This is a genomic window from Haloarcula sp. 1CSR25-25, from assembly GCF_032027985.1.
Lineage (GTDB): Archaea > Halobacteriota > Halobacteria > Halobacteriales > Haloarculaceae > Haloarcula.
The window spans coordinates 226,380-333,502 of sequence record NZ_JAHYBW010000005.1; the positions used below are offsets into that span (position 1 = coordinate 226,380).

The window sequence follows — 107,123 nt, forward strand, 5'->3', positions numbered from 1 at the left end:
GACAGCAGAACGTGATATGAGGTAGCATGGCACAGCGACAGCCGGCCGCGACATGCTGCGGACCGCTCGACCCGGCCGCAGTCGCCACGCTGGCCAAACGTGTCGGTCTGGCGCTGACAGCCGTGGCACTGCCGGTCGCCATCGGCGCGTTCACCGGCATGGCCCTCGCCGCCGGATCGCTCCCGGCCGCGACCGACGCCGCGGCCGCGGCGATGAACGGCCCGCTGACAGCGGAGCAGGGGCTGTCCTGGCTGTTCTACGTCAGCACGCTCGGGACCGCACTGGGATGCTGGGTTCTCGGGCTGGGGCTCCTCCTCGACGGCCTCGACCTGTAGGTCAGCCGTCGCCGTCCGGACGCATCTCCACGCCGCGTTCCGCCGCCTCCTCGTCCGCCGCGTCCACGCGGTTCGAGATGGTCCGCTGGGGGAACGGAATCGAGATGTCCTCGTCGTCGAAGGCGGCTTTTACGCCTCGGACAACAGCCGAGATGGCGCGCCACTTCCGCGGTGGCGTCGGGTGGTCGATCCAGAACCGCAGTTCCATCACCACGGCGGAGTCACCGAAGTCCTTCGGAACGACGTCCGGCGTCGGCGAATCGACGACGTGTTGGATGTCGGCCATCGCCTCGCGAGCGAGGTCCATCGCCTGCTCCACGTCGGTGTCGTAGTCCACGCCGATGTCGACCGTGAGGCGCAACAGCCCCTTTCTGCTGCGGTTCGTCACCGCACGGTCGCTCACGCGGTCGTTCGGAATGATGACGAACTCGCCGTCGAAGTTCTCCAGGCGCGTGTTGAAGATGGTGATGTCCGTCACGATGCCCTCCTCTTCGCCGACGAGCACCCAGTCCCCGATGGTGAACGGTCGGGAGAACATCAGGACGAAGCCGGCGATAAGCGACCCGAGCGTCTGTCTGGCGGCCAGACCGACGACGATACCGAGGAATCCGGCCCCGACCAGCAGGCCACTGAGGTCGATGCCCCAGACGGCGAAGATCGTCGCGCCGATAGTGACGAAGACGGTGACCTGACCCAGCCGGAGCAGTATCTCCTCCTGGTGTTCCGTGAAGCCGGTGACCGCCTGGCTGAACCGGCCGATCCACCGCTGCATCTGGTCTGAGAAGACGAACGCCAGCATGACGAGCACGACCGTCTGTACTGTCGCCAGTACTGACTGATCACTCCCGTTGAGGTACGGCCCCACCGTTTGAACGACGTCGAGGACCCCCCAGACGATGAGAAACGAGACGACGACCAGCACGACCATCGTGAACTGGGCGATTCTGAGGAACACGCCCCGGATGGTCGTCGGCGTGTAGTCGGCCATGACCTGCAGCCAGTCGCCGGTCCGGTCCGCGGTGGCGGCCCGGAGCCGGGAGAGCGCGGCCGGAACCACGACGACGCTGAGGAGGAGTACGACTACCAGGACGAGCGTTGCGACGAGGCGTCCCTGCGACGCGGCCAGTTGTTCCAGCGAGCGCTGTAACGCGGTAAAGAGTTCGAGAAGCCCCTCACCGGTTTCGTTAGCGGGTGGCGTGGGCGTGGCCGTCCCCTGCACAGCCACCTATCGCCGCCGTAGGAACTTGTGTCTTCGTCTTCGACCGTCCGTTGTCGGAGCCGTCCGACAGCGAGGCGGAAAATAGATCGACCGGTCCCAGCTAGACGCCGCGGCCCTGCAGCTGCTCTTCCTCGTCTAAGTCCGCGTTCGCCTGGCCCTTCATCCCCTTGCCGGGGTTTTTCGCGATTTCCTTGAGCTGTTCGGGGTCGTCGTAGTTGTTGACCGCCGCGACGACGGACTCGCCCATCGCCCGCGGGTTCTCCGCCCCGAAGATGCCCGAGCCGACGAAGATGCCGTCACAGCCGTGTTGCATCATGAGCGCGGCGTCGGCGGGCGTCGCGATGCCGCCGGCCGCGAAGTTGACGACCGGGAGCCGGCCGCGGTCCGCCGTCTCGTGGACGAGCCGCCGGGGCGCGCCGTGTTCGCGGGCCCACTCGTCGCGTTCCTCGTAGGCCATCCCTTCGAGCATACCGATGGAGCGTTGGATGTTCCGCTGGTGCGTGACGGCCTGGTTCACGTCGCCGGTGCCTGCCTCGCCCTTCGTGCGAATCATCGCCGCGCCCTCGTCGATGCGGCGCAGCGCCTCGGCGAGGTTCCGCGCCCCGCAGACGAACGGTGCGGTGAACTCGCGCTTGTCGATGTGGTAGCGGTCGTCGGCCTGGGTCAGCACTTCGGACTCGTCGACCATGTCCGCGCCCGCGGCCTCAAGAATCTGGGCCTCGGCGGTGTGGCCGATGCGGGCCTTGCCCATCACCGGAATCGACACTTCCTCGATGACCTCTTCGAGCTTGCTCGGGTCGGCCATGCGGGCGACGCCGCCCCGCTTGCGGATGTCGGCCGGCACCGACTCCAGGTGCATCACGGCGACTGCGCCGGCGTCCTCGGCGATCCGGGCCTGCTCGCGGTTGACGACGTCCATGATGACGCCGCCTTTCTGCATCTTCGCGAAGCCGCGTTTGACCAGGTCAGTTCCGCGCCGCAGGTCCTCCAGGTCGGTCTCTTCAGTCATTATCTAGCCTTGGTGCTGGATTTACTTAACGCGTGTCCTTCCGAGGGACAGAAGCACCGTCTGGCCCGCTCGCGGGGGGTCGATATCGGGCCAGTGACTCCGGGCGACGGGTCCGAGACCACTACCGTTTTCATCGCGTCTCCCCACTGCATCGACATGGCTACGGACGAGGGTGTCGGCGGGCGCATCGACGCGGCTGTCGCGCGGGTGTTCAGCCGGCGGCTCCCCGACGCCGAGGGGCTGCCGCGGTACGTCGCGCCGCTGCCGCCGTGGCTTGAGAACGTCGGACTCCGACTCGCCTGGCCCATCGCGCTCGTCAATCTGGTCGGCACGCTGTTTGGCTTCTGGTACTACGCTGGCCGCCCACTGAACGCCGCGCCGCCGCTCGTTGAGGGCCAGCTGGGCGCGGCCCCACTGGCCGCCTACCCCCTGATTCCGGACTCGCCCGTCGCGACGATGTTCATCGGGCTCTCGCTGGTGGCCTGGCGGCTCGACTGGAATGCTCAGTGGCTCCACATGCTCGGCTTCTTCGGCTGTATCAAACTGGGCCTGTGGACGCCGTACGTCCAGCTGGTCCTCAACGGGCCCGGCGGGATTCCGCTCTGGCTCTACTGGTTCCTGGTCCTGAGCCACCTGGCGATGGCCGCCGAGGCATTCCTCATCCACCGGTATGCGAGCTTCTCGGTGCCGGCTGTGGCCGTCGCCGTCGGCTGGTACGGCTTCAACGACATCGTGGACTACTTCCTCCCGGTTCTCGACGGGCCACACCACACATGGCTGCGGGCCGAACCGCTGGTCGCCGCCGGTCAGTTCGACCATACGGTGCTGGCTCACGACCTCGCGGCGGGCTGGGCGGTCGTGCTGACGCTCATGGCGACGTTTCTCGCACTGACGACGCGCGTAGAGAAAGTGAAACGGCAGGCGTGACCGGCGCTTCTGTGCCCGAACCCGCCTTTCCAATAGCTGCGCTCAGGTCGTGAATCCGTCTTCGGCCTCGCGTTCGTCGAGGACCCACTCCAGTTCCTCGATGGCGCGAAGGATGGCGACCTCGGCCTCGTCTTCCAGTTCGGTCGACGGCGGGTCGTGTCTGTCGTACTCGTCCTGCAACGCCTCGATCCGGTCCCGAATCGTCTCCTCTGTTCGCATGGTTCGAATGACCGGACCCGCAGGTCTTGATGCTACTGGTCGCGGCGATGGGTGCGGTCCGATGACCCTCGCGGACTCCGGAACAACGGCGTCGTGGTTACCGAACTACGACGACGGCGCTCTCGGTCTCGGTCATCTCGCCCTCGCCGGAGTAGGTCCGGGACTCCTCGACGGCGAACATCTCGTCGCCGAGCGTGACGCCGGCGACGTGGAGTTCGTCGCCGTCTATCTCGTAGTCCCCGTCCTCGATAGCGGCGTCGATAGCGCCGACTTCGCTGCCGAACTCGGGGCCGACCAGCGAGTAATCGAGGTCGATGCCGCTGACCTCGGTCGTGATGTCCGGGGCCTCGTCGTAGGTGTCCAGCTGGGCGACGTGCATCGCCTCGGCGACGGCGTCCTCGAAGCCGGCGATGTGGCCGAACACCTCGACGTGGTCGAGGTCGGCGTTCAGCGGCAGGCCGTTCTCGGTCTTGTACCGCCGGAGCGCGGAGACGACCTCCATCGCCGTCTCGCCCGCTTCGAGGTCGGCGTCGTAGCCGCCCGCGGTCGGCCAGTCCGTCGTGTGAATCGAGTCGTCCTCGTCGTAGACGCGCGCCCACAGCTCCTCGGTGATGTGTGGGAGGAAGGGCGCGAACAGTTGCAGGAAGGTCCGGTGCGCCTGCAGGAGCGTGAACTCGGTCGACACAGCTTCCCCGTCTGAAAGTCGCTGCTTGGCGATTTCGAGGTAGTCGTCACAGAACGTGTTCCAGAAGAAGGACCGGAGTTCGTTCCGGGCCTTCGAGAACTCGTAGTCCTCGAACTTCGCCGTGACCGACTCGACAGTCGCGTCCAGTTCGGCCAGCAGCCACTCGTCGACCGCGGCCAGCTCCTCGGGCTCGTCGGGCCGGGCGGCCGGCGTGAGCTGGTCGACCAGCCGCGAGGCGTTCCAGAGCTTCTGGAGGAGCCGCTCGCCGGCCTCCAGGTCGCCCTCCTTGTACGGGAAGTCGTCGCCGATGGAGGTGCCGGCGGCCCAGTAGCGGGTGGCATCGACCGGGAACTTCTCTAGGACCTCGCTTGGCGGGATGACGTTGCCCTTGGACTTGGACATCGCCTCGCGGTTCTCGTCTAACACCATCCCGTTTATCATCACGTTCTCGAAGGGCACCTCGCCGGTGTGCTCGTAGCACTTGACGACGGTGTGGAACAGCCAGAACGAGATGATGTCGTGGCCCTGCGGGCGCAGGTCGAAGGGGTACAGCTCGGGGTTGTCCCACGTAAACTCCTCGCTTTCACTGTCCCAGTCCCAGCCGGCGTTCACGAGCGGTGTCAGCGACGAGGTCGCCCACGTGTCGAAGACGTCCTCCTCGGGCGTCAGCGAGTCGTGGCCGCAGTGGGGACAGGCCTCGACCGGCGGGTCGTCCGACAGCGGGTCGACCGGCAACTGCTCGCGCTCGGCCATCACGGGCTCGCCGCAGTCGTCGCAGTACCACACCGGAATCGGGATGCCCGAATCGCGCTGGCGGGAGATACACCAGTCCCATTCGAGCCCTTCGATCCAGTGCTCGTAGCGGGTGGCCATCTTCTCGGGGTACCACTCCATCTGGCGGCCGGCCTCGATGTACTCCTCCTTCTTGTCCAGCAGTTCGATGTACCACTGTTCGGTGACGAGGTACTCGACCTCCTCCTCACAGCGCTCGTGGACCTGCACGGTGTGGTCGTGGTCGCGGCTCTCGAGCAGCGACCCCTCCTCGCGCAGGTCCTCGATGATGGCCTCGCGGGCCTCGGTGGTGTGCATCCCCTCGTAGTCGCCAGCGAGGTCGGTCATCGTCGCGGACTCGTCGATGGCGAGCCGCAGCGGCAGGTCGTGGGCCTGGTACCACTCGATGTCGTTCTGGTCGCCGAACGTACAGCACATCACGATACCACTGCCGGTCTCCATGTCGACGCGCTCGTCGGCGATGACGGGGACCTCCTGCTCGAAGATGGGCACCCGCGCGGAGCCACCGACGAGGTGCTGGTTCTCGTCGTCGTCGGGGTGGACGAAGACGGCGACACACGCCGGGAGCAGCTCGGGGCGGGTCGTCGAGATGGTGAACGTCGCGCCGTCGTCGGCAGGTCCCTCGCCCGTCTCGACGATGTCGAAGGCGATGTCGTTGAACAGCGTCGACTTGTCCTTGTCCTCCTGCTCGACCTGCGAGATTGCAGTCTCACAGTCCGGACACCAGATGGTCGGCGCGCGCTGGCGGTACTCCCGACCCTGCTCGTAGAGGTCGAGGAAGGACAGCTGGGAGACCCGCTGGACGTCCGGGGCGATGGTCTTGTAGGTGTTGTCCCAGTCGACGGAGATGGCCAGGGATTGCACGTCCTCGGTGAACTCGTCCTCGTAGTCGGTACACACCGTGCGGCACTTCTCCTGGAACTCCCGCCGGGAGAAGTCCTGGTGTCGGATGCCGAGTTCGCGCTCGGTCAGGCGCTCCGAGGCGATGCCGTTGTCGTCGTAGCCGAAGGGGAAATAGACCGTGTCGTCGGCCATCCGGTGGTAGCGGGCGACGAAGTCCTGCAGTGTGAACTGATAGAGGTGGCCCATGTGGAGGTTCCCCGACACCGTCGGCGGCGGCGTGTCGATGGTGAAGCGGGTGTCGGCGTCCTCGTCGTAGGCGTAGGTCTCGTCGGCGACCCAGCGGTCTTGCCACTCCGGCTCTACCTCGCGGGGGTCGTACTCCCCGTCGAGGGCGTCCTCTGGTTCGTCTGTAGTCGATTCGTCCTGCGGTGGGTCCTGTGTGTCACTCATATTCAAACTGTGGGTGTAACACCCGGGTAGCATCGGACTGCGGCGCGGTTATCAGCGGTGCGTGCGTCGATTTGGAGGGGTGGTGTGGGGCGTGGGGGCCCCTACACCGACGGGCGCGAGAACCAGCGTTCGTGAGAGTCGACGCACCATCTGTTCATTACTCGGCCAACGGCGGGATTAATGACTTCGGTTTTCGGCGGCTGTTCACTGGCGGCCGCTATGCGGTCGCTTCGTCCGAGCCGATGTCCGGCGTCACGAGCGGGAGGTCGATATCGATCGCCTCGTACCAGACTGACGGCCGTTTCGACTGCCCGTCGTCGACGAGTTCTACGAGGTGCAGTTCTTCGAGTTCCTTCAGGTTCCGGTGTACCTGGCTGACGTCCCGGTCTACGAGTCGCGCCGTCTCACGGATGCTTCCGGGGTCGTGCTGGACGATTGCTCGCAGGAGTTCGAGCGATTTCGGCCGCGTCACTCGGTGAACGTCGGCCGGGTCGTGATACACGACCTCGAAGTACGGGTCCGGCTCCTCGTCCCGGTCGAGCGCGGCGAGGGCGTCTTCGATGCGGTCGTCACGTCCCTCGCGGAACCGGATGTGCAGTGTCCTGTCTGTCGTATCGGAGTTATCAGTCGTGGCCATAGTCTATCACCTCGGATTTGAATCGCTGGAAGAGGGGGCCGAAGCCCGTCGAAGTCGATGTCCGTCACCGTCCCGTCAGCATGGTGCTTGTGGTGGTGTGTCGCGTCGGGATGGTCTGGGAAATTGTCGTAGCGAACGATGGTCTCGCCTGCGGCGTTCCCGTACTGCATCGAGTACTTGATGCCCTCCGGATAGCGGTCTGACTCGGGGACGCGGTAGGCGCTGATTTCGGCGTAACGGTCGCCGAAGTCTTTCGTGACTTCGAGGACACGCTGCGCCTCGTCGTCCCCGGGCATGGGTGTTGGTACTCCCTCCAACACAAAAAGTGTTGGTACAGACCACAACAGCCACTCACGGCAGGTCGGGCTCGCGGCGCTCGCGGTCCTCGGCAGAGTGGGCCCGGACCCACAGTTGCCCGATACGGGAGAGCGTCGTCCGGTAGGACTTCCCGTGTTCCTCTTGCTCGATGTACCCCTTCCCGCCGGGGCCGAGCCGGTCGACGTTGTAGATGACCTTCGAGCGGAAGGAGTCGGTGTACTCCTCGCCCATGTCCCGGGCCAGTTGCTGGGCCAGTTCGGAGACGGACTCGAACTCGCCGTGTTCGCCCAGCGTAAAGAGGATGACCTCCTCGAAGGGCTTGACGTTCGAGAAGGAGGCGACCGGGAGTTCGACCACGTGGGAGCCGTCGATCTCCTTCGCGCCGATGGTCGTCCCGCGCTCGTCGAACTCAGAGAGCAGGTCCCGCGCGGTTTCGAGCCGCTCGTCGACGCGTTCGTCGACATCCTCGCCCGTTCGCAGGTCCTCGAGCATATCTATCTGCTTGCGCAGCTCCTCGGCGAGTTCCGTCTCCAGGTACTTCTCGGGGACCGTGTAGTAGGTGTGGATGCGGTCCCGGTCGCCCTCGCGCTCGACCATGATCGAGTGGGCCGCGGTGGCGAAGGCAAACGAGACGGTCCGTGGCATCGCGGAGACGTTGACCCACACCTCGCTGCCCGCGTCGAGTTCAGCGTTGATGAGCTCGAACGCCTGCTCGAAGGCCTCGTCGTAGTCGTACACGTCGGCGACGACGAACCGCTCGGTCTCGGCCCCGAGCAGGTTCTGGTAGTCCTTTTCGAGCTTCTCGGCGAGGTTACGCGAGTACTCGACGTTGGCCTCGCTGCCGACCGCGCCTTCGAGCAGGATGACGCGGTCGACGTCGAGTTGCTCGCGCACCAGCGGCGCGATGAGCCGGTCGTAGTCGAAGCCGACCGGCACGATGTGGGTCTGCATACCTGAGGGCTGGGGCGGCGATTATAAAAAGAACCAGACTCGCGCCCCGCGGCGACGTTACTCGCAGCTCTCGTGAACGATAGCGCCCTGGTCGTTCGGCCCGCGGCGCTCCCCGGGCACGATGGGGTCCTCACAGACGGCGCAGGTCAGCTTGCCGTTGGTGTGGACCGTCGAGGCTTCGGTGTCCTCGGACGAGGTGAAATCAACGCTCACGTCCGTCGACTCGTCGGCCGCCGGCTCGTCGTCCGTGTCGCTCGGCGCGAACACGTCGTCGTCATCGGCTGTCGTGTCGACGTCGAACGTGTCGTTGAAGCCACAGTAGCCCGTCGAGGCGTTGAATCCCAGGCCCAGCGCGCCGATACCGGCGAGGAGCCCGCGCTTGCGCTTCCCGCTTCGGAGCCATCGGACTGAGACGATTGTCAGGACGACTGCCAGCACCGCTCGGATCAGGCGGTCGCGACCGCCGACGTTTTGATCGGAGTCCATATCGGTACATTGGCCCGGACGCTTTTGTAGGTTTACATGTCCGGCGGCGGCCACCGTCCGGTGGTTGCCGCGTCGAGGTCAGTGCGAAGACCGAACGCCGTTCAGTCGCTGTCGATGCCGGAGACTGAGTAGGCGGTGCGGTTCTCGGTCGCAGCGGGGGCGGTCACCAGCGAGACGGCGACCGTCAGCACGAGGCCGACCAGGATGCCCACGACGCCGGGCGTCCAGCCCATGTACGTCGCCGGGAGAGCGACGTCGAGGCCGAGCAGTCCCCCAATCGTCGCAACGACCGGGAAGACGTGCAGGCCGTAGAACACCTGGCTCCCCACCACGCCGGCGTACATCCCCGAGCGAGTCGTTCGCTGCCAATAGAGCGCGAGCGCGACGGGGACGGTCAACTGGGCGAAGCCGCTGAAGGCGGTGTCGCCGATCTGGACCAGCGTCCCCGGCGTGTAGAGGCTCGAGACGAACGAGAGCGTCGCGAAGACGACGACGCCGACCCGGGCCAGCAGCGCCTCCCGGCGGTCGGTCGCCTCGTCACTGGCGTCGTCGCGCCCGGTCAGGGGCCGGTAGAGGTCGCGAGTCAGATATGACGACCCCGAAAGCAGCATGGAGTCGCTGGAGGACATCATCGCCGCCATCGCCCCGGCGATGACCAGCGCGGCGAACCACGTCGGCGTGTACGCACCGAGCACCGCCGGGATGACGTTCCCGCCCTCGGGCACGGTCACGCCGAGGCCGGCCGCCCACGCACCCAGCATGAACGCCGGGACGAACAGGAGCACGACCAGCACTGGCCACAGCGCGAACGTGCGCTTGAGCACTTTCTTCGACCCGGCGGCGAAGAAGCGCTGGTTTATTTGCGGGAACATCGTCACCCCGAAGGCGATGCTCACCGCCGTCGAGATGATGTACTGCGGCGTGTAGAGCCCGCCGCCCAGACCGAGGAACGCGGGCTGGTCCACCGCCAGCGCTGCGGTGGCCTCGCCGGCGCCGCCGACGGCCGAGAGGACCCACGCGACCGCGACCCAGATTATCGAGAGCATGAACAGCCCCTGAATCGTGTCGGTCCAGGCGACGCCGCGCATGCCCGAGAGCGCGACGTAGAGGACCATGAACAGCGTGATACCGCCCGCGCCGACCCAGAACGGGACCGCGCCGTCGGTGAGTCCGACGATGGCCTGGCCCGCGCCCTTCTGCTGGAGCATCACGTACGGGAACAGCCAGAAGAGGCTGACGGCGGCGACCACGACCCTGAGAGCGGTCGAGCCAAAGCGGTCGCCGAGCATCTCGCCCAGCGTCACGTAGCCGTGGCGCTTGCCGACCAGCCACTGCTTGTACCCCAGCACGTACCAGAGGACGGCGAAGATGATGCCGTCCATCAGCCCCATCACGAGAATCCACTCTGGGCCGGCGCTGAACGCGAGGTTCGGGCCGCCGAAGAAGGTAAAGGCCGACAGCAGCGTCGCGAAGGTAGTAAACAGCAGGACGACCGTCCCGAGCGTCCGGCTCGCGAGGTAGTAGTCCTCGGCGGTCCGGTCGGTCAGCCGGTACGCGACCACCCCGACCGCGAGCGCGACGACCATGTACGCGCCGACGATGCCCAGCTGGAGCGCGGTGTCGGCCACGCTACCGCACCTCCTCGACGCCGAGGCCCCAGTCGGTGCGCGCGAAGACCGCGAAGACGACGCTCGCCAGCGCCATCCACCCAACGTGCCACCACAGCCACACGGGCAGTCCGGCCGCGATTGTACTGGTGTCCCAGAGGAACCACGGCACTGCCAGCGCCATCAACACGAGCGCGACGACTGCCCACCCGGCAGCTCTGACGGTACTCATATTACAACAGGCTAGCCGCCGGCGGTACTAATGGGTAACGAATCTTCACCAGCTCGCCTTGAAGAACTATCTTCTTCAATACACCCGGGTCCCGGGCTCGACATCCCGCTCAGGTGTCAGGTGGACGACGCCGTCCTCGCTGTCGACGCCGGTAATCAGACACTCGCTCTCGAAGCCGGCGATGGAGACTGTCCTGAGGTTGACGACGGCGACGACCTGCGAGCCCAGCAGGTCTGCCGGCTCGTACACGTCGGTCAGTCCCGCGGCGGACTGGCGCCGCTCGTCGCCGAACTCCACGTCGAGCTTGTATACGTCCTTGCGTGCTTCGGGGAACGGTTCGACGTCGACGATTTCGCCGATACGCATCTCCACGTCCTCGAGGAACCGCGCGGGGTCGATCTCGGTCTCGGTGAATCCCATGCCCCCCGGTAGTCCGTCCAGTTATTTTACGACAGCGTTCCCAGCAACGGTATGCACACAGCGATACAGCTCTGGACGCTCCGGGAGCTCAGGGAACCGCTGTCGGACGTTCTCGACCGCATCACGGCCGCCGGCTACGACGGCGTGGAGTTCGCCGGTATCGGTGACCCGGGTGCGTCCCGGCGCGCGCTCGACGAGGCGGGGCTCGGTATCGCCGGCGTCCACGTCCAGATAGAAGAGCTGCAGTCCGACCCTCGCACCGTCGGCAACCAGGTCCGGACGCTCGGCGCGCCGTATATCGTTCTCCCGTATCTCGACGACGACCACTTCGCAAGCGAGAGCGCTGTCGAGTCGACTGCGACGCTACTCGCGATGCTCGAGGAGGACTTCGACAGACCGGTGTTGTACCACAACCACGACCACGAGTTCGTCCCGCTCGGCGACGGCACCGCCTTCGACGCGCTCGTGGACCGGACGACGATCGGCTTCGAGTTCGACGCCGGGTGGGCCCACGCGGCGGGGCAGGACCCCGTCGCACTGATCCGCCGACTCGACGGGCGCGTCCCCGTCGTCCACCTCAAAGACGTGACGGCCGACGGGGAGCCGACGGCCCTCGGCGAGGGCGTCGTCCCGCTCCGGGCCGTGGTCGACGCGGCCCGTGAAGCCGGGACCGACTGGCTCGTCTTCGAACACGACAACCCCGAGGACCCGGTCGACGCCATCCAGGCCGGTATCGACGGCATGCGCCCGCTGCTTTAGTGCGTAGCCGGATTGGTCCGGCAGTGGGACTCCACGGCGGCAGTGTCGGCTCGCCGCTCAACTGAAGACGGGTCGGCTCACAGTCCAACTGAGACAGTGTCGGCTCGCAGGTCAATCGAGCTATAGTTTGTTCAGCATCGAATCGCGTGCGCAAGGTTATTCCGCTGTACTACCCAACATCAGTATAGTGACAGCAGTCCGTCGGAACACCGATTGACGGGCTGGAAAACAGGACAATCATGCAAGATACGGCGAAATATCTGATACATGCCGACATCACGGCGGCGGGGGTCGTCGAGCGTAGCGACGTCGTCGGCGCGGTGTTCGGCCAGACGGAAGGGCTGCTCGGCGACGAACTGGACCTGCGGGACCTGCAGGACTCGAAGAAGGTCGGCCGCATCGACGTGGAGATACGCTCCGAAAGCGGCCAGTCCTTCGGCGAAATCACCGTCGCGAGCGGCCTCGACAGGGTCGAGACAGCGATTCTCGCCGCGGCACTGGAGACCATCGAACAGGTGGGGCCGTGTCGCGCCGAGATCGAGGTCTCCGAAATCGAGGACGTACGAAGCGCCAAACGCCGCGAAGTCGTCGAGCGCGCGACGGAACTGTTGAACGACTTCGAGGAGAAGTCCATCCAGACCGCGGACATCGTCGAGACGGTCAGACAGCAGGTCCGGGTCGCCGACGTGACCGACTACGAGGGACTCCCGGCCGGCCCGCGGGTGGCCGACTCCGACGCGATCGTCGTCGTCGAGGGCCGTTCGGACGTGATGCAACTGCTGAAATACGGCATCAAGAACGCCGTGGCAGTCGAGGGGACGGACGTCCCCGACGCCATCGCGGACCTGACGGCCGGCCGGACAGTGACCTCGTTCCTCGACGGCGACCGCGGCGGGGACCTCATTCTGAAGGAACTCGCGCAGGTCGGCGACGTGGACTACGTCGCCGTCACGCCCAGCGGCAAGTCCGTCGAGGACCTCTCGCGCAGCGAGGTGATGTCGGCGCTGCGGGACAAGGTCCCCTACGAGACGGTTGCAAGCGCCAAGAGCCTCGACAGCATCCGCGAGGAGATGGGTCGTCCCGGCGAATCGACGACCGCCGACGGCGGTGCCGTGGCGGCCGCGGTGTCGGAGGACACCACCGACAGCCAGCCCGCATCCAGTACGCAGACCGAGACAACCGATGGGGCGGCGAACGTGACGGATGACTCGAACGCGGCCGCTGTGGTGGACGCCGCGACGGACGAGGACGCGACCGGGGGCGGCGACGAACCGGCCATTCCCTCGCTCTCGGACCACATCGAAGCCGTTATTCAGAACCACAGCGGGACGGCACGGCTGGTCGACGAGGACGCGACGCTGCTCGCGGAGGGCGACGCCGCCGACGTCGTCTCGCTGCTGGAATCGGCCGCGGACGTCCCCCGGACCGTCGTCATCGACGGCGACTGCACGCAGAAGCTCCTCGACGTCGCCGCCCAGCGCGGCGTCGGGGTCGTCGTCGCCGCCGGCCACGGCGAGTACGTCAAACAGCCGACGGCCGTCCAGGTCCGCATCGAGGGCTAGAGGTCCCGAACGAGCAACACGCCGTCGCCGTCGTCGTAGTGGTCGGGCAGTTCGTCGGCGACCGAGAACCCGAACCCGTCGTAGAAGGAGCGGACCCGCTGGTCGTTCGCGCGGGCGGTGAGTCTGACAGTTTCGAACCCGCCAGTCCGGAGTCTGTCGAGTACCCCGTCCATCAGTGCCGTCCCGAGACCCTGTCCCTGCCTCTCGGGCGCGATAGCGAACTCCGCCAGGTACGCGACCGGGTGGTCCGGCACCACCAGCGCGTAGCCGACCGGCTCGCCGATGTCGAGGACCAGCACGAGCGGCGGGCCGTCGATTCCGACGCCGAGCAGTTCCGGCCACGGCTCGTCGAGCGCGTTCGTCTGGATGGCCCGGAGCCGGGCCTCGTCTTCGGGACGGGCTTCGCGAATCATAGAAGGCCGACGGCGAGGACGAGGCCGGCACCGGCCAGCGCGGCCGCCAGGGTCGCGAGCATGTTGACGCCCTGGTTGCCGACGACCGAGCCCTCGACGGTCGCGCCAAGCAGGCTGTCGACGGTCATGCCGACCAGCCCACACAGGAGGATGACGCCGCTGCCGACCGTGCTGATATCCTGTGTGAGCGCGGCGATGCCGGCGATGATGCCTGCGCCGACGGCCCCGGCGGCCACGCCCTGCCAGGTGACACCCCCGTCGGTACCCGGCTCGACGGGTCTGAGTGTCGTGATGAGCCGCGGGTTGTCGTAGAGCCCGCCGAACTCACTGGAGAACGTGTCGGTGATCGCGGCGGCGACGGCCCCGGCGAAGGCATAGAAGAACAACAGCGGGTCGACGGCGATGTGGCTCGGGCTCGCCGCCGCGGCGACGACGGCAAATAGCGCGACGATGGAGTTTGCGAGCACGTTCCCGCTCCCGCGTGCGCCCTCGTTCTCCTCGGCGATGCCGCGCTCCAGTTTCTCCTCGTAGCGGTACTTGGTCGAGAGGCCCCCGAGCGCAAAAAAGGAGATCAGCATGGCGAACCAGCCGAAGCCGCCGAGCACGATGGTCAAAAAAGAGAGGAGGACGCCGGTGAGCATCCCCGGAAGCGACGCGGTGTCGAGCGCGTAGGAGAGATAGCCAAGCAGTACTGTCACGGCGAGTGCGATGACGACGCGCTGTCCTGCCACCGACGGGTCGAGTTCGAAGAACAGCCACAGCAGGAGGCCCACGGTGAGCATCACCAGTGGGTCGTCCCGCTCGAACAGTACCGAGCGAAGCAGGGCGGCGACGAACGCGCCGCTGGCGGCGAGAAACAGCACGAGCGGGAGGTCGACAGCGGCCGCTCCCTCGCCGACGGCGGCCTGAATTCGCGTCCCGAGCACCTGCCCCGCGACGCCGGCGACGAAGCCGACGAACACGAAGCCCGCGGTTGCGACCACCTCGTCGGAGCGAACGGTGTAGGCGAGCCGCTGGCCGAGGTTCCCGTAGGCGACGATGACGACGACGCCGACGAACACCGGAACCGGTAAGCTGAACCGGACGGCCAGCAGTGCGAGTCCGGCGGCGGCAAGCGAGAAGGCTGCCAGCCCGTAGAGTTTCCCGTCCTCGTAGTCACCGGGGCGCGCGAACAGGTCGAACAGTCGCGAGTTCTGGTCGATGACCGTCACGCCGAGCGCGGCGACGAGCACGAAGGGCGCGATAGCGGCGACGGTCGCGAGTTCGAGCGAGCGAAAGCCCGTTGCGGCCGGGACGACGACTGCGAGAGTCCCCACCGCGGCGAACGCGCCTGCCCGACGGACGGTGCCAGTCACGTCCCACCGGTATCCCCGAGAGGCACTTACCCTTTCCGAACTGCGGAGGCTGGTACCGTGGGATTTACTGTGGCTGTCAGCATACCGGCGGGCGTGGGACTATACGACCGATATCTCGCAACGCGCGTTCGGCGTAGCGACGCCGACCTGCCCGAGACGGTCGCGCTGGTAATCACGGAGCGGGACCTGCTGGGAGACGGTGCCTACAGGACGCTCGAGCGATTTTTCGACTGGGCTGTCCAGTACGGCACCGACACCGTCGTCGTCTACGTGAGCGTCCTCGACGAGGAGGCGATTCCGACGCTCCAGCGCGAACTCGAAGGCGTCACCGCGCCGCGGGAGATAGCGGTCAGAGTGCCGGACGACGAGACGACGGCCGACGCCCCGATCCAGATTTCGATCGGTCTGGGCGGCCAGTCTGAGTTCGCGACGGCCGTCCAGAAACTCGCAGAAGACGTCGACGCGGGGACACTCGACCCGAACGACATCGACGAGACCGCGGTCGAAGAGCATCTCGTCTTCCCGACCGACCCGGACCTCGTCATAAAAACCGGGGCCGAGCGGCTCTCCGATTTCATGATCTGGCAGTCCGTGTACTCGGAACTGTACTTCACCGACGTGAACTGGCAGAACTTCCGGCTTCGGGACTACCTGCGGGCGTTGCGGGATTACCAGGAGCGTCAGCGTCGGTTCGGCCGATAATCAGTCCGCGAGGTCGTACTCCTCGTCGAGTTGCTCGCGCTCGGCGCTCGGAAGCGTGTCCCGGAACCGTCCGAGCATCCGCTTTGCCGTCGGCAGTTCCGACTGCTCGATGGCACGAACCAGTGCAAGCGAGCGCTCGGCACGGGTCGTCCGCCAGGACTGCTCGCGGTTCTGGTACGTCCGGATCGCACGCAAGAAGTCGACTTTCCGGAACTCGGGCCAGTAGGGGGTACAGAAGAACGTCGCGGCCTCGTTGCCGTTGGCGTGCCACGGGAGGAAATTCGAAGTGCGCTCGTCGCCGCCGGTCCGGACGATGAGGTCGACGTCGCGGGTCGGCCCCTCGTAGAGCCGCTCCTCGATGGTGTCCGCGGAGACGTCCGTCGGGTCGAGGGCCCCCTTTTCGACGGCAGTGGCGACGTCGCGAGCCGCGCCGAGCAGTTCGGCCCGGCCGCCGTAGGCCAGCGCGACGTTGAGGTTGAGCTGGTCGTACTGTGCGGTTCGGCCCTCGGCGTAGTCGATGGCGTCCTGGACCCGTTCGGGGAGCATCCCCGTCTCGCCGATGGCGCGGATACACACGCCGGCCTCGTGGACCCGGTCGGCGTCGGCAAACGTCCGGAGCTTCTGTTCGACGAGGTCGAAGATGTGCTCGCGCTCCTCGGGGTCGCGGTCGAAGTTCTCCGTCGAGAACGCGTACAGGGTCACCTCCCGAACGTCGAGTTCGTCACACCAGTTCAGGAGCGCCTCCGTCGTCTCGGCCCCTTCCGTGTGGCCCGCCTGTTTCTCCGTCCCCTGCTTCTCGGCGTAGCGCCGGTTCCCGTCCTGAATGACGGCGACGTGGTCGGGCGTTCCCGACAGTTCCCACTGGAGCAATCGCTCGTAGGCCGCGTAACCCAATCGCTTCCCCCTCGATAGCATCGTTGTATACATTTCAATCACTCAATAAGGGCTTTGTGGAAGGAGCTCGGTACAGTTATTTCCCGCCTAATCTTGCGAAATATATGCGCATACTTTTAATACACCCCGACGTAACGTCTAAGTTGCAATGGCGACCGGTACGGTAGACTTCTTCAACGACACAGGCGGTTACGGTTTCATCGATACCGAAGACTCCGACGAGGACGTCTTCTTCCACATGGAGGACATCGACGGTCCTGACCTCGAAGAGGGGCAAGAAGTGGAATTCGAGATCGAGCAGGCCGACAAAGGCCCGCGCGCGAAGAACCTCACGCGGCTGTAACCATGGCGACAGGCACTGTAGACTTCTTCAACGATACGGGCGGCTACGGTTTCATCGAAACCGACGATGCCGACGAAGACGTGTTCTTCCACATGGAAGACGTCGGCGGCCCGGACCTAGAAGAAGGGCAAGAAGTCGAATTCGACATCGAACAGGCAGACAAAGGCCCGCGAGCGAAGAACCTCAAGCGACTGTAAGCGAGAGCCGCTCGCTTTTCGACGGGTTCGGTGCTCGACCGAGCGGCGCTACTCGACAGCGCGGTAGCTCTGTCGGTGTGCCGCCGCTCGAACCGAATATCTTCGGGTAGACCGATCAGCGCTCTGAATCCGAAGTGTCTTTGGGACAGCGACACCGACCGCATGGTATGAGCGAGGCCGACGCACTCGACGAGGACCTTTACCGCCGGACAAAACAGTTGCTCGAGCCCGGCGAGATTCAGCTCAACGGCGCTGTCGTCCACACGGAGTACGACGGCAGCGACGAGATCGAGATGATGCAGGCCACCATCGAGGTCGGGGAGCTCATCGCCGGGGGCGCGGGGCTTGACCCGACGGACACGTTCGTCTACTCCGGCAGCGACGACCCCGAGTTCGCGTCGAACCAGCACCAGGGCCTCACGCTGGACGACGAGGAGTTCGTCTGGGAGTGCCAGCAACTCCTGCGCAACGGCTCGTTCGACCTGGTGTTCTACTACGAAGCAAGCGCAGATCACGACGGCATTCTCGAAGCGATCGAGGACGCCGGCTACGCGGTCACCGGCGTCGAAGGCGAGTAACCACGTCAGTCACCGGTCGACAGCCGTTCCTGGCAGTTGTGACAGTAGGCGTAGTCGGGGCCGTTCGCTGCGCCACAGATGCCACAGGTCGTGGCCTCGACTGCGGCCTGTTCGAAGTAGGCGTTGAGCTGCCCGGTGTCGCGACCGTTGCGCTGGCCGCTGAACTGCTCGACGAGCGTGTCGTGTGCGGCGTAGTCCATGAGACGGAACATGAGGACAAACCACAGTGGCACCCCTACCAGGACGAACAGGTAGACCAGCAGCCGGACCGCCAGTTCGGCTGTCGAGATTTCCACGCGCGTGCTAGGGGCGCGAGGGGGTAAAACGCTCCGGCGACCGGGCGTGTGGGCGGCTGTCCCGGACTGTTTTTATTCGCAGGCCCCCCAGATTTCACCATGAGCGAAGACCTCGGGACAGTAGACCGGGCTGTGTTGAACGCCTTCCAGGGCGGCTTCCCGGTCGTCGAACGGCCGTTCGAACCGGCCGCGGCGGCTCTGGCCGACCACGGCGTCGACATCGACGCGGACGAACTGTTGTCACGCGTACAGGACCTCGACGACGCGGGCGTGCTCACGCGGTTCGGCGCACTCATCAACGCCGAAGCCATCGGCGGCACTGCGACGCTCGTCGCGACCCACGCCCCCGAGGACCGCTACGACGACCACGCCGAGATGATAAACGCCCACCCGGAGGTCGCACACAACTACGAGCGCGAGCACCCCCATCTGAACATGTGGTTCGTCCTCTCGGTGGCCGACGAGGACCGCGTCGACGAAGTGCTGGCCGAAATCGAGGCCGAGACCGGCGAGGAGACGTACAACCTCCCGAAACAGCAGGAGTTCCACGTCGGCGCGAAGTTCCCCGTGGAGGGGCCACAGACACAGGCCATCGACTGTTCGGACCTGGGACCGGACGTGACACCGACCGAAGAGCGGTCGCTCACCGCCGACGAACTGGACCTCGTACTGGCGATTCAGGACGGCCTCCCTGTCACTGCCACACCGTACGCCGACGTGGCCGACGACATCGACGCAGACGTCGACTGGGTGCTAGAGACGATACAGCGGTTCAACGTGGAAGGGAAAGTCCGCCGGGTGGGCGTCATCCCGAACCACTACGCGCTTGGCTACAGCGAGAACGGGATGACCGTCTGGGACGTGCCCGACGAGGTCATCGACGAAGTCGGCCCGGCTATCGCCGAGTTCGACTTCGTGACCCACTGCTACGAGCGGCCGCGCCACGACGGCGTCTGGCCCTACAACTTCTTCGCGATGACCCACGGGCGAAGCGAAGCGGAGAGCCAGGAGCGCATCCAGCAGGTCCGCGACCGGATGGCCGAGCACTGGGACGTGTCCGAGGACGACTGGGACACGCTGTTCTCGACGCGCATCCTGAAAAAGACGGGTATCAGGCTGGACGAACGAGCGCGGCAGAACACAGAGACGGCGTGACCGTGCGAGTTCCGGTTCGCAGTGTCGATTCACGGAGGGGTGGTCGATGATTCCGCTCATGCACGACTTCGAGGGCGAGACGGTGCTCGTCGTCGGCGGTGGGCCGGTCGGTGCGCGCAAGGCCCGAACGTTCGCTCAGGAGGCAGACGTCGTCGTCCTCAGTCCCGATTTCGCCGACCGGGCGTTCGCGGGCGCAGAGATGGTCCGGGCCGCACCGACCCCTGAAGACGCCACGGACTGGGTCGAGCGGACCGACCCGGCGCTGGTCGTCGCCGCGACGGACGACCCGGACCTGAACGACGCCTTCAGCGCGGCCGCCGAGGACCACGGCGCACTCGTCAACCGTGCCGACGACCACGGCGACCAGTCCTTTGGCAACGTCGTCGTACCGGCGACGGTGCGGGACGACCCCGTGACGCTGGCGATTGCGACCGGCGGGCGCGCGCCCGCGCTGTCGAAACATCTCCGCGAGCACCTCGAGGCGGAGTTCGACAACGCCGGGCTGATGGCGGCCCTCGTCGGCGACCTCCGCGAGGAGCTCCGCGACCGGGGCGTCCCGCCGGCCGAACGGCGTGACGCCGTTAGATTCGTTGTCAGGTCACGGGAAGTTTGGAAGGCTTTAGATAGTGGCAGGTCCAAAGGGGAGCAAGTAGCTAGAGACGTGATCGGAGAGTTACCTGGTGATCAAACGTGAGAGGGGACACTGGTGCAATCGTCGGGGTCTGTATCTCCCACGAGCGCGCAAGCGTCGACCAGCTAGAGACCGCTGCGGCCGACAGCGAGCGCCACGCCGTCGAATCGCTGCTCGCACACCCCGAGGTCGAAGAGGCGATGGCCCTCCAGACGTGCAACCGGACCGAGGGGTACGTCGTCGTCTCGGACCACGAGGACGGGCTCGACGCGCTCGAACTGTTCACCCGCGCCGTGCCCGACGACGTCGTCGTCGAGATGGGTCACGAGGAGAGTCTCCGCCACTTGCTCCGGGTGGCTGCCGGGCTCGAATCGATCGTGCTGGGCGAGGACCAGATTCTCGGCCAGCTCCGGACCGCCTACGAGACCGCCCGCGGCGTCGGCGGTATCGGGCCAATGCTGGAAGACGGTGTCACGAAGGCGATTCACGTCGGCGAGCGCGCCAGAACGGAGACGAGAATCAACGAGGGCGTCGTCTCGCTGGCCTCCGCCGCGGTTCGCCTGCTCAAAGAGGAGTGTTCGCTTTCGGATGAGACAGCCCTCGTCGTCGGTGCGGGCGAGATGGGCCAGCTCGCCGCGGAGGCGCTCAGCGAGGAGGCAGACCGGCTGCTCGTGGCCAACCGGACGGTCCCACACGCCGAGCACATCGCCGGGTCGGTCGATATCGACGCCAGCGCGGTCGCGCTCGATGGCATCGAAGCGGCCGTTTCCGAGGCACGCGCCGTCATTTCGGCGACGGGGAGCGGCGACCAGGTGTTCGATATCGGGACGTTCAGCGAAGCCGGCGAGGTGTCTATCGTCGACATCGCACAGCCGCGTGACGTCCCGGCCGGCGCGGACCGCCTCCCGTCGGTGACGGTGTACGACCTCGACGCGCTGGAGTCGGTGACCGCCGAAACGCGGAACAAGCGACGACGAGCCGCCGAAGCGGTCGAGCGCATCGTCGACGAGGAGTTCGACCGGCTGCTCACGCAGTACAAACGCAAGCGCGCCGACAGGGTCATCTCGACGATGTACGAGAGCGCCGAGCAGGTCAAGGCGGCAGAGATAAACAGCGCGCTCTCGGCGGCTGACTTCGACGACGACCAGGCGGAAGTCCTCGAGGCAATGGCCGACGCTATCGTCTCGCAGATCCTCGCCGCGCCGACCAAGAGCCTGCGCGACGCCGCGGAGGAGGACGACTGGTCGACGATACATACGGCGCTGCAGTTGTTCGACCCGGACTTCGGCGGCCCCGACCAGGCCACCCCGCCCGAGTTCACCCAGGGCATGTCCGTCGAGGACATCCCCGACGGCATGCGCGATGACATCCCGAACGCGGTGCTCGACCGCCTCTCCGACGACTGACCACGCCCACCTTTTTGCCCACGCCGCCCGACGTGTCCGGTATGGCAGACCTGCTCTCTGAGGAAGAGATTAGCGACCGGCTACCCGACGAGTGGACCCGCGACGGCGACGAGATCGTTCGCGTCTTCGAGTTCGACGGCTATCTGGACGCGTCGGGCTTTCTGAGCGCCGCCGCCGGCCTCGCCGAGGACGCGTGGCATCACCCGGAGATGACTATCCGCTGGGGCGAAGTCGAAGTCCGACTGACGACCCACGACGCCGGTGGTATCACCGAGAACGACATCGACCTGGCCGAACGGCTGAACGGCATCCACGACTGAGGTGTGACCGTGGACACGACCGGCGAACTCGCCTCTCTCCGACCGACCGACCCCGACGGCGCGACCGCGCGGTACGTCTTCCGGGTCGAAATCCGTCTGGAGCCGGACGCGGCCGGGCTGTGGACCGACCCCGACCGGGTCGAGACGACGCTGTACCGGGCGGCTGACGACCCGGGGACCAGCGGCTGGCTGTTCTTCCGGGACACGCTCTGGCGGGGCGAACTGGCGGACGAACCGCACTTCCGCCGGCTCGTCGAGGACGAACTCGGCTGTCCGGTCGTCGCGGCGTCGTTCAGCGAACTCCGGACCGACGAGGCGTATTTCGATTCGCTGAAAGCCGAAATCGCCGGCGACCTGCCCCTGTTTAACGCCGATTCGGTCAGCGAAGTGCTCACCAAGTACCTCGGCAGTTCGGTCCGTGTCGAGTGAAGCGCGGCGTCGCCGCGTAGTCGGTGACTACAGATGCGTTATACGCATCAAAACCGGTAGTAGGGCCCGAAAGACTATATCCGAAACTCCCCAAAGAATCTACCCCTAATGACCACCGACTACGACTTCTGGCTGTTCGACCTCGACGGGACCCTCGTCGATATCGAGCCAGCGTACCCTCGGAAGGTGATGGGTGCCGTCGGTGACCGCCTCGGCGTGGAGTTCACGGACCGGGAGCGGGATGCGCTCTGGTACGGGTTCGGTGGGACGCGGTCACGGACCCTCGCGGAGCGCGACATCGACAAGCAGGAGTTCTGGCGGCTGTTCCACGAGGAGGAAGACCCCGTCGCCCGGGCCGAGGCGACGTTTCTCTACGATGACGCCGAGGCGTTCCTCGCAACCCTCGATACGCCGGTCGGACTGGTCACACACTGCCAGCAGTATCTCACCGAACCGGTCCTCGATCACCTCGACATCGCCGACTGGTTCGAGACGGTCGTCTGCTGTGACGACGACATCGGCTGGAAGCCCGACCCGAAGCCGGTGGAACTGGCGATGCGGGAGATGGGCGTCTGGTACAACGGCCACCGCGGCGTGCTGGCGGGGGACAACCCATCAGACATCGGTGCAGCGTGGAACGCGGGTCTCGACGGCGTCCACGTCGGTCGGCGGTCGGCGGCAGAGATGGGTCGGTGCGTGCGCGGCGACAGACGGGTCGCCTCACTGCTCGATCTATAGTCCCAATTGAAACGACTTCCACACTGATTGCCCTGGAGCCGTGCAGTCAGGTGTTCATTGATGTTCAACCGGTACTATACCGTCGTCTCAGGGTAGGTAGTCCCAGTTCTCGACGGTGACGGTGGTTCCGGCATCGAGGCCAGTCTCGTCTGCGGGCACGGATACCCAGCCGTCAGCCCGGGTCGCCGTAGCGAGATCAACGCCGGTCAGCGGCGTCGCCGTCCCGTCGCTCACAGCGACCGGAGCGAACGTCTGAACCCTGTTTTGACTGTCGATTTGCGCCTCCAGAGTCGCCCGTGTCTGTGGATGCGCGGACAGCGGGGCGTGGGCGAACGTTTTCAGAAGCGGACGAACACACTGGACGGCGCTGACGCGGGCCGCACTTGCCGACTCCGGTAACAACACCACCGGCCGGCCCTCGACGACGGCCAGGCCGGTCCGACGGCCGGGGTCGATAGCGAGGCGGTCCGTGAGTACCTCGCCGAGTTCGGCGACGATTCCCCGGAGCGTATCGCCCGGTTCCGTCCCGGTGACGACGATCAGCTCCCGGGTGAGGTCACGCTGGACCGCCATCCGGAGCGCCGGCGCGTCGTCGGCGACGGGGTCCCGGTACGTCACCTTGCCGCCCCAGCGGTCGACGTACTGTGCCAGCGTGAACCCGGCCGTCTCGACCTGTGCGGGTCCGTCGGTCCCTCGCTGGGCCAGTTCGTCGCCCGTCGGCAGGATACCGACCTGCGGTCGCTGGCGGACGAGCAGTTCGGAAACCCCGGCGGCTTTCAACAGCCCCACGTCGCCGGGCCGCACCTGATGGCCCTGTTCGAAGACGGCGTCCTCGACGCCGACGTCGGCCCCCTCGATAGGTTCGTTCGCCGTCGCATCCGTCGCCAGGACCCGGCCGACGGCGACAGAGAGCGGAATACGGTCCGTCCGGTCGATGGGCGCAGCGACGCTGCCGATCCGTCGGCGCGCGGTCTCAAGCGGGAGCGACCCGGCGTCCGAGGGCGAGGAGCCAGCCATACCCGGACTAGCGGCCGCTGTGGCAAAAGTACCCTGAGTAACGGCGGCGTCCCGACGCCTCGGAACCGACGGCGTCCCAGCAGTGGGACAGAGTGACTGGGAACGTTTTTCATCGGTCGAATCCGGTACCGACGTATGGTCCTCCCGCAACTGGTCGCCATTGCGTTCCTGGCCGTCGGCGGTTTCGTCCTGGTCCGTGGCAGCCGGGACCTCCGAACGGTAGCCCACATCCTCCGCAACGACCCGGTCCCGGTGCGCTCGCTCGACGGACACACTGGGCCCGTCGAAATCACCGGGACAGCCGTCGCCGACGAGGACACCGGGACGGTCACGGCCCCCTTCACCGGCAGCGAGTGTCTGGCCTACACCTACGAGGTCGAGGAGTACCGGTCCTCCGGTAAGCACTCTCACTGGAAAACGTTAGACGAGGGGCAGGCCGGCGTCGACTTCGTCGTCGACGATGGGACCGACCGCGTTCGCGTGAACCCCGACGGAGCGGACGTGCGGTTCGAGTCACAGTCGGTGACGGTCTCCCCCGGAACCGAACTCCCCGAGCGCCTGGCCGACTACGTCGAGCGAACGGAAGCCGTCGAGGCACAGGACGGGTCAGTGAACCTGCTCGTGACCGAGATTAGCCTGGGGAACAGACAGCGCTTTACCGAGCGTCGACTGGACGTCGGCGAGGACGTGTACGTCTACGGCCAGGCGACCCGCGGGCCCGCGACGGAGTGGGGGAGCAATCTGGTCGACGCCATCGTCGGGGACGGCGACGGGACGCCGGTGTTCGTCATCTCCGACACCAGCGAGCGTGGCACCGCCTGGCGGATCGCTCGGGGCGCTATCACCGAGGCCGTGTTCGGTCTTCTCGCCGCCGTCATCGGCGCTGTTGTCCTTCTCTCCGTGCAGTAATACCGTCGGGTTTACCACAGCGTACCACCTAGACGGGCGTATGTCAGCCCTGCGTGAAGCGCTTCGGGACCTCCCCGACGCCGTGTTCGCGGACGTGCTCGAATCCGAGGACGAATACCTGCTCGTGCTCGACCTGCCGGGCGTGACCGCGGAGACAATCGACGTGACCGTAGAAGGGGGCCGCCTTCGTATCGACGGGCAACGGACCAAGGACGTACCCGGGGAGTTCACGTTCGTCCGTGAGGACCGTTCCGTGTTCCTCGACGCCGAGCTCCCGCTCCCGCCGGACACGACCGGTCAGGGTGGGGAGGGAACCGTGGAAAACGGCGTCCTCGAACTCCGCCTGCCGAAGGCGACAGCCGCACCGAGCACCACAATCCCGATTGACGGGGACTGACCCAGAGGTGGCCAGCCGGTGAACCTTCGCGCGTACTGGCGGTTCCTCGTCGTCGCTCGCCACTTCCTGCCCCTGTTGGTCGCGTACGCACGAGACCGAAAACGGTTCCTCGTGATCGGCTCATCGCGCCGCGTCACGCCCGAACAGCGCCGCTACCGCGCACAGCAGCTGCTCAACTCGATGCTGACGCTCGGGCCGACGTTCATCAAGCTCGGACAGATTCTCTCGACGCGGCCGGACGTCTTGCCGCCGGAGTACATCGAGGAGTTCTCGAAGCTGCAGGACCGCGTGCCGCCGGCGGACTGGGACGAGGCACGGGTCGTCATCGAGGACGAACTGGGGGCCGTCGACGACCGCTTCGACGAATTCGAGACAGACGCGATAAGCGGCGCGTCGCTCGGCCAGGTGTATCTGGCGGAGGTCGACGGCGAGAAGGTCGCCGTCAAGATCCGCCGCCCCGGTATCGAGACGCTCGTCGAGGCCGACCTGCGGGTCGTCCGCTGGTCGCTCCCGCTGTTGATGTATTTCATCGACGACTCCCGGTCGTTCTCGCTGGAGACGCTGGCCGACGAGTTCTCGAAGACGATCCGCGAGGAGATGGACTACCAGCGGGAGGGTCGCATGCTCACCGAAATCCGGGAGAACTTCAGGGACAACGACCGCATCTGCATCCCCAAGGTCAAGGAGTCCCACTCCACCCAGCGCGTTCTGACGATGGAGTACGTTCCCGGCACGAAGATCAACGACATCGACAGCCTCGACGCGGGCGGTATCGACCGGACGGAACTTGCCGAGACGCTCCAGCGGGCGTACCTCCAGATGATTATCGACGACGGCGTGTTCCACGCCGACCCACATCCCGGGAACCTCGCCGTGCAGGACGACGGGACGCTCGTCTTCTATGACTTCGGGATGTCCGGCCGGGTCGACCCGTTCGTCCAGGACAAGATAATCGACTTCTACTCCGCCGTCGCCGACCAGGACATCGACGCCATCCTCGATGCGCTCATCGAGATGGGGACGCTCTCGCCGGAGGCCGACCGGCAGGTGATGGGCGACGTGATGGAACTGGCCATCGCCGACGCCCGCGGCGAGGACATCGAGCAGTACCGCGTCCAGCAGATCATCCAGCAGGTCGAGGACACTATCTACGAGTTCCCGCTTCGACTGCCGGCGAATCTGGCGCTCGTGTTGCGCGTCGCCACGGTCGTCGAAGGCGTCTGTGTCACCCTCGACGAGGACTTCGACTTCATCGGCGTCGCCACCGACTACCTCCGCGAGGAGGGCTACATCGCCGAGGGCGTCCGGAACTTCGTCGAGGACAGAGCCACCGAAGTGTCCGACGCGGCCCGGTCGGCCGTCCGGATTCCGCCGAAACTGGAGTCCGCCCTCGACAGGGTCGAGCGGGAGGACTTCCGCGTGCAGGCCGACATCGAGGACTCGGACGGCCTGCTCGCGACGATGACCAAGCGGCTCATCCTCGGCATGTTGCTCGCGAGTACCCTGTTCTCGACGGCGTTCCTGTACACGCAGGCGTCGCTGCCGGCCACCGGTGTCGGCATCGCCGGCACCGCCGGCCTGTCCCTGGCGCTGTGGTGGTCGTTCCGTACGAAGTCGGCCGTTCGCGCCAAGCCGCAGTTCACGCGACAGAGCATGCGCGAGCGCGACCGGGAGAGTCCGGGCGGGCTCAACACTTCCTTCGGCGAGGACACCGACGACGCCCCCAGCGGCGACTGAACGCCGCACCGGGGCGCAGTCAGAGCCGCTTTTCGAAATGGACGAGTTCGTACTCGCCCTGCGCCGACCGACCTCTCTCCTGATACCCCGTGTCGCGGTAGAACGCGACCCCGGCGGGCCGGCTTTGCGATGTCGTCGCAAGCAGCACCTCGTAGCCCCGCTCGACCACTCCCCGTTCGAGTCTGCCGAGGAGCGCACGACCGTCGCCGCGCCGCTGCTGTGACGGGGCGACCCGCATTCGGTGGCGCTCGGCCGCGCCGGGGACGGTTCGCTCGTCCGCGTGGCCGGCTTCGTTCGGGAGGAAGCCACCCATCGCGGCCAGGCCGCGGGAGCTCGTCGTCGACGGCGGGAACGGCGCCGACGGGAATCTGAACAGCGGGACGCTGAACGTGAATGGCGGCTATTCTTCTGCCGAGGAACCGGCCAAACGGGAGTCAACGCTGAATCCCACCGCTTTAACGGGGGGTGGCTCAACCGGAACGTTCAGTATTCAGTGTCTGGTATACGGGGTATGAGAGAACTCGGTGGCACGCGCTGGGTGGGAACCCCGGCTGGCGGACGCGATACGTCGATACCGTTACGATACGGGGAGGGTGTGGGTCGACGATGACAGCCCCAGAAACGAACAACGTGGTGCTCGTCACGGTGGACTCGCTGCGGGCGGACGCGCTGGGTGGCACCGACAGCGTCTCCCCCGTCATGGACTCGCTCGCCGAGTCGGGTGTCGTCTTCGAAAACGCCGTCGCACATGGGAACTGGACGCCGTTCTCGTTTCCCAGCATTCACGGGTCACGGCCGGTGTTCGCGGAGAGTGACGACATCGGTCTGGCGTCGACGCCGACGCTGGCCGAACAGGTGTCCGATGCCGGTATCGAGACGGCGGGGTTCAACGCCGCAAACGGCTTTCTCACCGACCACTGGGGGTACGACCGCGGGTTCGACGAGTTCGAGCCGTTCGTCGACAGCGGCGGCTACAGCAAGTACCTGGCGGCCCATCCGACCGTGCAGGCGTGGGTCCAGCTGGGCACCTCGCCGTTCCGGCGCGCCGCGACCGTTCTCAGCGGCGGGTCCGACGAGCGGCCCTTCGCCGACGTCTCCCGGATGGGCGACCTCGAGGACCGCGCCACCGAGTTCCTGGAGTCGACCGACGGACCGTTCTTCCTGTGGGTCCACTACATGGACACGCACACGCCGTACGTGCCGGCCCCGCGGCATATCCGCGAGGTGTCGGACAACCACTTCGGCGTCCTCCGGATGCTCAGCTCCCACCTCCGAACCGGACTGGGCTGGGAGGTCGACGACCGGACGCTGGAGACGCTCCGGACGCTGTACGAGGCGACGGTCCGGCAGGTCGACGCCAGCGTCGGTCGGCTACTCGACACGCTCGAAACTGAAGGCCACCGCGACGATACCGCCGTCGTCGTCGCCGGCGACCACGGCGAGGAGTTTCTCGAACACGGCCATCTCGCTCACTACCCCAAGCTCTATCGGGAACTCATCGACGTTCCCTACATCGTCTCGACGCCGGACAGCGAGGGCCAATCGGTCGAGACACCGGTCGGGCTCGACACCGTCGCGCCGACGGTGTGTGACCTGCTATCGCTCACGCCGGCATCGGCGTGGGACGGGGCCTCTGTCGCCCCAGCGGTCAACGGCCAGGCCATCGACGACCGCGCCCCCATCGTCTCCGCGGCAGTCCGGGGCGAGAGCGTGACCAGCCAACCGATTCCGCGGAACCGCGCCGACGGGGAACTCCTCCTCAGCGCACGCGACGAGCGGTACACCTACATCGAGTTCACCGAGTCGGGCCGCCGAGAGCTGTACGACCGGACGAACGACCCCGAGGAACAGGTCGACCTGTGTTCGGAATCGACGGCCGCCGACCCGCCTGCGACCGTCCTCGACCGGCTGTCGGACGCCGTCGCCGACCACCTCGCAGACCTCGACAGCGACGGGACGGGGGCCGGAAACACGGAGGCGTCCGACGAGATAACAGCACGATTAAAGGCGCTCGGTTATCAGTAAGGCAGTATGGCGTCCGCTGTCGTCACACAGGCCCGACGGCAGCAGCTCGTCCGGTTTTTTCTCGTCGGCGTAATCGCGGCCTCGATCCAGACGGTGCTGCTGTGGTCGTTTGTCGACGTCGGCGGTCTGAACTACATCATCGGTGCGGCTATCGCTATCGAGTTCACGATACTGTTCCAGTACGTCCTCAACAACGCCTGGACGTTCCACCGCTCGCAACACTCGACGCTCAGGGAGTACATGGTGGGGATGGGGAAGACAAACCTCGTCCGCGGGACGGCGATACCGCTCCAGCTTGGGCTTCTCTACGCGTTTGTCACCTGGGGCGGCGTGCCGTACCTCGTCGCGAACGGCGGCGCTATCGTCATCACGGGCGTGTACCGGTACGCGCTGGACGCCCACTGGACGTGGGGTTAGACCGTCGGAACGGGAACCTCGTCGAGCACGTTCTGGATGACGGTTCCCTTGTCGACCTGCTCGACGCGGGCGTCAGGGGTCAACACCAGTCTGTGTGCAAGCACCGGCTGTGCGACCCGCTTGATGTCGTCCGGGGCGACGTACTCCCGGCCGGCGATTGTCGCCATCGCCCGCGCCGCCTCGAACAGCCGCTGGGTCCCCCGCGGTGAGACGCCGACGTCCACGCGGTAGTCGTCTCTGGTCGCCCGGACGAGGTCGGCCATGTACTGCAGCAGGTCGTCGTCGACGGTGACCGCCTCCGGAACCCGGCGGAGTTCCGCGACCGACGCCGCGTCGAGTACCGGTTCCACGGTCGGGCTCTGTGTCGTCCGGCCGGCGCGTCGCCGGAGGAGTTCGACCTCGCCCTCGTCGTCGGGATACCCGAGCGAGGTCTTTGCCAGGAACCGGTCGACCTGGGCCTCGGGGAGCTCGAAGGTCCCCTCCATGTCGACGGGGTTCTGGGTCGCGATGACGAAGAACGGCTCGGGCAGGTCGTAGGTGTCCCCGTCGACGGTGACCTGTCCCTCCTCCATCGCTTCCAGCAGGGCGGACTGGGTCTTGGGCGGCGCGCGGTTGATCTCGTCGGCTAGCACGACGTTGGCAAAGACTGGCCCTTCAGTGAATTCGAAGCTCCGGGACTCCTCGTTGAAGACGTGCGTCCCGGTGATATCGGCCGGGAGGAGGTCCGGTGTGAACTGGATGCGGGAGAAAGACAACCCAAGCGCGGTCGCGACGCTGCGGGCCGTCAGCGTCTTGCCCGTGCCGGGAACGTCCTCGAGCAGGACGTGGCCCTTCGCGACGACGCCGAGCAGCACCGTCTCGAAGAAGCCGCGGTCGGCGATGACAGCACTGCTTATCTCATCGAGGATCTGACTCGACACCTCGCTTGCCTCGGTAGCGTCCATAGCCTGTCATGTCTCGGGTCCGGTAAATGGGTGTCGAGACTGAAATCGAAACCCCTAAAGAGCAAACGGCGGTACTGACGGGTGAGCCGAGGTAGCCTAGCCTGGCCAAGGCGGTTGCTTCGAGAGCAACTGTCCTCACGGACTCAGGAGTTCAAATCTCCTCCTCGGCGCTTCTGACGGAACGACTCGCCCAGCGGCCGCTCTTCCTTGTCTCCACGTGGGCCAGTACCGTCGTCTCTATCGAGCGGACTCCGGAAACAGAGCGACGTAGTCGATTACGAGACAGTTATTTCTAACGTGTCTATTTGTATATTAGTCTCTAATAACATAAATTTTTACTATATCCCTAAAAATCGAGCGGCAGCGATTTTTGATATTTAATATACAGCTTATAATACTGCCGGGACCTGAACGAGCGTTCGCCACTGTCGGACCACCACCGCCGCACCCAAACGATTCTCTCACGGGAGTCTACGTACGGCGACTCTGGGGGACTGCCTCGGCAATTCAGAGCACACATCGTGTCCAACCACACTGATTCCACGACCCGACTCGTATCGCGCCGGAAAGTCATCAGCGCCAGTGCCGCCGGCTTGCTGTCAGCTATCGGCCTCAGCACGGGCGTCACAGCCAGATCAAACAACAGCAAGGGGACGGAGCACGCGGCCACCATCGACATCCAGAACCAGCGAAGCGACGGCGAGGTCGTCACCACCGCCTCGGTCACGATGGCCGACGGCGGATTCGTCAGCATCCACGACCGCCGACGGTTCAAGGGGGAGATCCTCGGGTCGATAATCGGCATCACCGAGAGTCTCGAACCGGGAACTCACGAGAACGTGCCGGTCGAGCTGTTCACAGACGCTGCCACGGCCCCGGGCCCGGGCGAGGGACAGGACGAGGACGGCCTCACCCACACCCAGCCGTTGCTCGCGATTCCGCACCGGAACGAGAACGGCGGCGCCGGCGACACGTTCGACGGGAGCGAGGACGGCGCGTACCGGGACGGTCCGAAACAGATCGGTCGGTTCCCGGTCGTCAACGACTTCGCGACTGTTCGCGTCGAACCCAGCCGGTAACCCGCCGAGTCGCCGCCAGTCGCCACCACGGTTTTTATTCGACCCGGTCAGGTCAGCAGGAAGATCAACACGCTGACGGTCATCACAGCGAGGATGAACGCCGCGGCCAGCGCGCCGCCCATCGAGACCATCGCGTTGGCGGTCGACGCCAGCGTCTCGGTCCGGTCGTTGCCGAACACCGTCACGGTCGCCTGTTCGCTCGCCATTCCGGCTTCGACGGGTTCGAGGTCGGCGACCGCCCTGTCGACGAGGTCCGCGATTAGCGCGATGATCTCCTTCTCGGGGATCGCCTGTCCGACCTGGTTCTCGGCCTCGACGGTGTTGACGATGTGCGTGTCGCTTGTCATCACTTCCATCGTGTCCACGCCCTCGGCGGCGTCGATGATGCGCTGGCGGAGGCCCGGTTCCATGTTGTTGCCGTCGATGAGTACGTACGCCGTCCGGTGGTCGGTGACTTCGAAGACACAGACCCGGATTCCGAGCGGGCCGACGCCCTCCTCGGGTTCCCAGGGGGTCTCGTCCCAGGCGACCCCACAGCGGAGCTGCCCGGTCTCGGCGTCCGTGAGCAGTTCCCCGAGCTGTCCGGCCCCGTGGAGCATATCGAAGGACCGCTGACTGCCGGGGACGACGTGGCCGAGGTCATCGCCTTCGAGCCCGTCGTTGCAGTTGTGCGCGTCGACCAGAAGCACGTCCTCCAGCCCGTCGACCCGCGCTTCAGACATGGCCGAGAGTCCCACGGCGTACTCGACGTCGTCGGCACAGCCCGGCGCGTACGTGTTCACAACGAGCGCGTCGGAACCGAAGGCCTGGCCCGTCAGCGTGGCCTCGCCCTCGGTGACCCGGTAGCCCGCCGTCGCCTGGTCGTCGTATTCGAGGTTCTGATACGCCGTCTCGGCGGTCGACAGAATTGTGTCGACCTCCCGCTCGGTGACGAGGTTGAAGTCGTGGCCTGCGGTCGCGTGTGGCGGGAAGGCCAGGCCGTCGGCCGACTCGGCGACGCGTCTGGGGAGGTTTCCGCCGCCGATTTCACCCATCGGACCGGGGTGAATCATCGGGAGGACGAACCGGGTCTTCTCCTCGCCGTCCGGTCGGCGGACCGACAGCACGGTGACCGGGACGACGGCTTCTTCGCCGATGTCCTCGAAGAACTCCTCCAGTTCGCGCGTGCCCTCGGCGATGTGCCCGATGAAGCCCCGGAGAAAATCCAGCGCGGAAACGCCGAGCGAGGAGCGCCAGGGCTGGTCGATGACGACCAGGAACAGCCAGACCGCCAGCGCGTAGATGACACAGATAACCGCGAGGATGATGAAATCCTCCGGGATGAACCCCTGTACCTGCGGGGGGACCTCTTCCGGGCGGGAGAGGTACTCCCGGAGCATCGGGTCCTCGAGGATGAACGCGGTCGCCCCGCTGTAGATCGCCAGCAACGCCGCAGCAGTGACTGTCTGGACGCTCGCCGGAATCGCCGCTTTCAGCAGCGAGTGTCTCGAGACGGCCATCAGTATCAGCAGTCGGAAGGCGAATATCGACGCCAGCGCGACCAGCAGCACGTCGAAGACGAAGTTCTGGCCCAGCCGGACTGTGAATATAGCGATGAGGCCGGCGATGGTCAGCATCGCTATCGTGACGAGCTCACAGATGACCGCAAGCAGGGTGGCCCGGTTCGGGGTCAGCTGACCGCCCAGCTGCCGGTCGACCCACGGAGTTACGGCACTGGCAATCGAGGTCGGCAGGCCGATGAGGAACACGCCCTGCCAGGCGTCGTCGAGGATGAACCGCGAATCGAAAGCGACGATGCCCGTCATCGCGGCGATGACCAGCGCGAACGCAAGGCTCGTGTACCAGGTCGGAGCCCGGAAAATAAACCGCGAGAGGCTAGCGAGATTGCCCTGTGTCGCCGTCATTTATGTATCACACCCTATGAGCGAATATAAAACCAGTTACATTACCCTTTACCGGTCACTGGCGGGCGACGGACTGCCGGTCACAGACCGACAGGAAGTTCTCGAACACTTCCTCGCCCTCTTCTGTGTGGGCGACCTCCGGATGCCACTGGACGCCGTATATCGACTCGTCCGTGTTGCTCATCGCCTCGACGCCACAGACGTCGGATGTCGCAGTTCGCTCGAACCCGGGCGGGACCTCCTTGACCTCATCAGCGTGGCTGGCCCACACGCGCGTCTCCGGATACAGCGAGCCCAGAAGCGGGTCGTCCTCGTCGAGAATGTCGACCGTCACGTCCGCGTAGCCACCGTACTCGCCGCCGCCGACCCGGCCGCCGAGTTCGTCGGCGATGAGTTGCATCCCCAGACAGATGCCCAGCACAGGAACGTCGAGGTCGAGATACGCGGGGCAGTTCCCGATGTCGTCCATGTCCGGGCCGCCGGAGAGGACGATACCGTCGGCGTCGATCTCCTCCGGCGGGGTCGTGTTGTCCCTGAGCGAGACGTCGACGCCCATGTCCCGGAGCGCGCGCTGCTCCAGATGTGTGAACTGTCCGTGATTGTCGATAACGTCGATTCGGGTCATTACTGACGCGAAGGCCACGAAGGCGTATATATCTCCTGATGCGGTCGACGGTGCTGCTCGTCCGGCCTCAGAGCCACTCTCGAAGGGCCTGGCGAATGTCGTCGAGAACGGTCGGCCCGCACAGTTCCAGCGTCACGGTGTTGCCGTCGTCCGACGTCGTGAGGTGTACCGCCCCGCCGTAACTCTCGACGATCCACGTCGTCAACCACAGCCCGACGCCTTTCGAATGGCGCAGTTGCGTCTCCGCGCCGCTGTCCAGGACATCTCGCTCGTGCTGTGGGATCGACGGACAGTTATCGCCGATATGAACGAACACACTCCGGTCGTGTTCCTCGACCGAGATATACACCTTCGGGGTTGCTTCGCAGTGGATGACCGCGTTCTCGATGATGTTCTGTAAAACGGTGTCGAGTAACCAGTCGGCGTACACTCCCGACTGGTCCGGGAGGTCCAGGTCGATAGTCGTCTCTGGATGTGACTGCCTGACCGCGGCTGCCTGTTCTCTGATGCATGGCACGATATCGATCGGCTGCTGTGCGCGACGGTCCGCGTCGAACGCGAACTCGATTCGTCTGGCCTTTTCCGTCGTGTCGATGATATCATCGATCGTTTCGCTCAATTGATCGGCGTGCGCACGGCATTTGGGGTCCCCGCGCTCTGTGGCTTCCCGCTGTAGCTCGCCGACGTGTCCGAGCGCGACGTTGAGGTCGTTCCGGAGGTCGTGTCGGAGCACCCGAAACAGCACCTCGTTGCTCTGGGCCAGTCGGCGTCGGGACCGCCGGAGTTCGATCAGCCACCCGAACAGAATACCGCCGAACCCGCCGACTGCGACCCCGCTTGCGAGTATCGACGGGACCATCGAGGACTGCGGAATCGGGGCGAGCAACACGACGATGTTGATGAGCGTAAACAGCGCGACGCCGAACCCGCACCATTCCGCGGTGGTCCATACCTGGTCGCCCGAGATTCCGCTCATCGGCAGCCAGTAGTTCGCCGCAACCAGGGCTAACGCTGGGGTCAACCCCACGCCGAGGACGACCACAGTTATCAGAGACGGACTGGCGGTGGCCACCGCGTGGGCAAGTAATCCGAGGGAAAGCACTACGCCCGTTGAGACCACGTATCCCGTCCCCAACGACTGTTTCGTGATCGCCGAAGAGGTCACTATACTTATCGGTTATCGTGTTCCTACTTATCCGTCCGCCATTGATTATCAAATTTGATATCTGAATTGGCTACGAATCGTCGTACCGGTCGGCAGCCGACTCGAAACCCAGTTCCGATTGCTCCCTGGAGCGGCGCTGTTCCCGCTGTGCGATGGCTTCGGGGTCCGGGTTCGCGTCGTCGTCGAGCCGCGCCCACGACTGGTGAATCTTCGCGTGACACCACCGACAGAGAAAGACCGTTATCTCGTGTGACAGCTCGTCGTCCCCCTCGCGGTACGAGAGGTGGTGTTCTTCCAGCAGCGGTCGGTCCTCGGAGTGGCCCATCCGCCGCTCTCCGAGCCCGCAGCGAACACACTCCCGGTCGTGGTTCCGGGAACGGAAATGCGGGCAGTCGGCCCAGTCCCATTCCGGTCCGGCCTCTGGGTCCCCGCTGTCGGGTGCGACCGCCGCCGGACAGCGGAAGTCGTCGGCACTTCGAGCGTTGGCGAACTCGGGGTCGTGGTGACCGTGTTCACGCGCCCAGCGGCACTTCCCCTCACCGGTGACGAAGTCACACCGCGTCACGTGGTCGTACGGGTCGTCGACGCCGACGGACGTCCCCCCGGGAGCCTTCTCCATGCGACACAGTGGGTTCCCGCGCCCCTCAAACCCTCCGTTCCGACAGAAGACTTTTTGCCCACCTGCGTCTTCCGCGGTGATATGCGCCTCGTCCACGACCCCGATGGCGCGGCTCGCCCCCTCGCGACGGAGGTCGAGTACGCCGAGTCGATGCTCGAACAGGGGCGGGGGCTGATGTTCCGGTCGTCGATTCCCGACGACTACGCGCTCGTGTTCCCCTTCGACCGCGCGAGCCGACAGTTCATCCACATGCTGTTCGTCCGGTTCCCGCTCGACGTGCTCTGGCTCGTCGACGACGAGGTCCAGGCCGTCGAAACCCTCCAGCCATGGCGGTCAATCGGCTACGCGAATGCGGACACAGTCATCGAACTGCCCGGTGGCGTGGCTTCGGGCGTCTGTGAAGGTGACACGGTCCGGGTCGAGTCTTGAATGGGCCCGGCGCCTGAGTGTGGTAATCGGTTCCGTCACCTTTTAGACCATGAAGGTTAGAGTAGTCATCACTATGTCGGAACACCCGACGGAGGATAGAGGAAGTCGCCGCGAGGCGGCTGGCCGCGAAATTCGTGGCGCGTGATGGAAGAGGATTTTCTGTGAGTCAGAACACCTTATTCGGGGGGCACCCAGCCATGCGTGTCCTCTCAGACGTCGGTGAGGTACAGTTTCTCGACACGACACTGCGCGACGGTGAGCAGGCACCCGGGGTCTCGCTGACGCCGGACGACAAGGCCGACATCGCCCGTTCGCTCGATGCGGCGCGTATCGACGTCATCGAGGCGGGGAGCGCCTGTACCGGTCCCGGCGAGCGCGAGACAATCTCCCGCGTCGCGGGGCTCGACCTCGAGGGCACCGTTACCAGCTTCTGTCGTGGTATCCAGAACGACATCGACCTCGCGCTCGAGTGTGGTGTCGATGGTATCAACCTCGTCGTCCCGGCCAGCGACAAACACGTCGAGCAGAAGGTCGGCACCTCGAAGGCCGAGAACGTCGAGAAAACCGTCGAACTGGTGGAGTACGCCACCGACCACGGGCTCTGGGTCGAGGTCATCGGCGAGGACGGCTCGCGGGCCGACCTGGACTACCTCGAAGAACTGCTCGGGGCCGCAGTCGAGGCCGGCGCGGACCGGATCTGCTGGGCCGACACCGTCGGCCACGCGACCCCGGACCGGGCCCTCGAATGCGTGTCTCGGCTCTCGGACCTGGGTCCGGTCAGCACCCACACCCACGACGACCTGGGGCTCGCGGTGACGAACGCCCTGGTCTCCGTCGCAGCGGGCGCGGACCTCGTCCACGGGACGATAAACGGCATCGGCGAGCGCGCCGGCAACGTCGCGCTGGAGGAGGTCGCCATCGCGCTCGACCACGGTTACGGCGTGGAGTCGATGGACCTCACCCAGGTGTACGACCTCGCCCAGCTCATCGCCAACCGGACCGGCATTCCGCTGGCACCCAACAAGGCGGTCGTCGGCGAGAACGCCTTCACCCACGAGTCCGGTATCCACACCGACGGCACGCTCAAGGACGACTCGATGTACGAGCCGTACCCGCCGGAGAAGGTGGGCCGCGAGCGCCGCCTCGCGCTCGGCAAGCACGCGGGTCGGGCCGGTGTCGAGGCCGCGCTCGACGAGCACGACGTCGCGGTCACCGAGGACCAGCTCTCGGAGATCGTCAGCCGCGTCAAGGAGATCGGCGACCGCGGCAAGCGCGTCACCGACGCCGACCTGCTGACCATCGCCGACGAGGTGACCGGCGACGCACGCGACCGCCGGGTCGAGCTGCTCGGTCTGACTGCCGTCTCCGGTTCCGATACGCCGACGGCGAGTGTCCGGCTCGCGGTCGACGGCGAGGAGCGCAAGGAGGCAGCGGTCGGCTCCGGGCCGGTCGACGCCGCGATGAACGCCGCCGAGACGGCGCTTTCCCACACCGCCGACGCGACACTCGAAGCCTACCACGTCGACGCTATCACGGGCGGGACGGACGCCCTCGTCACTGTCGAAATCGAGATGTCACGCGGCGACGACCACGTCGTCGTCACCGCCAGTGACTCCGATATCACCCGGGCGTCCGTTCGCGCGATGGTCGACGCGATGGACCGCCTCGTCGCCGACGACGAGGAACCGCTCGTCGCCGACGACTGATACGGACTGCTGGATCGGTTTCTGCGGTTGCTCCTCCCCGTTTGTCGTCTCAGACCAGCCGTGAGTCTCGTCAAGTCATGTGAGTTAGTACCAAACAAGTGTTAACTATGATGAATTATAGCTAAAATAATCTATTAGATGCCACTGTCGGTATATGTGGCTGCTGTGGCGGATTGGGGCGATATTGGAAACTCCCGGCCGTAGATGATGCCGGGTGGGACCGGTCGAGGCGTGCATCGCTAGGTGGGGACTGACAGTGAAATGGTGGCCATGGCAAGACCGGGGCGCGACAGGCCTGTGACACGGTGGGGCGACAGGCGACGCCGTCGGTAGTCGTGTCCTGACCAGACGCAGGGTGTTTGTACCATGATAGGAATCGACTTGACAACGACCCGACGACGACTGTTACGGAGTCTCGGTGTCGGAGCCGCCGGTGCGGGACTCGGAACCACCGTCGGTGCAGCGGACCCGGTCGGCGCGGCGAACAGCGCGGCCCAGAACAGTCAATCAAATACAATCGACCCCATCTTCGGCCTCGCCTCGGCGGAACCGAACCCGTGTAGCGGCGACGCCGATGCGGCGTGCTTCGAGTCGTTCCCGGCCGAGGTTCGGCCGGACCACGAGGTTGAGATGCACATCGGACTCCCCGGGCTGCTCCTGGCGCTTGCCGAGCAGGGCGGGCTTTCGGAACCGACGACAACGACCGTCAACCTGGAGGCGGCCGACGGCGACATCGTCGCACGGAACCTCCACCGTCCGGACGCCACGGTCGAGATACAGACGCCGGACGGCGCCGTCACTCGCACGGTCGCCGAAATTGCAGAACTCGTCACCGAGACGGTCGGATTCCACTACGACCCGGCCGGCATCCACATCTCTCCGGGTGACGTCGTCCTGTTCAGTGCCGAGACGCCGGACCACGCCGTCGCCGCGTATCACGAGCGACACGGCCGACAGAACCGAGTGCCCGACGAGGTCGGACCGTTCGCCTCGCCACAGATACCCGTCGGCGGGTCCTGGCGGTATCGGTTCGAAACCGAGGGCGTGTACGACCTCTACTGCCCGCCCCACCAGGTGTTCGGGATGGTCATGCGCGTGGTCGTCTCCGACGGCGACACGGTCCCGTCGCTCTCAGTCGAGAACACCGGACGGCCGCCGGGGACTGAGACCTTCTTGCCGGAAATCCTCGGTGACTTAGATCCAAACGTCCCCAGCTCGAACGGGGCACTGACGACACCGGCACTCGAACCCGAGAACATCGTCGACCAGGGAACCGTGTCCTGGGACGCTGTCGTCGAAGACCACCGAACTTCGTAGCGACGGACGACAGCTGGCCGGCGCCGTTCCGGCGTGGACGGGTGCCACGTTCACTCTTTATCGGTGGACGTATTTCAAAAAACAGCAGCAAACCAACCGTCAGAACATCTCGCGTATGGACCGGTAGTCGAGGACTACTTGTGTCCGCGGCTTGCTTCGTGGTACTGGAACACCGTCTCCATGCCGTCCACCAGCGCATTGAGGTCGACGCTGTCCGTCTCGAACTCGCGGTCACGCACGGACTGGTAGATGTCGGCCCACCGGTCTCGGAACCTGGCCTCGAACTGTTCGGATTTTATCTTCTCGATGAGCTCGGCCTTGCCGTCAGGGTTCTCCAGTTCTTCGGGCGTGACGAACCCTTCCTGAAGCGCCAGTACGACGATTCCTGCGGTGTAGTCCCCTTCTTTGACCTCCCGCTCCCAGGTCGTGAGCCAGTTGCCGATGCGGGCCATCTCCTGTAGGTCCCAGAGCAGGTCCCGGACCGTGCCGTAATCGGCGAGCTCGAAATCCGGCGAGTACATGAGGTCAACCGCCGCGTAGGGGAACATTACCATGTTGTGTGCCCCGTAGGTTTCGGCCCCGCTGAGGTTCGCAATCCGGGGGTTCTCGTTGACCACCGCGCTGTAGTCCATCGCGTTCAGCGTCTGTCGCATATCGTACGTAAACACGTCGTAGAACTCGTCGACGCGCGGTGCGTCGGTCAGTCCGCCCTCGAACTCCCGCCACACACGCTCGATAAAGGAGAAGAATTCCTCGCTTACCGCCGTACGGCTCGGGTCCACGGCCGACGGGTCCTGGACGAGCCGCCGGGCTTCTTCGAAGGTGTCCCGGTCCCCGTCGTTCTCGACGATGTCGTCCAGAATCGTGACGTACATCGTGAGTATCGTCTTCTGTGTCCGGACGTGGTCAGCGTGGTCCGGGTGGACAGAGGTGAGCGTGAACTCGGGGAAAAGCGAGTAGATCCACTGCCACAGGAACCGGTCACGCTCGCCACAGACCCGTTCGTACTCGTCTGCGAGTTCCGCGACCCGGTCCGGGAGGCTGGTCGTCCGCACCTCTTCGAGGAGGTCTTGTGCATCAGCCGGGGACGATTCAACACTCATCGGTCTCACCTGCGAGGGTCGCTTCTTGAACCCGATCCGGGTAATAATGTCCGATTAACTGCGTTTCGCCCACTGCGATTGCCTCTGGTTGAACGGTCACTGCCTCGTTGCCCGTGCCCGACTGCGAGCCGGTTTCAATCAGTTGTTGGCCGCGGTCCATACAATCGAAAGGCGAAGTTTCGCTTATAGTGGTACTGACGTATAGAGTACCTATAATTTACTGTTAATAGAACCTTTTAACCGGTTTTACTCCAGGTTACGTACCAGTTTTTCAACTGCTACCACGAGAGAAATATCTGCTTACTGAAAAATCCAGGCCACGTATAAACGAGAGAGGAAATTAGGATGATACTAATACGCCGGTGAACGGAGCGTCCCCTTCTAAATAAGGTCACACTGCCAGCAGAACAGTCGCTCGCGGAGCCGAGTTAGGCTTCGAGCCCGGCCGCCACAGAGACATCACGGGACGGTGTCACCAGCACCGAACGGTTCCCTTCGACCTCGATACGACAGCCGGCCATGCTGAACACGACTAGCCCATCAGGGCTCGGGGTGCCGTCCGCGTTGGGACGGAACAGTCGGTCCAGCGCATCGGGGTCGATACAGTCACTGATTCGGTCTTCGAGGTCGACGGGGTCGACACCCAGCGTGTCGGCCACAGCGTGTACGATGGTTTCGCTCAGCGGTTCGTTGGGTGTCGGTCTGTAGACCAGTTTTGCCTGGGACATTGTTCGTCGCTGTCTGTCCCTTTCCCACCGACTGAAAAGGTGATTGTGGCTATACAGATACAGCCAGCCGGACAGGCCACTAACAGTATAGCGGCGGCTCAGCTATCGCCGAACACGAGTTCGAGCAGCTTTCGCTCGCTGACGCGGAGGTGCCGGTTGACCGTCGGCTGTGACACGTCCAGGCTGGACGCGATCTCCTGCCCGGTCGTCTCCCGGGGCCAGTCGAAGAAGCCACTCAGATACGCTGTCTGTAGCACTTCGAGCTGTCTGTCGGTGAGTTGCTCCTCCAGTGCCGACCGGACGGTCCTGTCTTGCTGACCGTCGGACTGCGCGCCGTCGCGACGCGCAATCAGCTTGACGCCCGCGTAGCGCTCGCCGAGCTGTTCGACGAACTGCCGAACGTCGGTTTCACCCGAGACGACGACCGTCACCGTGAGTCCGCCCGTCGACGTTCGGAGCGATTTCAACCGCCCGCCCTGCTCCAGTAGCGTCTCCGCGACGGTCTGGCCTGTCACGACCACCTCGTAGAGCCCGTCCTCCTGGTCGGTCGAGATCGCCCGGGCGGTGTCGACGCGGGCCATCGACAGCACCTGTTCTTCGACGAGAGCCGGGTCACAGTCCGAGACAGCGATAAAGAGGCGGATCGCACCGTCGCTGCGCTGCACGGCCCCCTCACAGACGACCGGGACACCGACTCGGTCTGAGAGTTGGGTCAGGAACGACCCCGGGGCGGACAGCGACAGTTCGAGTTCGACGGTTCCGTCGCCCGCCCGTCGCTGTCGGGATTCGACCTCCCGTATCGCGTTCGCGATTGTCTCGCCCAGCTCGGTGAACACCTCCTGGAGCATCTCGTCGAACCCGTCCTCCTGCTGGGCGTACACCGTCAGGACGCCGTAGACGAAGTCGTCGTATTCGAGCGGGATGCTGAGCGCCGACTGGAACTCGCGGGAGAGCGCCTCCGTCCGCCAGTGGTCGCCCCTGAGGTTGTCGGCCACCGACGGGACGACGGTCATCGCTTCGGACTGTGCAGTCTGGACCGCCGGTGGCCCGCCCTCCCGCTCCAGCGACAGCGAGACGGCGTCCAGATAGCTGGCGGTGTCGCCCGCCCACGCCCTGGGGACGAGCTCCGTCGCGTCCTGTCGGCCCAGCCACGCGAAGGAGAACCACTGGGACTCGGCGAGCTGGTCACACACCGCCTGCTCTATCTCCTCGGTGGTCTCCGCGTCGACGAGCACCTGATCTATCCGACGGATGATGGCGTTGACCTGTTTGAGCCGTCGCAGTTCGCGGTTCTGTTCGCGTCGCTCGGCCTCGCGTTCGCGGAGGGTCGTCTCGCGGTCGACGCGCGCGAGCGCGGCCTCTGCGCTGGCGGCGAGCAGGTCCACCATCTCGCGGGTCCTGGCGTCGCTGTGTTGCTCGCCCAGTTCGATGTAGAACACGCCGTGGTCTTCAAGCGGGAGGCAGAGCCGCTTTGCGTCCGCCGTGACCGGTCCCGCTCCGAGATTGATACGCTCGCCGGGGCCGACTTCGACGGCGCTGTCCTGCACGAACACCTCCCACACGGTGCTCTGGCCCGGGCCGACCGACGTGCTTCGGTCCGCCTCGGCGTCGCCGACGCTGCGGAGGGTGTTGTCGCTGCGGTCGAACAGGTAGATTTCAACGTCGGGGAGCTCCAGCACGTCGACGGCCGTCTCGAGTATCTGCTCTGCCACGGCCGTCTTGGTCTCCGTGTGCAGCAGCTTTCTGGTCGACTCGTGCAGCGCCGCGAGCGTCTCCTCGAACCGCTTCCGGTCCGAGATGTCCCGAACGACGCCCACCTGCCGGTAGCTCCCGTCCTCGCGGTCGTAGGTCGTGAACTTGGTCTCTATCGGAAACGTATCCCCGGTAGCGGTTCTGAGGTCCGTCGTCAGCGTCCCCACGTCGCGCTCACCCTCGATGAACTGCCGCGACATCTCCGCGGCCTCCTCGATGACGGACTCGTCCGCAAGCAGCGTCGCGTTCGACCCGACCAGCGTGTCCTGGTCGTAGCCGGTCATCGACTCGACGGCGCTGTTGACCGTCTGTATGGTGAAGGTTTCGTCGAGGGTGTAGATACCGTCCTCGATGGTCTCGACGATGCGTTCGTACTGTTCGAGCATCTCCGTCCGCTCGTGGCGCTCGGTGATGTCGTGGACGATTCCGAGATACAACTCCTCGTCGTCCCATTGCTGGGGCTCCAAGGCGATTTTGACCCACCGTTCCGTGTCGCCGACGGAACACGACGAGGTCAACGGCGCTCCCGCTGACTGGCTGCAGTGGGCTCCGAGGTCGACGTCACTCAAACCCGGAAAGAACTCACCGATTGGACTGCCAAACACGTCCGAGGGGTCCGAGTCGAGGAGCGCACAGAGGTGGTCGTTTCCGGTGCGTATCTCCCCGTCCGTGGCGGTGACGACCACTGGCTCGGGCATTCGCGCGGCGAGGGTTTCCAACAGCACAGGGGGAGACTGCTGTGCCGGTGTGTCACGTGCCGCTTGTTCGTTCTCGTCCGTTCCACCGACCGGCTTCTCCATACCGTTTCACGGCACTTGCCATGGGAAAGGTTGCTTTCAGCATACGTACCAGAACGAGGTAACTGTATATTCGTTAGGTCCGGATACGGCTCAGTCGCTCCCAGCGATGCGGACCACGTCTTCGAGGCTGGACACGTCGTGGTCAGGCGTCACGTCGAGTCTGGTGTCGACCCGGTGCGGGCGGCGGATGAACGCCGAGTCGATGCCGGCCCGGTGGGCCGCCTCGACGTCGGATTCGTTGTCGCCGACGAACAGGGCGTCATCGACGCCGAGGTCCTCCATCGCCCGTTCGATGTAGTACGGTCGCGGTTTCTTCCGGCGGAGGCTCTCGACTGTCGGTTCCCGCGCCCAGACGCTGTCGAAGTGGTGGCCGATGTCGAAATGCTCGAAGGCAAACGCCACGGTGTCCCGCTGATTCGACGAGACCACGCCCAGCGGACAGTCCAGTCGGCCGAGCACGGACACGTCGGAGTAGGGCTGTTTCTCGCCGGCACGGATGAGCGACCGCTGAACCTCGGTCAGTGCCTCGTCACGAGCCCGGAAGAACCGCTCGGGGTCGATATCGTACTGGGTGCAGATGTCGGTGAGTTCGGGCACCGTAACGCCGATGCTCATCGCCTCGACGTGGGCCGCCGCCGGCGACACGACGCCGAGTTTCCCGAAAGCCCGGCGCGCGCCGACGTGGTGTGCGTCCATGTCCGTCAGCGTCAGCAACACGCCGTCGTTGTCGAAGATGACCGATTCGTAGCCCATCACGCAATTCAACGGGGCTACACGTAGAAAGGGTTCGCGTTTTTACAGTCCGAGGTCCTCGCTGCCGCTCCCCTCCTGGTCGAACTGCCCCGGCGGTCGCCCGGCCTCGTCGATGACCTCGTCTGTTACGACGACCGGACAGTCCACCCGGAGGGCGATCGCGATAGCGTCGGACGGGCGGGCGTCGAACACCATGTCCTTGCGCCGGTCGTCGGTGTACTGCTCCGCGTCTATCTTCCCGTAGAATGTCCCGTCGGCCAGGTCGTCGATACGGACCCGGTCGATGGCGGCCCCGAACTCCGTCACCATCTCGACCAGCAGGTCGTGGGTGAGCGGGCGCTCGAAGGGCTCGCCGGCCATCGCCAGTTGCATCGACTGGGCCTGGTCCTTGCTGACGAAGATGGGGATTATCTCCTCGCGTGCACGGAGCAAAACGACCGGCGTGCCGCCCCCCTCCTCGTTGACGCCGACGCCGACCCCTTCGACCGTGGCATCGTGTTCCATGGGCCAGTGTTGGGTTCGCGGGTATGAAAAGCTACCCCGGGGCGGTTTCAGTGGCCTATCCCGTAGACTACCGCGTGACCGACGCCGGTTACGACCGCGTCGTGTCTCCGCCGCCTCGCCGGCCGCCTCACGCGCACGCAAACTGTCCCGCCCAGCAGGGACCAGCCCGACACGATACAGTGGTGTGTCCGCGCTGAAGCGGAATTAAACCGAATTAAAACGGGGGATAGATAGCTCAAATCGGACAAATTCGCCTTAATTCGCCTTCTCGGCTTGCCCCCTTCATATGCCACTGGGCCAGAGAGCCGAGCGGAGGCAACGACCACAATGAAACTCACTACGATCGCCGGCGGCCTGCTTGCCGTGCTCGTCATCACGGGCTCGGCGGCGGCGCTGCCCGGCGCAGCAGGCGCACAGGCCGATGACCACGCGGACAACGCACAGGCGGACAACGCCGCCGAGCAGGCAGCGAACGCAGACGGGAACGAATCTGACGGCGCCGCCGAGGCGGCTGACCGTCGCGGCCCGCCCGCCGATGCCGGTGACGCAGCCGACCAGCGCGGCCCGCCGTCGGACCTCCCCGGACAGGTCCCTGACTTCGTCAGCGAGATCCACACGCTCATCGGACAGAAGCAGGCCGGCGACCTCACGGGTGACCTGGGCGCACAGATCAGCGACCTGACCCCGGGTGACGAGAGCGACGAGGCCGACGGCGACACCGAATCGGCGTCCGAGGACGCTGACTCGGACGACGCTGACTCGAACGACGCGGACGCAGACGACGAGCAGTCGACTGACGACGACAGCGACGCGTAACCCCCCTGACCTGACGGCTCTCCACCGACCGACCGGCCAAGCGCGGTTTTTTTGCTTGCTGAACTCCGAGGGACGGGTATGGATGACACCGCCGAGTCCGGCGTCCACGCTGACAAGGGTACCGGTGACCGCACGACGGCGGACTTACTTACGGGTGAGGACGGCTCGTCGGCGTCGGCATCGTCTGACGGGATGAACCGGAAGCGAGCGCTCCTGTTCGTCGCGCCGTTTCTCGCCATCGGGCTGTTCGACCTCGCCCTGTTGCTCGGCTGGGGCCTGGACCCGCTGTGGGGGTTCATGATCCTCCCGCCCATACTGTTCGTCTCAGCGCTGGGCTGGATTGCGTTCCGAACCGGGTTCGCGAGCGACCGGACCGGCGACCCAGCGGTCGAGAAACCCGATTGATTCGGTCGCGGTTCCGTAGCTGTCGATAGAACACCGAGTGATTGCCCGCTCTGTCGCGGGGTCCTATTCCTCGAACAGGTCGTCTACGGCGGCCCGGGCGGCGAGGGCAGCGTCGTCCGCGACCCGTGTCTCGTCCTGACGACTGTCGGGCGCGTTGACGTACACGTCGACGTCTAGCACGCCGTCTTCGAAGGTGACAGTCACGTCGAGGTCTTCGACCGCACCGATGTCGTACCGCGAGAACACAACGTCCTCGGCCGCGGTCGAGGCTGTCTCGACGACCTCATCGTCTGTCGGCATCGCCTTATGCGCCGCCAGCGCCGGGGCCGCCGGCCGGACCCGCGCCGCCTGCGCCGCCGAGCATCTGCTGGAGCTCGCTCTGGAGCTCTTCGAACTGCTCTTGCACGCGCTGTTCCTGCTTTTCGAGCGTCTCGACGCGGACTTCGAGGCTGTTGACCTTCTCTTCGAGGTCGTCCTGGGCCTCGTCGAACTCAGTCTTCACGAGGAGCTCGCCGACCTCGCGGTACATGGTCGAGTCCTCGTCGATGTCGTCGAGCTCGTCGAGTGCCGTCTGGGACTCCTGGAGCTCCGTCTCGGCCTGCTGTTTCTGTGCGGCGACCTGCTGTGCTGTCTGCTGGAGGTCCTGCAGTTCCTCGAGCTTCTCCTGTGCTTCAGGCGGAAGATTACCCTGCATACCTCCAGAGTTGGGGGCCGCACTGTTAAACCCACGCTTTCAGCTCCAACAGCGGGACGGCTGGGGGCTGCTCCGCCCGCTACTCCGTTCAGAGCCGGCGCTGAAAGCCAGTACCGCGCGGTTTATCCCAGACCTACGCGACCTCACCGACCGCCCGCTCCCGTAACTCCCTGGTCAGGTGCATCCCGTGCTGGTGTACCTTTTTCGTCGTCGGGTGGAAACCGCACACCCTCCTCGAAAAAGCTACGATAAAAAGCTGCCACTTGCGGCGCTCGTGGCCGTGAAATCAGGCCACCTCACCGACCGCCCGCTCCCGCAACTCCCCGGTCAGGTGCATCCCGTGCTGGTCGATTCGCCTGACTATCCGCTTGGCCTGGGTGGGCTTGAGGTACTTGTCCTCGATAGCGGCCCGGACCACGACGCCGAAACTGCTCGTCACCTCCGCCCCCAGTCCCTGCGCCATCCGTCGAACGGTGCGGTCTTCGGAGACGACGGCCACGGCGGAGCGGTCGTCGCTGTCGCGGTGGGCCAGCACGCCGGCGAGCACCGTCACGGCGGCGCCGAGGTCTTTCTCGCCCAGCAGTGACTCGGCCTGGTCGACGCGGGCCTCGTCGACGCCGGTGTCGATGCCGCTCTCGCGGTACTCCGTCAGGTTCGTCGCGGTCGGTTCGACCCGGACCTCGTCGATGACGGGCTCCGGAATGACGATGTCGCCGTCGAACGCGTCAAGCAGCGACAGCTCCCCCACCTGGCCCAGCGAGTACAGCGCCGTCGGCCCGACGTAGATGCGGGTCATAGCTCCGCGGCCGTGTCGGCGTCGAGCTCCAGGTCGGACAGTTCGAGCTGGGTCGTCAGGTTGCGCTCGCGGGCCACGTCGAGCCACTCGGCGATAGAGAGGTCCGCGAGCTGTGCGGCCTCGGCCGCCGACACGTCGCCGGACTGGTACTGCTCGACGGCGACGCGGAGCCGGAGCGTCTCCAGCCCCTCACGGAGGGCCTTCCGAATGGTCGTCGACCGGTCTTCCGAGAGCAGCTCGGCTACGTCGTCCAGTTCCGCTTTCTCCTCACTCGGGAGGCGGGCGCTGATTGTCGGCATGTTTGCGCAGTCATCCGGCGTAAACACATATCAAACTACGGGTCGGAGAACCGCCTGTCGTCGACCCGAAACGCCGAATAGAGTAGGCCGTCTGCCCGCCGGACTCCTGTGAGGGCGGCGACCACCAATCCTTAACGCCGCCGGGTCCCACGGGGAGGCAATGAGCGACGAAGCACGCGCGTTCGTCCCCGGCCACGTCACGGGCTTTTTCACCGTCGACCGGGGCGATGACCCCATCGAGACCGGCTCCCGCGGCGGCGGGCTGGCCCTGTCTGACGGCGTTGCCGTCACCGTGAGCCCTGGCGCGGAGACGGAACTTACGCTGAACGGCGAGGCGATTCAGGTCGACGCTGTCGAGCGAGTGCTAGACGCGCTACGGACCACGGCGACTGTCACCGCCGAAACGCCGCTCCCGCTCGGGTCTGGCTTCGGCGTCTCCGGAGGGCTGGCGCTCGGAACGGCACTGGCGGCCAACGCCGTCTTCGGCCGCGGGCTCTCGTACAACGAACTGGTGACAATCGCCCACGGCGCAGAGGTCCAGGCCGGCTCCGGGCTCGGCGACGTCGTCGGGCAGGCCCGCGGCGGCGTGCCGCTTCGACTCGAACCCGGCGGGCCGCAGTTCAACTACATCGACGCCATCCCGGCCCGCAGCCGCGTCGAGTACACGACGCTCGGCGAGCTATCGACGGCGGACGTGGTCGGCGGTGACACGGACACCCTGACGACCGCCGGCGAACGTGCGCTCTCGGACGTGGTGAAGGAGCCGACGCTGTCCACGTTCCTGCAGGCCTCCCGGCAGTTCTCTCGCGAGGCGGACCTGCTGACGCCGGCGGTGAAAGGCGTCATCGACGACGTGGCCGCGGCCGGCGGGGACGCCGCGATGGCGATGCTCGGCGAAACGGTGTTCGCGCTCGGAACCGGCCTCTCCGACGCGGGCTACGACGCGACTGTCACCGCTATCTATCCGCCCGGTGCGACCATCGAGGACGAGGACTGACGCCACAGGTCGCAGTATCGTCGAACCGTCTCCCTTATCAGCGCGGACCCGTAGCCACAGCTATGGACTGTCGGCAGTGTGCCACGCCGCTCGACCGACCGGGCGACTACTGTCTGGTCTGTCACACTGCCAACACGGACGCCGTCGTCCTCGAACTCGACCGCGAGCGAGCGACGGTGACGTCGCTGCTGGACGGCTCGGTCGTGGGCCGGCGCACGGTGACGACGACGCCGGAGGGCGAGGGAAGCGACGAATCCGTCGTCGTCGAACTCCGCAACTTCGCCGGCCTCGTCGCGGACGAGGTGCGTCGCAAACGGCCCGAGGAGGTGTACGTCACGGGCGACCGCGACGTCATCGCCGCCGTTCGCCCGCAACTGCACTACGAGTTCTTCCGTGTCGAGGGCGAGGACCCGGTCCAGCGGGTCATCGAACGCCAGGGCGAGCCCGCGCTCGAAGTGGTCGACGCCGCGCCGGCGGAGAAACTCGGCGGGAGCCACTCGACGCTCATCGGCGGCCGGTCGGGCCAGCGGGTCATCCAGACCGTCGCCGGCCACCCACACGTAAAGAAGGTCATTCCCGGCCCCATCGACGCCGGCGGCGCGAGTTCGCCCACGGGCGTCCGTGCGAAGGCGACCCGCGCCGACACGAACGGCAACGTCCGGGTGCTCATCCGCGACGGCTCCAGCGTCCAGGAGAACCGCGTGGTCACGACGGCCGGCGACCGCGAACTCGGCGAACACGTCCGGGCCGACCTGAACGAGGCGCTCAAAGACGCCGAACTGCAGGAGTAAGCCCGCTTGAGGCTATTCACGCCACGACGACGCCGATGGCGAGCACGGCGGCTACCGTGGCTCCGACAACCGCGGTCCGGTGAAGCGCCGGCAGCGCCGTTCGCACGTCGAGAAGCATCGGGAGTGCGTGGAGCGCGACCAGCGCGAGATAGCCGCCCGGGGCGACCAGCGGGAACGCCACGGCCCCGCCGGCCAGCAGACAGAGGCCGACGACACCCGCACCGAGGTAGCCCCGTCCGCGCACTGGCTGTCCGGCCCCCTCGAGGACGCCGCCGGTCCAGCAGTAACCGACGGCCGTCGCGCCGACCCACGCGTGCCAGAACGCCAGTCGCTCGGGGACGACACCCAGGAGACCGCCGACGGTAAGCGCCATGGCAGTGGTGTTGACCGTCCCCCAGGCGAACATGGCGTCGGAGAAGCGGATGGGCTCGGGCGCGTGACGGACCGTCAGGCCGACGAAGCCGCCGATCAGAACGACCCACAGCGCCGTCGCGAACAGCGCGCCCTCGGCGTGGTCCAGCCAGGTTAGCGTCTGTGTGCCGCCCCAGCCGACCAGCCCGGCCGCCGCGCCCGAGAGGAGGAACTCCGAGCCCGTAAGCCGCCCGCTCGTGGCCGGCGCGACCCGCTGGAGGCGACCCCGGAGTCCGTCGAACGCTGCCATCGAACGAAGGTTTGCCCGCCGGCCTATTGAGTGGTTCCTAGGCTGTAGTAGCCATTGAAAATCAATGCACACCCGACCGCACGACTGCAGTGCGGTCGGTGTGTAAATCGTTTCAATTGTTACTATAGCTCCGCGGCCAGCAGGAGGATGCTGGGGGCGACGAGCAGGACGAAGCCGACGAGTATCAGCACTGCTGGCACGACGAGCAGTCCTATATCGGTGAACAGCCACAGACCGAGGCCGCCGAGCAGTGCGACGAGACCGACGAGTCGCACGAGCCACGTGACGATTCCCTCGAAGCCGGAGTCCGCAACGAGGTCGAGAACGTCGAGTATCTCGTCCATGTCGGTCGGCCGTTGCCGACGGAGCCTGTTAATCCCTGTGGCGTCTCGTCGGTCGACCGGACCGCATCTCGAAGGCCTTATGTGGCCGCTCGGCGGACAACAGACCACTATGGCTAGCAAGAGCGGAAAGACCGGCAGCTCGGGCCGTTTCGGCGCTCGCTACGGTCGCGTGTCCCGACGCCGCGTCGCGGAGATCGAATCGGAGATGAACGAGGACCACGCCTGTCCGAACTGCGGCGAGGACCGCGTCGACCGCCAGGGGACGGGCATCTGGCAGTGCAGCTACTGTGACTACAAGTTCACCGGCGGCACCTACAAGCCGGAGACGCCCGGCGGCAAGACCGTCCGACGCTCCATTCGGGCCGCACTGTCCGAAGACGAGGAGTAAAGGACCTCCATCCCTATCTCTCAGCTATGAGCTACAAGTGTTCACGCTGTAAGCGCGACGTGACGCTGGACGAGTACGGCGGCGTTCGCTGCCCGTACTGCGGACACCGCGTCCTGCTGAAGGAGCGGTCGCCCGACGTCAAAGAGATCGACGTCAACTGATATCGGTGACGCGGTCGCCTGCACCGCGGCGAAAGCGGTTTTTCCGGGGGAGCCACGGAACCACTGACCTATCCAGAACAGTATGACCGCGCCACACCGGACCCACCTCACTGCCGAGTACGACACCGTCGACCGTGCCCGTGCCATCGAGCGGAGCGTCCGCCCCGAGATAGACGACATCGAGGGCGACCGGACGACGGCGCGCCTCGGCCGGGACGGACGGCGGGTCGAACTCACTGTCGAGGCGACCGACCTCGTCGCACTGCGGGCCGGCATCAACACGTGGCTGACGCTGCGTGGCGTTGCCGAGCGCTCCCTTGCGGGACGGAAGTGACACACAGCGGCGTGCCAGCCCGGCGTTATTGCCGGTAGCGGTCCGGGACGTGGGCCGAAATCGGCTCGGGAACGTTTCCGAACACGACCGGGGCCAGGGTTGCCAGCCGGCGACGGAGGAGCGCGTACGTCGCGCCGGTGGCGAGGGCCACGGCGACGACCCACTGGAAGGGCCCGTCCAGAACGACGAACAGCGGCGCACCTACAAGTACCATCAGCCCCGCGTCCGTGGGCGCACCGTCGTACTGGATCCATCGCTTCGGCGACCGCCATCGGCCACGGACGTGGTCGTACACGGCGCGTTCGGACGTCGCTTCCCACGGGCGGAGTTCGAGGCCGCCGCCGTACCGGTCCATCCGGCAGTGGAGCGCAGCGCCCATCAGCACGAACGCGAGCGCAACGAGCAGCGGTGTCTGGAGGACGGCGGCGAAACCGACGGCCGGGACAGCCGCGAGCGTGTACCCGCTGGGATAATGCAGCGTCCGCCGATGGCCCGAGTACAGGTCCAGGTCGGGAACGAGGCCACCGACGAGGCCTCCAGCGAGTGCTACCGCGGCGTGGTCCGGCGCGAGGACGAGCAGCGGTGCCGCGATGGCGAGCCCCGCTATCGCATGCGTCGGCAGCATCATATACCAGTACAAGGGACTGTAGCCGGTATAAACACGTCGCTGGGTTTATTCTCCGTCGTGCCACAGTTCGACGCAATGAGTGACGGTTCCGGCCGTCCCGACGGGACTCTCGGGACGCTCGACCTCGATGACACGTTCGAGAAGCTCTTCCGTGACGGGCGAACCAACGCACTCATCGCGTGGGTGCTCGTTGCGATTCTCACGGCCGTGTTCGTCGAAAGCGTCCTCGGGGCTGATTACCAGTGGATACTGTTCGTCGGTGTCGTCGGCTTCGTCGTTCTCGTGCCGCCGGTGGCCTTCCGCGAGTGGCGCGTGATGCTCCCCTGGGAGCTGCTCGTTCTCGCGTTGCTCCCGATTCTGGCCCGCGGCCTCGTCGGCGGAACCGTCGGAACCTTCGCCACCTATCTCTCGCTCGCTGCGCTGGCCTTGCTCGTCATCGTCGAGTTGCACATGTTCACCGAACTGACGCTCACACACTGGTTCGCCATCTGCCTCGTCGTCCTGACGACACTCGCCGCAGTGGCGGCCTGGACGGTGTTCCGGTGGCACGCCGACCGGTTTCTCGGGACCGCGTATCTCACGGACAACGAGGCGCTGATGACGGAGTGGCTGTACGTCACACTCGCCGGGCTCGCCGCGGGTGTCCTGTTCGATGGCTACTTCCGACGGCGGGACCGCCGCCTCTGGCGCGCCATCCGGCGGACGGTGAGACGATGAGGCTGCCCCGGCCGTCGATGCGGAACCAGCGACTGATCACCCGTGCGATGCAGCTCGTCTTGCTCGCGCTGGTCGGCTACGGTGTCGTTGCCGGCCGGCCGAAGCCGATTACGAACGGCGCTGTCGGCTTGCTCGTCACGTTCCTCCCCGCGGTGATGCGGCGGAACTACAATCTCGCACTGGACCCGTGGCTCGCCCTCTGGATTACGACTGCGGTGTTCCTGCACACGCTCGGTTCGGCCGGGCTCTACGGACAGGTCGGCTGGTGGGACCACCTCACCCACGCGGTGTCGGCCTCACTCATCGCCGCGTTCGGATACACGACGGCCCGGACGATAGACCTCCACAACGATTCGATTCACATCCCCCCGCGCGTCTTCTTCGTGTACATCTTCGTCGTCGTGCTCTCCTTCGGGGTGATCTGGGAACTGTTCGAGTTCGCGCTCGACATCGTCGCCACCGAAACGGGCGTCACGATGCCGCTGGCCCAGCACGGCCTCGACGACACGGTCCGGGACACGATGTTCAATTCCCTCGGGGCGCTCCTGGTCGCGGCGTTCGGACAGGCCCACCTCACCGACGTCGCAGAGACCCTCCGGGAGCGCCTGTTCGTTCTCGACTGACGGCGGGCGTCCCACCGGACCCGCCGGCGTGGCCGTCGAACACACAGTCTCACTGTCAAGAATCCTCTGTCGCCGCCGAACGATTATTACGTCTCGATAAACTGCTGGACAGCATACCAGGGTGATGATCGGGAACGACCGCGACGAGATAGCGTTTGCGGGAGCGAGCCAGACCGACGCTGCCGGTCGAGACATCGACGTCGTGTATCTCGATTCCGACCCGACAGCACGTCGGCAGGTACACGCGGCCCTGTCGGACCACAGCGCCGACATGTCGGTGACGAGCGTGGCAACGACAGACGCCGCGCTGGAGGCTGCCGCCTCGACGGAAGTCTCCTGTCTCGTCCTCGACCCGTCCGGCCTGGACGACATCCCGGCCCCGTTGGTGTCGAACGACCGCTATCCGGTCGTCCTCTACACCGAGGCCACTGGGTCGGACCGCGCTGATACTGTCTTCGACGATGCGGAGACTGTCGTCAAGAAACAGGACGCGGGCGAACAGGTGACGTTTCTGGCGGAGAAGATCGTCAGTCTCGTCTCGGCGTCGGTCGATAGAAGCGAGACAGCGCTCCGGGATGCGCTGTCCGGAATCGAGTCGCGTGCCGACGTGGACGAGATCGCTGTCCTGCTGGCGGACGACGGGACGGTACAGTGGTCGAGCGAAGCCGTGTCGGCGTTCGTCGACGGAATCGACGACACCAGCTCCGTCGAGGGCTTCTACGAGGTCATGGCGGCGGCACTGCCCGACACGCCCGGCGGCCGTCGACAGCTACAGCGGCTCCGGGAGTCCCCGACAGAGCCGGTTTCCGTCCGGGTTCCCAGTGGCGAACGCGACCAGTATCTCCTCCGACACGGCTATCGGCTACCGGACGCTGCGGGGGGACTCACGCTCGTCCTGTTGCGAGATGTCACCGAAACCGCCCGGCGCGATGCCCGTGCGGCACTGCTGGACCTCCTCGTCGAGCAGGCACAGGACGGGCTCTACACGCTCGACGAGCGCGGCGTCATCGACTTCTGTAACGAGTCGTTTGCGGCCACCCTCGGATACGAGCCGGCTGAGCTGTGTGGCGAACACGCCTCGACGGTCCTCGCAGCCGGCGAACTCTCGAAGGGACAGGCGACCGTCGAACGGCTGCTGGAGACGCCTGCACGAGAGAGTACGACGGTCGACCTGACGTTCTGTCGGCAAGACGGCACCGAGCGGACGCTGTCTATCAACTACACGCTGATCCGTGACCAAGACGGCAACTACAGCGGACTGCTCGGCGTCGCCCGGGACATCACGGAACGCTGTGAGCGCGAGCGGGAGTACCAGGAGATGACGGAGCGATTGAACTTCGCGATCGAGGGCGCGGAGCTCGGTGTGTGGGACTGGAACCCCAAAACCGGCGACGTCACCTTCGACGAGCGCTGGACCGGGATGCTCGGGTACACCACGGACGAGCTGGACCACCACTACCAGACGTGGGCCGACCTCGTGCATCCGGACGACATCGACCACGCGGAACGGGCGCTCGAAGAGCTGAAATCCGGCGAAACCGAGCTCTACGAGTGCGAATTCCGAATGCGGACGAAAGACGGGGACTGGCGGTGGATTCGCGACATCGGGAAGGTGTTCGAGCGAAACGACGACGGCGAGGCGGTCCGGGCAGTCGGCATCCACCAGGATATCACGGAAAAGCGGAAACGCCAGAACGCGATCGAACGACAGCGCGACGAACTGGTGACGCTCAACGGGGTCAACATGCTCATCCAGGACCTCATCCACGCGGTTAGCGGCGCAGCGACGCGCGAGGAAATCGCACAGACTGTGTGTGACCGCATCGTCGAGTCTGGCCTCTGTAGCCTCGCGTGGATCGGTGAGCGGGCGGGCGCAAGCGACAACCTCGTGCCGAAGACGGTAAGTGGCCGCGACGACGGCGTCCTCGACGACCTCATCGCCGATACCGAGGCTGGACAGGGGCCGAGCGAACGGGCGCTCGTGACGGGGAGAGTCCAGACGATAGAGGACTGTGACGACGCGGACGAGTTCGACCGGGGTGGGGCCATAGCCAGCGAGCACGGGTTCGCGTCCGTCGCGGCGATTCCACTGGCCCAGGAGGACGTCGTCCACGGTGTTCTCTGCATCTACGCCGACAGACCGGCGGCGTTCAGCGGCCGAATCATCGAAAGCTTCGCCGTTCTCGGGGAGATGGTCGGGTATGCGCTCACCGCGGTCCAGAACAGACAGCTGTTGTCCCACGACACCGCTCTCGAACTGACGTTCGAATCGGGGAGCCCTGACAGCCCCCTTGTTTCGGTCGCGAACGCGCTCGGCTGTCGGATGGAAGAGGTCGGGACTGTCGATATCGGCACGAACCATCTCCTGTATCTCTCCGTTCGTGGGGCTTCGGCCGATGCGGTTTCGGACCGTCTCCGCTCTCACCCGGAGTTTCTCGGGTCGCGGGTCGTTCGTGCGGACGACGACGGAGGTGTCGTTGAACTGCAGGTCGCGGAAACTATCCAGTCGCTCCTGCTGGATGTCGGTGCGCAGTGCCGAGAAATGGTCGTCGAGGACGGGACCATCTCGATAACTGCCGAGGCGCCGATTGACGCCGATTCCCGGGCGATTCGCGAGGCACTCGAGACGTGTGCCCCCGAGTTCACGCTGACCGCGAAACAGGAGCGAGAGAAGGACCGAGGTGCGGTCGCCGCCGAGACGGAGCCACGCGACCACCTGACGGACCGGCAAGAGGAGGTCCTTCGTACGGCCCTGTTGACCGGCTACTACGCCTGGCCTCGGGATACGAACGCAGAACAACTCGCGGAGTCGCTCGGTATCGCGTCGCCGACGCTCCATCAGCACCTCCGGCGAGCGCAGCGCAACCTCATCGATGCGGTTTTTGACAGCCAATAATGTGAACTGATTGATGGTATTACCGTCTCTACCCGATGTTTTCGGCACTCACCTAGCCTCCTAGGTACAGCGCTGATTGTCATGGGTGTGGTTATTCTTACGCGCGTCAATGAGCAACCAACGGAATGGAGGGCCACAAAGCGACCAGTGGTGTGGGATGACGCCGTCGAACAGAACACTGTCTACGGCGGATGTCGACGACGTGTTCGAGGCTTTGGCGGACTGGCGGCGGCGTGCCGTCTGTCGCTACTTCGCGAGCAGCGACCAGACTGCCGCCGAGGTTACGGCGCTGGCCGCGGCGATTTCGAACCGTGGGAGCGCGAGCACAGTCGGCGAAGCGGACACGTCACCGTCGACCATCCGAACGCAACTCGAAGAGGAGCACTTGCCGGTGCTTCACCGGGCCGGACTCATAGACTACGACGAGCGAAGCGACGCGGTGAAATATTGGGGGTCGCCCACCGTCGAAAAGTGGGCCGACCACGCACAGGCGGTCACACAGCGCACCGAGTTCTGACTGCATCTGGGGGGATGTGGCCTCTCGAAGACGCTACCGCTTTTTAACTGGGATTCGAACCCGAAAGCATGGACCTCCCACCGGTCGGACTCGGCACGATGGGTATCGAGGACGGGGCTGTCGTTCGGACAGCCATCGACTGTGGCTACCGCCATCTCGACACCGCACAGATATACGACAACGAGCGCACGGTGGGCGCGGGTATCGCTGCCGCCGACACCGACCGGACCGACCTGACCGTCGCGACGAAGCTCTGGGTCGACGCGCTCGGGGCGACCGCTGTCCGCCCGGCGACAGAAGCGAGTCTGGACCGACTCGGCCTCGACGCCGTGGACCTCCTGTACGTCCACCGCCCGCGTGGCGACTACGACCCCGAAACGACGCTGCCCGCTGTCGAGGCTGTCCGCGAGGCAGGCCTGACCAGCTGCGTCGGGGTCTCGAACTTCGAGCCGGACCAGCTGGCTGTCGCGCGCGAGTACCTCGACAGGATTGCCACACACCAGGTCGAGTTCCATCCGCTGTTCTGGCGCGAACCACTGCTTTCCGACGCCCAGGCACACGGCTACCCGCTGGTCGCGTACTCACCGCTGGCCGGCGGTCGCGTGTTCGAGGAACCGACCATCGTCGACATCGCCGACCGGCACGATACGTCGCCGGCCGCGGTCAGTATCGCCTGGGTGACCAGCTACGACAACGTCGTCACGATTCCGAAGGCGTCCTCTCGGCCCCATCTCGAGGCGAACCTCGCCGCCGCCGACCTCAAGTTGACCGACGCCGAGATCGCACGTATCGAAGCTATCGAACGCGAGGAAGAACTGTTCCCGGAGTGAGTTCCCCCTCTAGCGTCGAGCGGCCGTCCGCTGTCCGTGTCACTACCTGAGCGTGCGCGCCGGTTTCCGAAGTTCGAATATACATCCGAGACCGATACTGTTTGGCCAAGCGGTCTTAAGTAGTCCTTTCCTATATGGAATGTATGACAGCTGCCAGTACCACCGCAACGACACTACTCCAGGCGTCACAGTCAGAGGTACTCCAGGAGATACAGTCGAACTTCCTCCTGAACTCGTCGCTATGGGTGAACATCGCCCTCGCCGGGCTTGCGATACTGCTGTTCGTCTTCATGGGTCGAGACATCGAGTCCTCCCGCGCGAAACTCATCTGGGTGGCGACCCTGCTGGTTCCGCTGGTCTCGATTTCCAGCTACGCCGGCCTGGCCTCCGGGCTGACGGTAGGTATCCTCGAAATGCCGGCCGGCCACGCCCTCGCTGGCCAGGAGGTTCTGTCACCGTGGGGGCGCTACCTGACCTGGACGTTCTCGACACCGATGATTCTCCTGGCGCTGGGTCTGCTGGCCGACGCTGACATCTCGTCGCTGTTTACCGCCATCACGATGGACATCGGGATGTGCGTGACCGGCCTCGCGGCCGCGCTGATCACCTCCTCGCACCTGCTTCGCTGGGTGTTTTACGGCATCAGCTGTGCGTTCTTCCTCGCGGTGCTGTACATCCTGCTCGTCGAGTGGCCGGCCGACGCACAGGCCGCCGGGACGGGCGAGATATTCGGGACCTTGAAGCTCCTGACAGTCGTTCTGTGGCTCGGTTACCCGATTCTGTGGGCGCTGGGCTCGGAAGGCGTGGCCCTCCTGAGCGTCGGCGTCACCTCGTGGGGCTACTCCGGGCTGGACATCCTCGCGAAGTACGTCTTCGCGTTCCTGTTGCTGCGCTGGGTGGCCGCCAACGAAGGCACCGTCTCTCAGGCCGGGGCGAGTTTCGGCTCCGGCGGCGCTGCGCCCGCAGACGACTGAGCAAGCTGTCGGTCTCGGCGTTTTGAGACCGGAACGGCGTTTGGTTTCCACCTCCGCCGTCTCAGGAAGACAGGCGCTGTCTGTCTCGAACCGCTGCAAGACGGTGAGCATCTACGGAGAAAGTCGCTGTCGGTCTCGCGGGAACGGGGCGATTCCTACGGAATCGCCTGCAGTCGGCTCGCCACGGCGAGCCGACGACACTGGTCGACTCGCTGGGAACGTCTCACAAGCTCCCGCTCGAGATGAACAGCGCTGTCTCAGGGGGACAAACGCTGTCGGTCTCGCGGGAACAGAACCGCCTCTCGGATGTTCTCCAGCCCCAGCATCGTCATGATGAGGCGCTCGCCGCCCAGTCCCCACCCGGCGTGGGGCGGCATGCCGTACTTGAACATCTTGGTGTAGTACTCGAAGGCCTCCGGGTCAAGCCCCTGCTGTTCGAACCCTTCGACGAGCTGGTCGAAGCGGTGTTCACGCTGGCCGCCCGAGACCAGTTCCATCGACGGGTGCATCATGTCGAAGCCGGTCGAGACCTCCTCGTCGTCGTCGTGGTCCTTGATGTAGAACGGCTTTATCTCGCTGGGCCAGTCGGTGATGAAGTAGTGCTCGCCGACCTCCTGACCGAGGACGTGTTCGGCCTCCGTCGAGAGGTCGTCGCCCCAGACCAGCGGCTCGTCGAGCTTGCCGGTGGCGTTGATGCGGTCCAGGGCCTCCTCGTAGGTGAGCCGCGGGAAGTCGCCCTCGGGAGCCGCGAACTCGTCTTCGAGGCCGAGCGCTTCCAGCTGGTCCTCGCAGTTCTCGGCGACGCCCTCGTAGGCGGACTGGACGACGTGCTCGCAGGCGTCCATGGCCTCGGTGTGGTCGTAGAAGGCCGACTCGAAGTCGATGCTGGTGGCCTCGTTGAGGTGCCGCGGCGTGTTGTGCTCCTCGGCGCGGAAGATGGGGCCGATCTCGAAGACACGCTCCAGCCCGGAGCCGACCATCAGCTGCTTGAACAGCTGCGGGCTCTGGTTCATGAACGCCTCGCGTCCGAAGTAGGTGATGGGGAACAGCTCGGTCCCGCCTTCGGTCCCCGTGGCGACGATCTTCGGCGTGTTGATCTCCGTGCAGTCGAGCTCGCGGAACGCTTCGCGGACCGAGCGCAGCACTTCGGCGCGGATCTCGAAGATGGCCTTGACCTCCTCCTTGCGGAGGTCGAGTGTCCGGTTGTCCAGTCGGGTCGGCAGTTCGGCGTCGACCTTCCCCGAGGGGTCCAGCGGCAGTTCGGGGTCGGCTTCGGAGATCACGTCGACCGACTCGGGCGTCACTTCGACGCCGGTCGGGGCGCGTGGCTCCTCCTCGACGTCGCCGGTGACCGAGATGACCGATTCGCGCTGGACGCCCAGTCCCGTGTCGACGAGGTCGTCGTCCATCTCGTCTTTCTCGAACTTGACCTGTATCTTCCCGGTGGTGTCTCGAAGGATAAGGAAGGCAATGCCACCGAGGTCACGGATCTCGTGGACCCAGCCGGCGACGGTGACCGTGTCGCCCGGCGCTGCGTCCGCCGTGTAGGTTCGGTTTTCCATGGGCGTTGGTTCTTGTGGGCGTAACTTAAGAACAGTCTTTCGAGGCGAGGGGCGCGAACGTAGTGAGCGGCCCTCGGTATGGCGAACGGTGAACGAAGTGAACCGTGAGCAGCGAGCCATGAGCACCGCGACGGACCTCGGTATGGCGAACTGGGTGCACTGCGACCCGTGAACCGGATGGAGAGCGTGCCGAGTCGACATGCTGACCGGATTCCGTATCCTGAACCTTTGTACTGACTGCCGTCAAAACAGCCGCTATGGCCGACGAGGAGTATCCCATCGACGACCTTGACCGGAACATCATCTACGCGCTCCAGCAGGACGCGAGACACACCTCGGCGAGCGAGATCGCCGAATCGCTGGACGTCTCTGCGCGAACTGTCCGGAACCGTATCAACAAACTCGAAGAGGCAGGCGTCATCGTCGGCTACGATGTCGACGTCGATTACGAGGCCGCGGGGTATCAGCTCCACACACTCATCGTCTGTACCGCACCGATTCACGAGCGCGAGGAGATCGCACAGCGGGCACTTGACGTGTCCGGCGTCGTCGCCATCCGGGAGGTCATGACCGGGGCCGACAACGTCCACGTCGAGGTGGTCGGAACCGACGGAAACGACCTGAGCCGCATCGGCAGAGACCTCAACGACATCGGACTGGAGGTCGTCGACGAGGACCTCATCCGGAACGAGTACACCCGGCCGTTCCACCAGTTCGGGGACGACGCCGATGCGGACGCTAAATAGTAGGTTCTGTTGAAACCCTCAAGAACTGATACAACTGTCGTGCTGAATATAGAGGATTTATTCATCAGTGAAAATGACAGTTATACAGACTTGCTGTCCAGATTTGAAGCGTGGATATTCTCAATCAGTCCGGCCTGGATTCTTGCTTGTTTAGCTTCTACGGAATGTGTTGGTCCGACCAAAGCGGCAACCAGGGGTCACAGGGCTGCCATGTTTTGATGATACGATCGTGCATGAATCGGACAGTCATCACCCTTCGGCCGGCTTCAGGCGCAAGTGAGTTGGTGCGTTGAATGAAATGTGTCTCGTCTACGTTCCACTGACAGTACATTGTGTCATCGCAACTCGCAATGTGATCTATATCAAACGAAAGGCAGGGGAATGCCTTCTGGATCATCTCCGCATACTCTTTCAACGCGTTACGACCGAGAAGGGTTCCCCAACTTGTGTGATACGTAATATGATCACCTGCGACAAGCTCGTCTATCGTTGATTGTAGCTCCTCAGATGGTCGTGGTTGGGTGAACAAGCGAATGTATCGCAGGCCGACTTCTTCTCGAAATGCTCTGTCCGATAGTGCATTTTTTGTCATCGGATTTTCCTTCGTTAGTTATTCCAGTCCAATCTGCTCGGCAAAGGCCTCTTGATTCCAGTAATCTCGCCACGATGTGATCCCGTTGTCCGAGACCGTGATGATGGACACAAAAGGGACGGCGACCGTCTCGCCTGTTGGGGGGATGCCGTCAAATTCGCCCTTATGAGTGGCGTGAAACGTCGCTTCCATCGCGGTTTCGTCATCCGATGCAATGACCCGTTCTTCTTCGATCCGAACGTCCGGGAACGCCTCTAACATTTTGGTTACGTACCCACGGATTTCGGCTTTCGTCAGTTCATCGTCTTGTACCGGATCCAAGAACGTCCCCTCCTCGGCGAATTCAGCGACGTACCCATCCACATCGTGGTCGTTAAACGCCTCTGCGGCCCGTGCAATCGCGGGGTGTATATCGGTCGTTGTGCTCATTGGTAGTTCCCTCCGCAGGCGTCCACCCCACTACCTCGATGTAGCTTCCCTACTGCTCTGCAGAGAACACCATCGTTTTATTTGATGTAGTGGTTGTTAACCGTGAAGTTCGGGATACGCGGTTATGTGTGATATCTCCTCCTCTGTCGCCCGTCGTAACCTCGCGAAGACTGGCGCGTCGCAACATTGTGCGACAGACACAAGAAATGTAGGTAGTGCTGATGATAAGTGTTAGGTATATGAGATTATAGTAATAGAAGAATCAGAGTCGTGACACAGATATTAGCCTGGTATCGGTATCAGGGACTTTCGTTCCGCGTCAACCTACATCGGGACCGCGCTGTCGGCAATCGAAGCAAGCGACCACGCGTCGATGGAAGTAGACACGGAACGCCATCCCGGTGGCGTCGTCGGCCGACTGCTCGAACAGCTGGCGGTCTAGCTACTTGACCGTCGCCGTCGCGTCCTTCGCGCCCTTCACTGTCTCGCGAACCGCTTCGACGCCCTCGTCGTGGACGAGGTCACCGACGACGATGGTGTCGGCGTACTGGGCCATGGTGCGGGCGGACTCGTAGTCGTGGATGCCACCGCCGTAGAACAGCGTGGCGTCGTCGAGGATGTCCGCGGCGGCGGCGACGATGTCGGTGTCGCCGAGGGTCCCCGAGTACTCTACGTAGATAATCTCCTGCCCCAGCAGGTGTTCGGCGGCCTCGGCGTAGGCGGCCACGTCGTCCGCGTCGAGGTCGCAGTTGGCCTGCGTGTAGGACGCAACCGACGCCTCCGGGTTCATCACGATGTAGGCCTCGGTGAAGGTCCGCGACCAGTCGATATCGTCGTCGATACGGATCCACTCCTTGTGGGCACCGGTTATCCAGGCCACGTCGCCGGCGTTCATCACGACCGGGATGAGATAGCCGTCGTGACGGTCGCTGTGGACGACGGACGCGGGGTTGGACGGCTCGATGTACACGGGGATGTCGTGTTTCCCGCAGGCGTCGACGACCCGTTTCATCTTCTCCTCTGTCATCCCGGTCGTCCCGCCGACCTCGATGGCGTCGGTCCCCGTCGCCGCGACGTCTTCGAACGTTTCTCCGTCGACCAGCGTCTTGTCGGGGTCTATCTTCACGATGTGGTCCCAGTCCGCCCAGTCGCTCATACCTGCCAGACTTGCGCGTGGCCGTATAACCGCTTCGGATACACCCATCACAGCGGGTCGTGCTGGGAACCCTGCCCGGAGCGCCCGACTGGATCTGGTCTCACTCGTGTATCTCCGAAGATTTATGATGGCTATGTTACAATCGTCAGACAATGAAGACGGACAAGCGCCGGTACGCTGTCACTGCTATCCGGGCCGTGCTCGTTCTCACGGGCGCTGTCGTCACGGTGGCAGTGCTGTACTCCTTCTCGACGATGCCGACAGCGTCGTCGTCCGGCGACGGCTTCGTCCGCGGGCTCTCGTATCTGTTCGGCAGCATCTTCTTCATACTCGCCCTGGGTGGTGCCGGACTCGGCATCGCCCTGCCATCGCTTCTGGGGGCCGAGGACGCGCTCGCGTTCGACCGCTGGCAACGCCGCTGTCTCCAGGGCGCTGGCGGCCTCTTCGTCGGGGGGTTCGTCGTCGGACTGGCGACGGGACTGCTCACCGAGTTGCAGTTCGGCCTCCTCCTCTGGCTCGTCGCCATCGCCCTTGCCGTTCTCGTCGTCAGTGGCGTTCTGGTCTGGCGACTGTTCGAGGTGTTCGTCACGGCGCTGGTCCGCCTCATCGCGGCGGAGACCGGCGAGTGACCGCGTGGCTCGCCGTTCGATGCGCCCCACGACAACGCTGATACGGGCGGCGGCCCAACACGGCGCCCGTGCAGCGACTTACCACTGTCGAGACGGTCCACGAGGACGGGTCGTGGCTGTTCACCGCCGAAGACCCCTACGGCGACCTCGAGGAAGTCGTTCTCGTTCCCTGTGCTGACGGCGTCGAGGCGTGGGTGAACCGGTGTACGCACGAGGCACAGCGGTTCGACACCGGGCGGGGCGTCCCGATGCGGGCGGGCCAGCTCATCTGTCCCCGGCACGGCTCGCTGTTCGACGCCTGTGAGGGCGACTGCGACAACGGCGACGCCGCGGGGACGACACTCCCCGGCGTCGAGATATCGGAGACCCACGGCGACGTGTTCCTCACGGACGACGACTACACGTTCGCCCACGCGGGCGGTATCGACGACGACGACGGCCCGGGCCCGACCTCCCATCTCCAGCTGTGACCACCGGCCACAGGATCGACAGGGCGCGACTGCGGGCAGGCGTCGTCGAGTGCCCGCTCTGTGAGCGCCAGATACCAGAGCCGGTGACACATGCCGTCGTCTACGGTGCCGTCGACACGGTCACGGCCGACAACGCGGACGCCGTCGAGTGTCCGGTCTGTGACGGCGTGACGTTCGTCGCCGACTGACCGCGGGGGACCACTCAGCCGCCGGTCCGGACCTCGTCAGCCCGGATGCGGAGGACGACCCGCTCGGTCTGAATCGGGTTCGGGTACTCGTCTTCGCCCATGTACCGCTTCGCCAGCGTGTCGATGTGTTCGCGCGCTCTCTCTGTGGTCACTTCCTCGACCTCGCCCGTCACCGAGAGGAACCGGTACGGGTTCTCCGGGTCGGTCATGCTCACCGCGACGGTCGGGTCGGACTCGACGTTTTGCGCCTTCCGACGGCCGCGCTCGGTGTTTATCAAGAGGCGGTCGTCGTCGCTGTCGTAATCGACCCAGACCGGGGTGGCGTGTGGCTTGCCGTCCGGCGTCATCGTCGTCACGTGTGCGAACGTCGCTTTCTCGAACAGGTCGTGGAACTCCGATGGAATGGATGGCACACCTGCGGGCAGTCCTGCGCGACGATTAATGGTACCGGCGGCGTCAGGCTTCGAGTTCGTCCTGCCAGTCCCGGACCTGCGTGGCGCTGACGCCCTGAACCTCGGTGGCAACGGTGTCGGGGTCGGCCTCCCGGAGCGCCGCCAGCGAGTCGACGCCGGCGTCGCCGAGCTTCTCCGCGGTCGCCGAGCCGATGCCGTTCAGGTCCTCCAGGTCCTCGACGGCGGTGCGGGCCTGGTACTCCTCGTAGTTGCAGATGGGACAGCCCAGCTCCCAGGGGTCGTCGCTGTCGGCGTCGATGACCAGTTCCGGCAGGTCGTGTTCCGCACAGAACGCCTCTGTCACCGAGATGTCACCGTTGCGGGGCAGCGGCAGCGAGTAGTCACAGTCGGGGTAGCGCGTACAGCCGACGAGCCGGGAGCCCGACCGGAGGTGTTTGATAGCCAACTCTCCGCCCTCCGCTTCGGCGGCTTCGCCGCCTTCGCCTCGTTGCTCCTCCGGAGCAACGCCACACTCCGGACACGGCCCGATGACCTCGTCCTCGCTCTCGTCGGCCTTCTCGGCCTCGCAGCGCGGACAGCCGTGGACGAAGGTGTCCCGGCCGGCGAGCATCTTGACGTGGTGCATGTCGTGCTCCTCGCAGTGCTCTTCGAGCACTTGCGGCTCGCCGGTCGAGGGCAGCGGGAGCGTGTTGCGGCACTCGGGGAAGCCGTCACAGCCGACGAAGTACGACCCCTGGCGCGAGCGCCGGACGAGCATGTCCTCGCCGCACTTGGGACAGGGGCCGAGCGTCTTGTCGGCCTTCAGCGATTCCTGGAGGTGCTCGCCGATCTCCTCGCGGGAATCGCGCAGCTCCTCGAACACGCGCTTGAGCATCTCGCGGGACTCGTCGGCCACCGTATCGAGCGTCTCCTCGCCGTTGGCGATGGCGGTCATGTCCGACTCCAGCTGGGCGGTCATCTCGTCGCTGACGACGTGGTCGGCGAACTCCTCGGCGGCCTCGACGACGGCCATCGCCAGTGTCGTCGGCCGGGGCGGGTCGCCCTCGATGTAGCCTCTGTCGTACAGTTTCTCGATTGAATTGTGGCGCGTGCTCTTCGTCCCCAACCCCTTATCCTCCATGGTCTCGATGAGCCGCGACTGGCCGTAGCGGCGGGGCGGCTGGGTCTGCTTGGCCTCCATCCGAACCTCGGAGATGGCCAGTTCCTCGCCCTCTTCGACGTCGGGGACGTGGTTCTCGCTGGCGCTTGAGTACGGATAGACGGCGTGGTAGCCCGGTTCGACCAGGCGCTTGCCGTTGGCCTTCAGCGAGCGGCCGCCGGCCTCGGCGACGACCCGGAGGTGCTCCCACGTGGCGGCCTCGGCGACCGTCGCGAAGAAGCGCCGGACGACCAGTTCGTAGATCTCCCACTCGTCCTCGGAAAGGTCGACCTTCGGCGGAATCTCGCCCGTGGGGTGGATGGGCGGGTGGTCGGTCGTCTCCTCGTCGCCCTCGGTGGCGGTGATGTCCTCCTGCTCCAGCAGCGCCTCGGCGTCCTCGCCGAAGGTGCCTGCACCGACGAACTCGTCGAGCAGCGCGTCCTCCTCGAGGTCGTCGGGGTAGACCGTATTGTCCGTTCGCGGGTAGGTGATGTAACCGGTGGTGTACAGCTCCTCGGCGATGGACATCGCCTGCTGAGCGGAGTAGCCCAGCGAACTGGCCGCGGAGATGAAGGCGGTGGTGTTGAACGGCGTCGGCGGGCTGTCGGTGCGGGTCCGGCGGCGGACGCTCGTCACCGTCGCCGCGTCGACGCTCGTCAGGTCGGCGTAGGCGCCGTCGGCGTCGTCCTCGACCCAGACCCGTTCGGCCTCCTTGCCGTCGTCGTCGTAGAAGTACTGGGCCTCGAACTCCGAGCCGTTCTTCTGGAGGTCGGCGAATATCTCCCAGTAGTCCTCGGGGTCGAAGGCCTGGATCTCGCGCTCGCGGTCGACGATGAGCTTCAGCGTCGGCGACTGGACCCGGCCCACGGAGATGAAGTCATCGCCCAACTGGCGGGCCGAAAGCGAGAGAAAGCGAGTGAGCGCAGCCCCCCAAACGAGGTCGATAATCTGGCGGGCCTCGCCGGCGGCCGCCAGGTCGAAGTCGATGTCGTCGGGGTTGGCGAAGGCGTCCCGGACCTCCCGCTCGGTGATCGAGGAGAAGCGGACGCGGTCGACGGGCGCGTCGGTCTCCTCGCGGATGAGCTCGTAGGCCTCCTTGCCGATGAGTTCCCCCTCGCGGTCGTAGTCCGTCGCAATGGTGGCCTCGTCGGCCTCGCGCGCCAGTTCCTTGAGCGTCGTGACGATGTTCTCCTGGGTTGGCTCTTTCGTCACGTCGGCGTCGATGAGTTCGACCGGCTCCACGTCGCGCCAGTCGTTGTACTCCGCGGGGAAGTCGACGCCGACGACGTGGCCCGAGAGGCCGACGACGCGGGTGTTCCCCCACCGATAGACGTTGACGCCGTTGTGCCGACTCGCGGACGCCCCTCCTTCCGAGAGGATCTCCGCGATGCGGCGAGCGGCGTTGTCCTTCTCGGTGATAATCAGTCGCATCGGACACCACCTGTCTCTGTCATTACCCGTCGCTACGGAGTCAGTTGTTCTAAAGGCTTTCGGGAAAATCAGGTGACAGCGCGGGTGTGCGGGCGCTTGCGGGGCCGCTCGCGCTCGCGCGGAGGTAGCCCATTACCACTCCGGCACGGTCCCGCGCTGGTGCCGGCCACGGCGGCACTCACCCTTTCGACGCACTCTTGTCACTGCCACCCCGACTGCGGGTATGGACCGCCGGACGACCAGACTACTCCGCGGAACCGCCGCCGCACTCGTCTTCGCGACGGCGGCGTTTCACCTCTGGTGGGGACTCCCGCGAAGTATCATCTACGCGCAGGCGATGGAGGGGCTCCTCGGACAGGGGCTCCCGCCGGACCCCCGGCCCTTCCTGTTTGTCGCCTTCGCCGCACTGCTGTTTGCCGGCCCGTATCTCATCACCCGGGGCTCCGTCGGCCTGCGTAACGCGTACATCGCCGGAACAGTCCTCATGGTCGCTTCTATCGCCGCCTGGGTGTTCTGGCACGCCACCGGGCACGGGGCCTTCCTCGTGGAGGGGTTCTCCGCACCGTCCTCGGGTGGCAGCGGACACCACGGCGGGAGCACCGCGCTGTTGATACTGGACCACTTCGACACTGAACCGACCGAATCCGCCGTCAAAACGCTCGAAGCGCTCGCCGCCGCGATATTCGTGACGCTACTGTGGAAAGACCCGGCCATCATTCCGGACGAGCGGCGTGACAGCGTCGAATCGAACGCATCGAACGAGTCGCAGGACGCGACTTGAGGGAGCGGATATCGGGACGGCGTCTCGATTTAAAAACACCCGTGAAATTCGTGGTCGTTCCGGCCCGTGAGCAGTGTTATCGTGACATTTATTATCAGTAGTGTGCTTCTTGTTACAGAATGGAAGATTCTATCCCGGACGTGATATGGGAGACAGGGATGGACCGAGTGTTTGAGGCTTTGTTTACCCGCCGTCGGAGAATGATTCTGTTCATGCTGAAACACAGTAGTCCGCGGCCAGTCGTCGACTTTCTGCCCAGAGGCACCAGGGCCCGGAGTACAGAAACCGAACTCCGCCACGACGACCTCCCGCGTCTGGCCAGTTTAGCGTACATCAACTGGGACAGAGATGCCGACGAAGTGTCACGGGGTGAGCGGTTCGACGAAATCGAACCGATGCTCGACCTGCTCGAGAACCACGCCGATGAACTGCCGGACGGCTGGCCGTAGGCGACGACTTCAGAACGACCCGCTCGCCCTCGATGTGTCCAGAGGAGTAGCGGACCCTATCTAGCTTTCCAGTTCCTCGCGCAACAACCCGTTCACGTCGCCCGGGTCGGCGCTCCCGCCGGTCTTCTGCATGACCTGGCCCACGAGGAAGTTGATCGCGCCGTCCTCGCCGCTGTGGTAGTCCTCGACGGCGTCGGGGTTCTCGTCGATGGCGTCCACGACAGCCTGCTGGACCTCGTCGCCGGAGGTCTTCCCCAGTCCCTCGCGGTCGACGACCGTGTCGGGGTCCTCGCCCGTGTCGAGCATCTCCCGGAGCACGGTCTCGCGGGCGTTTTTCGCCGTGATTTCGTCCTCCGTGACGAGTGCCACGAGCCGGGTCACCTCGTCGAAGCGGTCGTCGATGTCGGTGATGGCCATGTCGCGGTAGTTCAGTTCGCCCAGCAGGTTGTCGGCGACCCATGTCGCGGCCAGGTCGGCGTCGAAGCGCTCGGTCACGTCCTCGAAGAAGTCCGCGACCTGCTTGGTGCTCGTGAGCTTCGAGGCGGCCTCCTCGCTGAGACCGTACTCCTCGACGAACCGCTCGCGGCGGGCGTCGGGCAGTTCCGGGATGGGGACCTCGTCCTTCCAGTGGCTGACCCGCAGCGGCGGCAGGTCGGCCTCCCGGAAGTAGCGGTAATCCTTCTCCTCCTCCTTCGAGCGCATCGACACCGTGTTGCCATGGGTCTCGTTGAAGTGGCGGGTCTCCTGCTCGACGGCGCGTCCCGACTGGATGAGCTTGCGCTGGCGGGAGGCTTCGAAGGAGAGGGCCTGTTCCGCGCCCTTGTGACTGGAGATGTTCTTGACCTCGGTCCGGTTGGCGTCTTCCAGAACGCTGTCGTCGATGTCGCCGGCGTCGTCCACCTCGCCCGCCTCGACCATCGAGAGGTTGGCGTCGATGCGGAGGCTCCCGTCCCGCGTCGCGTCGAACACGCCCAGGTACTCCAGTACCTCCTCGAGCTTTTCGAGGAACGACCGGACCTCGCCCGGCGCGCGGAAGTCCGGTTCCGTGACGATCTCCATCAGCGGCGTCCCGGCGCGGTTGTAATCGATGAGCGTGTAGTCCGCGCGCTCGATGGAGCAGGTCCGGGACTCGAGCGGGCCGGTCCCTTCGCGGACGTGCTTGATCGAACCGGGGTCCTCTTCGAGGTGCGCCCGGCGGATGTCGACGCTTCGGCGCTCGCTCTCGACGGAAAATTCGAGTTCGCCGTCCTGGCAGATGGGCGAATCGTACTGCGTTATCTGGAAGTTCTTCGGGAGGTCGGGGTAGTAGTAGTTCTTCCGGTGGAACGTCGTCTCCGTCGGTATGTCGGCGTCGATAGCCTTGCCGACCTTCACGGCGGCCTCGACGGCGCCCTCGTTGACCACCGGGAGCGCGCCGGGCAGGCCGAGACACACCGGGCAGGTGTGGGTGTTGGGTTCGGCGTCGGCCACGTCGGTCGAACAGCCACAGAATATCTTCGTCTCCGTCTCGAGCTGGACGTGGACCTCCAGCCCGATGACGGCCGCGAGTTCGCGGGACTCGGACGCTTGTGCAGTCATTGTCCGGGGTTCGGTGGCGCGTGGCTAAAGGCTAACGACCCTGTACGTGTCCGGCGACTCGACCCACCGGAGCGGACGTATCAACCGAGATGCCAATGTCTGACGTAGGTATAAGTGTCCAGAATGGATGGGTAACGGATATGTGCGGCAACCGAGTCGAGGAACTCGAAACGCGCGTCAGAGAACTGGAAGCGTCGGTCGAGGGACTGACCGACGAACTCGTCGAATGCAAGGTCCGTATCCGGGAACTCGAAGCCACCGTCGACGAGGACAACGGATTCAGCGCCGAAGAACCCGACTCGGAGGAATCGGCCGCCACTCCAGCGGAGGCCGACACACCTAACACCGAGGATACCAACGAGGGTGATAACAGGGAGGAAGCCGAGGCCGCGTCGGAGGCCGAGACCGAGGAGGACTCGGAGTCCGACATCATCGTCGCGTAGGGCTGTCGGCCACACCACCGCATGCATATCAAAGAGCTCGTCCTCGACAACTTCAAGAGCTTCGGGCGCAAGACCCGAATCCCGTTCTACGAAGACTTTACCACTATCAGCGGCCCGAACGGCTCGGGCAAGTCCAACATCATCGACGCAGTTTTGTTCGCGCTCGGGCTCGCCCGCACCTCGGGTATCCGCGCCGAGAAGCTCACCGACCTCATCTACAACCCCGGCCACGCCGACGAAGACGCCGAGTACGACGGCGAACGGCAGGCCAGCGTCGAGGTAATCCTGGCAAACGACGACCGCACGCTGTCACGCTCACAGGTCGTCAACGCCGCCGGCACGGAGGACGTGGGCGACGTGGACGAGATCGCCATCAAGCGTCGGGTCAAAGAGACCGAGGACAACTACTACTCCTACTACTACATCAACGGGCGCTCGGTCAACCTCTCGGACATCCAGGACCTGCTCGCCCAGGCCGGCGTCACGCCGGAGGGGTACAACGTCGTGATGCAGGGCGACGTGACCGAGATAATCAACATGACCGCTGGCTCCCGTCGGGAGATCATCGACGAGATCGCCGGCGTCGCCCAGTTCGACGCGAAGAAGGCCGACGCCTTCGACGAGCTGGAGGTCGTACAAGAGCGCATCGACGAGGCCGAACTCCGCATCGAGGAGAAACAGGAGCGACTCGACCAGCTCGAAGACGAGCGCGAGACGGCGCTCAAATATCAGGACCTCCGCGACGAGAAAGAGGAGTACGAGGGGTACCGCAAGGCCGCCGAACTCGAGGAGAAGCGCGAGGAACTGGCGGCCGTCGAGGAAACCATCGACGACCTCGAGACCGAACTCACCGACCTCCAGACGGAACTCGACGAGCGCCAGGGGGTGGTCATCCGACTGGAGGACGAACTCCACGAACTCAACGGGGAAATCGAGCGCAAGGGCGAGGACGAACAGCTCGCCATCAAGCGCGAGATCGAGGAAATAAAGGGCGACATCTCCCGGCTGGAGGACAAGATCGAGTCCGCCGAGGAGACCGTCGAGGCCGCCGAGAACGAGCGCCGGCAGGCGTTCGTCCAGATCGACCGCAAGCAGGAGACCATCGACGACCTCGAGAGCGACATCCGCGAGACGAAGGTCGCGAAATCCAACGTCAAGGCCGACATCGCCGAGAAGGAGTCCGAACTCGCCGAGGTAAAGCAGCGCATCGACGAGGTCGGCGAGGAGTTCCAGGAGGTCAAGGACGAACTGGAGGAGAACCGCTCGCGGCTGGAGACGCTCAAAAGCGAGAAGAACGACCTCCAGCGCGAGCAGGACCGCCTGCTCGACGAGGCCCGCCGGCGCTCGAACGCCGAGGACGAGAAGCGCGCGGCCATCGAGGCGGCCGAGGCCGAGATTCCCGACCTCGAAGCCGACATCGAGGACCTGGAGACGGAACTGGAGAAAGCCCGGAAGAACAAGGCGACCATCGGCGAGGTCGTCGACGACCTGCGCGGCGAGAAGCGCGAACTCCAGTCCGACCTGGACGACCTCGAAGACGAGATCAGCGCGAAACAGCAGGAGTACGCCCAGCTAGAGGCCAAGGCCGGCGAGGACGGCGACTCCTCGTACGGCCGCGCGGTGTCGGCGATTCTCAGCGCCGGCCGGGACGGCGTCCACGGCACCGTCGGCCAGCTTGGCGGTGTCGACCCGGAGTACGCCACGGCCTGTGAGACAGCAGCGGGCGGGCGGCTCGCCCACGTCGTCGTCGACGACGACAGCGTCGGCCAGCGCTGTATCGAGTACCTCAAATCGCGCAGCGCCGGCCGGGCGACGTTCCTGCCGATAACGCAGATGCAGAACCGCTCGCTGGGCTCGCTTCCTGGCGCCGACGGCGTCATCGACTTCGCGTACAACCTCGTGGACTTCGACCGCGAGTACGCGGGCATCTTCTCGTACGTGCTCGGCGACACCGTCGTCGTCGACAGCATGGACACCGCCCGCGAGCTGATGGGCGACTACCGGATGGTCACCCTCGAGGGGGACCTCGTCGAGAAGTCCGGCGCGATGACCGGCGGCTCCTCCTCGGGCACGCGCTACTCGTTTTCCGGCGGCGCCGGCAAGCTCGAACGGGTCGCCACGCGCATCAACGAACTCGAAGACGAACGGGCGGACGTGCGCGAGGACCTGCGCGACGTGGAGGAGCGCCTGGACGACGCCCGCGACCGCGAGTCCGACGCCACCGAGCAGGTCCGGGACATCGAGACGAGCATCGAGCGCAAGCAGAACGCCCTCGAAGACACCCGCGACCGCATCGAGCAGCTGGAAGCCGACCTCGAAGAGATCGCCGCGGAGCGCGAGGACGTGGCCGACCAGATGGACGAACTGGAGGCCGACATCGAATCGAAGACCGAGGAGATCGACGCGCTCCAGAGCGACATCGACGACCTCGAAGCCGAGGTCGAGGACTCCGAGCTTCCCGACCTGACCGACCAGCGCGAGTCCATCAGGGACGACATCGACGCCCTCGAGGACCGCCAGGGCGAACTCGACGCCGAACTCAACGAGTACGAACTCGAAAAGCAGTACGCCGAGGACGCTATCGAGGACCTCCACGACGACATCGAGGCGGCACAGAACCGCAAGGCCGACCACGAGGAGCGCATCGACGACCTCGAAGCGACGGTCGCCGAGAAACAGGCGCTGAAAACCGAGAAGGAGCAGGCCGTCGCCGACCTCGAAGCTGAGCTGGCCGAACTCAAGTCCGAACGCGAGGACCTGAAAGCCGACCTGCAGGAGGCCAAGGAGGCACGCGACGAGCAACAGGCCGCCGTCTCAGAGGTCGAGCGAGACCTCGAATCCGAGCAGGAAACCCGGGAGCGTCTGGAGTGGGAGATAGACGAGCTCGACGCGCAGGTCGGCGACTACGACCCCGAGGACGTGCCCGACCACGAGACGGTCGAGCAGGAGATTGACCGGCTCGAAACGGAGATGGAGAAGCTGGAGCCGGTCAACATGCGCGCTATCGAGGAGTACGACCGTGTCGACGACGACCTGCAGGAGCTCGAAGCCAAGAAGGCGACGCTGGTCGAGGAGGCCGACGGAATCCGGGACCGCATCGACACCTACGAGGCGCGCAAGAAGGAGACGTTCATGGACTCGTTCACGGAGATCAACGACCAGTTCCAGGACATCTTCGAGCGGCTCTCGAACGGCACCGGCCACCTCCACCTCGAAGACGAGGACGACCCCTTCGAGGGCGGGCTGACGATGAAGGCCCAGCCCGGTGACAAGCCGATTCAGCGGCTGAACGCGATGTCCGGCGGCGAGAAGTCACTGACCGCGCTGGCCTTTATCTTCGCTATCCAGCGGCACAACCCCGCGCCGTTCTACGCGCTCGACGAGGTCGACGCCTTCCTCGACGCGGCCAACGCCGACCTCGTCGGCGAACTGGTTGACGAACTCGCCGGTGACGCCCAGTTCGTCGTGGTCTCGCACCGCTCGGCTATGCTGGAACGGTCCGAGCGGGCCATCGGCGTGATGATGCAGGGCGACAATGTGAGTGCGGTTACCGGCATCGACCTCTCGGGCGAGGGCGACGGTGACGAGGAGGTGCCTGCTGATGACTAGCGAGGGGAGCGAGCCGTCACGCGGCTCGGACTCGCGAGCGGGGAGCGACGCGACCCGCGAGACGGAGGAGCAACGCGACGGAGGGCCCTCGGAACAGTCGAGCGGGGAACGCAGTGACCCGCGAGACGATGCCGATGACGAGGACATCCCGCTGAACATCACCGGCCACGAGGACCGCGACTCACCCGGCGAGTCGGGAGAGGCGGCGGCACTGTTTGGCGACGACCCGGGCACGGCGGACGACTCTACGGACGCGGAGACTGCCGACGACAGCGACGACGAGAACGTCGAACCGGTCGAGGTGCTGGTCCAGTTAGCCGACGACGGCGAAATCGACCCGTGGGACATCGACGTGGTGCGGGTCACCGACAAGTTCCTCGCGCGAATCGACGACGCGGACCTGCGCACGTCGGGCCGGGCGCTGTTCTACGCGAGCGTCCTCATCCGGATGAAAAGCGACGCGATGCTCGGCGAGGGCGACGACGAGGAGGACCCGGTCGAGCCCTGGGAGCAGGCGATGAGCGACGACGCGCCCATCGAGGAGCCGGACCCCTTCGCCGCACTGGAGTCGGAGATGGACCGCCGGCTCGAACGCCGGCGGGCCCGCGGGATGCCACAGACGCTCGACGAACTCGTCCACGACCTCCGTGACGCCGAGCGCGAGTCGTGGTGGAAGGAGTCCCGCGAGTACGACACCAGCGACTCCCCGAGCGGGTTCGGTCGCGGGACCCAGGAACTGGACTACCGCGGGGCCGACGACATGCGACTCGACGAGGAGCCGTCGGCGGCCGACGTGACCGGGACGGCCCACGCCGAGAACATCGACGACATCATCGCCGACGTCCACGACGCCGTCCGAGAGCAGTACGACCAGGGCCGCGAGGAGGTGCTGTACCGCGAGGTCGACACCGCCGGCGGGACCCGCGTCGAGACGTTCCTCGGGCTGCTCTTTTTAGCCCACCGCGGTCAGGTCCAGCTCCAGCAGGACGACCTCTTTGGCGACCTCTGGATACAGGACCCCAGTGTTGCGACCGGGTCAGACGAGGCCGTCGCGGACTGACCGGGTCGGCCGCGACCCCGTGGGCGCAGTGGGCCAGCAAACAGGTTCAAACGGGTCGAACCCTAAACGGGAGTAATGGCGACCCAGTCCTCGCCCCCGGAGTTACCGGACCCGGAAGCGCTCGCAGACACGTTTCACGTCTACGAGATAGACCGGAGCGCCGAGGACGGCGTCCGGTACTACGGCGAGCCGATGACCGAGTCCGAACAGGTCATCCACCGCATCGCACCGGCGTTCCGTCAGCGGGGGTATCGCGTCGCGCTCAAGCGGGAGATGGGCGAGTGGGTGCTGATCGCACGCGAGCGGTCGCTCGGCGTCGACGGGGTCCCGTGGCTGAACGCCGGGCTGGCTGTCCTGACGCTGCTGTCGACGCTGTACGCCGGGACCCGCTGGTACGGGCTGTCCGTCCTCGAAGACCCGACGGCCATGCTCGAGGCGTGGCCCTTCGCCGCCGCGGCGCTTGGCATCCTCGCAGTGCACGAGTTCGGCCACTACATCATGAGCCGCTACCACGAGGTGGAGGCGAGCCTGCCGTACTTCCTGCCGTTTCCGAACGTGCTCGGGACGCTGGGGGCGGTCATCAGCATGAACGACCACATCCCCGACCGGAAGGCGCTGTTCGACATCGGCGTCGCCGGTCCGCTGGCGGGCCTCGTCGCGACTGTCGTCGTGACCGCGGTCGGCGTGACGCTCCCGCCGGTGGAGGTGACTCGCGGCATCGTCACGAACATCGAACTCGGCTACCCGTTGTTGCTCCAGGGCATCGCCGCAGCGATGGGCGAACCGCTGGAGTACGCGAACCCGCAACTCCTCCCGAACCCGGTCGTCATCGGCGGCTGGGTTGGCGCGTTCGTGACCTTCCTGAACCTCTTGCCGGTGGGCCAACTCGACGGCGCACACGTCGCCCGGTCGCTGTTCGGCGACCGACTGTCGCTTGTCCAGCTGGCGGTCCCCGTCGCCCTGTTCGCCCTGGCCGGCTACCTCGTCGTGTTCGAAGGGGGCCGAGCGGCCGGGCTGTGGGCGTTCTGGGGCGTTCTGGCGCTTGTGTTCGGCCGGCTCGGCTCGGCGACGCCGCTGGACGAGACACCACTGGGGCCGGGCCGCTGGGCTGTCGGTCTGGTCACGTTCCTTCTGGGCATGCTCTGTTTCGTTCCGGTGCCGCTCGTCATCACGATGTAGCGCCTGCCGTTCACCTGTTCCGGCCGCCGGCGACTCACAGCCCGTACGGGTCGTACTCGGGCCTGGTGTCGGCGTCGGTAGGGAGCGAATACCGGTCTCGGAACTCAGTACGCAGGTCGTCAGCGGCGGCGGTGAACAGCACGGCGACGCCGTAGGGGCGGGAGTACGAGTCGGCGTCGGGCGCGTCGGGGTCGATGAAAACGGCGTCCGTCGGCGCCTCGCCGATGCCGGGGAGTTCGGTCAGCAGCGACTCCATCGGCACGAGGCCGGTGAGTACGCTCGGGACGAACGCGCCGCCGGGCAGCGGCGCACGCGGCTGGACGAAACACTCCGCGACCGGGTCGCCGTCCTCTTCGAGCACGGCGCTGGCCGGGCGTTCCAGCCCCGGTTCCCAGAGGTCCGTCGCCACGTCCGGAACGTCGGCGTCGACGGCGAAATCCATCCTGACCCGGTCGCGGCGCTCGAAGGAAAGCAGCGACCAGGCCTCCTCCGAATCGTCGGGGTCACCGCCCAGCGTCGCCGCGACGAGGTCGCCCGTCCGGAGGGCATCGACCGCCGGCTGGCGCTCGCCGTAGCCGGACTGGTACACGGTGTAGAGCCGCGTCGCGTCGGTGTCGAACAGATTGATGTGCGGGACCGCTTCGACGACGCGGTAGACCCTGAACACGCCCGTACGCTCGTCCATATCCTCCCGACGTGTTCCACCGTCAAGACTCCGCGGACTCACCGCCGCTCAGGCGGCTGTCATGAGCCTGAGCCAGTCGGTCAGACAGTCGTCGCTGCAGTGGTGGTGGCGCTGTCGGCCGCCGTCCGTGTCCAACACCCCGACGACGAGGTGCCAGTCGTCGGCGTACACGTGGCCGCCACAGACCACGCAGTCGCGCACAGTCTCGTCGTCCGTCCGCTTCCCCACGGACACCGCCTCGACGTAGTAGGACCCTCCCAGGGAATACGGCGTTTCCAACTCCATCGAAACCCTCTGCGGGCTACACTCCCCTAAATGACAGGGTCCGACCGCTCCGGCGCAACACCGAGGTAGCCTCGGTTCTAACCCACAGGTATGAGTCAATCAACGGACCTCCCAGACCCGGACCCGGAACAGCTCCGCCTGGCCGTCGAGCGACTGCTCGACGAGACGGTCGACCGCGACGAGTCACTCCACGTCACGGCCGATGACGTGTCGGTCTCCGTTCCGGTGCGGTTCGGTTCGGACTCCCCGCAGGCGACGTGGCGGTTCGACGGCGACGTTACGATTTCGGTCGACGGCGTCAGGGGGCCACTCAGAGAATGGGTCGACCTCCTCGAAGAGTAGCCGGCACCGGAGCCCAACACTTAGAACGCCTCGACGTGGGGGCGGAGGTCGAGTTCCAGCGTCCACGCCGAGCGGTCCTGTTCGATGAGATGCCAGTACGACTTCGCGATCTCGTCGGGGTCGAGATACGATTCCGCGTCACGGTCGGCTGTGTCCGCCGCGCCCGAGGGGTGGATCTGTCCGTCGATGACGACGTGGGCCACGTGGATTCCCTCGGGACCGAGCTCCCGCGCCATCGACTCGGCCAGCCCGCGGACAGCGAACTTGGCGGCGCTGAAGCCGACCGCGCCCTCGCGGCCGCGGACGGCAGACGTCGCACCGGTGAAGATGATCGTCCCGCCGTCGCCGGCCAGCATGTCGTCGACGGCCTCCTGCGAACAGGCCAGCCCGCCCGCCGGGCCGACGGCGAGCGCGTGCTGGAACTCCTCGTGTGTAATCTCCCGTGTGCCCTTCCACGCGCCGCCGCTGGCGTGGTTCACGAGCACGTCGATGGGGCCGAACTCGTCTCGAACCCGCTCGAAGCCTGCCGTAATCTGGTCGGGATCGGTAATATCGATCGGTACCGCGAGCGCGTCGTCGCCGAGGTCGGCCGATAGCGACTCCAGATACGACGCCGACCGGGCGAACAGGCCGACCTGACAGCCCTCGTCGATGAACGTTCTGGCGAGCGATTCCCCGAGACCAGCCCCGACGCCAGCGATGACTACTGTCCGTGACATACACACACGAACGGCTGGCGGGTGGATGAAAGTATGGCCACAGCGGCACCGCGGAGTGGAGGACCGCAATACCCGCGAGGGTGACCGCTTCCCGTTTCAGTCGGGACCTCTGTGTGAGTGGCCGATGAACAGTGCCACGGCGTTGAAGACGACGAGCGCGACGAACGCGACCCGCGTTGCTCCAGAGTTCAGGCCCGTAATCAGCAGCGGGAGATAGAGAAACGGGAGCGCAATCGCTGTCCAGAACGCGATACCTCGAACGGCGGGGAGGAGTGACTCGTCGAACTCCGGCAGGGACTCATCAAACTGGGCGAGTAATTCGTATGCGGACGAACTTGACATGTGGGGACCTATCCTCCGCTTCTACTGGAGATATCTTATAACCTCTAGAGGTTTCCACCCGTTTCGCTTCGTTTCACGCACAACAGTTCTCTACTACTTCATTTCACTACCGATTAAGCGGCGCTTAGACGTTTTATCGACCGCGTAGATACTGTGTGATATCTTGTATCACACCGATACCCGCTGACAGCTCTGGTGGGCCTGCACGAATGGCTACGGGCCGAGTAGTGACACTGTTACGTCGTGTTCCGTGGCCAGTAGTGTCGTTCTATCAGCGACGTGGTCCGGTAGCGACTCCCGCCACTCGGCGAGTCGCTGCTCGTGGTAGGTCCGATGGCGGTCCACCGAGTACGTCTCGTCGGCCGCGGCCCGGAGTTCGTCTGCGGTGTCGTCGGGCGTCGGGTACGGCGGTGCGTCCGCGGTCAGCAGCGAGTCGGGCTCGATATGAATCGTTTCATCGTCGGTGTCGTCCGACTGGACGACGTGGAGACGCGCCCGCATCCGGCCGCTGAACGGCGGCGTGAGGCGTAACACGGTCTCTGATCCGTCCGCAGTCGCTTCGACGGCCGAGACGAGGTCCGTCGCGTGTATCGCGATTGATCTGATGTCTGTCGGGTCTGTGTCCATGGCTGAGTCTGTGGGCTCCATTGGTTCAGGCTGTTACATCCGGTTGCTGTAGTCCCAGGTGTGGAGGCGGTCGGGCGTGATTGTGATCTGTATCTCATGACGGTCGGGTGCGAGCAGTCGCTCGGCCAGCGGCGAGTCGGTCCCGCCGAGATAGCGGTGCAGCAACTCGGTGAGCACCGTCTTGTCCTCGTCCGCCGTCATCGTGGCGGTCCCGTTGCCTCTGACGCCGCGGTACGGCGGTTCGTTCGTCGAGACTTCGAACGAGACGGTGGCGTCGTAGTCGAGGTAGTCGACGACTGCCGCGTCCGCCCCGGTCGCACACTCGAAGGCACCGTCAACGAACCGGTACCAGAGCGAGAGCATCCAGGGCTTGTCTGCGGGAGTTCGGCACCCGAGACGGAGTGGCACAGTTTCGGCGTCGAGAAACTGTGTCATCTTCTCGCGCGTCCACGGTCCGGAGACGGTCACCATACTCACGCCGTACGGCCGCCGCTATGTTAACGTCTCTGGGAAGAGTCACTGCGTCGTGCCGGAACGGACGAAGGATATAACGGTCAACAGAACAACCATTACGTTTTCAGTTTCGATAATCCGCTGGGTAGATTTATCTCCCTGTTAAGGGAATTCCCGATGAAAGCAGTCCGTGAGCCGACAGGAGCCAACCAATGAAAGAGAGCGTCGAGACAGAGGGGGCAACGGTTCTCGTAGTCGACGATGAGCAAGCCATCGCGGACCTGTATTCGACATGGCTGCAGACCGCGCACGACGTCCGGACCGCACACAGCGGCTCGAAGGCGCTCCAGCTTGTCGACGAGTCCGTCGACGTCGTCTTTCTGGACCGCCAGATGCCCGAGATGAGCGGCGACGAGGTCCTCGACTCCATCGCAGAACAGGGCATCGACCCGGCAGTAGTGATGGTGACGGCCGTCGACCCTGACTTCGACATCGTCGAGATGCCCTTCGACGACTACCTGACCAAGCCGGTCAGCCGCGAGGACCTCCTCGACACCGTCTCGGAGATGCTCGTCCGGACCACCTACGACGACCAGGTCCGGGAGTACTTCGCGGTGGCCTCGAAGAAGGCGACCCTGGAAACACAGAAGACCACGCCGCAACTCGAAGCCAGCGACGAGTACCAGACCGTCAGCAGGCGATTCGAAGACCTTCGCGAGACAGCCGACGCCACGGCCGCAGAGATCGATGACTTCGAAGCCGTGTTTCAGCAGTTCCCCGGCGGCGGCCGCTCGTCGAGCTGACCGGTTGCGAGACACGACTACTGTTCACTGTCGTCCGGACACGAGCCGACGATACCGCCCGCTGCTGGTCGATGTGGTCTGGAAAATGCCCGGGGAGGGCTCCGAACCCTCGATCTCCGCATGGCCCAGGTCTGGGGCGTGACGAGCGCCCCGGGGTCATGACGGGTGCACTGCCGCATGAGTCGAGAGACCCTATGAGTGCGGCGCTATGTCCAGCTAAGCCACCCGGGCGCGGGTGCATTCAGCCGTTGGCCGTTAGCCGTCTTGAAGGTTCTCATCTCCGCCGGGACTGTGGCGCAGTCCCACGCCCTGGGCGACTGATCGGTGTTGATAATCGACCCGCGGATTTAAGCCATCACGCAGGTATGCAGGCAGTATGGAGATACCAGACCTCGTCCAGCAGGAACTCGGGGACGAGGAGATCCGGGGCGGTGTCAACCTCGGCGACGAAGACGCGGCCTGTTTCACACCGACCCGGACGCTCGTCTACCGCGGCGAGGGCCTTCTCAGCGACGAGAAGGTCACCAGCTATCCACACGACTTCGGGCGGCTCACGGTTTCGGAAGGCCGACGCAAGACCAAGTTCTCGCTCATCTACACCGGTGAGAAGCTCGAACTGTCTGTCCCCGGCAGCCGCGGCGACGCCGTCCTCGAACGGCTGCTCGAAGGGAAGCTCACCGTGTCCGGCGGTATCGCCGCCGACGAGAGCATCGCCGGCGTGTTCCGGTTCAGCGAACTCACGCTGGTCGTCACCGACCGCCAACTGCTCAAGCACATCGGCAACGTCACCTGGGACGCCGATCACGAGGCGTTTTCCTTCGACGACGTAACCGGCCTGGAGTTCGAGGAGGGCAGCGTCGCTACGACTGTCGTGCTCTCCTTTAACAACCGCCCGGAACGCATCAAGGCGCCGTCCGAGCAGGCACCGATGGTCCGGGAGACACTCGAACAGGCCCTCTTTGCGTACCACGAGGTCAGTTCGCTCGCCGACCTCAACGCCGCGGTCGGTGCGGACCCCGAAGAAAGCGCCGACGATGCCGGTAACGGTCTCGGCCTCGAATCGGGTATCGACCCGCTCGTCAGCAACGACGAGGAGGGCGATGACGGCTCTACACGCGGCGCAGCGAGCGCCGACACGCAGGCCGCGACCGCATCCACCAGCGAGCAGGGGCCCACCGCCGAAGCCACAGCGGGGACCGAGTCAAGCGACTCGGCCGGGATAGAAACCGAATCGGTCGAGCCGGACGCCACAGGAGACTCTGATATCGCCGACCTCGAAGCACAGGTCGCCGAACTGACCGCCGCCGTCGAGGCCCAGAACGAACAGCTCCAGAAGCAGGAGCGCACCATCAAACAGCTCATCAAGGAACTCCGGCAGGGCCGCTGAGGCGGTCCGTTGCTGTCTGTCCCTTCGTGGCTCACTTCGGTCGTGAAATCGAGGTCGCGGCCCCGGCCACGACATCGCTACTCGCGGCTCACTTCGTTCGCCGCTCGCTTTCCGAGGGTCGCTCCCTGTGGCCGCGGCTCTCGCTACTCCCGCCCCAACACTTTCCGAATACACGTCGACCCGAACGGCCCCAGTTCCCCGCCGTCGAACTGGACGAAGTGGCCCGTACTGATAGCCGCGCCACAGCGCTGACACGAGAACTCCCCCTCGCGGACGACCACATCGCTGTCGAAGTTGACGTACGACCCCTGTGACCGCGGTCTGACGACGCCGTTCTCGCGTTCGATGAGTCCGCGCATCACTGCGGTGTCGAGTATCTCGCGTTGGACCTGTGGGTTGGTCGTCACCGTCTCGATGCGGTCGAGGGCGTCGGCGACGGACAGCTCCCCGTGTTCCAGGTGGGCGAGCAGTTCGACGCCGAGTTCGACCGGGTCTCGCGGCTCGGACACAATCGCCGCTTCGACCCCGAGCAACGTAAAAGATACCACAAAGCGTTTGTCGATTGCTACCGCTGGATTGGGTAGATGGACCGCCTCGCGAAGCGACAGCTGGTCGGGACCGCCGGGCTGGTGGCAGTCGTCGCTATCGCGACGACGCTGCTCACGCCCGAGCGGGTGGTGGCCCAGACGATGCACCTCGCCGACCACCCTGTCTACCTCGCCGGCGTCATCGTCGGGCTGTACCTCGTCCGGCCGTTCTTCGCCTGGCCGACGATGCCACTGTCGGCGTTCGCCGGGTTCGTCCTCGGCGTCAAGTACGGCTTCCCGGTCGCGCTGATGGGCGCTCTCGTCACCTGCCTCATCCCCTACCGGTTCGCACTCCGGGCCGGCGAACAGGGCGGGATGTTCGGCTGGCTGGGGGACTCCGGTCGGCGGATCATCGAGGTGACCGGCGAGACGCGGGGCGTCCTGGCGGCGCGGCTCTCACCGGTGCCGGCGGACCCCGTCTCCTACGGGGCCGGGTTCGCCCGCGTCTCGCCGCGGTCGTTCGCCGTCGGAACCTTCCTCGGCGAGATCCCGTGGGTCGCCGTCGAGGTCACTGCGGGCGCGTCGCTCCGGTCGCTGACGCTCACTGGCCTCACCATCGACGCGCTGCCCCACGTCCTGCTGTTCTCCGCGGCGCTGGCCGTGCTGGTGCTCGCCGGCCCGGCCTACCGCCACGTCAGCGCTCCGAACTCGTCGTGAACTCGAACCGCGCGCCGCCGCCCTCGCTCTCTGTCACCGATACCGACCAGCCGTGGGCCCGGGCGACCTCGTCGACGATCGCCAGTCCGAACCCGGTCCCAGCGTCGCTCGTGGTGTAGCCGCGCTCGAACACGGTCTCTCGCTCCTCCGGCGGGATTCCGGCGCCGTCGTCGGCGACGTAGAACCCGGTGTCCGTCGTGCCGACCGAGACGGTGACCGGGGCCCCGCTGTCCGCGCGCTGTTCGTGTGCCACGGTGTCGTCGGACTGCGCCGAATTGCTCGTGGACCCGTGTTCCACGCTGTCGTCGGCCCCCGGCCGACTGCTTGTGGAGCCATGCTCCACGCTGTTCCGGAACAGGTTCTCGAACACCGACCGGAGCCGTGCCGCGTCGGCTTCGACCGTCGCCGTCCCGAACTGTTCGAGCGTTGCCTCGCCAGTCTCGACATCGACCCAGGCCTGGCCTGCGAGGGCGCCGAGATCAACCATCGCCGTCTCGCCGACCGTCTCGCCCTGCCTGGCGAGCGTCAGCAGGTCGTTGATGAGTTCGTCCATCCGGTCGGCCGCGGACGCCGCCGCGTCGAGGTGTGACACGTCGCTCGATTTCCTGGCGACCGATATCCGCCCTTTGACCACGTTCAGCGGGTTCCGGAGGTCGTGGCTGACGACGGAGGCGAACTCCGCGAGCTGTCGCTCCCTGTCTTTCCGTTCGCTGATGTCGCGGATGACGCCCGCTGTGCCGTTGAACTCCCCCTTCGCTGCCGGAAGTAGAGCGATATGGATCTCGATGGGCGTGTGGTCCCCGGACTGGTCGACGATGTCCGTCTCGAAGGTCACGTTCCGCCGGGTCGGGTCAGACAGCATCGTCCGGATGAGCTCGCTGCCGCGGTTGATGTCCTCGCCGGTCATGATAGTGGAGATGTGCTCGCCGATGAGCGCGTCCGGCTCGAACCCCGTTAGCCGCTCTATCGCTTCGTTCACGTAGGTGAACACGCCCTCGTCGTCGAGGGTGTACACCGGGTCGCCGACGGCCTCGATGATGGTCTCGTAGCGTTCGAGTTCCCGCTCGCGCTGCTTGCGCTCTGTCGCCTCGCGCATCACGCCGACCGAGCCGTCGAAGGTCCCGTCCTCGTCGAAAAGCGGTGCGACCCTGTTCTCGTTGATCCGGACCGTCCCGTCGGCGGCTATCGTCCGCATCTCGTAGGCGGCCCACGTTCGCTCTTCGTCACCAAGCAGGTCACGGATGAGTGCTGTCGCCTTTTCGACGTCCGCCTCGGGCATGAACCGGGCCGGCTCAGAGCCGATAACTTCCGAGCGACCGTGCCCCAGATGGGCGGCCATCGCCTCGTTTACCATCTCTATTGTCCCGTCAGTATCGAGGATGTACATCGGGTCCCCGACGTTTTCGACCAGCATCCGGTACTCCCTGAGCTCCCGCTCTCGACGCTTCCGTTCCGTGATATCACGACCGATGCCGGCGATTCCGAAGAGGTCGCCGCGCTCGTCTTCGATGCGCGAGCCCTTGAACTCGTACTGGAGCGTCTCGCCGTCAGCCGTCTCGACTCCCGCCTCGATGGTTCCGAACCCGGTCTCCAGCGTCTCCTCGAACACCCCCCACAGCTTCTCGTGGTCGGAATCCGCGATGAGGTCCTCGATACCTAACGACGCCAGCCGCTGGGTGGTGTAGCCGGTCACCGACTGGACGGTGTCGTTCCACCGGACCAGACTGCCGTCGGTACCGACCACGTAGAACATATCGTCGACGGAGTCGATGAGCTTCTCCGTGAACGCGCGCTGGTTCGCGAGTTCCCGTTCTCGTTCCTCCCGTGCTGTCACGTCGGTGATGAACCCTTCGAGGATTTCGACGCCGTCGTCGTCAGTGTCGACCACGCGCCCGCGCTCCCACATCCAGCGGCTCTCCCCGTCGGCGGTCTCTATCTGGTAGGTGACTTCGAACGGCTCGCCGGCGGCGATGCAGGTCTGGACCGTCTCCCAGAGACGCTCTGTCTCTGACTCCTTGATGAGGCTCCCCCAGGAAACCTCGCCGCTCTCGAAGGCCTCCGAACCGTAGCCCACGAGCTCCGCTGCGCCGTCGCTGACGAACTGCATCGGCCAGTCGGGTTCGTTCCGTGCGCGGTACACCATCCCTGGCAGGTTCGAGATGAGCGTCGACAGCATCCGCTCGGATTCCTCCAGGGCTGTCTTGGCCCGTCGCTCCCCGACAGCCCGCTCGATACGGTTGGCGAGCACGGTGTACTGGTCTGTCCCGACCCCTTTCTGGAGGTATTCGGTGACACCGGCAGAGATGGCATCGCTCGCTATCTCCTCGTTTCCTTTCCCGGTGAAGAGGATAAACGGCAACTCCTCGTACTCCTCGCGGACGACCATCAGAAATTCCAGCCCGTCCATTTCGGGCATGTCGTGATCGCTGACGACACAGTCGAACGCGCGCTCGGACAGTCGGTCCAGGCCGTCGGCCGCGGTGCGCTCGGTACAGACCGAGATGTCACTGTGGACTCGTTCCAGATGGACCGCAACGAGGTCGCCGAGGTCGGGGTCGTCGTCCACGTGCAGCACGGAAATCTCTTCTCCGTGGCCACTCATACCTCCTACTCGTTGTTACGGACCATTAAACCAGCGAGCGGCGCGTCAGTAGAACGTGTCAGCGCAGTCATACACGACGCCGTGCTCCGGGCAGACGTACTTGCAGTGCCGATGGTACATCGCACGGTCACAGAGCGGGCAGGGCCGACCACCGGGCTGCTCGTCCATGATTCCGTAGAACACCTCCGCTCGCTTGTGTCTTCCGGAGTTTCGGAACGGATTCTGGACGAAATTGGAACAATCCCTTTTGCGGGGTAGGCCCTCATTCTAGCTATGACTGACGACCTCCTCGACTCCCCCGGCGGTCGGCTGCTGGTCAGCGTCGCCGCGGGCGTCGCGGGCCTGGCCGGGTCCTACGCAGTGACCGGCTACGCGCCCACGTTCATCGCCTCGCCTGTCGAGCGGGCGCTCGCGCGGTCGATGCCCGGTATCGTCGTCTCGACCGCCATCTCGACGCTCGGCAGCCTCGGCCAGCAACTCAATCTCCTGCTCGCAATCAGCCTCGCGGGGCTGTTCATCGCGCTGGCGGCCAGGGCGGCAATCCTCACCGGCCAACTGGCGAACAACCGCGCCGTCCCGGCCGTCGGAACGGCCGTCGTGACCTGGGCCGTCACCGTCGTTCTCACCGGCGAGGTCGTCCTCGCCGCCGGTCCGGCGGTTCCCGCCGCTGCCGTCGTCGGGCTCGCACAGGCCCTCGACGGACTCGGTGGCCCGATGACCCCCATCTCCTCGAAACGGCGGCGGGCGCTCTCGACGGTCGGCGTGGCCGTCGGTGCGGCGACGGTCGGCTACGCGGCCGGCAACCGCCGGACGGCCGCCGCGACGGGCGAGAACGCGCTCCCGCTGGACGCACCTGGCGCGGACCTCGATGATGTCGAGGAAAAACTCGCCGTCGCAGCGGATTACTCCCTTGATTTCGACGACATCGACCCACTGGTCAGCGAGGAGTTCTACGAGGTCGACATCAACTCTATCGACCCGGAGCTCTCGGCCGCGGACTGGTCGCTCTCGATTACCGGCGCCGTCGACGAGGAAGTCACGCTCACCTACGCGGACATCCTGGAGACGGACGCCGAGAACCGGTTCGTCACGCTCCGCTGTGTCGGCGAGCGCCTCAACGGCTACAAGACAGACACCGCGCTGTGGACCGGCATCCCCGTCGACAGCCTCCTCGAGGAAGCCGGCGTCCAGAGCGGCTGTGAGTGTGTCATGCTCCGGGCCGCGGACGACTACTACGAGGAGTTCCCCATCGACGCGCTGCGGGGCGGGATGCTCGCCTACGGCATGAACGGGAAGGTTCTCCCGCGGGGCCACGGCTACCCCGTCCGGGCGCTGGTCCCTGGTCACTGGGGCGAGGTCAACGTCAAGTGGCTCTCTGAGATCGAAGTGCTGGACGAGGAGGCCGACGGCTACTGGGAGAAGCGCGGCTGGCAGGGGACCGGCCCCGTGAACCCGGTCGCCAAGCTCCACCACGAATCGATGCTTCCCGACGGCCGCCGGCGCATCGGCGGCCACGCGTACGCCGGCCTGCGCGGCGTCCAGCGCGTCGAAGTCTCCACCGACGGCGGCGAGACGTGGGCGGATGCGGACCTCTCCGAGCAGCTGCCGGCAGTCAGCGGCGACGGCCCCGCCGAGGATGCGTGGCGACAGTGGGAGTACACCTACGACCCGCCGTCGGGCGGCCACACTGCCGTCGTCCGGATGGTCGACCAGCGCGGCGAGGTGCAACCGGAGACGGAGGCGGACGCCTATCCCAGCGGTCCCTCTGGCTGGGTGTCCAAGCAGTACTCGTAGCGACGCGCTACTGTTCGACCCGCGCCCTGAGCGACTCGTAGCCGCCCCTGTAACTGAGGTGATATGCCACCGGCAGTGTCACCACCAGCAGGAGTGCCAGGGTGAGCAGTTGTGTGTACGGGTCGGGGGGCGCGAGGAGGGCCGCGAGCGGCACGCCGATGCCGACCGCCGCTACGACTGTCACTGCGAACTGTATCATTGGCGAACTGCCCATACCGCCGAAACGCAGAGCCGGAATAAGTGGGTTCCCGTGATGATCTTGCTGCGGGCACGGGTGAAGCGAGCGGCACATATCGCTCCGGTCACAAGCCCGGACATGGACGAGACGATTGCGGGCGAGGTCATCCACGTCGTCCCGCCGGCCGAGCACGAGGATTACGACTTCGAGCCCGAGATGGCGTCACTCGCCGAGTCGCGCTACGTCATCGTCTGTCGCAAGGGCGGGAAGCCGTCGTGGCTCGAACGGATTGGGGCCTTTCTCCGCCGCCAGCCTATCGAGCCGGTGACGCTCGTCGCGGACTCGGCGGCCGAGGAGGGCGCCGAAATCACGGCGACTGTCGAGGAAACGACGATTGCCGGCGTGTACGACGTCACGGAATTCCGGTAGCTGGCGCCTGACGGAACGCGAAAACAGAACAGAAACGGCGTCAATCGCGTCGAAAGTCGACTCCGCGTGTCACACGCGGGCGTTCAGCACTCGGACCAGCCACAGGACTCGCAGGTCTTGCAGCCCTCCGAGTAGTACAGCGACAGCGAGCCACAGTCCGGACACTCCGGGCTCTCGCCGGCGTCGATGATGTCCTGCTGGTCGCCGCCCGTGTCGGACGCGGCGGCCGCGCCGCCGTCGGTCTGTGTCTGGGTGTTGGCCCCGGCCTCTCGTTCGGTGTCCTCCTCAGCCTTCCCGGCGGTCTCCTCCAGCGTGGTCTGGTCGGGGTAGGCCTTGTCGACGTCGCCGTCGAGGTAGCGCCGCAGGGCCGTGCCGATGGCGTCCGGGATGGACTGGATCTGCTCGCCCTTGTCCCAGGCGACCTTCGGCGACCGGATGCCCTGCAGTTCGTCGGCGATCTCTCCGGGGTCGACACCCGAGCGCAGCGCCGTCGAGATGGTCTTGGCCAGCGCCTCGGTGAAGGAGGCCGTGAAGCCGCCGGAGTTACCGATGTTGGCGAACAGCTCGAACGGGCGGTCGGCCTCGGGGTCCTCGTTGATGTTGACGTAGAGCTTCCCGTAGCCGGTGTCGATGCGCTGGGTCACGCCGTGGAGCACGTCCGGTCGGGACTGCTTCTCGGCGTACTCGGCGTCCCCGTCGGCGACTCCCAGCACCTGCTCGATGGAGTCGTCGATGGCAGCCTGGACGGACTCGTCCTCGAGGAAGCCCTCGATGCCGCCGAAGACCTCCTCTATCTGGGCGACGATCTCGTCGGCGTCCATGTCCGAGAACTCCGTGTTCTGGGCGCGCGTCGTCAGCACCTGCTTGCTGCGGGTGCCGTCGCGGTAGTAGGTGACGCCCTTGCCGCCGTGGTCGTAGATGTACTCGAAGACTTCGGCGGCGTCCTCGGTCGTGGAATCGTTGGGCGCGTTGACCGTCTTCGAGATGGCGGAGTCGACGCCCTCCTGGCAAGCGACCTGGATGCCGGCGTGTTGCTTGGCCGAGAGGTCGCCCGTGGTGACGAATAGTTCGCCGATGGCGTCGGGCACGGTCGTCAGCCCGTCGACGCCGCCGAACTCGTTGGTGGCCATCTGCTCCTGGGCCTCCTGTTTGACGGCTTCGACGTCGATGTCGTTGTCCTCCAGCGCGCGGAGGAAGTAGTCGTCGAACTCCACGAGCATCTCGTCGCCCTGCACGTCGTCGGAGACGTTCTTGTAGTAGGCGACGTTGTAGATCGGCTCACACCCGCCCGTCGTGTTGCCGATCATCGACGTGGTGCCGGTGGGCGCGATGGTCGTCGTGTTGTGGTTCCGGATGGGGTAGCCCTCGGCCCAGTCCTCGGCGTCCTCGCCGGTCTGCTTCTCGAACCACTCGGGGTACGCCGTCGGGTTGGCGTACTTGGAGTTCTCCCACTCGGTGAAGACGCCGCGCTCCTCGGCGAGCTCGTGGCTCGCGGCCTTCGACCCGTGGTTGATGTGGCGCATCGTCTGGCGGGCGATCTCGTTGGCCTCTTCGGTACCGTAGGCGACGCCGAGCTGGATGTACAGCTGGGCCAGGCCCATGATACCGAGGCCGATCTTGCGCATCTCCCGGACCTTCTGTTCGATCTTCTCGACCGGGAAGTCCGACATCGTGACGACGTTTTCGAGGAAGCGGGTTCCGAGTTCGATGCGTCGGTCGAACTCCGCCCAGTCGATTGCCTCTTCGAGGAACGCGTCGATAGCGGCTTCCGTCGAGTCGTACTCGTCGGCGTGGACCTCCGACCAGACGCGCCAGTCCGGCGCGTCCGTGGCGGCCAGCGTCGAGAGGTTGATGTGCCCGAGGTTGCAGGCCTCGTACTCCTCGAGGGGCTGTTCGCCACACGGGTTCGTGGCGAGAATCTCGTGGTCGGGGTGTTCCTCCACGTCGAAGGAGTGCTGCTTGTTCACCCGTTCGAGGTAGATGACGCCGGGTTCGCCGTTCTCGTGGGCGCCCTCGACGATGTCGTCCCAGAGTTCCTCGGCCGGAATCGAGAGCTCCTCGCCGACCTCGACGTGTTCGCCGAGGCCGAACATGTCGTACAGTTCCTTCGTCTCCTCGGTGACGATGTGGGGCTCCTCGGTGCGGGGGTTCGTGAACGTGAACTCCTCACCGGCTTTCAGCGCCTCCATGAAGTCGTCGGTGACGCCGACGGAGATGTTGAAATTCGAGAGGTGGCCCTCGACGGCGTTCCGGAGGTGCTTGGGCACCTTTCCGTCGTCGTCGATGAGTTCGCGGGCTTCCTCCAGTGCCTCGGCGAAGGAGTTGTGCGTGAAGTCGTCCGGGTCGTTCAGGCGAAGCGTCTCGGCCAGCGAGACGTCCTTGTTCTTGGCGTGGATGAACTGGATGACGTCCGGATGGGAGACGCGCATGACGCCCATCTGGGCCCCGCGGCGGGCGCCACCCTGGGCGATGGTCTCGCACATCTGGTCGTAGGTCCGCATGAACGTGATGGGGCCGGAGGCGATGCCGCCGGTCGAGCCGACGGGGTCGCCGTACGGGCGGAGCTTCCAGAACGCATAGCCCATGCCACCGCCGGACTGGAAGACCTGTGCGGCCTCCTTGGCGGTCTGGTGGATGTCGTCGATGTCGTCCCCGGGCGAGTCGACGAAACAGGCCGACAGCTGCTGGAGCTCGTCGCCGGCGTTCATCAGCGTCGGCGAGTTCGGCATGAAGGAGAGCTGTTCCATCTGCTCCTGGAAGGCGTCGGCGGTCGATTCGACGTGGTCGCGGACGTTTTCCGGCAGGTCCGGCACGACCGTCTCGTAGGCGAACTTGTTGACGTTGTAGACAGAGAGTTCGGTCTCGACGTCGTCGTCGACCGACGTGCCTTTGCCGAACACCTCGTCTGCGAGCTCGTCGCGGCGCGGGTGGTCGGGCTTCAGCTGGTCGGGCGAGACGTGTACTTCGAGGTCCTGCTTGCCGGCCTCGAACACGGCCTCGGCGAGGGCGATGTTCTTCGCGACGCGGTCGAAGAGGTCTTCGGGCTCCTCGATGAGGTCCCCGTTGGCGTCCTTCCGGAGGTATCGAGCCGGGAGGATGTTGTGGTAGGCGTTGCCTGTGAGTCGCTCTTCGATCGTGTCACCGTCGGTACGTTTGATCGGGAGCGTTATCTCGTCGGCGGAAAGGTCGCTGTTACTCATCGCCCGCTCCTCCTCCCGACAGCGGCCGTCTGTCGGTCGATACCCCTCGTCGTAGCTACCCGTGATCCTGTCATTTCTGGCGGCGAATACGTATTCATCGATAGCGTTTAATCCTTCTTGTCTGCGGTTCGGCGGCGGCCGTAGCGGTCTCCAGGCTCGCAGCTACGGTGCTCGACGAACTATGCTGGCGACGCGTGAAACGATAGTCGCGTACAACGAGTTACACGGGCTTTATTCTCCTTAATACTGTCTAGACCGAGGTGAAAGTGAAAACCCGACCCCGTGAACCACCAGACGCCAGCGAGATATCCAGTGGAAACGAGCGGGGGTTTTCGGGCAGCGATAAACGCTCACTAACAGGACGTAGGGAGGGAATACGGCTGTGTCAGACGTACCGCTGTACTGCGGTTTTGGCAGAACTGGCCTGTCAGCCCGTGCGGTGGCGATATCGGGGGCCAGCAGCCCGGTCGGTCCTGTGCCATCCGGGACGATATCCGCTATCGAGTTCGGTCGCCGGACCGTATGAGAGGCGGGACGCTTACAGGTCTGTGGACCGAAGGCATGTGCGTGCAGTACGACGGGCTCACCAAGGGAATCGCAGTGGTGTTCGGAGGCCTGACAGTCGTCCTGACAGCGGTGGGTCTCGTGATCAATCCCGCGGTGCTCTTCCTGGCGCTCATGTTCGGCGTGTCGACGTACTTCATGTACTACCACCTCAGCGGGAAGATGGCCGCGAGCCTCTACGAGCGGGTGGAACGGCAGGCGGCACAGAACACCGGCACCGGCCGTCGTGGTGGGTTCGGGGCCGGTCCGCGGGAGGAGTGGGAGCCGCCGCGAGACGGCCGTCGAGCGCGCCGCTCGCGGGCGACCCAGGGCGGCAAACGCCGCAGTCAGGGGCGACAGCGCCGTCAGACGGCGGGCGGCCGGCAGCGCCGTCAGCGAGTCCAGTCGTCGGGGCCGAGTCCGGCGGAGGCCTACAGGCGGCTGGGCCTCGACCCGGACGCCGACCAGAGTACCATCAAGCGCGCCTACCGGGAGAAGGTCAAAGAGGTCCATCCCGACACTGACAGCGGGAGCGAGACGGAGTTCAAGCAGGTGCAGGCGGCCTACGAGACGCTGACCGACGACTGACCGTAATCCACATATCCGACGCTCCGAACCCGGACGTATGGACAGCGACACGCCGCCCCTTATCGTCGACATCGACGGGACGCTGACCGACGAGAGCCGGGCGCTTGACCCCCGCGTCATGCCGGTCCTCCGCGAGTGGCCGGCACGCGTCGTCATCGCGACCGGCAAGGCGATGCCGTACCCGATTGCGCTCTGTGAGTTCCTCGGTATCGAGCGGACGGTCGTCGCCGAAAACGGCGGCGTGGTGTTCGTCGAAGCCACTGACGAACTCAGGCTGGAAGGCGACCACGAGGCGGCGCTCGCGGTCGGTGACGCCTATCGCGACCTGGGTCACGACATCGGCTTCGGACAGGTCGACCTGGCAAACCGGTGGCGCGAGACTGAGCTCGTCGTGTCGCTTGACCAGCCCCTCGAACCGCTGGAGGAACTGGCCGCGGTCCACGGGCTCGTCGTCCTCGACACCGGCTTCGCCTACCACGTGACGGACCCGGTCGTCGACAAGGGGACCGGCCTCGAAGCGGTGTGTTCCGAACTGGACCTCGCTCCGGAAACGTTCCTCGCGGTCGGCGACTCGGTGAACGACGCCCAGATGTTCGATTTGGCCGGCGAGGCCGTGGCCGTCGCCAACGCCGACGAGTCGGCCCTCGAACGGGCCGACCGGGTGACCGACGCAACCTACGGCGACGGGTTCCTCGAAGCGGTCGCACTGTATCAGGACTGACGGGGTCCGTCGGCCGGCAGGCGGATTGTCGTCTGCGCTCTCGCTCACCGATAGGCGAACAGGTGACGCCGTCGCCAGCGCCGGTCACACGGGGCGGCGTCACGCAACCGCGAACCCCGCGTGGCTGCTCAGTCCACGACCGGCCCTGGCCGCGTCCTCGCGTATAAATATCCGTCCGGGACCTACTGTGAGAGACACACTCAGCCACCGGAGTCAGGACCGTTCTGAAGCCGTAAATCCGGGGAAGGCTTATATCTGCCCCACGGTAACGAGGGGATATGAGCCCCGACCGGGCTGTCCTCCGGCGCGCGCTCGACCGCGGCGAGCGGGAGGGCGGCAGCGTCGAGTTCAAAGAACGGCTCAGCGAAGATCTCCACCTGTCCGAGGGGCGGCTCGAATCCCTCGCAGCGCAACTCCGACACCGCGTTCTCTCCGGGGACGGGGAGGCGACGTACGTCGTCGGCGTCACCGACGACGGCGGTCTCGCCGGCATCTCGCCAACGGAGTTCTCCGAGTCGATGGACGTACTCAGCCTGCTGGCAGAGGAGGCCGGCGCACACATCGAGGAAGTCAAAACGTGGGGCGTCGACGGCGTCTCGGAAGACGGGCCGGCGGCCACTGACGGCATCGTGGGCGTCGCGACGGTCTCGGAGGGGTCGGTCCTCGCCGACGACGACCACATCGTCGTGGGCACCGCCGGCCACGTCGACCACGGCAAATCCACGCTCGTTGGGTCGCTGGTCACCGGTGACGCCGACGACGGCGAAGGCGGGACACGCGGCTTTCTGGACGTGCAGCCACACGAAGTCGAGCGGGGGCTGTCTGCGGACCTCTCCTACGGCGTCTACGGCTTCGACGAGGACGGCGCGCCGATCCGCATGGACAACCCCCATCGGAAGGACGACCGAGCGCGGGTCGTCGAGGCCTCCGACCGGCTCGTCTCCTTCGTCGACACTGTCGGCCACGAGCCGTGGCTCCGCACGACAATTCGCGGCCTCGTCGGCCAGAAGCTCGACTACGGCCTCCTGACCGTCGCGGCCGACGACGGGGTGACCGAGACGACGCGGGAGCACCTCGGCATCCTGCTGGCGACTGACCTCCCGACTATTGTCGCCATCACGAAACGCGACCTCGTCGACGAGGAGCGGGTCGCCGAGGTCGAACGCGACGTCGAGGGGGCACTGCGGGAAGTCGACAAGACGCCGCTCCGGGTCGAGCGCCACGGCGTCGACACGGCTATCGACGAGATCTCCGAAACTGTCGTGCCGGTAATCACCACCAGCGCCGTCACGAAGGAGGGGCTGGACGACCTCGACGAGATGTTCGAGGCGTTGCCCAAGACCGCAGGCGAGGTCGGGGACTTCCGGATGTACGTCGACCGGACGTACAACGTCCAGGGGGTCGGCGCGGTCGCCTCCGGCACCATCAAGTCCGGCGAGGTCGAGGCCGGCGACGAACTGCTGCTCGGGCCGATGCAGGACGGGAGCTTCCGAGAGGTCGAGGTCCGGTCCATCGAGATGCACTACCACCGGGTCGACGAGGCCAAGGCCGGCCGTATCGTCGGGATTGCGCTGAAAGGCGTCCGCGAGGCGGACATCGAACGCGGGATGGTCCTGCTGCCGAGCGACGCGGACCCGTCGCCGGTCCAGGAGTTCGAGGCCGAGGTGATGGTGTTGAACCACCCGACCCGCATCGGCGACGGCTACGAACCCGTTGTCCACCTTGAGACCATCAGCGAGGCTGCGGCCTTCTATCCGGAAGGCGGGCAGTTACTCCCGGGCGACGCCGGCAAGACCCGAGTCCGGTTCAAGTTCCGCTCCTACCTCGTCGAGGAAGGCCAGAAGTTCGTCTTCCGCGAGGGGAGTTCGAAGGGTGTCGGGACCGTCACCGACGTCGACCCGGCGTAACGCCAAATCGTTTTACCGGTCATTGCTGTCTCCAGCCGGCCGTCTGTAGCCGTCAGCCGTTTTCTCGGCGAGTCCGAACAGCACGGCCCACTCCAGCAGGCGCGTCGTCCGCTCCCGCCAGACGGCCTCCCAGTCGGTGTGCCGTTCGCGTTCCCAGCGCGGTATCTCGTCCCGGAGTGCATCGAACACAGCGTCGGTGTCTACCGGTTCCAAACCGAGTGCGGCGAGGAGCACGTCGACGCCGAAGACCGATCCCTCGAACGCCGTTGCGAGTGCGTCCCGGTCGAGGTCCTCTCTCGTCCGGTAGTAGCCCCGGTCGCTTTCGGCGACCAGGCCAAGCGCCTGCAGGAAGACCAGGTACTTCTGAGCTGTCTCGCGGTCGGACACGTCGGTCGCCGTCTGTATCGCCCGGCAACAGTCGGCCTCGCTGTCGGGGACAAGCGGAATCGCCGCTCTGGCAGCCTCTAAAAACGAGCGTGAGCGGACCGGCGGCGCGACCTTGTAGCGCATACCCGATTACAGACCGAAGCTCTCGGCCAGCACGCCCTCGCTCGTCTCACCGACGACGTGCGTGTCGCCGCCGACCACGTCGATGGTGACCGCGGCGGGACCGAACAGTTCGACGGGGAGCTCCGCGAAGTCCCAGTCGACGTCCTCGAAGACCCCCTCAAGCGGCTCGCCGTATTCTCTGGCGGCGACGGAGAGGACCTCGTCGAAGCGGTCGAACGATTCGTCGACGGTGAGATGGACCTCGCTGCCGTAGGCGAGCGCGTCCGTCGTCCGGGCCATCGCGGTCGCCTCGTCGCCGGCGACCGGCGCGACCGGCGCGCGCCCGCTGGCCGACAGCACCGACACCGGGTCGAAGCCGAGTTCGGCCAGCCGGAAGACGGCCAGTTCGGCGGCACGGGCCGCGGCGACTACGCTGCCGGTGACACTCGCCGTCGCAAACGAGGGCAGGAACACGCCCGTCTCGGGGACGCCGGTGCGCTCGGCGACCTGGCTGGCGACGGCCTCGTCCGGCAGTTCGTCGGTCTCCAGGGCCAGCACGGCGAAGTCGGCGTCCTCGCGGTAGCCGATACGCTGGAAGGCCTCCTCCTCGGCGACGAGCGCGCGTGCGGGTCCGCTCCCGAGCGCCTCGAAGCCGTCGACGGCCAGCTCCCAGCCGCCCTTCTGCGAGCACAGCAGGGCCAGCGCGGGGTGGTCCGTCGACAGTTCGACGTGGTTCAGCGGCGCGCCGTCGACGGTGGCCATCGTGGACTGGACTGTCGCCAGCCCGGCCGTCTGGATCTCCGCGAGCAGCATGCCGGCTTCGACAGCGCCGGGGACCTCGACGCCGAAGTCAAGCACCGCGGCGTCGCCCTCCAGCGCGTGTACGTCTATCGTGAGTTCGTCAGCGAAGTCGATGGCCTCGTCGACGAGTTCCGTGGCCATCCGATTGAGGCTGTCCATGCGCCGTCTTTGGCAGCCTCCCCTTTAATCTCCGCCTTCGGCCGCGCCGCTCCTGGCTTCTCGTCCGAGATGCGCCTCGACGGCATCGACCTTGTCCCGCGCCTGCTGGTCGACGGTCCGCTTGTCGTCGACCTTCAGGAACGTGCTCACGCGGTCGCTCTGCTCCCCGACGGCCTCGTGGGCGGCGTGGGTGGCCGCAAACAGTTCTTCGCTGTCCTCCGCTTCGATTATCGTCCCCATCGGCGTCGTCTCGTACTCGACGTCGAACGCCTCCAGCGCCGCGACGGCGTCGGCGACGTACGAGGACATGCTGCCTTCGATGACCGGTGCGACCGAGAGAAACCCTATGCAGGTCATACCGGGTCACACGCGCGCTCGCGACCTAAACCGCTCTGGTGTTGCCCGTCGTTCACAGTGTCAGACTGAAGCAGCCGCCGCTCGAAGCGCCTACTCGCTCTCTTCGACCGGTGCCCCGCGAGCGTTCGTCTTCACGCTCTGGAGCCCCTGCTTGGCCTTCTGCTTTGACGCGTAGCCCTGCCCGCAGTCCGCGATTATCTCCCCGTTGTCGTGGCGGAGCCGCCACCGCGCTTTGTCGTTGCTGTCTTTGAACAGTTCGAACGTGGCCTTGCTGCCGCCGTCGTCGTCGGGAGCTGTCTCGTCTTTGGTCTCGTCGACGACGTACGCGCCGGGCGCGTTGTTCTTGACGCTTTCCAGCCCTTGCTTTGCCTTCTGCTTGGACGCGTAGCCCTCGCCGCTGTCGGCGATGATGTTCCCGTTGTCGTGGCGGAGCCGCCAGCGGTACTGCTCGGCGCTGTCCTCGTACACCTGGAACGTGGCCTTGCTCGCGACGACGTCCGTCTCTACCGCCCCGTCCTCCTCCTCCCACTGCATATCGATTTCGAGGCTGACGGTGCCGTCTTCGCGCTCGACTTCGACCTCGAAGTCGGCTTCGGCCGGCGGGTCGACTGTCACAGTCTGTTCTTCATCGGCCGGGGCTGGCTCGCCGCGACTGAACCGGTTCGAAAGCCGCCGGAAGTACGACGCGATTCCTCTTCGACTTCGCTTTTCCTGTGACTCGTGGACCGTCTCGTCTGTCATGCAACCACGCTGTCGATTGGCTAACAGATAATGGTACCCCCATCTGTCAAACCACACGAATCCTCGAAGCAGTGACTGTACCGGACGCCGCACCGAGATGTGTCGCTTGTCGATTTGGAATCGAAGAAATGCGCTGGCTGGGAGTGAGCAATCGCGACGCGATTGCGAGCCATGAGGGACTTCGTCCCTCGGTGTTTGAACCGGAGCCAGACTGTCGCCCTCACTCGCTACGCTCGTTGCGGGCGTTGCGACTGGCAGGGTTCGAATCCAGTTCGATTTCACGACTCACAGATTACGAGCACACGCTACGCGGTGCTCGGTGGAATTGTTCGTCGTAGAAATGCGCTGGCTGGGATTTGAACCCAGGTTGTGACCATGGCAAGGTCACGTGATACCAACTACACTACCAGCGCTCACTTCGTTCGCACTGACCTTCGCGACTGTGAGTCGCTCAGTACCAGCGCGCACCACGTCTCGTTGCAATCAAATCTGGCGGGGGTGAGAGTAAAAAGCCTTCCGTTTTCGGGGACAAACCATGGGAGGTGAGGGCAATCGCCGCCCCCGTTGAGAGCCGAATCATGTGATGCTGTCACGGGACACGCTCTTTCGGAAGCGGCAAACCAGCCGAGAGTGCATCGCTTACGAGTCGGCATGACGGACCATGTGAACGCGACGCATCGCGAGCACGAAACGGGGTCTTTTTAAGCACGGGAAGGGGAGATATCGGCACAGTCTAGTGGCGCGACGTGGAAGCGTCACGGCATGACGACCAGCGTACTCGTGCCGTCTTCCCTCACACGGGAAGCCGAAGACAGACGCGAGGCAACTCGCAAGCTCGGTTACGTGGCCCGCGCGGCCGCGGTCTACCGGGTTGATCGGCTGACAGTGTACCCCGACCCAGCGGGCGAGGGCAAGTGGGAAGACGGGTTCGTCGAAACCGTGCTGCGGTACGCCGCGACGCCCCCGCACCTCCGAAAGGAGATGTGGGGTAAGCGGGACGAACTGGAGTACGTCGGCGTCCTGCCGCCGCTCCGCGTGCGTTCACAGACCGGCTCCGGATCTGAGGGTTCGGGGTCGTTAAGACAGGGAATCGTGACCGAGGTCGGAGCTGATGGGCGCGTCCGGGTCAATTGCGGCATGCAACACCCGATCTCCCTTCCCGTCCCAGACGGTATGGACGTGGAACAGGGGGAGCGCGTGACCGTCAGGGTCTCTTCGCGACGGCCGGTCCGGGCGAAACTCGTCGACGCCCCTACAACGGGATTCGACGTTGTCGCCGCGGACCTCGATGCGGCACTCTCGCGCGACGATGCCGGGCTCACTATCGCGTCCTCGCGATACGGCGAGCCGGTAACGTCGACCCGTCTCGGCCAGCTGGCCGAGCGGCGCGACGCCGAGGGCGGCATGACCGTCGCCTTCGGGGCACCCGAGCGCGGGTTACCGTCGATACTCGACGTTGCCCCGGACGCCGTCGGGGGAGACCAGACGAGCGACGAACCAGAAGGGTTCGACCTCTGGCTGAATACGGTTCCGAACCAGGGCAGTGAGGTCGTGCGAACGGAAGAGGCTCTGTTCGCCTCCCTCACCTGTCTAACCCTCACGGAGTAAACGAATGCCACAACCAAGCAGACCACGCAAAGGCTCGCTGGGCTTCGGCCCGCGCAAGCGCTCGACGAGCGAGACGCCTCGCTTCAACAGCTGGCCGTCTGACGACGGGCAGCCGGGCGTCCAAGGGTTCGCCGGCTACAAGGCAGGCATGACACACGTCGTGCTCGTCAACGACGAACCCAACTCCCCCCGCGAGGGGATGGAGGAGACTGTCCCCGTGACAGTCATCGAGACGCCGCCGATGCGCGCTGTCGCCCTGCGAGCGTACGAAGACACGCCGTACGGTCAGCGTCCGCTGACGGAAGTCTGGACCGACGAGTTCCACTCGGAGCTCGACCGGACCCTGGACGTTCCGGAGGACCACGACCCGGACGCTGCTGAGGAACAGGTACGCGACGCACTCGAGGCCGGTGACCTCGGGGACGTGCGACTCATTACGCACACCGTCCCCGACGCCGTCCCGAGCGTCCCGAAGAAAAAGCCCGACGTGATGGAGACTCGCGTCGGCGGTGGGTCCGTTTCGGACCGCCTCGACCACGCCCTCGACCTCGTCGAGGACGGTGGCGAACACGCCATGAACGACATCTTCCGCGCCGGCGAGTACGCCGACGTGGCCGGTGTCACGAAGGGCAAAGGGACGCAGGGTCCCGTCAAGCGCTGGGGCGTCCAGAAGCGGAAAGGCAAGCACGCCCGCCAGGGCTGGCGCCGACGGATCGGCAACCTCGGTCCGTGGAACCCGTCCCGCGTGCGCTCGACGGTCCCCCAGCAGGGGCAGACCGGCTACCACCAGCGCACCGAGCTCAACAAACGTCTCATCGACATCGCCGACGGCGACGAAGCGACCGTCGACGGCGGCTTCGTCAACTACGGCGAGGTCGATGGGCCGTACACGCTCGTGAAGGGCTCCGTGCCCGGTCCGGACAAGCGCCTGGTGCGCTTCCGGCCCGCGGTGCGTCCGAACGACCAGCCGCGCCTCGACCCCGAGGTGCGCTACGTCTCCAACGAATCGAACCAGGGATAACCTATGCAGGCAACAATCTACGACCTGGACGGCAACACAGACGGCGAGGTCGACCTGCCGGACGTCTTCGAGACGCCGGTCCGGTCCGACCTCATCAGTAAGGCTGTACGTGCCGCACAGGCCAACCGAAAACAGGACTACGGGTCCGACGAGTACGCCGGCCTCCGAACGCCGGCCGAGTCCTTCGGTAGCGGCCGCGGCCAGGCACACGTCCCGAAGCAGGACGGCCGTGCCCGCCGCGTCCCGCAGGCGGTCAAGGGGCGACGCGCCCACCCGCCGAAAGCCGAGACGGACCGCTCGCTCGACCTCAACGACAAGGAGCGGCAACTGGCCGTTCGCTCGGCGCTGGCCGCGACGGCCGACGCCGACCTCGTCGCCGACCGCGGCCACGAGTTCGACCGTGACGAAGTGCCCGTCGTCGTCTCCGACGACTTCGAGGACCTCGTCAAGACCCAGGAAGTCGTCTCGCTGCTGGAGGCGCTCGACGTCCACGCGGACATCGACCGCGCCGACGACACGAAGATCAAGGCCGGACAGGGCTCGGCCCGCGGACGGAAGTACCGTCGTCCCGCCTCGATCCTCTTCGTGACCAGTGACGAGCCGTCGACGGCCGCCCGCAACCTCGCGGGGGCCGACGTGGCGACCGCCAGCGAGGTCAACACGGAAGACCTCGCGCCCGGCGGCGCGCCCGGTCGACTCACCGTCTTCACGGAATCCGCACTCGCGGAGGTGGCCGAGCGATGAGCTGGGACGTCATCAAACACCCACACGTCACGGAGAAGGCCATGAACGACATGGACTTCCAGAACAAGCTCCAGTTCGCCGTCGACGACCGCGCCTCGAAGGGCGAGGTCGCAGACGCCGTCGAGGAGCAGTACGACGTGACAGTCGAACAGGTCAACACGCAGAACACGATGGACGGCGAGAAGAAGGCCGTCGTTCGCCTCTCCGAGGACGACGACGCCCAGGAAGTCGCCTCCAGAATTGGGGTGTTCTAACAATGGGACGACGAATCCAAGGACAACGGCGCGGTCGCGGGACATCCACGTTCCGTGCGCCGTCGCATCGTTACAAGGCGAATCTGGAGCACCGCAAGGTCGAGGACGGCGACGTCATCGCCGGCACGGTCGTCGACATCGAGCACGACCCTGCCCGCTCGGCGCCGGTCGCTGCCGTCGAGTTCGAAGACGGGGACCGACGACTCATCCTCGCGCCGGAAGGCGTCGGGGTGGGCGACGAGCTACAGGTCGGCGTCAGCGCCGAGATCGCACCCGGGAACACGCTCCCGCTGGCGGAGATCCCGGAGGGGGTCCCGGTGTGCAACGTCGAATCCAGCCCCGGTGACGGTGGGAAGTTCGCCCGTGCGTCGGGCGTCAACGCCCAGCTGCTCACCCACGACCGCTCGGTTGCGGTCGTCAAGCTCCCCTCCGGGGAGATGAAGCGGCTCGACCCGCAGTGTCGTGCCACCATCGGCGTCGTCGCCGGTGGCGGCCGAACTGACAAGCCGTTCGTGAAGGCTGGCAACAAGCACCACAAGATGAAAGCACGCGGGACCAAGTACCCGCGCGTCCGCGGTGTGGCGATGAACGCCGTCGACCACCCGTTCGGTGGCGGCGGCCGCCAGCACCCCGGTAAACCCAAGTCTATCTCGCGGAACGCCCCGCCAGGACGGAAGGTCGGGGACATCGCCTCGAAGCGAACCGGTCGAGGTGGCAACGAATGAGTTCAGAGTATCAAATCGGCCACGAAGGAGAGTTCTCCTTCCGCGGCCACACGCTCGACGAGCTGCAGGCGATGGAGCTCGAGGAAGTCGCGGAACTGCTCCCCGCTCGACAGCGGCGAAGTATCGTACGCGGCCTGACCGAGGAGAAACACAAGCTCCTCGAGAAGGCCCGCGAGGCCGGCGAAGAGGAGACAGCCAACGACCCGATCCGGACGCACCTGCGCGACATGCCGGTGGTCCCGGAGATGGTCGGGCTGACCTTCGCCGTCCACGACGGCCAGAACTTCGAGCGTGTCAAAGTCGAGCCGGAGATGCTCGGCCACTACCTCGGTGAGTTCCAGCTCACCCGGACTAGTGTCGAACACGGTCAGGCCGGTATCGGAGCGACACGCTCCTCGAAGTTCGTACCGCTCAAATAATCATGGGAATCAGTTACTCAGTCGAAGCCGACCCGGACACGACGGCCAAAGCGATGCTCCGGGAGCGGCAGATGAGCTTCAAGCACAGCAAGGCCATTGCCCGCGAAATCAAGGGCAAGACGGCCGGCGAGGCTGTCGACTACCTCGAGGCGGTTATCGAGGGCGACCAGCCCGTTCCGTTCAAACAGCACAACTCGGGCGTCGGTCACAAAAGCAAGATCGACGGCTGGGACGCCGGGCGCTACCCGGAGAAGGCCAGCAAGGCCTTCCTCGACCTGCTCGAGAACGCGGTCGGCAACGCCGACCACCAGGGCTTCGACGGTGAGGCCATGACGATCACGCACGTCGCCGCCCACAAGGTCGGCGAGCAGCAGGGTCGCAAGCCCCGCGCGATGGGGCGTGCCTCGGCGTGGAACAGCCCGCAGGTCGACGTCGAACTCATCCTCGAAGAACCGGAGGCCGAAGAATAATGGCCGACGAACAGCAGTTCATCGAGGACGGACTCCAGCGGACCCAGATCGACGAGTTCTTCGCAGAGGAACTCGGTCGCGCCGGCTACGGCGGCATGGACGTCGCCAAGACGCCGATGGGAACCCAGATCGTGCTCAAAGCCGAGAAGCCAGGGATGGTCATCGGCAAGGGCGGGAAGAACATCCGGAAGATCACGACGGAACTCGAGGACCGGTTCAACCTCGACGACCCGCAGGTCGACGTCCAGGAAGTCGACGAGCCGGACCTCAACGCCCGCATCGTCGCGGACCGACTGGCCAACGCACTCGAGCGTGGCTGGTACTTCCGCAAGGCGGGCCACACTACCATCGACCGCATCATGGAGTCGGGCGCACTCGGCGCGGAAATCGTCCTCTCCGGGAAGGTCACAGGTGCACGCTCGCGCGTGGAGAAGTTCAACCGCGGCTACGTCAAGCACAACGGCGAGCCCGCGGAGGAGATCGTCGACAGCGGCGTCGGCGTCGCCGTGATGAAGCTCGGTACCATCGGGGTCCGAGTCAAGATCATCCCGCCGGACGCGGAGCTCCCCGACGACTTCGAGATCTACGAGGATGTCGACGTCGAGGACTACGTGGCCGACACCGACGGGGAAAGCGTCGAGGAACTCCTCGAAGGCGAACCCGAAGACAGCGAGACAGCAGAGGAACTCGACGAGGACGTGGCCGCCGGGGCCGACGACGACTCCGAGGCCGACGAGGAGTTCGTCGACGAGGAGATCGTCGAGGAGGACGTCGATGTCCCGACTGACGACGACGTCGAGGACGTCGACGTCGACGAACTCGAAGAGGCTGTCGACGAGGAACTCGACGAGGACGTCGAGGCGGAAGCCGAAGAGCTGATGGACGAGATGGACGACGCGGACGACGAGTCCGCGGACGAGGAGGCTGACGACGAATGACCGTCCTCCACGTCCAGGAGATTCGGGACATGACGCCCGCCGAGCGCGAGGCGGAACTCGACGACCTGAAGACCGAACTGCTGAACGCCCGGGCCGTCCAGGCCGCGGGTGGTGCGCCGGAGAACCCCGGTCGCATCAAGGAGCTGCGGAAGGCCATCGCCCGCATCAAGACGATCCAGGGCGAAGAAGGCGACCTGCAGGAGAACGAATAATGCCACTGACACCCGAGACGCTCCCACGACACGAACTCGTCGGCCTCGACTGCGAGGTCGTCGCAGCGTCCAATCCGGACGCCGTCGGTATCAGCGGAACCGTCGTCATGGAGACGACACAGATGCTGACGATCGAGGGAGCCGACCGGGTGTGGCACGTGCCGAAGGACAGCGCGACGTTCGCGTTCGCCCTGCCGACCGAGACGGTACTGGTCGAGGGTGACCGACTCGTCGCGCGTCCCGCTCGTCGCACAGAGAACACAGGAGATTCACTATGGCGCTAGGACTGAACGTACAGGAACCGGAGGAAACCTGTGCCGATCAGAACTGCCCGTTCCACGGAGAGCTCTCCGTGCGCGGACAGACACTGAGCGGCGAGGTAGCCTCCACTGACATGGAGAAGACCGTTGTCGTCGAGCGCGAGTACGACGTGAAGGTGCCGAAATACGACCGCTTCATGAAGCGGCGGAGCCGCGTTCCGGCTCACGCACCCGACTGTCTCGACCTCGCGGTCGGTGACACGGTCACGATAGCAGAGTGTCGACCGCTCTCGAAAACAAAAAGCCACGTCGTCGTCGGCGTGGTCGCCGACGAACAGGACGGTGATGCCTGATGGAAGCACTCGGTGCTGACGTCACGCAAGGCCTGGAGAAGGGCTCGCTCATCACGTGTGCGGACAACACGGGAGCGCGCGAACTCAAGGTCATTTCCGTCCACGGCTACTCGGGAACGAAGAACCGCCACCCCAAGGCTGGGCTGGGCGACAAGATCACGGTCTCGGTCACCAAGGGGACGCCCGAAATGCGTCGACAGGTGCTCGAAGCCGTCGTCGTCCGCCAGCGAAAGCCGATCCGTCGACCCGACGGCACCCGCGTCAAGTTCGAAGACAACGCGGCCGTCATCGTCGACGAGAACGAGGACCCGCGTGGGACCGAGCTGAAAGGCCCCATCGCACGGGAAGTCGCACAGCGATTCGGCAGTGTGGCATCAGCAGCGACGATGATCGTATAGAACCATGAGCAAGCAACCAGACAAACAACGCAAGAGTCAACGACGTGCCCCGCTCCACGAGCGGCACAAGCAGGTTCGGGCGACGCTCTCGGCAGACCTCCGCGAGGAGTACGGCCAGCGCAACGTCCGCGTCAACGCCGGTGACACCGTCGAGGTGCTCCGTGGCGACTTCGCCGGCGATGAAGGTGAAGTCCTCGAGGTCAACCTCGACAAGGCCGTCATCCACGTCGAAGACGTCACGCTCGAGAAGACGGACGGCGAGGAAGTCCCCCGACCGCTGGACACCTCGAACGTCCGCGTGACGGACCTGGACCTCGAAGACGAGAAGCGCGAGGCGCGTCTCGAATCGGAGGATGATTCCGCATGAGTAACCACCAGAAGCGACTCTCGGTGCCAAACAGTTGGCCCGTAGAGCGCAAGACCGCGACGTTTACGGTGAAAGCCGGCGCCGGCCCGCACGGTGAGTCGGGGGTTCCCCTGCTCATCGTCCTTCGGGACGTGCTCGGCTACGCCGACAACCGCAAAGAAGCCCGCTACGCCCTCAACGAGGACAACGTCCTCATCAACGGGAAGGCCATCTCAGACGAGGAACGCCCCGTCGGGATGTTCGACATCCTGGCCTTCACCGAACGCGAGGAGTACTACCGCGTGTTCCCCGGCGAGGGCGGTCGGCTGGCGCTGACCGCAATCGACCCGGACGCGGCCCAGTCCAAGCTCGGCAAAATCGTCACCAAGACTCACGTCCCCGGTGGCGACGTCCAGCTTGGTCTCCACGACGGCGAGACGCTCATCGTCGAGGACGACCAGACCTACGACGCCGGCGACTCCATCGTCGTCGGCAACGAGGACGGCGAGGTCGTCGCCCACTTCGAGTACGAAGAGGGCGCACTCGTCACCGCCGTCGACGGCGCCCACGCGGGCGAAGTCGGCGAAGTCGAGGAGATTCAGGTGACGCCGGGGTCGGCCCAGAACAACGTTATCGTCTCTCAGGACGAGGGCAGCGAGGCTTCGGACGAAGCCTCGGAAGGCGGCGAAGCCGCCGGTGGCTTCGAGACGGTCGAAGAGTACGTCGTCGTCATCGACGAGAACTTCACTGGCGACTCGGACGACGAGTCGGAGACCGTGAGCGGCGAAGCCGCGAGCAAGGGTGATGATGAATGAGCTCCGAGAGTGAGTCCGGCGGCGACTTCCACGAGATGCGCGAACCGCGCGTCGAGAAGGTCGTCGTCCACATGGGTATCGGCCACGGTGGCCGTGACCTCGCCAACGCAGAGGACATCCTCGGGGAGATCACCGGGCAGACGCCGGTGCGAACGAAGGCCAAGCGGACCGTCGGCGAGTTCGACATCCGTGAGGGCGACCCCATCGGTGCGAAGGTCACTCTTCGCGACGAGATGGCCGAGGAGTTCCTCGACACCGCCTTGCCGCTTGCCGAACTGGCGACGAGCCAGTTCGACGACACCGGCAACTTCAGCTTCGGCGTCGAGGAACACACCGAGTTCCCGAGCCAGGAGTACGACCCGAGCATCGGAATCTACGGGCTGGACGTGACGGTCAACCTCGTCCGCCCCGGCTACCGCGTCGCCAAGCGCGACAAGGCGTCGCGCTCGATTCCGACGAAGCATCGACTCAACCCGGCGGACGCTGTCGCCTTCATCGAGTCGACCTACGACGTGGAGGTGAGCGAATGAGCGAAAGTGAAACCACAGACGAGCCCGATTCCGAGACGGCATCCAGTGAGCGAACTGGCCAGCTCGAGTCCT

128 protein-coding genes and 3 tRNA genes (1 of these 131 only partly in view) are annotated in these 107,123 nt (G+C 65.4%); 72 read left to right on the forward strand and 59 right to left on the reverse strand.

All coding sequences use genetic code 11. The features are described 5' to 3' along the window. The first annotated feature begins 26 nt into the window (after positions 1–26). Entirely contained in the window at positions 27–335 is a 309-nt protein-coding gene (locus KZ498_RS15650) for a hypothetical protein (protein WP_312619980.1), read from the forward strand. Position 336: 1 nt separating this feature from the next. Here the strand turns inward: KZ498_RS15650 and KZ498_RS15655 are convergent, their stop codons facing one another. Further along, on the reverse strand, positions 337–1,560 hold the full coding sequence (locus KZ498_RS15655) for a mechanosensitive ion channel family protein (RefSeq protein WP_312619981.1): 1,224 nt from the start codon (positions 1,558–1,560) through the stop codon (positions 337–339). A 94-nt stretch (positions 1,561–1,654) separates the two neighbouring features. Further along, a complete protein-coding gene (pdxS, locus tag KZ498_RS15660) occupies positions 1,655–2,563 on the reverse strand; it encodes a pyridoxal 5'-phosphate synthase lyase subunit PdxS (protein WP_312619982.1) in 909 nt (302 codons plus the stop codon). 156 nt (positions 2,564–2,719) lie between these two features. Between pdxS and KZ498_RS15665 the strand changes: the two genes are divergently transcribed. Continuing rightward, a complete protein-coding gene (locus tag KZ498_RS15665) occupies positions 2,720–3,490 on the forward strand; it encodes a DUF1405 domain-containing protein (protein WP_312619984.1) in 771 nt (256 codons plus the stop codon). A gap of 42 nt (positions 3,491–3,532) precedes the next feature. Here KZ498_RS15665 and KZ498_RS15670 read toward each other — a convergent pair whose 3' ends face one another. From KZ498_RS15670 to KZ498_RS15710, 9 genes are all read right to left on the reverse strand, one after another. Then, complete coding sequence (locus tag KZ498_RS15670) at positions 3,533–3,709, reverse strand: hypothetical protein (protein WP_008312626.1); 177 nt, start codon at positions 3,707–3,709, stop codon at positions 3,533–3,535. 97 nt (positions 3,710–3,806) lie between these two features. Beyond that, positions 3,807–6,479 carry a valine--tRNA ligase gene (locus KZ498_RS15675; protein WP_312619987.1) on the reverse strand — a complete coding sequence of 891 codons (2,673 nt, stop codon included), beginning with the start codon at positions 6,477–6,479 and terminating at the stop codon, positions 3,807–3,809. 217 nt (positions 6,480–6,696) lie between these two features. Then, a complete protein-coding gene (locus KZ498_RS15680) occupies positions 6,697–7,041 on the reverse strand; it encodes a transcriptional regulator (protein WP_312620157.1) in 345 nt (114 codons plus the stop codon). Next, positions 6,948–7,412 (reverse strand): DUF6516 family protein, encoded by a 465-nt coding sequence (locus KZ498_RS15685; RefSeq protein ID WP_312619988.1) that lies wholly within the window; start codon positions 7,410–7,412, stop codon positions 6,948–6,950. The genes KZ498_RS15680 and KZ498_RS15685 overlap by 94 nt, the downstream gene beginning before the upstream one ends. Positions 7,413–7,467: 55 nt before the next feature. Next, positions 7,468–8,385 (reverse strand): DUF6293 family protein, encoded by a 918-nt coding sequence (locus KZ498_RS15690; RefSeq protein ID WP_312619989.1) that lies wholly within the window; start codon positions 8,383–8,385, stop codon positions 7,468–7,470. Positions 8,386–8,442: 57 nt separating this feature from the next. Next, a complete protein-coding gene (locus KZ498_RS15695; protein ID WP_312619990.1) occupies positions 8,443–8,871 on the reverse strand; it encodes a DUF2892 domain-containing protein in 429 nt (142 codons plus the stop codon). A gap of 101 nt (positions 8,872–8,972) precedes the next feature. Beyond that, the gene (locus KZ498_RS15700; protein WP_312619992.1) at positions 8,973–10,499 is read right to left on the reverse strand and encodes a sodium:solute symporter family protein; all 1,527 of its coding nucleotides are present in this window, start codon (positions 10,497–10,499) and stop codon (positions 8,973–8,975) included. A 1-nt stretch (position 10,500) separates the two neighbouring features. Next, a complete protein-coding gene (locus KZ498_RS15705; protein ID WP_312619994.1) occupies positions 10,501–10,710 on the reverse strand; it encodes a DUF3311 domain-containing protein in 210 nt (69 codons plus the stop codon). A gap of 75 nt (positions 10,711–10,785) precedes the next feature. Beyond that, the gene (locus KZ498_RS15710; RefSeq protein ID WP_312619996.1) at positions 10,786–11,130 is read right to left on the reverse strand and encodes a tRNA-binding protein; all 345 of its coding nucleotides are present in this window, start codon (positions 11,128–11,130) and stop codon (positions 10,786–10,788) included. A 51-nt stretch (positions 11,131–11,181) separates the two neighbouring features. Here KZ498_RS15710 and KZ498_RS15715 point away from each other — a divergent pair, with 51 nt between their 5' ends. Beyond that, positions 11,182–11,889, forward strand: coding sequence for a sugar phosphate isomerase/epimerase (locus tag KZ498_RS15715; protein ID WP_312619997.1), 708 nt, complete (start codon positions 11,182–11,184; stop codon positions 11,887–11,889). 239 nt (positions 11,890–12,128) lie between these two features. Next, positions 12,129–13,451, forward strand: coding sequence for a DNA primase DnaG (gene dnaG, locus KZ498_RS15720; protein ID WP_312619999.1), 1,323 nt, complete (start codon positions 12,129–12,131; stop codon positions 13,449–13,451). Here the strand turns inward: dnaG and KZ498_RS15725 are convergent. Both KZ498_RS15725 and KZ498_RS15730 read right to left on the reverse strand, forming a co-directional pair. Then, complete coding sequence (locus KZ498_RS15725; RefSeq protein WP_312620000.1) at positions 13,448–13,864, reverse strand: N-acetyltransferase; 417 nt, start codon at positions 13,862–13,864, stop codon at positions 13,448–13,450. The genes dnaG and KZ498_RS15725 overlap by 4 nt on opposite strands. Further along, positions 13,861–15,219, reverse strand: a complete 1,359-nt coding sequence (locus KZ498_RS15730) for a DUF92 domain-containing protein (protein WP_312620001.1) — start codon at positions 15,217–15,219, stop codon at positions 13,861–13,863. The genes KZ498_RS15725 and KZ498_RS15730 overlap by 4 nt, the downstream gene beginning before the upstream one ends. Before the next feature lie 93 nt (positions 15,220–15,312). Between KZ498_RS15730 and KZ498_RS15735 the strand changes: the two genes are divergently transcribed. Then, positions 15,313–15,921, forward strand: coding sequence for an undecaprenyl diphosphate synthase family protein (locus tag KZ498_RS15735; protein ID WP_312620002.1), 609 nt, complete (start codon positions 15,313–15,315; stop codon positions 15,919–15,921). Here KZ498_RS15735 and uppS read toward each other — a convergent pair whose 3' ends face one another. After that, positions 15,922–16,848, reverse strand: a complete 927-nt coding sequence (uppS, locus tag KZ498_RS15740; protein WP_312620003.1) for a polyprenyl diphosphate synthase — start codon at positions 16,846–16,848, stop codon at positions 15,922–15,924. It abuts the gene before it with no gap. A 115-nt stretch (positions 16,849–16,963) separates the two neighbouring features. Here uppS and KZ498_RS15745 point away from each other — a divergent pair, with 115 nt between their 5' ends. The 3 genes from KZ498_RS15745 (at position 16,964) to KZ498_RS15755 (ending at position 17,933) form a co-directional block, all read left to right on the forward strand. After that, positions 16,964–17,158, forward strand: a complete 195-nt coding sequence (locus tag KZ498_RS15745; protein WP_004517065.1) for a cold-shock protein — start codon at positions 16,964–16,966, stop codon at positions 17,156–17,158. 2 nt (positions 17,159–17,160) lie between these two features. Continuing rightward, entirely contained in the window at positions 17,161–17,355 is a 195-nt protein-coding gene (locus KZ498_RS15750; RefSeq protein WP_053967563.1) for a cold-shock protein, read from the forward strand. A gap of 167 nt (positions 17,356–17,522) precedes the next feature. Further along, positions 17,523–17,933: a DUF5778 family protein gene (locus KZ498_RS15755; RefSeq protein ID WP_312620011.1), complete on the forward strand. Its 411-nt coding sequence runs from the start codon at positions 17,523–17,525 to the stop codon at positions 17,931–17,933. Positions 17,934–17,938: 5 nt separating this feature from the next. Here the strand turns inward: KZ498_RS15755 and KZ498_RS15760 are convergent, their stop codons facing one another. Continuing rightward, on the reverse strand, positions 17,939–18,229 hold the full coding sequence (locus tag KZ498_RS15760) for a hypothetical protein (RefSeq protein ID WP_312620013.1): 291 nt from the start codon (positions 18,227–18,229) through the stop codon (positions 17,939–17,941). A gap of 99 nt (positions 18,230–18,328) precedes the next feature. Here KZ498_RS15760 and KZ498_RS15765 point away from each other — a divergent pair, with 99 nt between their 5' ends. The 6 genes from KZ498_RS15765 (at position 18,329) to KZ498_RS15790 (ending at position 22,908) form a co-directional block, all read left to right on the forward strand. Next, positions 18,329–19,384, forward strand: a complete 1,056-nt coding sequence (locus KZ498_RS15765) for an Lrp/AsnC family transcriptional regulator (protein ID WP_312620014.1) — start codon at positions 18,329–18,331, stop codon at positions 19,382–19,384. Positions 19,385–19,430: 46 nt separating this feature from the next. Then, complete coding sequence (locus KZ498_RS15770; RefSeq protein WP_312620015.1) at positions 19,431–20,078, forward strand: bifunctional precorrin-2 dehydrogenase/sirohydrochlorin ferrochelatase; 648 nt, start codon at positions 19,431–19,433, stop codon at positions 20,076–20,078. Then, on the forward strand, positions 20,075–21,421 hold the full coding sequence (hemA, locus tag KZ498_RS15775) for a glutamyl-tRNA reductase (RefSeq protein ID WP_312620016.1): 1,347 nt from the start codon (positions 20,075–20,077) through the stop codon (positions 21,419–21,421). The genes KZ498_RS15770 and hemA overlap by 4 nt, the downstream gene beginning before the upstream one ends. A 41-nt stretch (positions 21,422–21,462) precedes the next feature. Continuing rightward, positions 21,463–21,741 carry a 4a-hydroxytetrahydrobiopterin dehydratase gene (locus KZ498_RS15780; RefSeq protein ID WP_151100460.1) on the forward strand — a complete coding sequence of 93 codons (279 nt, stop codon included), beginning with the start codon at positions 21,463–21,465 and terminating at the stop codon, positions 21,739–21,741. A gap of 9 nt (positions 21,742–21,750) precedes the next feature. Beyond that, positions 21,751–22,170 carry an LWR-salt protein gene (lwrS, locus tag KZ498_RS15785; protein ID WP_312620158.1) on the forward strand — a complete coding sequence of 140 codons (420 nt, stop codon included), beginning with the start codon at positions 21,751–21,753 and terminating at the stop codon, positions 22,168–22,170. 108 nt (positions 22,171–22,278) lie between these two features. Beyond that, on the forward strand, positions 22,279–22,908 hold the full coding sequence (locus KZ498_RS15790; protein WP_312620018.1) for an HAD family hydrolase: 630 nt from the start codon (positions 22,279–22,281) through the stop codon (positions 22,906–22,908). 87 nt (positions 22,909–22,995) lie between these two features. On the opposite strand, the gene KZ498_RS15795 is transcribed toward KZ498_RS15790, so the two are convergent. Beyond that, the gene (locus KZ498_RS15795; RefSeq protein WP_312620019.1) at positions 22,996–23,925 is read right to left on the reverse strand and encodes a molybdopterin-binding protein; all 930 of its coding nucleotides are present in this window, start codon (positions 23,923–23,925) and stop codon (positions 22,996–22,998) included. A gap of 135 nt (positions 23,926–24,060) precedes the next feature. On the opposite strand from KZ498_RS15795, the gene KZ498_RS15800 reads away from it, so the two are divergent. The 3 genes from KZ498_RS15800 to KZ498_RS15810 are packed head-to-tail and all read left to right on the forward strand — an operon-like array spanning position 24,061 to position 26,968. Next, positions 24,061–24,834 carry a GIDE domain-containing protein gene (locus tag KZ498_RS15800; protein ID WP_312620020.1) on the forward strand — a complete coding sequence of 258 codons (774 nt, stop codon included), beginning with the start codon at positions 24,061–24,063 and terminating at the stop codon, positions 24,832–24,834. 40 nt (positions 24,835–24,874) lie between these two features. Continuing rightward, entirely contained in the window at positions 24,875–25,231 is a 357-nt protein-coding gene (locus tag KZ498_RS15805) for an Hsp20/alpha crystallin family protein (protein WP_004957670.1), read from the forward strand. Positions 25,232–25,249: 18 nt separating this feature from the next. Continuing rightward, complete coding sequence (locus tag KZ498_RS15810) at positions 25,250–26,968, forward strand: AarF/ABC1/UbiB kinase family protein (protein WP_312620021.1); 1,719 nt, start codon at positions 25,250–25,252, stop codon at positions 26,966–26,968. 19 nt (positions 26,969–26,987) lie between these two features. On the opposite strand, the gene KZ498_RS15815 is transcribed toward KZ498_RS15810, so the two are convergent. Continuing rightward, positions 26,988–27,281, reverse strand: coding sequence for a GNAT family N-acetyltransferase (locus KZ498_RS15815; protein ID WP_396276137.1), 294 nt, complete (start codon positions 27,279–27,281; stop codon positions 26,988–26,990). Positions 27,282–27,574: 293 nt separating this feature from the next. On the opposite strand from KZ498_RS15815, the gene KZ498_RS15820 reads away from it, so the two are divergent. Both KZ498_RS15820 and KZ498_RS15825 read left to right on the forward strand, forming a co-directional pair. Next, complete coding sequence (locus tag KZ498_RS15820) at positions 27,575–28,993, forward strand: sulfatase-like hydrolase/transferase (RefSeq protein WP_312620022.1); 1,419 nt, start codon at positions 27,575–27,577, stop codon at positions 28,991–28,993. Between the two features lie 6 nt (positions 28,994–28,999). Next, positions 29,000–29,410 (forward strand): GtrA family protein, encoded by a 411-nt coding sequence (locus tag KZ498_RS15825; RefSeq protein ID WP_312620024.1) that lies wholly within the window; start codon positions 29,000–29,002, stop codon positions 29,408–29,410. Here the strand turns inward: KZ498_RS15825 and KZ498_RS15830 are convergent. Next, positions 29,407–30,354 carry a MoxR family ATPase gene (locus KZ498_RS15830; RefSeq protein ID WP_312620026.1) on the reverse strand — a complete coding sequence of 316 codons (948 nt, stop codon included), beginning with the start codon at positions 30,352–30,354 and terminating at the stop codon, positions 29,407–29,409. The genes KZ498_RS15825 and KZ498_RS15830 overlap by 4 nt on opposite strands. A gap of 85 nt (positions 30,355–30,439) precedes the next feature. Between KZ498_RS15830 and KZ498_RS15835 the strand changes: the two genes are divergently transcribed. Together KZ498_RS15835 and KZ498_RS15840 are read left to right on the forward strand one after the other, a co-directional pair. After that, a tRNA-Ser gene (locus tag KZ498_RS15835) sits at positions 30,440–30,524 on the forward strand. A 351-nt stretch (positions 30,525–30,875) separates the two neighbouring features. Next, entirely contained in the window at positions 30,876–31,433 is a 558-nt protein-coding gene (locus KZ498_RS15840) for a hypothetical protein (RefSeq protein WP_312620028.1), read from the forward strand. 47 nt (positions 31,434–31,480) lie between these two features. On the opposite strand, the gene KZ498_RS15845 is transcribed toward KZ498_RS15840, so the two are convergent. The 4 genes from KZ498_RS15845 to KZ498_RS15860 all read right to left on the reverse strand — a co-directional run bounded on the left by KZ498_RS15845 (position 31,481) and on the right by KZ498_RS15860 (position 35,746). Continuing rightward, complete coding sequence (locus KZ498_RS15845; protein WP_312620029.1) at positions 31,481–33,337, reverse strand: DUF2070 family protein; 1,857 nt, start codon at positions 33,335–33,337, stop codon at positions 31,481–31,483. Positions 33,338–33,392: 55 nt separating this feature from the next. After that, a complete protein-coding gene (locus tag KZ498_RS15850; RefSeq protein ID WP_312620030.1) occupies positions 33,393–33,962 on the reverse strand; it encodes a GMP synthase subunit A in 570 nt (189 codons plus the stop codon). Between the two features lie 67 nt (positions 33,963–34,029). Next, the gene (locus KZ498_RS15855) at positions 34,030–34,938 is read right to left on the reverse strand and encodes an ATP-binding protein (RefSeq protein ID WP_312620031.1); all 909 of its coding nucleotides are present in this window, start codon (positions 34,936–34,938) and stop codon (positions 34,030–34,032) included. Positions 34,939–35,197: 259 nt separating this feature from the next. Next, a complete protein-coding gene (locus KZ498_RS15860; protein ID WP_312620032.1) occupies positions 35,198–35,746 on the reverse strand; it encodes a hypothetical protein in 549 nt (182 codons plus the stop codon). Positions 35,747–35,827: 81 nt separating this feature from the next. On the opposite strand from KZ498_RS15860, the gene KZ498_RS15865 reads away from it, so the two are divergent. From KZ498_RS15865 to KZ498_RS15875, 3 genes are all read left to right on the forward strand, one after another. Continuing rightward, positions 35,828–36,175 carry a DUF192 domain-containing protein gene (locus KZ498_RS15865; protein WP_312620033.1) on the forward strand — a complete coding sequence of 116 codons (348 nt, stop codon included), beginning with the start codon at positions 35,828–35,830 and terminating at the stop codon, positions 36,173–36,175. A gap of 197 nt (positions 36,176–36,372) precedes the next feature. Further along, positions 36,373–37,881 (forward strand): 2-isopropylmalate synthase, encoded by a 1,509-nt coding sequence (locus tag KZ498_RS15870; RefSeq protein ID WP_312620034.1) that lies wholly within the window; start codon positions 36,373–36,375, stop codon positions 37,879–37,881. Between the two features lie 366 nt (positions 37,882–38,247). Continuing rightward, a complete protein-coding gene (locus tag KZ498_RS15875; protein WP_312620035.1) occupies positions 38,248–39,198 on the forward strand; it encodes a plastocyanin/azurin family copper-binding protein in 951 nt (316 codons plus the stop codon). A 134-nt stretch (positions 39,199–39,332) separates the two neighbouring features. On the opposite strand, the gene KZ498_RS15880 is transcribed toward KZ498_RS15875, so the two are convergent. The 6 genes from KZ498_RS15880 to KZ498_RS15905 form a co-directional block, all read right to left on the reverse strand. Next, positions 39,333–40,301 carry a terpene synthase family protein gene (locus KZ498_RS15880; protein ID WP_312620036.1) on the reverse strand — a complete coding sequence of 323 codons (969 nt, stop codon included), beginning with the start codon at positions 40,299–40,301 and terminating at the stop codon, positions 39,333–39,335. Beyond that, complete coding sequence (locus KZ498_RS15885; RefSeq protein WP_312620037.1) at positions 40,291–40,461, reverse strand: hypothetical protein; 171 nt, start codon at positions 40,459–40,461, stop codon at positions 40,291–40,293. Before KZ498_RS15885 ends, KZ498_RS15880 begins: the two co-directional genes overlap by 11 nt. A 268-nt stretch (positions 40,462–40,729) precedes the next feature. After that, complete coding sequence (locus KZ498_RS15890) at positions 40,730–41,029, reverse strand: HalOD1 output domain-containing protein (protein ID WP_312620038.1); 300 nt, start codon at positions 41,027–41,029, stop codon at positions 40,730–40,732. Between the two features lie 98 nt (positions 41,030–41,127). Beyond that, positions 41,128–43,581: a bacterio-opsin activator domain-containing protein gene (locus tag KZ498_RS15895; protein ID WP_312620039.1), complete on the reverse strand. Its 2,454-nt coding sequence runs from the start codon at positions 43,579–43,581 to the stop codon at positions 41,128–41,130. A 90-nt stretch (positions 43,582–43,671) separates the two neighbouring features. Beyond that, positions 43,672–44,334, reverse strand: a complete 663-nt coding sequence (locus tag KZ498_RS15900) for an HAD family hydrolase (protein ID WP_312620040.1) — start codon at positions 44,332–44,334, stop codon at positions 43,672–43,674. 42 nt (positions 44,335–44,376) lie between these two features. Then, positions 44,377–44,838 (reverse strand): bifunctional nuclease family protein, encoded by a 462-nt coding sequence (locus tag KZ498_RS15905; RefSeq protein ID WP_312620041.1) that lies wholly within the window; start codon positions 44,836–44,838, stop codon positions 44,377–44,379. 327 nt (positions 44,839–45,165) lie between these two features. On the opposite strand from KZ498_RS15905, the gene KZ498_RS15910 reads away from it, so the two are divergent. Both KZ498_RS15910 and KZ498_RS15915 read left to right on the forward strand, forming a co-directional pair. After that, the gene (locus KZ498_RS15910) at positions 45,166–45,654 is read left to right on the forward strand and encodes a hypothetical protein (RefSeq protein ID WP_312620042.1); all 489 of its coding nucleotides are present in this window, start codon (positions 45,166–45,168) and stop codon (positions 45,652–45,654) included. Positions 45,655–45,732: 78 nt separating this feature from the next. Next, a complete protein-coding gene (locus KZ498_RS15915; protein WP_312620043.1) occupies positions 45,733–46,059 on the forward strand; it encodes a hypothetical protein in 327 nt (108 codons plus the stop codon). 63 nt (positions 46,060–46,122) lie between these two features. Here the strand turns inward: KZ498_RS15915 and KZ498_RS15920 are convergent, their stop codons facing one another. The 4 genes from KZ498_RS15920 to KZ498_RS15935 form a co-directional block, all read right to left on the reverse strand. Then, positions 46,123–46,359: a DUF3194 domain-containing protein gene (locus KZ498_RS15920; RefSeq protein ID WP_312620044.1), complete on the reverse strand. Its 237-nt coding sequence runs from the start codon at positions 46,357–46,359 to the stop codon at positions 46,123–46,125. Positions 46,360–46,363: 4 nt separating this feature from the next. Next, positions 46,364–46,753 (reverse strand): prefoldin subunit beta, encoded by a 390-nt coding sequence (locus KZ498_RS15925; RefSeq protein WP_312620045.1) that lies wholly within the window; start codon positions 46,751–46,753, stop codon positions 46,364–46,366. 286 nt (positions 46,754–47,039) lie between these two features. Next, on the reverse strand, positions 47,040–47,549 hold the full coding sequence (locus KZ498_RS15930) for a hypothetical protein (protein ID WP_312620046.1): 510 nt from the start codon (positions 47,547–47,549) through the stop codon (positions 47,040–47,042). Then, entirely contained in the window at positions 47,546–47,848 is a 303-nt protein-coding gene (locus KZ498_RS15935) for a UPF0175 family protein (protein WP_004957605.1), read from the reverse strand. Before KZ498_RS15935 ends, KZ498_RS15930 begins: the two co-directional genes overlap by 4 nt. A 160-nt stretch (positions 47,849–48,008) precedes the next feature. On the opposite strand from KZ498_RS15935, the gene KZ498_RS15940 reads away from it, so the two are divergent. Both KZ498_RS15940 and KZ498_RS15945 read left to right on the forward strand, forming a co-directional pair. Then, positions 48,009–48,845: a pantoate kinase gene (locus KZ498_RS15940; RefSeq protein WP_312620047.1), complete on the forward strand. Its 837-nt coding sequence runs from the start codon at positions 48,009–48,011 to the stop codon at positions 48,843–48,845. Positions 48,846–48,907: 62 nt separating this feature from the next. Next, positions 48,908–49,636 carry a DUF2103 domain-containing protein gene (locus KZ498_RS15945; protein ID WP_312620048.1) on the forward strand — a complete coding sequence of 243 codons (729 nt, stop codon included), beginning with the start codon at positions 48,908–48,910 and terminating at the stop codon, positions 49,634–49,636. A gap of 16 nt (positions 49,637–49,652) precedes the next feature. On the opposite strand, the gene KZ498_RS15950 is transcribed toward KZ498_RS15945, so the two are convergent. Then, positions 49,653–50,297 carry a hypothetical protein gene (locus KZ498_RS15950; RefSeq protein ID WP_312620049.1) on the reverse strand — a complete coding sequence of 215 codons (645 nt, stop codon included), beginning with the start codon at positions 50,295–50,297 and terminating at the stop codon, positions 49,653–49,655. 122 nt (positions 50,298–50,419) lie between these two features. Beyond that, entirely contained in the window at positions 50,420–50,641 is a 222-nt protein-coding gene (locus KZ498_RS15955; protein WP_312620050.1) for a hypothetical protein, read from the reverse strand. A gap of 79 nt (positions 50,642–50,720) precedes the next feature. Between KZ498_RS15955 and KZ498_RS15960 the strand changes: the two genes are divergently transcribed. The 3 genes from KZ498_RS15960 to KZ498_RS15970 all read left to right on the forward strand — a co-directional run bounded on the left by KZ498_RS15960 (position 50,721) and on the right by KZ498_RS15970 (position 51,524). Then, positions 50,721–51,029 carry a 50S ribosomal protein L37ae gene (locus tag KZ498_RS15960; protein ID WP_312620051.1) on the forward strand — a complete coding sequence of 103 codons (309 nt, stop codon included), beginning with the start codon at positions 50,721–50,723 and terminating at the stop codon, positions 51,027–51,029. 26 nt (positions 51,030–51,055) lie between these two features. Next, positions 51,056–51,190 carry a DNA-directed RNA polymerase subunit P gene (locus tag KZ498_RS15965; RefSeq protein WP_162316872.1) on the forward strand — a complete coding sequence of 45 codons (135 nt, stop codon included), beginning with the start codon at positions 51,056–51,058 and terminating at the stop codon, positions 51,188–51,190. Positions 51,191–51,272: 82 nt separating this feature from the next. After that, positions 51,273–51,524, forward strand: coding sequence for a KEOPS complex subunit Pcc1 (locus tag KZ498_RS15970; RefSeq protein WP_312620052.1), 252 nt, complete (start codon positions 51,273–51,275; stop codon positions 51,522–51,524). 25 nt (positions 51,525–51,549) lie between these two features. On the opposite strand, the gene KZ498_RS15975 is transcribed toward KZ498_RS15970, so the two are convergent. Next, positions 51,550–52,152 (reverse strand): metal-dependent hydrolase, encoded by a 603-nt coding sequence (locus tag KZ498_RS15975; RefSeq protein ID WP_312620053.1) that lies wholly within the window; start codon positions 52,150–52,152, stop codon positions 51,550–51,552. Between the two features lie 75 nt (positions 52,153–52,227). Here KZ498_RS15975 and KZ498_RS15980 point away from each other — a divergent pair, with 75 nt between their 5' ends. From KZ498_RS15980 to hop, 6 genes are all read left to right on the forward strand, one after another. Then, complete coding sequence (locus KZ498_RS15980; RefSeq protein WP_312620054.1) at positions 52,228–52,869, forward strand: hypothetical protein; 642 nt, start codon at positions 52,228–52,230, stop codon at positions 52,867–52,869. Between the two features lie 17 nt (positions 52,870–52,886). Beyond that, the gene (locus tag KZ498_RS15985; RefSeq protein WP_312620160.1) at positions 52,887–53,492 is read left to right on the forward strand and encodes a hypothetical protein; all 606 of its coding nucleotides are present in this window, start codon (positions 52,887–52,889) and stop codon (positions 53,490–53,492) included. Between the two features lie 124 nt (positions 53,493–53,616). Continuing rightward, the gene (locus KZ498_RS15990) at positions 53,617–56,388 is read left to right on the forward strand and encodes a PAS domain S-box protein (protein WP_312620055.1); all 2,772 of its coding nucleotides are present in this window, start codon (positions 53,617–53,619) and stop codon (positions 56,386–56,388) included. Positions 56,389–56,545: 157 nt separating this feature from the next. Then, positions 56,546–56,905, forward strand: a complete 360-nt coding sequence (locus KZ498_RS15995; protein WP_312620161.1) for an ArsR family transcriptional regulator — start codon at positions 56,546–56,548, stop codon at positions 56,903–56,905. Between the two features lie 68 nt (positions 56,906–56,973). Further along, entirely contained in the window at positions 56,974–57,735 is a 762-nt protein-coding gene (locus KZ498_RS16000) for an aldo/keto reductase (protein ID WP_312620056.1), read from the forward strand. Positions 57,736–57,878: 143 nt separating this feature from the next. Continuing rightward, positions 57,879–58,709, forward strand: coding sequence for a halorhodopsin (gene hop / locus KZ498_RS16005; RefSeq protein ID WP_312620057.1), 831 nt, complete (start codon positions 57,879–57,881; stop codon positions 58,707–58,709). Between the two features lie 257 nt (positions 58,710–58,966). Here the strand turns inward: hop and aspS are convergent, their stop codons facing one another. Beyond that, positions 58,967–60,271 (reverse strand): aspartate--tRNA(Asn) ligase, encoded by a 1,305-nt coding sequence (gene aspS, locus KZ498_RS16010; protein ID WP_312620059.1) that lies wholly within the window; start codon positions 60,269–60,271, stop codon positions 58,967–58,969. A gap of 257 nt (positions 60,272–60,528) precedes the next feature. Here aspS and KZ498_RS16015 point away from each other — a divergent pair, with 257 nt between their 5' ends. Further along, positions 60,529–61,017: an Lrp/AsnC family transcriptional regulator gene (locus tag KZ498_RS16015; RefSeq protein WP_312620061.1), complete on the forward strand. Its 489-nt coding sequence runs from the start codon at positions 60,529–60,531 to the stop codon at positions 61,015–61,017. A 157-nt stretch (positions 61,018–61,174) separates the two neighbouring features. On the opposite strand, the gene KZ498_RS24715 is transcribed toward KZ498_RS16015, so the two are convergent. The 3 genes from KZ498_RS24715 to KZ498_RS16025 form a co-directional block, all read right to left on the reverse strand. Further along, entirely contained in the window at positions 61,175–61,609 is a 435-nt protein-coding gene (locus KZ498_RS24715; protein WP_396276138.1) for a nuclear transport factor 2 family protein, read from the reverse strand. Positions 61,610–61,627: 18 nt separating this feature from the next. Continuing rightward, complete coding sequence (locus KZ498_RS16020) at positions 61,628–62,038, reverse strand: ester cyclase (protein ID WP_312620063.1); 411 nt, start codon at positions 62,036–62,038, stop codon at positions 61,628–61,630. 442 nt (positions 62,039–62,480) lie between these two features. Next, positions 62,481–63,194: a phosphoglycerol geranylgeranyltransferase gene (locus KZ498_RS16025; protein WP_312620065.1), complete on the reverse strand. Its 714-nt coding sequence runs from the start codon at positions 63,192–63,194 to the stop codon at positions 62,481–62,483. 152 nt (positions 63,195–63,346) lie between these two features. Here KZ498_RS16025 and KZ498_RS16030 point away from each other — a divergent pair, with 152 nt between their 5' ends. The 3 genes from KZ498_RS16030 to KZ498_RS16040 all read left to right on the forward strand — a co-directional run bounded on the left by KZ498_RS16030 (position 63,347) and on the right by KZ498_RS16040 (position 64,481). Beyond that, positions 63,347–63,823 (forward strand): hypothetical protein, encoded by a 477-nt coding sequence (locus tag KZ498_RS16030; protein WP_312620067.1) that lies wholly within the window; start codon positions 63,347–63,349, stop codon positions 63,821–63,823. A 68-nt stretch (positions 63,824–63,891) separates the two neighbouring features. Then, positions 63,892–64,293, forward strand: a complete 402-nt coding sequence (locus KZ498_RS16035; RefSeq protein WP_312620069.1) for a Rieske 2Fe-2S domain-containing protein — start codon at positions 63,892–63,894, stop codon at positions 64,291–64,293. After that, positions 64,290–64,481, forward strand: coding sequence for a hypothetical protein (locus tag KZ498_RS16040; RefSeq protein ID WP_312620071.1), 192 nt, complete (start codon positions 64,290–64,292; stop codon positions 64,479–64,481). Before KZ498_RS16035 ends, KZ498_RS16040 begins: the two co-directional genes overlap by 4 nt. A gap of 14 nt (positions 64,482–64,495) precedes the next feature. Here the strand turns inward: KZ498_RS16040 and KZ498_RS16045 are convergent, their stop codons facing one another. Both KZ498_RS16045 and KZ498_RS16050 read right to left on the reverse strand, forming a co-directional pair. Next, positions 64,496–64,894 (reverse strand): PPOX class F420-dependent oxidoreductase, encoded by a 399-nt coding sequence (locus tag KZ498_RS16045; protein ID WP_312620073.1) that lies wholly within the window; start codon positions 64,892–64,894, stop codon positions 64,496–64,498. A gap of 43 nt (positions 64,895–64,937) precedes the next feature. Then, on the reverse strand, positions 64,938–67,463 hold the full coding sequence (locus KZ498_RS16050; RefSeq protein WP_312620075.1) for a DNA topoisomerase I: 2,526 nt from the start codon (positions 67,461–67,463) through the stop codon (positions 64,938–64,940). Between the two features lie 223 nt (positions 67,464–67,686). On the opposite strand from KZ498_RS16050, the gene KZ498_RS16055 reads away from it, so the two are divergent. Both KZ498_RS16055 and KZ498_RS16060 read left to right on the forward strand, forming a co-directional pair. Then, positions 67,687–68,244, forward strand: a complete 558-nt coding sequence (locus KZ498_RS16055) for a hypothetical protein (RefSeq protein ID WP_312620077.1) — start codon at positions 67,687–67,689, stop codon at positions 68,242–68,244. A 119-nt stretch (positions 68,245–68,363) separates the two neighbouring features. Then, complete coding sequence (locus KZ498_RS16060) at positions 68,364–68,693, forward strand: hypothetical protein (RefSeq protein WP_312620079.1); 330 nt, start codon at positions 68,364–68,366, stop codon at positions 68,691–68,693. A gap of 60 nt (positions 68,694–68,753) precedes the next feature. Here the strand turns inward: KZ498_RS16060 and gatB are convergent, their stop codons facing one another. Beyond that, the gene (gene gatB, locus KZ498_RS16065; RefSeq protein WP_312620081.1) at positions 68,754–70,271 is read right to left on the reverse strand and encodes an Asp-tRNA(Asn)/Glu-tRNA(Gln) amidotransferase subunit GatB; all 1,518 of its coding nucleotides are present in this window, start codon (positions 70,269–70,271) and stop codon (positions 68,754–68,756) included. A gap of 140 nt (positions 70,272–70,411) precedes the next feature. Here gatB and KZ498_RS16070 point away from each other — a divergent pair, with 140 nt between their 5' ends. From KZ498_RS16070 to KZ498_RS16085, 4 genes are all read left to right on the forward strand, one after another. Next, positions 70,412–70,714: a hypothetical protein gene (locus tag KZ498_RS16070; RefSeq protein ID WP_312620083.1), complete on the forward strand. Its 303-nt coding sequence runs from the start codon at positions 70,412–70,414 to the stop codon at positions 70,712–70,714. A 21-nt stretch (positions 70,715–70,735) separates the two neighbouring features. Continuing rightward, positions 70,736–74,323 carry a chromosome segregation protein SMC gene (smc, locus tag KZ498_RS16075; protein ID WP_312620085.1) on the forward strand — a complete coding sequence of 1,196 codons (3,588 nt, stop codon included), beginning with the start codon at positions 70,736–70,738 and terminating at the stop codon, positions 74,321–74,323. After that, positions 74,316–75,383, forward strand: coding sequence for a ScpA family protein (locus tag KZ498_RS16080; RefSeq protein ID WP_312620087.1), 1,068 nt, complete (start codon positions 74,316–74,318; stop codon positions 75,381–75,383). Before smc ends, KZ498_RS16080 begins: the two co-directional genes overlap by 8 nt. 75 nt (positions 75,384–75,458) lie before the next feature. Then, the gene (locus tag KZ498_RS16085) at positions 75,459–76,562 is read left to right on the forward strand and encodes a site-2 protease family protein (RefSeq protein WP_312620089.1); all 1,104 of its coding nucleotides are present in this window, start codon (positions 75,459–75,461) and stop codon (positions 76,560–76,562) included. A gap of 34 nt (positions 76,563–76,596) precedes the next feature. Here the strand turns inward: KZ498_RS16085 and KZ498_RS16090 are convergent, their stop codons facing one another. Further along, the gene (locus tag KZ498_RS16090) at positions 76,597–77,247 is read right to left on the reverse strand and encodes a hypothetical protein (protein WP_312620091.1); all 651 of its coding nucleotides are present in this window, start codon (positions 77,245–77,247) and stop codon (positions 76,597–76,599) included. Positions 77,248–77,295: 48 nt separating this feature from the next. Further along, a complete protein-coding gene (locus tag KZ498_RS16095) occupies positions 77,296–77,532 on the reverse strand; it encodes a hypothetical protein (protein WP_312620093.1) in 237 nt (78 codons plus the stop codon). Between the two features lie 90 nt (positions 77,533–77,622). On the opposite strand from KZ498_RS16095, the gene KZ498_RS16100 reads away from it, so the two are divergent. Beyond that, complete coding sequence (locus KZ498_RS16100) at positions 77,623–77,874, forward strand: hypothetical protein (RefSeq protein WP_312620094.1); 252 nt, start codon at positions 77,623–77,625, stop codon at positions 77,872–77,874. 20 nt (positions 77,875–77,894) lie between these two features. Here the strand turns inward: KZ498_RS16100 and KZ498_RS16105 are convergent, their stop codons facing one another. The 4 genes from KZ498_RS16105 to KZ498_RS16120 form a co-directional block, all read right to left on the reverse strand. After that, the gene (locus KZ498_RS16105; protein WP_312620095.1) at positions 77,895–78,593 is read right to left on the reverse strand and encodes an SDR family NAD(P)-dependent oxidoreductase; all 699 of its coding nucleotides are present in this window, start codon (positions 78,591–78,593) and stop codon (positions 77,895–77,897) included. A gap of 96 nt (positions 78,594–78,689) precedes the next feature. Next, a complete protein-coding gene (locus KZ498_RS16110) occupies positions 78,690–78,935 on the reverse strand; it encodes a hypothetical protein (protein WP_312620096.1) in 246 nt (81 codons plus the stop codon). A gap of 213 nt (positions 78,936–79,148) precedes the next feature. Continuing rightward, a complete protein-coding gene (locus KZ498_RS16115; protein ID WP_312620097.1) occupies positions 79,149–79,562 on the reverse strand; it encodes a hypothetical protein in 414 nt (137 codons plus the stop codon). 33 nt (positions 79,563–79,595) lie between these two features. Continuing rightward, positions 79,596–80,033: a pyridoxamine 5'-phosphate oxidase family protein gene (locus KZ498_RS16120; RefSeq protein ID WP_312620098.1), complete on the reverse strand. Its 438-nt coding sequence runs from the start codon at positions 80,031–80,033 to the stop codon at positions 79,596–79,598. A 194-nt stretch (positions 80,034–80,227) separates the two neighbouring features. Here KZ498_RS16120 and KZ498_RS16125 point away from each other — a divergent pair, with 194 nt between their 5' ends. Beyond that, the gene (locus KZ498_RS16125; protein WP_312620099.1) at positions 80,228–80,818 is read left to right on the forward strand and encodes a HalX domain-containing protein; all 591 of its coding nucleotides are present in this window, start codon (positions 80,228–80,230) and stop codon (positions 80,816–80,818) included. Positions 80,819–80,904: 86 nt separating this feature from the next. Here KZ498_RS16125 and KZ498_RS16130 read toward each other — a convergent pair. After that, positions 80,905–81,049: transfer RNA gene (locus KZ498_RS16130), tRNA-Met, on the reverse strand. Positions 81,050–81,194: 145 nt separating this feature from the next. Here KZ498_RS16130 and KZ498_RS16135 point away from each other — a divergent pair. After that, positions 81,195–82,205, forward strand: coding sequence for a hypothetical protein (locus tag KZ498_RS16135; protein WP_312620100.1), 1,011 nt, complete (start codon positions 81,195–81,197; stop codon positions 82,203–82,205). A gap of 143 nt (positions 82,206–82,348) precedes the next feature. Here the strand turns inward: KZ498_RS16135 and KZ498_RS16140 are convergent, their stop codons facing one another. Continuing rightward, positions 82,349–82,738, reverse strand: a complete 390-nt coding sequence (locus tag KZ498_RS16140; protein ID WP_312620162.1) for a DUF5830 family protein — start codon at positions 82,736–82,738, stop codon at positions 82,349–82,351. Positions 82,739–82,789: 51 nt separating this feature from the next. Here KZ498_RS16140 and KZ498_RS16145 point away from each other — a divergent pair, with 51 nt between their 5' ends. Then, positions 82,790–83,449, forward strand: a complete 660-nt coding sequence (locus tag KZ498_RS16145; RefSeq protein ID WP_312620102.1) for a VTT domain-containing protein — start codon at positions 82,790–82,792, stop codon at positions 83,447–83,449. On the opposite strand, the gene KZ498_RS16150 is transcribed toward KZ498_RS16145, so the two are convergent. Together KZ498_RS16150 and KZ498_RS16155 are read right to left on the reverse strand one after the other, a co-directional pair. Further along, positions 83,427–86,051, reverse strand: coding sequence for a PAS domain S-box protein (locus KZ498_RS16150; protein WP_312620103.1), 2,625 nt, complete (start codon positions 86,049–86,051; stop codon positions 83,427–83,429). The two genes, KZ498_RS16145 and KZ498_RS16150, sit on opposite strands and share 23 nt — an antisense overlap. 45 nt (positions 86,052–86,096) lie before the next feature. After that, positions 86,097–86,219: an HVO_2523 family zinc finger protein gene (locus KZ498_RS16155; RefSeq protein ID WP_312620104.1), complete on the reverse strand. Its 123-nt coding sequence runs from the start codon at positions 86,217–86,219 to the stop codon at positions 86,097–86,099. 105 nt (positions 86,220–86,324) lie between these two features. Between KZ498_RS16155 and KZ498_RS16160 the strand changes: the two genes are divergently transcribed. Next, positions 86,325–87,845: a sulfite oxidase gene (locus KZ498_RS16160; protein ID WP_312620105.1), complete on the forward strand. Its 1,521-nt coding sequence runs from the start codon at positions 86,325–86,327 to the stop codon at positions 87,843–87,845. Positions 87,846–87,852: 7 nt separating this feature from the next. On the opposite strand, the gene KZ498_RS16165 is transcribed toward KZ498_RS16160, so the two are convergent. Next, on the reverse strand, positions 87,853–88,059 hold the full coding sequence (locus KZ498_RS16165) for a hypothetical protein (protein WP_312620106.1): 207 nt from the start codon (positions 88,057–88,059) through the stop codon (positions 87,853–87,855). A gap of 102 nt (positions 88,060–88,161) precedes the next feature. Between KZ498_RS16165 and KZ498_RS16170 the strand changes: the two genes are divergently transcribed. After that, the gene (locus tag KZ498_RS16170) at positions 88,162–88,452 is read left to right on the forward strand and encodes a hypothetical protein (protein ID WP_312620108.1); all 291 of its coding nucleotides are present in this window, start codon (positions 88,162–88,164) and stop codon (positions 88,450–88,452) included. A gap of 83 nt (positions 88,453–88,535) precedes the next feature. On the opposite strand, the gene KZ498_RS16175 is transcribed toward KZ498_RS16170, so the two are convergent. Further along, positions 88,536–91,652, reverse strand: coding sequence for an adenosylcobalamin-dependent ribonucleoside-diphosphate reductase (locus KZ498_RS16175; RefSeq protein WP_312620109.1), 3,117 nt, complete (start codon positions 91,650–91,652; stop codon positions 88,536–88,538). 567 nt (positions 91,653–92,219) lie between these two features. Between KZ498_RS16175 and KZ498_RS16180 the strand changes: the two genes are divergently transcribed. From KZ498_RS16180 to KZ498_RS16190, 3 genes are all read left to right on the forward strand, one after another. Further along, positions 92,220–92,783, forward strand: a complete 564-nt coding sequence (locus tag KZ498_RS16180; RefSeq protein ID WP_312620110.1) for a J domain-containing protein — start codon at positions 92,220–92,222, stop codon at positions 92,781–92,783. Between the two features lie 37 nt (positions 92,784–92,820). Next, positions 92,821–93,504, forward strand: coding sequence for a phosphoglycolate phosphatase (locus tag KZ498_RS16185; protein WP_312620112.1), 684 nt, complete (start codon positions 92,821–92,823; stop codon positions 93,502–93,504). A gap of 278 nt (positions 93,505–93,782) precedes the next feature. Next, positions 93,783–95,411 carry a GTP-binding protein gene (locus tag KZ498_RS16190; RefSeq protein ID WP_312620113.1) on the forward strand — a complete coding sequence of 543 codons (1,629 nt, stop codon included), beginning with the start codon at positions 93,783–93,785 and terminating at the stop codon, positions 95,409–95,411. 12 nt (positions 95,412–95,423) lie between these two features. On the opposite strand, the gene KZ498_RS16195 is transcribed toward KZ498_RS16190, so the two are convergent. The 5 genes from KZ498_RS16195 to KZ498_RS16215 form a co-directional block, all read right to left on the reverse strand. Then, a complete protein-coding gene (locus KZ498_RS16195; RefSeq protein ID WP_312620114.1) occupies positions 95,424–95,921 on the reverse strand; it encodes a hypothetical protein in 498 nt (165 codons plus the stop codon). A gap of 6 nt (positions 95,922–95,927) precedes the next feature. Beyond that, positions 95,928–96,860, reverse strand: coding sequence for a methenyltetrahydromethanopterin cyclohydrolase (mch, locus tag KZ498_RS16200; protein WP_312620115.1), 933 nt, complete (start codon positions 96,858–96,860; stop codon positions 95,928–95,930). Positions 96,861–96,884: 24 nt separating this feature from the next. Continuing rightward, positions 96,885–97,217, reverse strand: a complete 333-nt coding sequence (locus KZ498_RS16205; protein ID WP_312620116.1) for an MTH1187 family thiamine-binding protein — start codon at positions 97,215–97,217, stop codon at positions 96,885–96,887. 90 nt (positions 97,218–97,307) lie between these two features. Then, complete coding sequence (locus tag KZ498_RS16210) at positions 97,308–97,958, reverse strand: HVO_2922 family protein (protein ID WP_312620117.1); 651 nt, start codon at positions 97,956–97,958, stop codon at positions 97,308–97,310. A 341-nt stretch (positions 97,959–98,299) separates the two neighbouring features. Continuing rightward, positions 98,300–98,371 (reverse strand) — tRNA-Gly (locus KZ498_RS16215). A gap of 349 nt (positions 98,372–98,720) precedes the next feature. Between KZ498_RS16215 and KZ498_RS16220 the strand changes: the two genes are divergently transcribed. The 16 genes in view from KZ498_RS16220 to KZ498_RS16295 are tightly spaced (at most 4 nt apart) and all read left to right on the forward strand, a layout consistent with a single transcriptional unit that may run on beyond the window. Further along, complete coding sequence (locus tag KZ498_RS16220) at positions 98,721–99,566, forward strand: RNA methyltransferase (RefSeq protein WP_312620118.1); 846 nt, start codon at positions 98,721–98,723, stop codon at positions 99,564–99,566. A 4-nt stretch (positions 99,567–99,570) separates the two neighbouring features. After that, positions 99,571–100,587, forward strand: a complete 1,017-nt coding sequence (gene rpl3p / locus KZ498_RS16225; RefSeq protein WP_312620120.1) for a 50S ribosomal protein L3 — start codon at positions 99,571–99,573, stop codon at positions 100,585–100,587. Positions 100,588–100,590: 3 nt separating this feature from the next. After that, complete coding sequence (gene rpl4p / locus KZ498_RS16230; RefSeq protein ID WP_312620121.1) at positions 100,591–101,331, forward strand: 50S ribosomal protein L4; 741 nt, start codon at positions 100,591–100,593, stop codon at positions 101,329–101,331. Continuing rightward, the gene (locus KZ498_RS16235; RefSeq protein WP_004591553.1) at positions 101,328–101,585 is read left to right on the forward strand and encodes a 50S ribosomal protein L23; all 258 of its coding nucleotides are present in this window, start codon (positions 101,328–101,330) and stop codon (positions 101,583–101,585) included. The genes rpl4p and KZ498_RS16235 overlap by 4 nt, the downstream gene beginning before the upstream one ends. A 2-nt stretch (positions 101,586–101,587) precedes the next feature. Further along, complete coding sequence (locus KZ498_RS16240) at positions 101,588–102,310, forward strand: 50S ribosomal protein L2 (RefSeq protein ID WP_312620124.1); 723 nt, start codon at positions 101,588–101,590, stop codon at positions 102,308–102,310. Next, positions 102,307–102,729 carry a 30S ribosomal protein S19 gene (locus KZ498_RS16245; protein WP_312620126.1) on the forward strand — a complete coding sequence of 141 codons (423 nt, stop codon included), beginning with the start codon at positions 102,307–102,309 and terminating at the stop codon, positions 102,727–102,729. The genes KZ498_RS16240 and KZ498_RS16245 overlap by 4 nt, the downstream gene beginning before the upstream one ends. 2 nt (positions 102,730–102,731) lie before the next feature. Then, on the forward strand, positions 102,732–103,199 hold the full coding sequence (locus tag KZ498_RS16250) for a 50S ribosomal protein L22 (RefSeq protein ID WP_312620128.1): 468 nt from the start codon (positions 102,732–102,734) through the stop codon (positions 103,197–103,199). Further along, complete coding sequence (locus KZ498_RS16255) at positions 103,199–104,137, forward strand: 30S ribosomal protein S3 (protein WP_312620130.1); 939 nt, start codon at positions 103,199–103,201, stop codon at positions 104,135–104,137. Before KZ498_RS16250 ends, KZ498_RS16255 begins: the two co-directional genes overlap by 1 nt. Further along, positions 104,134–104,349: a 50S ribosomal protein L29 gene (rpmC, locus tag KZ498_RS16260; RefSeq protein ID WP_004516964.1), complete on the forward strand. Its 216-nt coding sequence runs from the start codon at positions 104,134–104,136 to the stop codon at positions 104,347–104,349. Before KZ498_RS16255 ends, rpmC begins: the two co-directional genes overlap by 4 nt. Then, positions 104,349–104,633 (forward strand): ribonuclease P protein component 1, encoded by a 285-nt coding sequence (locus KZ498_RS16265; protein ID WP_312620131.1) that lies wholly within the window; start codon positions 104,349–104,351, stop codon positions 104,631–104,633. Before rpmC ends, KZ498_RS16265 begins: the two co-directional genes overlap by 1 nt. Continuing rightward, positions 104,624–104,962, forward strand: coding sequence for a 30S ribosomal protein S17 (locus tag KZ498_RS16270; protein ID WP_312620132.1), 339 nt, complete (start codon positions 104,624–104,626; stop codon positions 104,960–104,962). Before KZ498_RS16265 ends, KZ498_RS16270 begins: the two co-directional genes overlap by 10 nt. Beyond that, on the forward strand, positions 104,962–105,360 hold the full coding sequence (locus tag KZ498_RS16275) for a 50S ribosomal protein L14 (protein WP_004516961.1): 399 nt from the start codon (positions 104,962–104,964) through the stop codon (positions 105,358–105,360). Before KZ498_RS16270 ends, KZ498_RS16275 begins: the two co-directional genes overlap by 1 nt. A 4-nt stretch (positions 105,361–105,364) precedes the next feature. Continuing rightward, positions 105,365–105,727 carry a 50S ribosomal protein L24 gene (gene rplX / locus KZ498_RS16280; RefSeq protein ID WP_312620133.1) on the forward strand — a complete coding sequence of 121 codons (363 nt, stop codon included), beginning with the start codon at positions 105,365–105,367 and terminating at the stop codon, positions 105,725–105,727. Next, positions 105,724–106,521: a 30S ribosomal protein S4e gene (locus KZ498_RS16285; RefSeq protein WP_312620135.1), complete on the forward strand. Its 798-nt coding sequence runs from the start codon at positions 105,724–105,726 to the stop codon at positions 106,519–106,521. Before rplX ends, KZ498_RS16285 begins: the two co-directional genes overlap by 4 nt. Further along, a complete protein-coding gene (locus KZ498_RS16290; protein ID WP_312620137.1) occupies positions 106,518–107,051 on the forward strand; it encodes a 50S ribosomal protein L5 in 534 nt (177 codons plus the stop codon). The genes KZ498_RS16285 and KZ498_RS16290 overlap by 4 nt, the downstream gene beginning before the upstream one ends. Continuing rightward, a protein-coding gene (locus tag KZ498_RS16295; RefSeq protein WP_053967660.1) for a 30S ribosomal protein S14 crosses the window boundary here: on the forward strand, positions 107,048–107,123 show its start. It continues 110 nt past the right edge of the window; only the first 76 of its 186 coding nucleotides appear in the window; its start codon is at positions 107,048–107,050; its stop codon lies beyond the right edge, outside the window. The genes KZ498_RS16290 and KZ498_RS16295 overlap by 4 nt, the downstream gene beginning before the upstream one ends.

What these genes read in the sequence shown, in the direction of transcription:
- KZ498_RS15940 (WP_312620047.1), top strand. Translation starts at nt 48,009, where the DNA reads ATGAGCGACGAAGCACGCGCGTTCGTCCCCGGCCACGTCACGGGCTTT.
- KZ498_RS16275 (WP_004516961.1), top strand. Translation starts at nt 104,962, where the DNA reads ATGGAAGCACTCGGTGCTGACGTCACGCAAGGCCTGGAGAAGGGCTCG.
- KZ498_RS15825 (WP_312620024.1), top strand. Translation starts at nt 29,000, where the DNA reads ATGGCGTCCGCTGTCGTCACACAGGCCCGACGGCAGCAGCTCGTCCGG.
- KZ498_RS15995 (WP_312620161.1), top strand. Translation starts at nt 56,546, where the DNA reads ATGACGCCGTCGAACAGAACACTGTCTACGGCGGATGTCGACGACGTG.
- KZ498_RS15690 (WP_312619989.1), bottom strand. Translation starts at nt 8,385, where the DNA reads ATGCAGACCCACATCGTGCCGGTCGGCTTCGACTACGACCGGCTCATC.
- KZ498_RS15725 (WP_312620000.1), bottom strand. Translation starts at nt 13,864, where the DNA reads ATGATTCGCGAAGCCCGTCCCGAAGACGAGGCCCGGCTCCGGGCCATC.
- KZ498_RS15790 (WP_312620018.1), top strand. Translation starts at nt 22,279, where the DNA reads ATGACCACCGACTACGACTTCTGGCTGTTCGACCTCGACGGGACCCTC.
- KZ498_RS16195 (WP_312620114.1), bottom strand. Translation starts at nt 95,921, where the DNA reads ATGCGCTACAAGGTCGCGCCGCCGGTCCGCTCACGCTCGTTTTTAGAG.
- KZ498_RS16255 (WP_312620130.1), top strand. Translation starts at nt 103,199, where the DNA reads ATGGCCGACGAACAGCAGTTCATCGAGGACGGACTCCAGCGGACCCAG.
- KZ498_RS15855 (WP_312620031.1), bottom strand. Translation starts at nt 34,938, where the DNA reads ATGAGCGGAATCTCGGGCGACCAGGTATGGACCACCGCGGAATGGTGC.
- KZ498_RS15650 (WP_312619980.1), top strand. Translation starts at nt 27, where the DNA reads ATGGCACAGCGACAGCCGGCCGCGACATGCTGCGGACCGCTCGACCCG.
- KZ498_RS15935 (WP_004957605.1), bottom strand. Translation starts at nt 47,848, where the DNA reads ATGCCGACAATCAGCGCCCGCCTCCCGAGTGAGGAGAAAGCGGAACTG.
- KZ498_RS16150 (WP_312620103.1), bottom strand. Translation starts at nt 86,051, where the DNA reads ATGAGTGGCCACGGAGAAGAGATTTCCGTGCTGCACGTGGACGACGAC.
- KZ498_RS15915 (WP_312620043.1), top strand. Translation starts at nt 45,733, where the DNA reads ATGGATGACACCGCCGAGTCCGGCGTCCACGCTGACAAGGGTACCGGT.
- KZ498_RS15910 (WP_312620042.1), top strand. Translation starts at nt 45,166, where the DNA reads ATGAAACTCACTACGATCGCCGGCGGCCTGCTTGCCGTGCTCGTCATC.
- KZ498_RS15755 (WP_312620011.1), top strand. Translation starts at nt 17,523, where the DNA reads ATGAGCGAGGCCGACGCACTCGACGAGGACCTTTACCGCCGGACAAAA.
- KZ498_RS24715 (WP_396276138.1), bottom strand. Translation starts at nt 61,609, where the DNA reads ATGACAAAAAATGCACTATCGGACAGAGCATTTCGAGAAGAAGTCGGC.
- KZ498_RS15800 (WP_312620020.1), top strand. Translation starts at nt 24,061, where the DNA reads ATGGTCCTCCCGCAACTGGTCGCCATTGCGTTCCTGGCCGTCGGCGGT.
- KZ498_RS16060 (WP_312620079.1), top strand. Translation starts at nt 68,364, where the DNA reads ATGGAAGATTCTATCCCGGACGTGATATGGGAGACAGGGATGGACCGA.
- KZ498_RS16165 (WP_312620106.1), bottom strand. Translation starts at nt 88,059, where the DNA reads ATGGGCAGTTCGCCAATGATACAGTTCGCAGTGACAGTCGTAGCGGCG.
- KZ498_RS15970 (WP_312620052.1), top strand. Translation starts at nt 51,273, where the DNA reads ATGACCGCGCCACACCGGACCCACCTCACTGCCGAGTACGACACCGTC.
- KZ498_RS16250 (WP_312620128.1), top strand. Translation starts at nt 102,732, where the DNA reads ATGGGAATCAGTTACTCAGTCGAAGCCGACCCGGACACGACGGCCAAA.
- KZ498_RS15865 (WP_312620033.1), top strand. Translation starts at nt 35,828, where the DNA reads ATGCGCCTCGTCCACGACCCCGATGGCGCGGCTCGCCCCCTCGCGACG.
- KZ498_RS16055 (WP_312620077.1), top strand. Translation starts at nt 67,687, where the DNA reads ATGGACCGCCGGACGACCAGACTACTCCGCGGAACCGCCGCCGCACTC.
- hop (WP_312620057.1), top strand. Translation starts at nt 57,879, where the DNA reads ATGACAGCTGCCAGTACCACCGCAACGACACTACTCCAGGCGTCACAG.
- rpl3p (WP_312620120.1), top strand. Translation starts at nt 99,571, where the DNA reads ATGCCACAACCAAGCAGACCACGCAAAGGCTCGCTGGGCTTCGGCCCG.
- KZ498_RS15870 (WP_312620034.1), top strand. Translation starts at nt 36,373, where the DNA reads ATGCGTGTCCTCTCAGACGTCGGTGAGGTACAGTTTCTCGACACGACA.
- KZ498_RS15860 (WP_312620032.1), bottom strand. Translation starts at nt 35,746, where the DNA reads ATGGAGAAGGCTCCCGGGGGGACGTCCGTCGGCGTCGACGACCCGTAC.
- KZ498_RS16160 (WP_312620105.1), top strand. Translation starts at nt 86,325, where the DNA reads ATGACTGACGACCTCCTCGACTCCCCCGGCGGTCGGCTGCTGGTCAGC.
- KZ498_RS15960 (WP_312620051.1), top strand. Translation starts at nt 50,721, where the DNA reads ATGTGGCCGCTCGGCGGACAACAGACCACTATGGCTAGCAAGAGCGGA.
- KZ498_RS16185 (WP_312620112.1), top strand. Translation starts at nt 92,821, where the DNA reads ATGGACAGCGACACGCCGCCCCTTATCGTCGACATCGACGGGACGCTG.
- KZ498_RS16090 (WP_312620091.1), bottom strand. Translation starts at nt 77,247, where the DNA reads ATGGACGAGCGTACGGGCGTGTTCAGGGTCTACCGCGTCGTCGAAGCG.
- KZ498_RS15955 (WP_312620050.1), bottom strand. Translation starts at nt 50,641, where the DNA reads ATGGACGAGATACTCGACGTTCTCGACCTCGTTGCGGACTCCGGCTTC.
- KZ498_RS15695 (WP_312619990.1), bottom strand. Translation starts at nt 8,871, where the DNA reads ATGGACTCCGATCAAAACGTCGGCGGTCGCGACCGCCTGATCCGAGCG.
- KZ498_RS15820 (WP_312620022.1), top strand. Translation starts at nt 27,575, where the DNA reads ATGACAGCCCCAGAAACGAACAACGTGGTGCTCGTCACGGTGGACTCG.
- KZ498_RS15875 (WP_312620035.1), top strand. Translation starts at nt 38,248, where the DNA reads ATGATAGGAATCGACTTGACAACGACCCGACGACGACTGTTACGGAGT.
- KZ498_RS15815 (WP_396276137.1), bottom strand. Translation starts at nt 27,281, where the DNA reads ATGGGTGGCTTCCTCCCGAACGAAGCCGGCCACGCGGACGAGCGAACC.
- KZ498_RS16000 (WP_312620056.1), top strand. Translation starts at nt 56,974, where the DNA reads ATGGACCTCCCACCGGTCGGACTCGGCACGATGGGTATCGAGGACGGG.
- KZ498_RS16170 (WP_312620108.1), top strand. Translation starts at nt 88,162, where the DNA reads ATGGACGAGACGATTGCGGGCGAGGTCATCCACGTCGTCCCGCCGGCC.
- KZ498_RS15950 (WP_312620049.1), bottom strand. Translation starts at nt 50,297, where the DNA reads ATGGCAGCGTTCGACGGACTCCGGGGTCGCCTCCAGCGGGTCGCGCCG.
- KZ498_RS15710 (WP_312619996.1), bottom strand. Translation starts at nt 11,130, where the DNA reads ATGGGATTCACCGAGACCGAGATCGACCCCGCGCGGTTCCTCGAGGAC.
- aspS (WP_312620059.1), bottom strand. Translation starts at nt 60,271, where the DNA reads ATGGAAAACCGAACCTACACGGCGGACGCAGCGCCGGGCGACACGGTC.
- KZ498_RS16190 (WP_312620113.1), top strand. Translation starts at nt 93,783, where the DNA reads ATGAGCCCCGACCGGGCTGTCCTCCGGCGCGCGCTCGACCGCGGCGAG.
- KZ498_RS16135 (WP_312620100.1), top strand. Translation starts at nt 81,195, where the DNA reads ATGGAGATACCAGACCTCGTCCAGCAGGAACTCGGGGACGAGGAGATC.
- KZ498_RS16240 (WP_312620124.1), top strand. Translation starts at nt 101,588, where the DNA reads ATGGGACGACGAATCCAAGGACAACGGCGCGGTCGCGGGACATCCACG.
- KZ498_RS16110 (WP_312620096.1), bottom strand. Translation starts at nt 78,935, where the DNA reads ATGTCAAGTTCGTCCGCATACGAATTACTCGCCCAGTTTGATGAGTCC.
- KZ498_RS15715 (WP_312619997.1), top strand. Translation starts at nt 11,182, where the DNA reads ATGCACACAGCGATACAGCTCTGGACGCTCCGGGAGCTCAGGGAACCG.
- KZ498_RS15990 (WP_312620055.1), top strand. Translation starts at nt 53,617, where the DNA reads ATGATCGGGAACGACCGCGACGAGATAGCGTTTGCGGGAGCGAGCCAG.
- pdxS (WP_312619982.1), bottom strand. Translation starts at nt 2,563, where the DNA reads ATGACTGAAGAGACCGACCTGGAGGACCTGCGGCGCGGAACTGACCTG.
- KZ498_RS16175 (WP_312620109.1), bottom strand. Translation starts at nt 91,652, where the DNA reads ATGAGTAACAGCGACCTTTCCGCCGACGAGATAACGCTCCCGATCAAA.
- dnaG (WP_312619999.1), top strand. Translation starts at nt 12,129, where the DNA reads ATGCAAGATACGGCGAAATATCTGATACATGCCGACATCACGGCGGCG.
- gatB (WP_312620081.1), bottom strand. Translation starts at nt 70,271, where the DNA reads ATGACTGCACAAGCGTCCGAGTCCCGCGAACTCGCGGCCGTCATCGGG.
- KZ498_RS16025 (WP_312620065.1), bottom strand. Translation starts at nt 63,194, where the DNA reads ATGAGCGACTGGGCGGACTGGGACCACATCGTGAAGATAGACCCCGAC.
- KZ498_RS15885 (WP_312620037.1), bottom strand. Translation starts at nt 40,461, where the DNA reads ATGGACCGCGGCCAACAACTGATTGAAACCGGCTCGCAGTCGGGCACG.
- KZ498_RS16220 (WP_312620118.1), top strand. Translation starts at nt 98,721, where the DNA reads ATGACGACCAGCGTACTCGTGCCGTCTTCCCTCACACGGGAAGCCGAA.
- KZ498_RS15830 (WP_312620026.1), bottom strand. Translation starts at nt 30,354, where the DNA reads ATGGACGCTACCGAGGCAAGCGAGGTGTCGAGTCAGATCCTCGATGAG.
- KZ498_RS15770 (WP_312620015.1), top strand. Translation starts at nt 19,431, where the DNA reads ATGATTCCGCTCATGCACGACTTCGAGGGCGAGACGGTGCTCGTCGTC.
- KZ498_RS16115 (WP_312620097.1), bottom strand. Translation starts at nt 79,562, where the DNA reads ATGGACACAGACCCGACAGACATCAGATCAATCGCGATACACGCGACG.
- KZ498_RS15670 (WP_008312626.1), bottom strand. Translation starts at nt 3,709, where the DNA reads ATGCGAACAGAGGAGACGATTCGGGACCGGATCGAGGCGTTGCAGGAC.
- KZ498_RS16270 (WP_312620132.1), top strand. Translation starts at nt 104,624, where the DNA reads ATGGCGCTAGGACTGAACGTACAGGAACCGGAGGAAACCTGTGCCGAT.
- KZ498_RS16050 (WP_312620075.1), bottom strand. Translation starts at nt 67,463, where the DNA reads ATGCGACTGATTATCACCGAGAAGGACAACGCCGCTCGCCGCATCGCG.
- KZ498_RS15750 (WP_053967563.1), top strand. Translation starts at nt 17,161, where the DNA reads ATGGCGACAGGCACTGTAGACTTCTTCAACGATACGGGCGGCTACGGT.
- KZ498_RS15965 (WP_162316872.1), top strand. Translation starts at nt 51,056, where the DNA reads ATGAGCTACAAGTGTTCACGCTGTAAGCGCGACGTGACGCTGGACGAG.
- KZ498_RS15925 (WP_312620045.1), bottom strand. Translation starts at nt 46,753, where the DNA reads ATGCAGGGTAATCTTCCGCCTGAAGCACAGGAGAAGCTCGAGGAACTG.
- KZ498_RS16100 (WP_312620094.1), top strand. Translation starts at nt 77,623, where the DNA reads ATGAGTCAATCAACGGACCTCCCAGACCCGGACCCGGAACAGCTCCGC.
- KZ498_RS15705 (WP_312619994.1), bottom strand. Translation starts at nt 10,710, where the DNA reads ATGAGTACCGTCAGAGCTGCCGGGTGGGCAGTCGTCGCGCTCGTGTTG.
- KZ498_RS15685 (WP_312619988.1), bottom strand. Translation starts at nt 7,412, where the DNA reads ATGCCCGGGGACGACGAGGCGCAGCGTGTCCTCGAAGTCACGAAAGAC.
- KZ498_RS16265 (WP_312620131.1), top strand. Translation starts at nt 104,349, where the DNA reads ATGCCACTGACACCCGAGACGCTCCCACGACACGAACTCGTCGGCCTC.
- rplX (WP_312620133.1), top strand. Translation starts at nt 105,365, where the DNA reads ATGAGCAAGCAACCAGACAAACAACGCAAGAGTCAACGACGTGCCCCG.
- KZ498_RS16285 (WP_312620135.1), top strand. Translation starts at nt 105,724, where the DNA reads ATGAGTAACCACCAGAAGCGACTCTCGGTGCCAAACAGTTGGCCCGTA.
- rpmC (WP_004516964.1), top strand. Translation starts at nt 104,134, where the DNA reads ATGACCGTCCTCCACGTCCAGGAGATTCGGGACATGACGCCCGCCGAG.
- smc (WP_312620085.1), top strand. Translation starts at nt 70,736, where the DNA reads ATGCATATCAAAGAGCTCGTCCTCGACAACTTCAAGAGCTTCGGGCGC.
- KZ498_RS15905 (WP_312620041.1), bottom strand. Translation starts at nt 44,838, where the DNA reads ATGGAACACGATGCCACGGTCGAAGGGGTCGGCGTCGGCGTCAACGAG.
- KZ498_RS15675 (WP_312619987.1), bottom strand. Translation starts at nt 6,479, where the DNA reads ATGAGTGACACACAGGACCCACCGCAGGACGAATCGACTACAGACGAA.
- KZ498_RS16210 (WP_312620117.1), bottom strand. Translation starts at nt 97,958, where the DNA reads ATGACAGACGAGACGGTCCACGAGTCACAGGAAAAGCGAAGTCGAAGA.
- rpl4p (WP_312620121.1), top strand. Translation starts at nt 100,591, where the DNA reads ATGCAGGCAACAATCTACGACCTGGACGGCAACACAGACGGCGAGGTC.
- KZ498_RS15805 (WP_004957670.1), top strand. Translation starts at nt 24,875, where the DNA reads ATGTCAGCCCTGCGTGAAGCGCTTCGGGACCTCCCCGACGCCGTGTTC.
- KZ498_RS15845 (WP_312620029.1), bottom strand. Translation starts at nt 33,337, where the DNA reads ATGACGGCGACACAGGGCAATCTCGCTAGCCTCTCGCGGTTTATTTTC.
- KZ498_RS15920 (WP_312620044.1), bottom strand. Translation starts at nt 46,359, where the DNA reads ATGCCGACAGACGATGAGGTCGTCGAGACAGCCTCGACCGCGGCCGAG.
- KZ498_RS16120 (WP_312620098.1), bottom strand. Translation starts at nt 80,033, where the DNA reads ATGGTGACCGTCTCCGGACCGTGGACGCGCGAGAAGATGACACAGTTT.
- KZ498_RS16235 (WP_004591553.1), top strand. Translation starts at nt 101,328, where the DNA reads ATGAGCTGGGACGTCATCAAACACCCACACGTCACGGAGAAGGCCATG.
- KZ498_RS16015 (WP_312620061.1), top strand. Translation starts at nt 60,529, where the DNA reads ATGGCCGACGAGGAGTATCCCATCGACGACCTTGACCGGAACATCATC.
- KZ498_RS16095 (WP_312620093.1), bottom strand. Translation starts at nt 77,532, where the DNA reads ATGGAGTTGGAAACGCCGTATTCCCTGGGAGGGTCCTACTACGTCGAG.
- KZ498_RS16030 (WP_312620067.1), top strand. Translation starts at nt 63,347, where the DNA reads ATGAAGACGGACAAGCGCCGGTACGCTGTCACTGCTATCCGGGCCGTG.
- KZ498_RS16080 (WP_312620087.1), top strand. Translation starts at nt 74,316, where the DNA reads ATGACTAGCGAGGGGAGCGAGCCGTCACGCGGCTCGGACTCGCGAGCG.
- KZ498_RS16085 (WP_312620089.1), top strand. Translation starts at nt 75,459, where the DNA reads ATGGCGACCCAGTCCTCGCCCCCGGAGTTACCGGACCCGGAAGCGCTC.
- KZ498_RS15765 (WP_312620014.1), top strand. Translation starts at nt 18,329, where the DNA reads ATGAGCGAAGACCTCGGGACAGTAGACCGGGCTGTGTTGAACGCCTTC.
- KZ498_RS16155 (WP_312620104.1), bottom strand. Translation starts at nt 86,219, where the DNA reads ATGGACGAGCAGCCCGGTGGTCGGCCCTGCCCGCTCTGTGACCGTGCG.
- KZ498_RS15900 (WP_312620040.1), bottom strand. Translation starts at nt 44,334, where the DNA reads ATGGGCTACGAATCGGTCATCTTCGACAACGACGGCGTGTTGCTGACG.
- KZ498_RS15980 (WP_312620054.1), top strand. Translation starts at nt 52,228, where the DNA reads ATGAGTGACGGTTCCGGCCGTCCCGACGGGACTCTCGGGACGCTCGAC.
- KZ498_RS15895 (WP_312620039.1), bottom strand. Translation starts at nt 43,581, where the DNA reads ATGGAGAAGCCGGTCGGTGGAACGGACGAGAACGAACAAGCGGCACGT.
- KZ498_RS15665 (WP_312619984.1), top strand. Translation starts at nt 2,720, where the DNA reads ATGGCTACGGACGAGGGTGTCGGCGGGCGCATCGACGCGGCTGTCGCG.
- KZ498_RS16245 (WP_312620126.1), top strand. Translation starts at nt 102,307, where the DNA reads ATGAGTTCAGAGTATCAAATCGGCCACGAAGGAGAGTTCTCCTTCCGC.
- KZ498_RS15945 (WP_312620048.1), top strand. Translation starts at nt 48,908, where the DNA reads ATGGACTGTCGGCAGTGTGCCACGCCGCTCGACCGACCGGGCGACTAC.
- KZ498_RS15985 (WP_312620160.1), top strand. Translation starts at nt 52,887, where the DNA reads ATGCGGAACCAGCGACTGATCACCCGTGCGATGCAGCTCGTCTTGCTC.
- KZ498_RS15890 (WP_312620038.1), bottom strand. Translation starts at nt 41,029, where the DNA reads ATGTCCCAGGCAAAACTGGTCTACAGACCGACACCCAACGAACCGCTG.
- KZ498_RS15780 (WP_151100460.1), top strand. Translation starts at nt 21,463, where the DNA reads ATGGCAGACCTGCTCTCTGAGGAAGAGATTAGCGACCGGCTACCCGAC.
- mch (WP_312620115.1), bottom strand. Translation starts at nt 96,860, where the DNA reads ATGGACAGCCTCAATCGGATGGCCACGGAACTCGTCGACGAGGCCATC.
- KZ498_RS16205 (WP_312620116.1), bottom strand. Translation starts at nt 97,217, where the DNA reads ATGACCTGCATAGGGTTTCTCTCGGTCGCACCGGTCATCGAAGGCAGC.
- KZ498_RS15930 (WP_312620046.1), bottom strand. Translation starts at nt 47,549, where the DNA reads ATGACCCGCATCTACGTCGGGCCGACGGCGCTGTACTCGCTGGGCCAG.
- KZ498_RS16105 (WP_312620095.1), bottom strand. Translation starts at nt 78,593, where the DNA reads ATGTCACGGACAGTAGTCATCGCTGGCGTCGGGGCTGGTCTCGGGGAA.
- KZ498_RS16020 (WP_312620063.1), bottom strand. Translation starts at nt 62,038, where the DNA reads ATGAGCACAACGACCGATATACACCCCGCGATTGCACGGGCCGCAGAG.
- KZ498_RS15850 (WP_312620030.1), bottom strand. Translation starts at nt 33,962, where the DNA reads ATGACCCGAATCGACGTTATCGACAATCACGGACAGTTCACACATCTG.
- KZ498_RS16070 (WP_312620083.1), top strand. Translation starts at nt 70,412, where the DNA reads ATGTGCGGCAACCGAGTCGAGGAACTCGAAACGCGCGTCAGAGAACTG.
- KZ498_RS16145 (WP_312620102.1), top strand. Translation starts at nt 82,790, where the DNA reads ATGGACCGCCTCGCGAAGCGACAGCTGGTCGGGACCGCCGGGCTGGTG.
- KZ498_RS15795 (WP_312620019.1), bottom strand. Translation starts at nt 23,925, where the DNA reads ATGGCTGGCTCCTCGCCCTCGGACGCCGGGTCGCTCCCGCTTGAGACC.
- KZ498_RS15745 (WP_004517065.1), top strand. Translation starts at nt 16,964, where the DNA reads ATGGCGACCGGTACGGTAGACTTCTTCAACGACACAGGCGGTTACGGT.
- KZ498_RS15975 (WP_312620053.1), bottom strand. Translation starts at nt 52,152, where the DNA reads ATGATGCTGCCGACGCATGCGATAGCGGGGCTCGCCATCGCGGCACCG.
- KZ498_RS16125 (WP_312620099.1), top strand. Translation starts at nt 80,228, where the DNA reads ATGAAAGAGAGCGTCGAGACAGAGGGGGCAACGGTTCTCGTAGTCGAC.
- KZ498_RS15880 (WP_312620036.1), bottom strand. Translation starts at nt 40,301, where the DNA reads ATGAGTGTTGAATCGTCCCCGGCTGATGCACAAGACCTCCTCGAAGAG.
- KZ498_RS16290 (WP_312620137.1), top strand. Translation starts at nt 106,518, where the DNA reads ATGAGCTCCGAGAGTGAGTCCGGCGGCGACTTCCACGAGATGCGCGAA.
- uppS (WP_312620003.1), bottom strand. Translation starts at nt 16,848, where the DNA reads ATGTATACAACGATGCTATCGAGGGGGAAGCGATTGGGTTACGCGGCC.